The organism is Microbacterium sp. NPDC090003 (assembly GCF_044748385.1).
Taxonomy (GTDB): Bacteria; Actinomycetota; Actinomycetes; order Actinomycetales; family Microbacteriaceae; genus Microbacterium.
In genome coordinates, this window is record NZ_JBIVFW010000001.1 from 1,356,620 (window position 1) to 1,471,032 (window position 114,413).

General features: G+C 68.0%; 103 protein-coding genes, 2 tRNA genes and 1 pseudogene (2 of these 106 running past the window's edge). 39 read left to right on the forward strand and 67 right to left on the reverse strand.

Annotation, left to right across the window (positions count from 1 at the left end):
* The 3 genes from ACIPVN_RS06605 to nadE all read right to left on the reverse strand — a co-directional run.
* Nucleotides 1–546, reverse strand: the 5' portion of a protein-coding gene (locus ACIPVN_RS06605) for a GNAT family N-acetyltransferase (RefSeq protein ID WP_400441071.1). Its footprint begins 153 nt before the window's first position; the window shows 546 of its 699 coding nt (coding positions 1–546); the start codon lies at nt 544–546; its stop codon lies off the left edge, out of view.
* Nucleotides 547–640: 94 nt separating this feature from the next.
* Nucleotides 641–4,177, reverse strand: a complete 3,537-nt coding sequence (locus ACIPVN_RS06610) for a TM0106 family RecB-like putative nuclease (protein WP_400441074.1) — start codon at nt 4,175–4,177, stop codon at nt 641–643.
* A gap of 71 nt (nt 4,178–4,248) precedes the next feature.
* Nucleotides 4,249–5,067: an ammonia-dependent NAD(+) synthetase gene (nadE, locus tag ACIPVN_RS06615; RefSeq protein WP_400441077.1), complete on the reverse strand. Its 819-nt coding sequence runs from the start codon at nt 5,065–5,067 to the stop codon at nt 4,249–4,251.
* 105 nt (nt 5,068–5,172) lie between these two features.
* Between nadE and ACIPVN_RS06620 the strand changes: the two genes are divergently transcribed.
* On the forward strand, nt 5,173–5,730 hold the full coding sequence (locus ACIPVN_RS06620; protein ID WP_400441080.1) for a nucleoside phosphorylase: 558 nt from the start codon (nt 5,173–5,175) through the stop codon (nt 5,728–5,730).
* Between the two features lie 36 nt (nt 5,731–5,766).
* Here ACIPVN_RS06620 and ACIPVN_RS06625 read toward each other — a convergent pair whose 3' ends face one another.
* The 4 genes from ACIPVN_RS06625 to ACIPVN_RS06640 form a co-directional block, all read right to left on the reverse strand.
* The gene (locus ACIPVN_RS06625; protein WP_400441083.1) at nt 5,767–8,865 is read right to left on the reverse strand and encodes an AAA family ATPase; all 3,099 of its coding nucleotides are present in this window, start codon (nt 8,863–8,865) and stop codon (nt 5,767–5,769) included.
* Nucleotides 8,866–10,035: an exonuclease SbcCD subunit D gene (locus tag ACIPVN_RS06630; protein ID WP_400441086.1), complete on the reverse strand. Its 1,170-nt coding sequence runs from the start codon at nt 10,033–10,035 to the stop codon at nt 8,866–8,868. It lies immediately after the preceding gene.
* A 256-nt stretch (nt 10,036–10,291) separates the two neighbouring features.
* A complete protein-coding gene (locus tag ACIPVN_RS06635; RefSeq protein WP_400441089.1) occupies nt 10,292–10,756 on the reverse strand; it encodes a DIP1984 family protein in 465 nt (154 codons plus the stop codon).
* Nucleotides 10,757–10,808: 52 nt separating this feature from the next.
* Nucleotides 10,809–11,117 carry a GNAT family N-acetyltransferase gene (locus tag ACIPVN_RS06640; RefSeq protein ID WP_400441092.1) on the reverse strand — a complete coding sequence of 103 codons (309 nt, stop codon included), beginning with the start codon at nt 11,115–11,117 and terminating at the stop codon, nt 10,809–10,811.
* Between the two features lie 326 nt (nt 11,118–11,443).
* On the opposite strand from ACIPVN_RS06640, the gene ACIPVN_RS06645 reads away from it, so the two are divergent.
* From ACIPVN_RS06645 to ACIPVN_RS06665, 5 genes are all read left to right on the forward strand, one after another.
* Entirely contained in the window at nt 11,444–12,154 is a 711-nt protein-coding gene (locus ACIPVN_RS06645; protein WP_400441095.1) for a winged helix-turn-helix domain-containing protein, read from the forward strand.
* Nucleotides 12,155–12,206: 52 nt separating this feature from the next.
* The gene (locus ACIPVN_RS06650) at nt 12,207–13,160 is read left to right on the forward strand and encodes a DNA-3-methyladenine glycosylase family protein (RefSeq protein WP_400443329.1); all 954 of its coding nucleotides are present in this window, start codon (nt 12,207–12,209) and stop codon (nt 13,158–13,160) included.
* A 15-nt stretch (nt 13,161–13,175) separates the two neighbouring features.
* Nucleotides 13,176–13,385, forward strand: a complete 210-nt coding sequence (locus ACIPVN_RS06655) for a hypothetical protein (RefSeq protein WP_400441098.1) — start codon at nt 13,176–13,178, stop codon at nt 13,383–13,385.
* Nucleotides 13,385–13,789 carry a VOC family protein gene (locus tag ACIPVN_RS06660; protein WP_400441101.1) on the forward strand — a complete coding sequence of 135 codons (405 nt, stop codon included), beginning with the start codon at nt 13,385–13,387 and terminating at the stop codon, nt 13,787–13,789. The genes ACIPVN_RS06655 and ACIPVN_RS06660 overlap by 1 nt, the downstream gene beginning before the upstream one ends.
* Nucleotides 13,790–13,984: 195 nt before the next feature.
* Nucleotides 13,985–14,251: a hypothetical protein gene (locus ACIPVN_RS06665; RefSeq protein ID WP_400441104.1), complete on the forward strand. Its 267-nt coding sequence runs from the start codon at nt 13,985–13,987 to the stop codon at nt 14,249–14,251.
* Nucleotides 14,252–14,267: 16 nt separating this feature from the next.
* Here the strand turns inward: ACIPVN_RS06665 and ACIPVN_RS06670 are convergent, their stop codons facing one another.
* Together ACIPVN_RS06670 and ACIPVN_RS06675 are read right to left on the reverse strand one after the other, a co-directional pair.
* Complete coding sequence (locus ACIPVN_RS06670) at nt 14,268–15,731, reverse strand: MFS transporter (protein ID WP_400441107.1); 1,464 nt, start codon at nt 15,729–15,731, stop codon at nt 14,268–14,270.
* A gap of 52 nt (nt 15,732–15,783) precedes the next feature.
* Nucleotides 15,784–17,130 carry a M20/M25/M40 family metallo-hydrolase gene (locus tag ACIPVN_RS06675; protein ID WP_400441110.1) on the reverse strand — a complete coding sequence of 449 codons (1,347 nt, stop codon included), beginning with the start codon at nt 17,128–17,130 and terminating at the stop codon, nt 15,784–15,786.
* A gap of 48 nt (nt 17,131–17,178) precedes the next feature.
* Here ACIPVN_RS06675 and ACIPVN_RS06680 point away from each other — a divergent pair, with 48 nt between their 5' ends.
* The 3 genes from ACIPVN_RS06680 (at nt 17,179) to ACIPVN_RS06690 (ending at nt 19,054) form a co-directional block, all read left to right on the forward strand.
* Nucleotides 17,179–18,189 (forward strand): FUSC family protein, encoded by a 1,011-nt coding sequence (locus ACIPVN_RS06680; RefSeq protein ID WP_400441113.1) that lies wholly within the window; start codon nt 17,179–17,181, stop codon nt 18,187–18,189.
* 86 nt (nt 18,190–18,275) lie between these two features.
* Nucleotides 18,276–18,542: a glutaredoxin family protein gene (locus ACIPVN_RS06685; protein ID WP_400441116.1), complete on the forward strand. Its 267-nt coding sequence runs from the start codon at nt 18,276–18,278 to the stop codon at nt 18,540–18,542.
* A 98-nt stretch (nt 18,543–18,640) separates the two neighbouring features.
* The gene (locus ACIPVN_RS06690) at nt 18,641–19,054 is read left to right on the forward strand and encodes a VOC family protein (RefSeq protein WP_400441119.1); all 414 of its coding nucleotides are present in this window, start codon (nt 18,641–18,643) and stop codon (nt 19,052–19,054) included.
* 48 nt (nt 19,055–19,102) lie between these two features.
* On the opposite strand, the gene thrC is transcribed toward ACIPVN_RS06690, so the two are convergent.
* Nucleotides 19,103–20,506, reverse strand: a complete 1,404-nt coding sequence (gene thrC, locus ACIPVN_RS06695) for a threonine synthase (RefSeq protein ID WP_400441122.1) — start codon at nt 20,504–20,506, stop codon at nt 19,103–19,105.
* A 127-nt stretch (nt 20,507–20,633) separates the two neighbouring features.
* On the opposite strand from thrC, the gene ACIPVN_RS06700 reads away from it, so the two are divergent.
* Nucleotides 20,634–20,963: an ArsR/SmtB family transcription factor gene (locus tag ACIPVN_RS06700; protein WP_400441125.1), complete on the forward strand. Its 330-nt coding sequence runs from the start codon at nt 20,634–20,636 to the stop codon at nt 20,961–20,963.
* On the forward strand, nt 20,963–21,643 hold the full coding sequence (locus ACIPVN_RS06705) for a cation diffusion facilitator family transporter (protein ID WP_400441128.1): 681 nt from the start codon (nt 20,963–20,965) through the stop codon (nt 21,641–21,643). Before ACIPVN_RS06700 ends, ACIPVN_RS06705 begins: the two co-directional genes overlap by 1 nt.
* A gap of 13 nt (nt 21,644–21,656) precedes the next feature.
* Here the strand turns inward: ACIPVN_RS06705 and ACIPVN_RS06710 are convergent, their stop codons facing one another.
* The 3 genes from ACIPVN_RS06710 to ACIPVN_RS06720 are packed head-to-tail and all read right to left on the reverse strand — an operon-like array spanning nt 21,657 to nt 23,846.
* Nucleotides 21,657–22,064, reverse strand: a complete 408-nt coding sequence (locus ACIPVN_RS06710; RefSeq protein WP_400441131.1) for an arsenate reductase ArsC — start codon at nt 22,062–22,064, stop codon at nt 21,657–21,659.
* A gap of 19 nt (nt 22,065–22,083) precedes the next feature.
* Nucleotides 22,084–22,686, reverse strand: coding sequence for a response regulator (locus tag ACIPVN_RS06715; protein WP_400441134.1), 603 nt, complete (start codon nt 22,684–22,686; stop codon nt 22,084–22,086).
* The gene (locus ACIPVN_RS06720) at nt 22,683–23,846 is read right to left on the reverse strand and encodes a sensor histidine kinase (RefSeq protein WP_400441137.1); all 1,164 of its coding nucleotides are present in this window, start codon (nt 23,844–23,846) and stop codon (nt 22,683–22,685) included. The genes ACIPVN_RS06715 and ACIPVN_RS06720 overlap by 4 nt, the downstream gene beginning before the upstream one ends.
* Nucleotides 23,847–23,957: 111 nt before the next feature.
* Here ACIPVN_RS06720 and ACIPVN_RS06725 point away from each other — a divergent pair, with 111 nt between their 5' ends.
* Complete coding sequence (locus ACIPVN_RS06725; protein ID WP_400441140.1) at nt 23,958–24,488, forward strand: small multidrug efflux protein; 531 nt, start codon at nt 23,958–23,960, stop codon at nt 24,486–24,488.
* A gap of 182 nt (nt 24,489–24,670) precedes the next feature.
* On the opposite strand, the gene ACIPVN_RS06730 is transcribed toward ACIPVN_RS06725, so the two are convergent.
* Entirely contained in the window at nt 24,671–26,671 is a 2,001-nt protein-coding gene (locus tag ACIPVN_RS06730; protein ID WP_400441143.1) for a putative Ig domain-containing protein, read from the reverse strand.
* A gap of 183 nt (nt 26,672–26,854) precedes the next feature.
* Here ACIPVN_RS06730 and ACIPVN_RS06735 point away from each other — a divergent pair, with 183 nt between their 5' ends.
* The 6 genes from ACIPVN_RS06735 to ACIPVN_RS06760 all read left to right on the forward strand — a co-directional run bounded on the left by ACIPVN_RS06735 (nt 26,855) and on the right by ACIPVN_RS06760 (nt 32,344).
* Nucleotides 26,855–27,460, forward strand: a complete 606-nt coding sequence (locus ACIPVN_RS06735) for a hypothetical protein (protein ID WP_400441145.1) — start codon at nt 26,855–26,857, stop codon at nt 27,458–27,460.
* Between the two features lie 122 nt (nt 27,461–27,582).
* Nucleotides 27,583–28,206: a copper resistance protein CopC gene (locus ACIPVN_RS06740; protein ID WP_400441147.1), complete on the forward strand. Its 624-nt coding sequence runs from the start codon at nt 27,583–27,585 to the stop codon at nt 28,204–28,206.
* 11 nt (nt 28,207–28,217) lie between these two features.
* Nucleotides 28,218–28,745: a copper chaperone PCu(A)C gene (locus tag ACIPVN_RS06745; protein ID WP_400441150.1), complete on the forward strand. Its 528-nt coding sequence runs from the start codon at nt 28,218–28,220 to the stop codon at nt 28,743–28,745.
* Nucleotides 28,745–29,983, forward strand: coding sequence for a Dyp-type peroxidase (locus ACIPVN_RS06750; protein WP_400441152.1), 1,239 nt, complete (start codon nt 28,745–28,747; stop codon nt 29,981–29,983). The genes ACIPVN_RS06745 and ACIPVN_RS06750 overlap by 1 nt, the downstream gene beginning before the upstream one ends.
* 5 nt (nt 29,984–29,988) lie before the next feature.
* On the forward strand, nt 29,989–31,398 hold the full coding sequence (locus tag ACIPVN_RS06755) for a PepSY-associated TM helix domain-containing protein (RefSeq protein ID WP_400441155.1): 1,410 nt from the start codon (nt 29,989–29,991) through the stop codon (nt 31,396–31,398).
* Between the two features lie 55 nt (nt 31,399–31,453).
* Nucleotides 31,454–32,344: an SDR family NAD(P)-dependent oxidoreductase gene (locus ACIPVN_RS06760; RefSeq protein ID WP_400441157.1), complete on the forward strand. Its 891-nt coding sequence runs from the start codon at nt 31,454–31,456 to the stop codon at nt 32,342–32,344.
* A gap of 21 nt (nt 32,345–32,365) precedes the next feature.
* Here the strand turns inward: ACIPVN_RS06760 and ACIPVN_RS06765 are convergent, their stop codons facing one another.
* From ACIPVN_RS06765 to ACIPVN_RS06775, 3 genes are all read right to left on the reverse strand, one after another.
* Nucleotides 32,366–32,977, reverse strand: a complete 612-nt coding sequence (locus ACIPVN_RS06765; protein WP_400441159.1) for a hypothetical protein — start codon at nt 32,975–32,977, stop codon at nt 32,366–32,368.
* Nucleotides 32,978–33,098: 121 nt separating this feature from the next.
* Nucleotides 33,099–34,385 (reverse strand): hemolysin family protein, encoded by a 1,287-nt coding sequence (locus tag ACIPVN_RS06770; protein WP_400441162.1) that lies wholly within the window; start codon nt 34,383–34,385, stop codon nt 33,099–33,101.
* A 107-nt stretch (nt 34,386–34,492) separates the two neighbouring features.
* Nucleotides 34,493–35,500: a TerC family protein gene (locus tag ACIPVN_RS06775; RefSeq protein WP_400441164.1), complete on the reverse strand. Its 1,008-nt coding sequence runs from the start codon at nt 35,498–35,500 to the stop codon at nt 34,493–34,495.
* Between the two features lie 248 nt (nt 35,501–35,748).
* On the opposite strand from ACIPVN_RS06775, the gene ACIPVN_RS06780 reads away from it, so the two are divergent.
* On the forward strand, nt 35,749–36,654 hold the full coding sequence (locus ACIPVN_RS06780) for a VOC family protein (protein ID WP_400441167.1): 906 nt from the start codon (nt 35,749–35,751) through the stop codon (nt 36,652–36,654).
* Nucleotides 36,655–36,889: 235 nt separating this feature from the next.
* Here ACIPVN_RS06780 and ACIPVN_RS06785 read toward each other — a convergent pair whose 3' ends face one another.
* Nucleotides 36,890–39,361, reverse strand: a complete 2,472-nt coding sequence (locus tag ACIPVN_RS06785; RefSeq protein ID WP_400441170.1) for a X2-like carbohydrate binding domain-containing protein — start codon at nt 39,359–39,361, stop codon at nt 36,890–36,892.
* 163 nt (nt 39,362–39,524) lie between these two features.
* On the opposite strand from ACIPVN_RS06785, the gene ACIPVN_RS06790 reads away from it, so the two are divergent.
* From ACIPVN_RS06790 to ACIPVN_RS06800, 3 genes are read left to right on the forward strand one after another with little or no spacing between them, the layout of a single operon-like run.
* Complete coding sequence (locus ACIPVN_RS06790) at nt 39,525–41,969, forward strand: glycosyl hydrolase family 95 catalytic domain-containing protein (protein WP_400441173.1); 2,445 nt, start codon at nt 39,525–39,527, stop codon at nt 41,967–41,969.
* Entirely contained in the window at nt 41,959–42,906 is a 948-nt protein-coding gene (locus ACIPVN_RS06795; RefSeq protein ID WP_400441176.1) for an acetylxylan esterase, read from the forward strand. Before ACIPVN_RS06790 ends, ACIPVN_RS06795 begins: the two co-directional genes overlap by 11 nt.
* A gap of 34 nt (nt 42,907–42,940) precedes the next feature.
* On the forward strand, nt 42,941–44,107 hold the full coding sequence (locus tag ACIPVN_RS06800; RefSeq protein ID WP_400441179.1) for an ROK family protein: 1,167 nt from the start codon (nt 42,941–42,943) through the stop codon (nt 44,105–44,107).
* Between the two features lie 150 nt (nt 44,108–44,257).
* On the opposite strand, the gene ACIPVN_RS06805 is transcribed toward ACIPVN_RS06800, so the two are convergent.
* Genes ACIPVN_RS06805 through ACIPVN_RS06815 form a run of 3 tightly spaced genes read right to left on the reverse strand, consistent with a single transcriptional unit; the run spans nt 44,258 to nt 47,895 of the window.
* A complete protein-coding gene (locus ACIPVN_RS06805; protein WP_400441181.1) occupies nt 44,258–45,886 on the reverse strand; it encodes an extracellular solute-binding protein in 1,629 nt (542 codons plus the stop codon).
* A gap of 60 nt (nt 45,887–45,946) precedes the next feature.
* Entirely contained in the window at nt 45,947–46,924 is a 978-nt protein-coding gene (locus ACIPVN_RS06810; RefSeq protein ID WP_400441184.1) for a carbohydrate ABC transporter permease, read from the reverse strand.
* Nucleotides 46,921–47,895 (reverse strand): ABC transporter permease, encoded by a 975-nt coding sequence (locus ACIPVN_RS06815; RefSeq protein ID WP_400441188.1) that lies wholly within the window; start codon nt 47,893–47,895, stop codon nt 46,921–46,923. Before ACIPVN_RS06815 ends, ACIPVN_RS06810 begins: the two co-directional genes overlap by 4 nt.
* Nucleotides 47,896–48,313: 418 nt before the next feature.
* Here ACIPVN_RS06815 and ACIPVN_RS06820 point away from each other — a divergent pair, with 418 nt between their 5' ends.
* The 5 genes from ACIPVN_RS06820 (at nt 48,314) to ACIPVN_RS06840 (ending at nt 53,053) form a co-directional block, all read left to right on the forward strand.
* Entirely contained in the window at nt 48,314–48,820 is a 507-nt protein-coding gene (locus ACIPVN_RS06820; protein WP_400441191.1) for a hypothetical protein, read from the forward strand.
* Between the two features lie 85 nt (nt 48,821–48,905).
* Nucleotides 48,906–49,427: a hypothetical protein gene (locus ACIPVN_RS06825; protein WP_400441195.1), complete on the forward strand. Its 522-nt coding sequence runs from the start codon at nt 48,906–48,908 to the stop codon at nt 49,425–49,427.
* A gap of 26 nt (nt 49,428–49,453) precedes the next feature.
* Entirely contained in the window at nt 49,454–50,548 is a 1,095-nt protein-coding gene (locus ACIPVN_RS06830; protein WP_400441197.1) for a fatty acid desaturase family protein, read from the forward strand.
* Between the two features lie 50 nt (nt 50,549–50,598).
* Complete coding sequence (locus ACIPVN_RS06835; RefSeq protein WP_400441200.1) at nt 50,599–51,414, forward strand: 3-octaprenyl-4-hydroxybenzoate carboxy-lyase; 816 nt, start codon at nt 50,599–50,601, stop codon at nt 51,412–51,414.
* 139 nt (nt 51,415–51,553) lie between these two features.
* Nucleotides 51,554–53,053 carry an MFS transporter gene (locus ACIPVN_RS06840; RefSeq protein WP_400441202.1) on the forward strand — a complete coding sequence of 500 codons (1,500 nt, stop codon included), beginning with the start codon at nt 51,554–51,556 and terminating at the stop codon, nt 53,051–53,053.
* 20 nt (nt 53,054–53,073) lie between these two features.
* Here the strand turns inward: ACIPVN_RS06840 and ACIPVN_RS06845 are convergent, their stop codons facing one another.
* From ACIPVN_RS06845 to ACIPVN_RS06855, 3 genes are all read right to left on the reverse strand, one after another.
* Nucleotides 53,074–53,688 carry a hypothetical protein gene (locus tag ACIPVN_RS06845; RefSeq protein WP_400441205.1) on the reverse strand — a complete coding sequence of 205 codons (615 nt, stop codon included), beginning with the start codon at nt 53,686–53,688 and terminating at the stop codon, nt 53,074–53,076.
* 58 nt (nt 53,689–53,746) lie between these two features.
* Nucleotides 53,747–56,323, reverse strand: coding sequence for a fibronectin type III domain-containing protein (locus tag ACIPVN_RS06850; protein ID WP_400441208.1), 2,577 nt, complete (start codon nt 56,321–56,323; stop codon nt 53,747–53,749).
* Nucleotides 56,324–56,489: 166 nt separating this feature from the next.
* The gene (locus ACIPVN_RS06855) at nt 56,490–57,074 is read right to left on the reverse strand and encodes a VanZ family protein (RefSeq protein WP_400441211.1); all 585 of its coding nucleotides are present in this window, start codon (nt 57,072–57,074) and stop codon (nt 56,490–56,492) included.
* A 1,403-nt stretch (nt 57,075–58,477) separates the two neighbouring features.
* Here ACIPVN_RS06855 and ACIPVN_RS06860 point away from each other — a divergent pair.
* Nucleotides 58,478–58,687, forward strand: coding sequence for a hypothetical protein (locus ACIPVN_RS06860; protein ID WP_400441214.1), 210 nt, complete (start codon nt 58,478–58,480; stop codon nt 58,685–58,687).
* Between the two features lie 671 nt (nt 58,688–59,358).
* On the opposite strand, the gene ACIPVN_RS06865 is transcribed toward ACIPVN_RS06860, so the two are convergent.
* The 4 genes from ACIPVN_RS06865 to ACIPVN_RS06880 form a co-directional block, all read right to left on the reverse strand.
* The gene (locus ACIPVN_RS06865; protein WP_400441217.1) at nt 59,359–61,797 is read right to left on the reverse strand and encodes a hypothetical protein; all 2,439 of its coding nucleotides are present in this window, start codon (nt 61,795–61,797) and stop codon (nt 59,359–59,361) included.
* Between the two features lie 164 nt (nt 61,798–61,961).
* Nucleotides 61,962–62,936 (reverse strand): RelA/SpoT domain-containing protein, encoded by a 975-nt coding sequence (locus tag ACIPVN_RS06870; RefSeq protein ID WP_400441220.1) that lies wholly within the window; start codon nt 62,934–62,936, stop codon nt 61,962–61,964.
* A 4-nt stretch (nt 62,937–62,940) separates the two neighbouring features.
* A complete protein-coding gene (locus ACIPVN_RS06875; RefSeq protein ID WP_400441223.1) occupies nt 62,941–63,960 on the reverse strand; it encodes a nucleoid-associated protein in 1,020 nt (339 codons plus the stop codon).
* A gap of 22 nt (nt 63,961–63,982) precedes the next feature.
* Nucleotides 63,983–64,822: a TnsA-like heteromeric transposase endonuclease subunit gene (locus ACIPVN_RS06880; RefSeq protein WP_400441226.1), complete on the reverse strand. Its 840-nt coding sequence runs from the start codon at nt 64,820–64,822 to the stop codon at nt 63,983–63,985.
* 456 nt (nt 64,823–65,278) lie between these two features.
* Here ACIPVN_RS06880 and ACIPVN_RS06885 point away from each other — a divergent pair, with 456 nt between their 5' ends.
* The 3 genes from ACIPVN_RS06885 (at nt 65,279) to hrpB (ending at nt 70,210) form a co-directional block, all read left to right on the forward strand.
* Nucleotides 65,279–65,707, forward strand: coding sequence for a MarR family winged helix-turn-helix transcriptional regulator (locus tag ACIPVN_RS06885; protein ID WP_400441229.1), 429 nt, complete (start codon nt 65,279–65,281; stop codon nt 65,705–65,707).
* Nucleotides 65,708–65,819: 112 nt separating this feature from the next.
* The gene (locus tag ACIPVN_RS06890; protein WP_400441232.1) at nt 65,820–67,427 is read left to right on the forward strand and encodes an SPFH domain-containing protein; all 1,608 of its coding nucleotides are present in this window, start codon (nt 65,820–65,822) and stop codon (nt 67,425–67,427) included.
* 230 nt (nt 67,428–67,657) lie between these two features.
* Entirely contained in the window at nt 67,658–70,210 is a 2,553-nt protein-coding gene (gene hrpB, locus ACIPVN_RS06895; RefSeq protein WP_400441235.1) for an ATP-dependent helicase HrpB, read from the forward strand.
* A 33-nt stretch (nt 70,211–70,243) separates the two neighbouring features.
* Here the strand turns inward: hrpB and ACIPVN_RS06900 are convergent, their stop codons facing one another.
* Entirely contained in the window at nt 70,244–71,740 is a 1,497-nt protein-coding gene (locus tag ACIPVN_RS06900) for an L-serine ammonia-lyase, iron-sulfur-dependent, subunit alpha (RefSeq protein WP_400441238.1), read from the reverse strand.
* 137 nt (nt 71,741–71,877) lie between these two features.
* Here ACIPVN_RS06900 and ACIPVN_RS06905 point away from each other — a divergent pair, with 137 nt between their 5' ends.
* Nucleotides 71,878–72,153: a hypothetical protein gene (locus ACIPVN_RS06905; protein ID WP_400441241.1), complete on the forward strand. Its 276-nt coding sequence runs from the start codon at nt 71,878–71,880 to the stop codon at nt 72,151–72,153.
* Nucleotides 72,154–72,291: 138 nt separating this feature from the next.
* On the opposite strand, the gene ACIPVN_RS06910 is transcribed toward ACIPVN_RS06905, so the two are convergent.
* Complete coding sequence (locus tag ACIPVN_RS06910; protein WP_400441243.1) at nt 72,292–74,022, reverse strand: L-aspartate oxidase; 1,731 nt, start codon at nt 74,020–74,022, stop codon at nt 72,292–72,294.
* Between the two features lie 71 nt (nt 74,023–74,093).
* On the opposite strand from ACIPVN_RS06910, the gene ACIPVN_RS06915 reads away from it, so the two are divergent.
* Both ACIPVN_RS06915 and ACIPVN_RS06920 read left to right on the forward strand, forming a co-directional pair.
* Nucleotides 74,094–75,035, forward strand: coding sequence for a LysR family transcriptional regulator (locus ACIPVN_RS06915; protein ID WP_400441246.1), 942 nt, complete (start codon nt 74,094–74,096; stop codon nt 75,033–75,035).
* Nucleotides 75,036–75,097: 62 nt separating this feature from the next.
* Nucleotides 75,098–75,562 (forward strand): hypothetical protein, encoded by a 465-nt coding sequence (locus ACIPVN_RS06920; protein ID WP_400441249.1) that lies wholly within the window; start codon nt 75,098–75,100, stop codon nt 75,560–75,562.
* A gap of 48 nt (nt 75,563–75,610) precedes the next feature.
* Here ACIPVN_RS06920 and ACIPVN_RS06925 read toward each other — a convergent pair whose 3' ends face one another.
* The 17 genes and pseudogenes from ACIPVN_RS06925 to ACIPVN_RS07005 all read right to left on the reverse strand — a co-directional run bounded on the left by ACIPVN_RS06925 (nt 75,611) and on the right by ACIPVN_RS07005 (nt 91,775).
* Nucleotides 75,611–76,024, reverse strand: coding sequence for a DUF4279 domain-containing protein (locus tag ACIPVN_RS06925; protein WP_400441252.1), 414 nt, complete (start codon nt 76,022–76,024; stop codon nt 75,611–75,613).
* Nucleotides 76,025–76,288: 264 nt separating this feature from the next.
* Entirely contained in the window at nt 76,289–76,675 is a 387-nt protein-coding gene (locus tag ACIPVN_RS06930) for a DUF6188 family protein (RefSeq protein ID WP_400441255.1), read from the reverse strand.
* An 11-nt stretch (nt 76,676–76,686) separates the two neighbouring features.
* Entirely contained in the window at nt 76,687–76,926 is a 240-nt protein-coding gene (locus ACIPVN_RS06935; RefSeq protein ID WP_400441258.1) for a hypothetical protein, read from the reverse strand.
* Between the two features lie 11 nt (nt 76,927–76,937).
* Nucleotides 76,938–77,222: a hypothetical protein gene (locus ACIPVN_RS06940; protein ID WP_400441260.1), complete on the reverse strand. Its 285-nt coding sequence runs from the start codon at nt 77,220–77,222 to the stop codon at nt 76,938–76,940.
* A 2-nt stretch (nt 77,223–77,224) separates the two neighbouring features.
* Nucleotides 77,225–77,470, reverse strand: a complete 246-nt coding sequence (locus ACIPVN_RS06945; RefSeq protein WP_400441263.1) for a hypothetical protein — start codon at nt 77,468–77,470, stop codon at nt 77,225–77,227.
* Nucleotides 77,471–77,582: 112 nt separating this feature from the next.
* Nucleotides 77,583–77,786: a hypothetical protein gene (locus ACIPVN_RS06950; protein WP_400441266.1), complete on the reverse strand. Its 204-nt coding sequence runs from the start codon at nt 77,784–77,786 to the stop codon at nt 77,583–77,585.
* A gap of 2 nt (nt 77,787–77,788) precedes the next feature.
* The gene (locus tag ACIPVN_RS06955) at nt 77,789–77,914 is read right to left on the reverse strand and encodes a hypothetical protein (protein ID WP_400441268.1); all 126 of its coding nucleotides are present in this window, start codon (nt 77,912–77,914) and stop codon (nt 77,789–77,791) included.
* A gap of 13 nt (nt 77,915–77,927) precedes the next feature.
* Nucleotides 77,928–78,251, reverse strand: a complete 324-nt coding sequence (locus ACIPVN_RS06960) for a hypothetical protein (protein WP_400441271.1) — start codon at nt 78,249–78,251, stop codon at nt 77,928–77,930.
* A 682-nt stretch (nt 78,252–78,933) separates the two neighbouring features.
* Complete coding sequence (locus ACIPVN_RS06965; protein WP_400441274.1) at nt 78,934–79,512, reverse strand: hypothetical protein; 579 nt, start codon at nt 79,510–79,512, stop codon at nt 78,934–78,936.
* A 180-nt stretch (nt 79,513–79,692) separates the two neighbouring features.
* Nucleotides 79,693–79,872: pseudogene (locus tag ACIPVN_RS06970) on the reverse strand (DUF4265 domain-containing protein); the annotation flags it as partial.
* 563 nt (nt 79,873–80,435) lie between these two features.
* Complete coding sequence (locus ACIPVN_RS06975) at nt 80,436–82,100, reverse strand: RHS repeat domain-containing protein (RefSeq protein ID WP_400441277.1); 1,665 nt, start codon at nt 82,098–82,100, stop codon at nt 80,436–80,438.
* 35 nt (nt 82,101–82,135) lie between these two features.
* A complete protein-coding gene (locus ACIPVN_RS06980) occupies nt 82,136–82,423 on the reverse strand; it encodes a hypothetical protein (RefSeq protein WP_400441280.1) in 288 nt (95 codons plus the stop codon).
* Nucleotides 82,423–82,689, reverse strand: coding sequence for a hypothetical protein (locus ACIPVN_RS06985; RefSeq protein WP_400441282.1), 267 nt, complete (start codon nt 82,687–82,689; stop codon nt 82,423–82,425). The genes ACIPVN_RS06980 and ACIPVN_RS06985 overlap by 1 nt, the downstream gene beginning before the upstream one ends.
* Before the next feature lie 547 nt (nt 82,690–83,236).
* Nucleotides 83,237–89,581, reverse strand: coding sequence for an RHS repeat-associated core domain-containing protein (locus ACIPVN_RS06990; protein WP_400441284.1), 6,345 nt, complete (start codon nt 89,579–89,581; stop codon nt 83,237–83,239).
* Nucleotides 89,581–90,453 (reverse strand): hypothetical protein, encoded by an 873-nt coding sequence (locus ACIPVN_RS06995; RefSeq protein ID WP_400441287.1) that lies wholly within the window; start codon nt 90,451–90,453, stop codon nt 89,581–89,583. Before ACIPVN_RS06995 ends, ACIPVN_RS06990 begins: the two co-directional genes overlap by 1 nt.
* Nucleotides 90,454–91,042: 589 nt before the next feature.
* Nucleotides 91,043–91,115: transfer RNA gene (locus tag ACIPVN_RS07000), tRNA-Arg, on the reverse strand.
* 66 nt (nt 91,116–91,181) lie between these two features.
* The gene (locus ACIPVN_RS07005; RefSeq protein ID WP_400441289.1) at nt 91,182–91,775 is read right to left on the reverse strand and encodes an asparagine synthase; all 594 of its coding nucleotides are present in this window, start codon (nt 91,773–91,775) and stop codon (nt 91,182–91,184) included.
* A 94-nt stretch (nt 91,776–91,869) separates the two neighbouring features.
* Between ACIPVN_RS07005 and ACIPVN_RS07010 the strand changes: the two genes are divergently transcribed.
* Nucleotides 91,870–92,727: an SDR family NAD(P)-dependent oxidoreductase gene (locus ACIPVN_RS07010; protein ID WP_400441291.1), complete on the forward strand. Its 858-nt coding sequence runs from the start codon at nt 91,870–91,872 to the stop codon at nt 92,725–92,727.
* A gap of 15 nt (nt 92,728–92,742) precedes the next feature.
* Here the strand turns inward: ACIPVN_RS07010 and ACIPVN_RS07015 are convergent, their stop codons facing one another.
* The 10 genes from ACIPVN_RS07015 to ACIPVN_RS07060 form a co-directional block, all read right to left on the reverse strand.
* Nucleotides 92,743–93,597, reverse strand: a complete 855-nt coding sequence (locus tag ACIPVN_RS07015; RefSeq protein WP_400441293.1) for a hypothetical protein — start codon at nt 93,595–93,597, stop codon at nt 92,743–92,745.
* A gap of 11 nt (nt 93,598–93,608) precedes the next feature.
* Nucleotides 93,609–93,854, reverse strand: coding sequence for a hypothetical protein (locus tag ACIPVN_RS07020; protein ID WP_400441295.1), 246 nt, complete (start codon nt 93,852–93,854; stop codon nt 93,609–93,611).
* A 227-nt stretch (nt 93,855–94,081) separates the two neighbouring features.
* Entirely contained in the window at nt 94,082–94,687 is a 606-nt protein-coding gene (locus ACIPVN_RS07025) for a GntR family transcriptional regulator (RefSeq protein WP_400441298.1), read from the reverse strand.
* Nucleotides 94,688–94,852: 165 nt separating this feature from the next.
* On the reverse strand, nt 94,853–95,509 hold the full coding sequence (locus ACIPVN_RS07030; RefSeq protein WP_400441300.1) for an NADPH-dependent F420 reductase: 657 nt from the start codon (nt 95,507–95,509) through the stop codon (nt 94,853–94,855).
* A gap of 46 nt (nt 95,510–95,555) precedes the next feature.
* Nucleotides 95,556–96,014, reverse strand: a complete 459-nt coding sequence (gene sufU, locus ACIPVN_RS07035; RefSeq protein WP_400441303.1) for a Fe-S cluster assembly sulfur transfer protein SufU — start codon at nt 96,012–96,014, stop codon at nt 95,556–95,558.
* Nucleotides 96,011–97,318, reverse strand: coding sequence for a cysteine desulfurase (locus tag ACIPVN_RS07040; RefSeq protein WP_400441306.1), 1,308 nt, complete (start codon nt 97,316–97,318; stop codon nt 96,011–96,013). Before ACIPVN_RS07040 ends, sufU begins: the two co-directional genes overlap by 4 nt.
* Before the next feature lie 12 nt (nt 97,319–97,330).
* Nucleotides 97,331–99,115: a malto-oligosyltrehalose trehalohydrolase gene (gene treZ / locus ACIPVN_RS07045; RefSeq protein ID WP_400441310.1), complete on the reverse strand. Its 1,785-nt coding sequence runs from the start codon at nt 99,113–99,115 to the stop codon at nt 97,331–97,333.
* Nucleotides 99,112–101,460 (reverse strand): malto-oligosyltrehalose synthase, encoded by a 2,349-nt coding sequence (gene treY / locus ACIPVN_RS07050; RefSeq protein ID WP_400441313.1) that lies wholly within the window; start codon nt 101,458–101,460, stop codon nt 99,112–99,114. The genes treZ and treY overlap by 4 nt, the downstream gene beginning before the upstream one ends.
* Nucleotides 101,457–103,715, reverse strand: a complete 2,259-nt coding sequence (glgX, locus tag ACIPVN_RS07055; RefSeq protein WP_400441315.1) for a glycogen debranching protein GlgX — start codon at nt 103,713–103,715, stop codon at nt 101,457–101,459. Before glgX ends, treY begins: the two co-directional genes overlap by 4 nt.
* On the reverse strand, nt 103,712–104,035 hold the full coding sequence (locus tag ACIPVN_RS07060) for a hypothetical protein (RefSeq protein ID WP_400441318.1): 324 nt from the start codon (nt 104,033–104,035) through the stop codon (nt 103,712–103,714). Before ACIPVN_RS07060 ends, glgX begins: the two co-directional genes overlap by 4 nt.
* A gap of 192 nt (nt 104,036–104,227) precedes the next feature.
* On the opposite strand from ACIPVN_RS07060, the gene ACIPVN_RS07065 reads away from it, so the two are divergent.
* From ACIPVN_RS07065 to ACIPVN_RS07075, 3 genes are all read left to right on the forward strand, one after another.
* Entirely contained in the window at nt 104,228–105,124 is an 897-nt protein-coding gene (locus tag ACIPVN_RS07065) for an RNA polymerase sigma-70 factor (protein WP_400441320.1), read from the forward strand.
* On the forward strand, nt 105,121–105,513 hold the full coding sequence (locus ACIPVN_RS07070) for a hypothetical protein (protein WP_400441323.1): 393 nt from the start codon (nt 105,121–105,123) through the stop codon (nt 105,511–105,513). The genes ACIPVN_RS07065 and ACIPVN_RS07070 overlap by 4 nt, the downstream gene beginning before the upstream one ends.
* 76 nt (nt 105,514–105,589) lie before the next feature.
* Nucleotides 105,590–106,345: an SDR family oxidoreductase gene (locus ACIPVN_RS07075; RefSeq protein WP_400441326.1), complete on the forward strand. Its 756-nt coding sequence runs from the start codon at nt 105,590–105,592 to the stop codon at nt 106,343–106,345.
* A 60-nt stretch (nt 106,346–106,405) separates the two neighbouring features.
* Here the strand turns inward: ACIPVN_RS07075 and ACIPVN_RS07080 are convergent, their stop codons facing one another.
* From ACIPVN_RS07080 to ACIPVN_RS07100, 5 genes are all read right to left on the reverse strand, one after another.
* Entirely contained in the window at nt 106,406–106,609 is a 204-nt protein-coding gene (locus tag ACIPVN_RS07080) for a hypothetical protein (protein ID WP_400441329.1), read from the reverse strand.
* Nucleotides 106,610–106,765: 156 nt separating this feature from the next.
* A complete protein-coding gene (locus ACIPVN_RS07085) occupies nt 106,766–107,119 on the reverse strand; it encodes a hypothetical protein (RefSeq protein WP_400441331.1) in 354 nt (117 codons plus the stop codon).
* Nucleotides 107,116–107,688 (reverse strand): hypothetical protein, encoded by a 573-nt coding sequence (locus ACIPVN_RS07090; RefSeq protein WP_400441333.1) that lies wholly within the window; start codon nt 107,686–107,688, stop codon nt 107,116–107,118. Before ACIPVN_RS07090 ends, ACIPVN_RS07085 begins: the two co-directional genes overlap by 4 nt.
* 62 nt (nt 107,689–107,750) lie before the next feature.
* On the reverse strand, nt 107,751–109,679 hold the full coding sequence (locus ACIPVN_RS07095; RefSeq protein ID WP_400441336.1) for an alpha/beta hydrolase: 1,929 nt from the start codon (nt 109,677–109,679) through the stop codon (nt 107,751–107,753).
* Nucleotides 109,676–110,020 (reverse strand): hypothetical protein, encoded by a 345-nt coding sequence (locus ACIPVN_RS07100; protein WP_400441343.1) that lies wholly within the window; start codon nt 110,018–110,020, stop codon nt 109,676–109,678. Before ACIPVN_RS07100 ends, ACIPVN_RS07095 begins: the two co-directional genes overlap by 4 nt.
* Nucleotides 110,021–110,125: 105 nt before the next feature.
* Here ACIPVN_RS07100 and ACIPVN_RS07105 point away from each other — a divergent pair, with 105 nt between their 5' ends.
* On the forward strand, nt 110,126–110,773 hold the full coding sequence (locus ACIPVN_RS07105) for a LysE family translocator (RefSeq protein WP_400441346.1): 648 nt from the start codon (nt 110,126–110,128) through the stop codon (nt 110,771–110,773).
* A gap of 100 nt (nt 110,774–110,873) precedes the next feature.
* On the opposite strand, the gene ACIPVN_RS07110 is transcribed toward ACIPVN_RS07105, so the two are convergent.
* From ACIPVN_RS07110 to ACIPVN_RS07130, 5 genes are all read right to left on the reverse strand, one after another.
* Nucleotides 110,874–111,488, reverse strand: a complete 615-nt coding sequence (locus tag ACIPVN_RS07110) for a GyrI-like domain-containing protein (protein WP_400441349.1) — start codon at nt 111,486–111,488, stop codon at nt 110,874–110,876.
* 49 nt (nt 111,489–111,537) lie between these two features.
* Entirely contained in the window at nt 111,538–112,401 is an 864-nt protein-coding gene (locus ACIPVN_RS07115; RefSeq protein WP_400441352.1) for a GyrI-like domain-containing protein, read from the reverse strand.
* Between the two features lie 155 nt (nt 112,402–112,556).
* Entirely contained in the window at nt 112,557–112,691 is a 135-nt protein-coding gene (locus ACIPVN_RS07120) for a methionine/alanine import family NSS transporter small subunit (protein WP_400441355.1), read from the reverse strand.
* Nucleotides 112,688–114,310: a sodium-dependent transporter gene (locus ACIPVN_RS07125; protein WP_400441357.1), complete on the reverse strand. Its 1,623-nt coding sequence runs from the start codon at nt 114,308–114,310 to the stop codon at nt 112,688–112,690. The genes ACIPVN_RS07120 and ACIPVN_RS07125 overlap by 4 nt, the downstream gene beginning before the upstream one ends.
* 89 nt (nt 114,311–114,399) lie before the next feature.
* Nucleotides 114,400–114,413 (reverse strand) — tRNA-Ser (locus ACIPVN_RS07130) (it continues 79 nt past the right edge of the window).

Consider the following 114,413-nt stretch of genomic DNA (forward strand, 5'->3'; position numbering starts at 1 on the left):
GCGGTAGGCGCCGCGTCCGCGATGCTCTTCGAGAGTCGCCGCACCCCAGAGACGCGCGAAGCCGTCGGCGAGTGTCCAGCCTCCCGTGCTCACCGGCTGCCCATCGAGGCGCGCGAGCACACGTCCGTGCGTGCGCGAAACCAGCGACGCGGTGAGCTCGTCGAACTCGGCACGGAGGCCGTCGCCGTCGAGGGCGAGCTGCTCCCACACCGCGACGTTGATGGCGTCGACCGCTCGGATCTGGTCGAGATCGGTGACCAGTTCGGCGATCGCCCCGTTCGGCGGAGGAGCTGTGGCCGCGGCCTCGCCGTCGATCGGTCGTGCGAACACCGCGACGGTGTCGATGTGTCGGGCTCCCCGCCGACGGAGCTCGTCCTCCAGGTCGGGCGCGTCCGAGGGGTTGGTCCAGAACGTCAGGGTGTCTTCGCCCCAGCGCACCGTGCGGGAGATCGCATGGTCGAGAACCTCGTCGGCATGCCCGGAGGAGCGCACCTGGGATCCGCGCACTCCCCCGCCGAAGCGCGGTGGGTAGCGGACCAGGAGCAACTCCGCATTCTCACTCTCGGATCCTCGCGGAAACCACGCCCACTCCGCGGCGGCTCGGAGAATCTCGTCTCGGGTGTGCATCGGTCCGCCTCGGTCAGTCCGCCGCGCCCACGAGACGGGCGAACGCGCTGAGCCGCGCCACTCCCTCGGGCGTGTGGGGAAGATCGTCCAGCAGCGCGGGCGAGTGGATCAGGTAGGCCACGCACTGCGCGCGGGAGATCGCGACGTTCAGTCGGTTCTGCAGAAGCAGGAACTCCGGACCTCGCGGGGCATCGCGCCCGCTGGAGGCGGCGAGGGAGGTGATCGAGACCACCGCTTCCTTGCCCTGGAAGTTGTCGACGGTTCCGACCGGGACATCGCCGAAGCCCGCGGCCGAGAGCGCCTCGTGCACGAGCTGGCGCTGCGCGTTGTAGGGCGTGATGACGATGATGTCGGCCGGGGCGAGCGGGCGGGTCGTCGCGTCGTCGACGCCTGTGCTGCCGGCGCTGCCGGTGCTGTCGGTGAACGCACGCCCGACGAGATCGCGCACGATCCGCACGACTTCCGCGGCCTCCTCGGGCGACTGCGTCGCGTTGCCGCGATGTCTCAGCGGCACGACGTGGAGCCCGGGGTCGATGCCGTGGACGGATCGCTTCTCGGTTCCCGGTGCGGAGGCGAGCTTGCCGGCGTAGGCGAGCTTCGATACCGGCGCGGCGACGAAGGGATGCATGCGCCAGGAGTGGGCGAGGAAGTAACCGTACTCGGGTCGCACGACCGCGTCGCCGTCCATCACCCATCCCAGTGCCGAGGTATCGACGGGTTCGGGGTGCGCACCCTGGCTGACCTGCGGCAGTTGCTGCGGGTCGCCGAGGAGCAGCAGGCGCTTCGCTCCGGCCGCCACCGCGATGGTCGAGGCGAGCGAGAACTGTCCCGCCTCGTCGATCACGAGCAGATCGAGACCGCCGCGGTCGACGCGGGCGGTGTTGCTGAAGTCCCAGGCGGTGCCCCCGACGACGACGCCGTCATCGGGGTGCTCGGCGAGGAAGGCCGCCATACCGCTCTTCGGAATCACCGTGTACGCGGGGTCGGAATCGGGGTCCTTCGGTGCCTTCGCAACCTGCGCGGGTGCCACTCCGTCGGCCACGACGCGGGCGAGCAGCGTCTCGATGATGGCGTGGGACTGCGCGACGACCCCGATCTTGAATCCGTGCTCGTTCACGAGCCGCGCGATCACGCGTGACCCCGTGTAGGTCTTGCCCGTTCCGGGAGGTCCCTGCACCGCGAGATAGCTGCGGTCGAGGTCGAGCACGCCACGGACGATGGCGTCGATCGGGTCCCCTGCACCCACGGCATCGCCGTGGACAGCGTCGCCGGGAGCGGCATCCACCATGGGAAGCGGGTCGCCCGAACGCGTGCGCGGTGGGATCCGACGCAGGATGTCGGTCGCCGGATCCTCCGGAAATCCCGGGGCTGCGGCGTGCACGGCGTCGGCCCATTCGTCGATCGCTCCCTGCAGGGAGACGACCCGCGGCGGTGCGGCGGGTGTGAGGGCGAGGGGCAGCTCGTCCCAGGTCTGCCCCTGGATCGCCGTCTCGGTGACCAGGAATCCGTCGTCGAGAAGCTCGGTGACCGTCACGACGTGCGGCACGTGCACGGCGCGTGAGGGGGTGTCGACATCGAACGGAGCCGGCGCCTCGTACAACGCGAACGGCTGCGATCCCGCGCCCAGCGTCGTTCCGGGCGAGACCTCACCGCGGATCTCGATGTCGCGGGACATCACCCGACGCCCCTCGCCGATGCTCCACTCGCGGCGCACGACCGAGGAGCCCGCATCGACGCGCACCACGTCGCGCGTGCCCTCCCACATCGTGACGGGCTCGCGGAGCCGCTGGAAGTGCGAGACCCAGAAGCTCTTGGCCTCGCGCGGGAAGTAGTCGATCGCCGCTGCGGCGATGCGGTGGACCTGGCCGTCCTGGACCGCGTCGACGGCGCGCTCGGCATCAGCGAGGAGCGCCACCGACCGCGGAGAGGGCTCGTAGATCACCTGGTCGGCGGCGTCGGGAGGGGCGGGGCTGACGCCCTTCTGCCGCGCGATCTCGATCAGCCAGTTGCGCAGACGGCGCGTCGACACGCAGTCGTAGCGGTTGTAGTCCGCGAGATCGGCGAGCACCGCGTCGGCATCGCTCTGCTCGCCCGCGGCCGCGAGCTCACGCGCGGCGACGTACTGCACGATCGAGTCGTCGCCCTTCTGCACGTCGCTCGTGCGCACGTCGTCGCCCATGTAGAGGGGCTCGAGCTTCTTGATCGAGTACGAACGCGAACCGACGCGCACCGTGCGCAGCACCAGGGGGTAGAGGTCGACGAAGACGCCCTCGCGGAGCAGTCGATCGACCTCTCCCTCGCGCACTCCGTGTCGCGCCGCCATCGCCACCAGATGCGAGGTCTCGTAGGGTGCGTAGTGGTAGATGTGCATTCCGGGGTGGGCCGCCCGGCGCACCGCGACGAAGTCGAGGAACGTCTCGAATGCCCGGCGCTCCTCGGCGAACGTGTGCGCCCAGATGGCCGTGTACTGGTCGGCGTTGTCGACCCAGCCGAAGAGATAGTCGATCCCCCAGTGCGACTCCCCGACCGGCGCCGGCTCCGTGTAGAGCGGGTCGCCTTCGAAGTCGAAGAAGATGTCGCCGTGGCTCGGCACCGGGAGCGTGTGGATCGCCGGCGCGTAGTGCACATCGAATGTCGGGATACCGCTCGCATCGGCACGGAGCTGCAGAGCCGCCTGCGCTCGGAGCCCGTCGAAGGTGTCGGCGTTCATACCCACCGGCGCCGTGCGCGCGGCGGCGAGCTCGTCGATCGTCTCGATACCCGCCGCGCGAAGTCGGGCGCGCTGCACAGGACGCATGCGCGCGACCATCAACAGGTCGCGGTGTGCGAGGACCTGTTCCTCGCACGTCGCGCAGCGACCGCAGGCGACGACCTGCAGATCACCCCGGTCATCGCCCCAGGCGAGCGGCTCGCCCTGTGATCCCGCCTCGATGCGCCGATCGGAGATCAGTGCGCGAAGGCGGGCGCGACGCACCTGGAAGAGCGGGAGCAGGTCGTCGACGGCGTGCGTGCTCACTGTGCCGTCTCCCAGGATGAGATCGACCTCGTCGGCGCGCGGCACTCCCAGGCGATCCAGTTGATCGACATATGCCGCGAGCTGCATCAACGCGGTGACGCGCGCCTTGCGTGCGAGTTTCGAGTCCTGCACCCGCCAGCGGCCGTCGGCATCGCGACGCAGGAAGTCGGCGAAACCCACGAACTCCTCGGTGGCGAACGCCGCCTGGAAGACGACCTCCGCATCCGAACGCAGTGCCGCCAGGCTCTCCTCGACCGCCGCTCCCAGCGCCGCGGCATCCGTCGAGAACACCTTCGCGATCTGCCGCACCGCGTCGTCGCCGAGCTCGGCGACGTACCGCGCGAGCACGTTCCGCTCGTGGACGTCACCGAGCAAGGCCGCACGCGCGAGCGTCGCGTCATCGGGCTCGTCGACCGCAGGAACCCGGCCCAACTTGGCGTCGATCGCACGACACCAGGCGAACTCGCATTCGGCTGCGGCCTTGAGGTCGCTGGCGCTCCAGATGACGCGCTGCGCCTGAGTGTCGATCCGCACGATGCTCCATTTCGTCGTGCTTCGACACTAGCCGCGGCATCCGACATCGCCGCCGCTCGGGGAACCCGGGGTCAGCGCCACCAGGTGTCGTCGGGCGTCACGGGGAGGTTGCGCTTGTGCTGGGTCGCGAGGTACCGCGCCTCGATGCGGCCGGCGACGTCGGACTCTACCGGGCGCCCCTCGAGGAAGTCGTCGATCTGCTCGTAGGTGAGGCCGAGCTCGTCCTCGTCGGCGCGCCCGGGCTGGCCGTCGAGCAGGTCCGCCGTCGGCACCTTGAACGCGAGCCGGTCGGGCGCGCCGAGAACCTGCAGCAGCGCGCGACCCTGACGCTTCGAGAGCCCGGAGAGCGGAAGGATGTCGGCGGCCCCGTCACCGAACTTCGTGTAGAACCCGGTGACGGCCTCGGCGGCATGATCGGTGCCGATGACGAGGGCGCCCTCGTGCCCGGCCAACGCGTACTGCGTGACCATGCGCACGCGGGCCTTGATGTTGCCGCGGTTGAAATCGCTGATGTCGCTGGTCACGGCGAACTCGATGTCCTCTTCGACGCCGTCGACGCCGTTCTGGATGTTGACCTCGACGGAGCTGTCGGCGGCGATGAACGCGAGTGCCGCCTCGGCGTCCGCTGCATCGTGCTGCACCCGGTACGGCAGTCGCACGGCCAGGAAACGCGCCTCTCCACCTTCGGCGCGCACGCGCTCGACCGCGAGCTGTGCAAGGCGACCGGCGAGCGTCGAGTCCTGACCACCCGAGATCCCGAGCACGTAGCCCCGGGCGCCGGTGGTACGGAGGTAGTCGGCGAGGAACTGCACTCGCCGTTCGATCTCGGACTCGGGATCGATCTCGGCGCGGACGCCGAGGGCATCGGAGATCTGCTTCTGCAGGGACATGGGTTCCTCCACTCTTCCTGCTCTTAGTATCTCCCGGTCCTGTTACGGAGGGATGACGCATCGCGGGGCTTCGCGTCGCCCGCCGGCACCTGGCAGGATGGCGAGGTGAAACTTCTCGTCGCCGCCATGGCATCCGAACTCGACGCCTTTCCCGAGAACCTCGAAGGATTCGATCAGCTCGTCACCGGCGAAGGCAAGATGCAGGCGACGTACGCCCTCACGCGGGCGCTCGACGCGAAGCCGTACGACGAGGTCGTCGTGGTCGGCACGGCGGGCGGGATCGATCCGGATCTCGACGCGGGCGTCCACGAGATCGGGAGCGCCCTGCAGCACGATGTGTTCGACCTCGACGGCATCGCAGGCCAGCACGTCTCGCTCCCGGCGCGCGTGTCGACGGGTCGCGAGGGTGTGCTGATCGCGACCGGTGACAGTTTCGTGGGCGATGCCGGCATCACGGCGGTCATCCGCCCGTCGGGAGCCGGGCTCGTCGACATGGAGACCTACGCGTACATCTGGGTCGCCGAGAAGTTCGGGGTGCCGGTCCGGGCGTTCCGCGCGATCTCGGACCGCGCCGAGGACGGTGCGCTGGTCGACTTCCGGGCGGCGATCGCACGGTGCAGCGTGCAGCTGCGCGAGGTCATCCGGCAGGAGTACGGCGTCTGAGCGATGTCGTTTCAGCGCAGGTGAGCCGATGCCGCGTCAGCGCGTCTCGATGACGCTGGGCCCCTCGCTCGTCGCGCGAACCCGGAGCTGCGCCGGGATCTGATCCTGCATCGCCTCGACGTGACTGATCACGCCGACGGTGCGCCCGCCCTGCCGCAGCTCATCGAGCGTCCGCATCGCGACATCGAGGGTGTCGGCGTCGAGAGACCCGAAGCCCTCGTCGATGAAGAGCGTGTCGAGACGGATGCCGCCTGCCCGGGCCGTGACCACCTCCGCGAGTCCGAGCGCGAGCGCGAGAGAACTCAGGAACGTCTCGCCCCCGGAGAGCGATTGCGCAGGACGCGTCTGCCCCGTGAAGGCGTCGTGGACGACGATGCCGAGACCCGATGCCGCCCCGCGTGCGGCGAGGGCGTCGGAGTGCCGGAGCTGGTAGCGGCCGGTGGACATGTCACCCAGACGACGGTTGGCGGCTTCGACGATCTCTTCGAGTTCGGCGGCGAGCACGAAGGTCTCGAGCGTCATCTTCCGCGTATTCGGGCCCCGTCCGGCGATCGAGTCGGCGAGGTTCTGCAGAACGGCGTGCTCGGCCATCTCCTCGGCGCTGCGAGCGTGCTCGTCTGCGGCGGCCGCGATGAGCGACGTCAACCGTTCGAGCACGCCCGTGGCGACTCCGGCGTCGGAGACCGCGGTGATCCACGCGGCCCGCGCGTCGGCGGCGGAGGCTTCGAACGGCGCGACGTCGATCGGTTCATCGGGGAGCGCACGCATCTCGAGCGGCAGCAGGATGCTCTTCTCCTTCTCGCGGCTCACGGCGTGACGCGTGATCCTCTCCTCGAGCGCGTCGCATTCTCGCGGCGAGCGCAGAGCCGCACGAGCATCGCCTATCGTGTCGAAGGGCGAGTCGGCGAGGGCGCTCCGTCGAGCCGTCTCGGCCTCGACGAGAGCGATCTCCCGCTGTTCGCGGTCGCGGAGCGCGGAGGCGAGCGCCGTCGCGGCGGCGATTCCGTCGCTGAGGATCGCGATGCGCGATGCGACCGAGGGGTGGTCACCTCGCGCCTCGACGATGCGCGCCTCGGCTTCTCGGGCGCTCTGCTCCCGGGCCGCGAGCGTCTCGCGCGCTGCCCCCACCGCCGCCTCGGCGGCGGCCCGCTCATCATCGAGGGCCTCTGCTCGCGCGGCGATCGCTGCGATGGCGGCGTCATGGGCGGCGAGAGCGCTCTGCGCATCGACTGAGGAACGCCGCTCGGCCTCGAGCGCCTCGAGTTCGGCCAGCGCCGACTCTGCGGTCCGCCCCTCGGCGGCGGCCTCCACACCGGCGATCATCTCGCGGAGCGACACGTGGTGTTCGGAGGCGGCACGTTCCCGTCGAGCGGCCAGGTCACGCACGGCCTCGGCGGCCTCGACGTCTTCTGCCGACACCGGGTCGGCATGCACGGCGGGCGCAGGATGCTCGCGCGAACCGCACACGGGGCAGGGCTCGTGCGCCGTGAGAGTCGAGGCGAGTTCTCCCGCGAAACCGTCCAGACGCCGTCGACGCAGGAGCGCGAGCGCGGTCTGAGCCGTCGCTACCTCGTCGGTCGCCTCTGCGAGCACCCGCTCGGCCGCGGCGCTCTCCTCCCGCAGCTCTTCGCAACGACGCACGGCCTCCGCGCGGGCGATCGCCTGGTCGCGTCGTCGGGTGAGGTCGTCGAGGCGGTCGGCCGCGCGCCTGGCTTCGTCTCGTGCGTGGGTTTCGCGGGCGAGCTCGGCGGGAAGGTCGCTTTGCTCCCTGACCAGTTCGGCGACGCGTGCAGCGGCGTCGCTCGCGGAGGCGCGCGCGCGTTCGATCTCGGCATTGCGGGAAGCGGAACTCTCCTCGAGCAGAGCGGCCTGCTCCCATGCGCCGCGCTCGCGCAGACGCTCGGCCACCCAGTCGTTCAGGAGGTCGACGGTGGGGGCGTCGAGACCCGCATCGACAGCGCGCCACCTGTCGTCCGCGATCCGCACCGACTCCGCTGCGGACTCGACGGCGCGTGCGGCCCGTTCGGCGGCGTCGATCACCGCGCGGAGGGCCTCGGCGCTGCGCGCGGCCGCGAGCGCGGCCCGATCCACCTCGATCTGCGGCTGTTCGGCGTCGAGCATCGCGAGCGCGGCACGCGAACGGTCGCGTTCGGTCTGCGCCGCACGCTCCTCACGCACCTCGGCGAGCCGGGCATCCGCCGCCGCGAGCGCCCGCTCGGCATCATCACGTTCGGCGCTGCGGCGCTCGCTGCGATACGCGGCTCGCGCCTCGGCACGGCGGAGATCGAGGAGACGTCCGCCCGTGTCGGAGGCGGGCACACCACGCGACTGCGCGGCGAGGTCGGGCACGGGCGTGCGTCCGGCAGCACCGGTGCCCTCGGAAGCCACCGTCTCATCCCGCACCGCAGTCGCACCGGACTCCGCGGTGCCATCGGGCTGCGCACGCTCGTCCGCTCCCAGGGCCTCCCGAGAGACGAGCGCCTCGGCCTCGTCGAGCCGCGCACCGATCGCCGCCAGGCGCCGGTCGAGTGCGCGCTCCGACGCTCGACGGCGCTCATCGAATCGCGTCTGCACGTCGTCGAACCGCTCGGTGCCGAACAGTCGGCGGAGGAGTGCCTGGCGATCCTTGCTGTTCGCGAGCAGGAACTCCGAGAAGCGGTTCTGGGCGAGGAGGATCACCTGCAGGAACTGCTCGCGACTCAGTTGGAGGATCTCGTCGAGCTCGTGCGCGACATCGACGGCACGGGCCGCTCGCCCGATCCATCCCGATTCCGTGTGCTCCTCGAGAGCCACCGCCGGCGCCTGTTTGGTCAGACCTCCCCCGCGCTTGGCCGGGCGCATGTACTCGGGCGAGCGAGTGACCCGATAACGACCGGCCGGGGTGCTGAACTCGATCGAGACCTCGGAGATGTCATCGGGCTCGCAGTAGTCGCTGCGCAGCCGCTTCTCACCGCCTTCGTACCGCGGTACTCCCCCGTAGAGACCGAAGCACACGGCGTCGAGAATGCTCGACTTACCCGCTCCCGTGCGACCGGCGATCAAGAAGATGCCATCGTCGGCGAACGAGTCGAAGTCGACGACCTGGCGCGAGCGGAACGGGCCGAATCCCTCGGCCTCCAGCCGGTGAAGGCGCATCTAGACGAGCGCCTCTGCGCGCACCCGGTCGTCGAGCACCTCACGGATGAGCTCGATCTCACGCGCCGTCGGCCCATGGCCCTCGCGGACGTGCTCGAGGAAGGCGGCGATGCGTTCGTCGTCGCTCACGGCCTCGCGGAGACGCGCCGCGTACGACCCTTCACCGCTCTCGACCGTCGTCGCCGGCACGTGCTGCACCAGTGCGCAGAACGGAAAGCGCTCACGGAGCCGGCGCATCGGCTCGGTCTGCGGCAGTGCATCGGTGTAGGTCGCACATACCCAGTCCTCGGCGTGAGCCGCGACGTTGTCGTCGGAGAGGATCTCGTCGAGCGTGCCCGTCAGGGTGACGAGCCGTCGCGGAACCGGAAGGTCGAGCCACTCGACGGCGGCGAGCCCGCTCTCGTCGAGATCGACGAGCCAGGAGCCGCGCGGCTTGCTCTGTTCACCGAAGCTGTAGTGCAGGGGCGCTCCCGCGTAGCGCACGCGGTCGCTCAGGCGGTTGCGACCGTGGATGTGCCCGAGAGCGACGTAGTCGGGGCCGTCGAACACCTCGAGCGGCACGACGTCGAGTCCACCCTGGCGCACCTCCCGCTCGAGCCCGGTCGTCGCATCGACTCCCGCGGCGAAGCAGTGGGCGATCGCGACCGACCGTCCGTCGTGACGTGCCATGCCCGCACGGACGAGATGCATGGCATGCGCCATCGTCTGCGCCTGCGTGCGCAGGGGGCGCCCCTCGAGATCGCCATCGGGCCAGTGCTGGCGCACGATCGCGGGCTCGAGGTACGGGATGCCGAAGAAGTTCACCGGGCCATCGCCGTCGTGAATGGTCACCGGCGTGCCGATGGACAGCGGATCGGTGAGCACGTGGATCCCCTCACGCAGCAGTCGCGCCTGGAAGCCGAGTCGGGCCGCCGAGTCGTGGTTGCCGCTCGTCACGACGACACTCGCGCCCGTCTCGTGCAGCGACACCAGCGCATCTCCGAGCAGGGTGTAGGCGGGACCCGACGGCGTCGCCGAGTCGAAGACGTCGCCCGCCACGACCACGACGTCGACAGCATGCTCTCGCACCTGCTCCGTGAGCGCTCCGAGCACCTCGGCCAGCGCGTCCATGGTCGAGTTGCCATGGAAGGTGCGGCCGATGTGCCAGTCGGAGGTGTGCAGGATTCGCATAGTCACACGGTACGAAGGGCCACCGACATTCCGTCCGAGGCGTGCCGTCGACCGGGAGGAGAGAAGCGGAAGGTCCCCTGACCCACCCTCGTCGCGACGATCGGCACGCGGTGATGCGAGATGCGCGGTGCGCGATCACCTGTGCGGCGTGCGGGGCTGCGCGATGCGAGATCAGGGCTGCCCTCCGCCCACAGGAGCCGGGACTTGCCCCTCCCGGCGGGGGTTGTGCCCGCCTCGTCGTGACTACCGACTTCCGCTACTCCTCCAGATCGTTCGTCCAGTTCGCCTGCTGGATCCGGTTGTCGAGTTCGCGCAGCTCCTGCGCGACCCGGTCCGCGTTCGCGCGCAGCTCCGCCACGGGGAGCGCCGAGATCTGACGCAACTCCGAACGCATCTGCCGCGGGAACTGCGTGTTCCCCGAGGCGGATGCCGCGGCATCCGCCAGCAGCGAGTGCCGGAGCCGCAACACGTCGCGCGTCGCGAGTGCGTCGGTCATCGTGCCGTCGGCCCCCAGATCGAGTCGCGCGTTCGTCGCGTTGATCCGGCGGATCAGATCGCGCAGCCGTGCGAGATCGGCTTCGGCATCGACGAGCAGTGCGTTCGCGTCCTCGGAGGGTTCCTCCCCCTCCTGGAAACGGGCGTTCGCGGTGATCCGCGCCCGAAGCTGTTCGATCCGACGCTGCAGATCGGCTCGTGCGGTGAGTGCCTCGGCGAGTTTCATACGCCCCATCCTCCCAAACCGACGTCGTAACACAACGTCACGGACGAGGCCGTCACCGTGAGCGCAGCAACGATGCCTTCTCGGGGTGCGCCGAGAACCAGTCGGCGACGTACCAGCAGACCGCGTCGACCTTGCGGTCCCCGCGCTGCTCGATCTCGGCGACGGCGCCCTCGACGACCGTCCCGGCATAGCCGTGGCCGCGGAAAGTCGGGATCGTGAAGGCGCGCGTGAGAGCGATGGTGCTTCCGTCGTCGCGGTAGTCGAGCACGCTCACGAGCTGGCCGTCGCGGGTCAGCGTGTAGCGGGAGGCGTCTTTCTCGTCGGTGAGGATGAAGCCGGAGGCGAGCGTCGATGTCGTCATCGCATCCACGTTACGCCCGCCACGCGATCGTGTCGTCGTTTTGACACGGGCAGACATCTTCGGACATAATCCCCCCATGACCACCAACGCACGCCCTTTGTCCGCCCAGGAGGCGAACGGGACTGCCGGGATGATGATGCCCGGTCGCGTTGGCATGTGTTGCCGAATGTGCAGCTGAACGAACAGCCACCCGCCCGACCCCGTCCCTCGCGATCTCCGAGGCAGGGGTCCCCGAGCATCCACCCTTTGCTCGCTTCCCGGCTCGCCCCGGTCATTCATGCAACGCATCAGAGCCCGTCGGCTCACGTCCTGAGGACTTCATCATCATGTCGAACATCGCACTTCTCGAGCGTCCCGCCACCGCCCCGCTGCGCACCGTTCCCGCACGCACCGAGGCGGACGCGCCGTTGAACACCGCCGCCGACCTTCCCGCCGCACGCTCGCCGCGCGGATTCGCCCTGTACGTCGGTCTCGACGAGATCAAGGCCGCCGAGGCCGGCGTGAGCCTTCCGCTGCTCGTCGACGCCCTCCGCCGCACGCTCGCCGAACTCGCCCCCGGTGCCGAGACGCACGCCACGGTGGCCCTCGCCCCGCACGGCTCCGGCGGCAAGGACCTCGACGTGGTGCGCCTCGCCCTGCATGAGCCGGGTGCGATCGCCCGCACCAAGGCCGCGGCCGAGGAAGACGCCGTCGACGAAGAGGGCGGCGTGACCGTCGACATCTCGCGCAAGCGCGTGCTCATCGACGGCGAGTCCGCCGCCTTCACCTACAAGGAGTTCGAGCTGCTGCAGTACCTCGTGCTCCGCGAGGGACGCACGATCGAGCGCTCGGAGCTGGTGTCGGCCCTGTGGCAGGCGCAGGACGACGAGACGCCGGGCGAGCGCACGATCGACGTGCACGTGCGCCGTCTGCGCGCCAAGCTCGGCCGCTACGAGGACATCGTGCGCACCGTGCGCGGCATCGGTTACCGCTTCGATCGCCACGCCGATGTCGTCATCCGCTACGGACACGGCACTCCCTCGCCCGACCGCTTCTGACCCGCAGGCCCGCCACTCTGTCGGACGCCCGACGTAGGGTGGACGCATGACGATGACAGCGGATGCCGGTGCGGCCAGCGCCGCGCCATTCGGCGAGCGTCGCGAGTCGGTCTATCGCCCGACGCATCCACTCGATCTGCACCGCACGGTCGGAATGCTGCGGCGCGGCCGCACCGATCCCACCACGGTCATCGAGGACGGCGTGATCTGGCGTGCACTGCGCACCCCCGCCGGTATCGCAACGCTCGCGCTCCGCTCCGACCGCTCCGAGGTGCGGGCGACCGCATGGGGGGCGGGGGCCGATGAGGCGCTGTCGCGCGTCCCGCGCCTCTGCGGCGCCGATGACGACGACACCGGCTTCGACCCGTCCGGGCATCCGCTGGTCGCATCCTCCGCGCATCGCCACCCCGGAATAAGGTTGGCGCGCACCGACGAAGTCTTCGACGCACTCGCGTGCGCGATCATCGAGCAGAAGGTCACGGGCATGCAGGCCTTCGGCGCGTGGCGGTACCTCGTCTCCCGATTCGGCGAGCGTGCACCCGGGCCGACGCCGCGTGCGATGTTCGCCGCTCCCCCGCACTCCGTCTGGCGCGGTATCCCGTCGTGGACATGGCAGCGCGCGGGTGTCGAGCCGCCCCAATCGAAGACGATCGTCCGCGCGGCCCAGCGCGGTGACAGCATCGAACGCGCCATGCGCGCCACCGAGACCGGCGGCGACCGCGACCGGGTGCTCACCAGCCTGCCCGGTATCGGACTCTGGACCTCGGCCGAGACGCGCATCCGCGCCCTCGGCGATCCGGATGCCGTGAGCGTCGGCGACTATCACCTGGCCCATCAGGTCGGTTATGCACTGACCGGTACGCGTGCGGACGACGACGGCATGCTCGAACTCCTCGCCCCGTGGGCGGGTCATCGGCAGCGGGTGCTCCGCCTCATCCATGCGAGCGGCGTGCAGGAGCCGCGCCGCGGACCGCGCCTCGCACCCGAAGACCACCGCGCCCGGTAGCCCTAGGCTGTGACCATGAACCCGTCTCGTCGTCGACTCGTGCTCCGTCTGATCGTCACCGTCGGCTTGCTGGTGCTGGGGGTCGTGATCGGCCTCATCTTCCAGAACGTCTGGCTCGGCGTGCTGCTCGCCGCCATCGTCTGGATCGGGTGGTTCCTCGGCTACGAGTCGCGGCGGGGGCACAACGCCGGCGTCAACGACGAAGACCACGGAATCGAGCTCTGATGCCCCTCCTCGATCACCTCGGCATCACCGTCGCCGACCTCGAACGCGGGCGCGCTCAGTTCGGTCCGGTGCTCACCGCGCTCGGCTTCGCGAGCGGGTACGGCGACGACCACTCGCTCTCGTGGAACAAGGACGATGAGACCGAGGTGATCCTCATGGCACCCCGCGACGACGACCCCGAACCGCACCGTCACGGACGCGTCGGCTGGCAGCATCTCGCCTTCGCCGTCGGATCCCGTGACGAGGTCGAACGACTGCACGCCATCGCTCTCGCGGCCGGGTGGACAGCCGTGCGCGAGCCCAAGGAGTACCCGCGGTTCACCGAGCGTTACTACGCGTCCTTCGTCGAGGACGACGGCGGCATCCGCATCGAATTCATGCACAACCCGCCGCGCGACGCGTGACACCACTCGCGTAGGCGGATGCCACGAAACTCGTGAAGATCCGGCATACGCTGCGGCAGATCGTGAACGTCGCGGAGAACTGATGTCTCCTGCACAGGGGGGCGCGATTCGTGGATTGTCCTCGGGTCACGTCCCCGTGGAAATGTCACCCCCACTGCGCTGGCAGACTGCTCGAGACGATGCGAGCATGTGGGGATGGCATTCATGAACGACGCGCAGATCTGGGCCATGATCGGGGCCTTCACGGCACTGATGTTCGGTATGCTCACGGTCGTCTCGACGCTGTTCATTCGGGTGGTCCGGGCGGAGATCGGCGGCCTGCGCAGCGAGATGAACGGTCAGATCGGCGGCCTGCGCAGCGAGATGAACGCCCGGTTCGACGCGGTGAACACGCGCATCGACGTGCTCGATCGTGACGTGCAGGCGATCGTGAAGCGCACGTTCGGCCTCGATCGCGACTGACCCGCCCCGCACCGGGTCAGACGACCGGCGAGACCTCGACCTCGGAGGGACGATCCGTGAACGCCGTCTTCGGCACGAAGACGAGAGTGACGGCCGCTACCAGGGCCGTGACACCGCACACGATCCACACGGTGAAGTACCCGGCGAGCGACCCTGCGGTGCCCTCGGCCGCCGCACCGGCCGACTCCGCCACACCGTTCAACAGGGCGATGCCGAACACGCACGACGCGATCGCACCACCCACGGTCTTGACCGAGTTCGTGAGGCCGGTCGCCACACCGGTCTGCGTGGCGGGCGCACCGGATGCCGCCGCCGCAGGAAGCGCCGCCACGAGCGCACCGGACCCGAGTCCGGCGATCACCATGTTCGCCACGACCTGCGCGTAGGTGTCGTGGAACGGCAGGAACAGCAGGAACCCGATCCCGACCAGGAACGACGCGCCCATCAGCGTGAGGCGGGGCGTGGTGCGCCGCGCGACCAGCGGGAACAGGAGCGCGCCGGCGATCATCGAGAGGAGATAGAGCCCGATGATCAGCGAGGTCTGGAACCCCGAGGTGCCCAGCCCGTATCCGTGCACGGCCGGATCGGTGCGCGCGAAGGTCGACAACGGAGCCTGCGCTCCGAGCACGCTCACACCGAAGAGCCCGGCGGTGAGGAACACCGGGCCGAGGGCCGGGGAGCGGAACATGCGCACGTCGATGAGCGGATCGTCGCGGCGAAGCTCCCAGAGCACGAACGGAACGACCAGCACGACCCCGAGAAGCACGACTGCCCACGACCACGGGTTCACGAGGCCTCCTTCGAGACGCAGCAGGCTGAGCCCGCCGGTGAAGCACACGAGGGCGAGCGAGATGAGGATGAGACCGATCGTGTCGAACGCACCGCCCGTGGGATCGGGCGACTCCTTCACCCCGAACAGGATCACGAAGAAGCAGACGACGATGAGAATCGCCGGTACGAGGAGCACGACCGTCAGCGGCAGCACGTCGACCAGCGCACCTCCGGCGAGCGCCCCGAGGATCGCCCCACCCTCGAGGGCGGCGACGAGGAGCCCCGCCGCCTTCGCGGTGATCGTCGATCGACCTTCCATCCGGCGCGAACGCGACCAGATGAGGGCGATCTCGAGGGGCAGCCACACGACGTAGAAGCCCATGAGCGTCCACGCGACGAGAAAGACCCCGAACGAGTCGGTGAACGGCAGCACGAGTGCCGCGGCCGCGGTGAGTGCCGTCGAGATCAACAGCATCCGCTTGTGGCCGACCATGTCGCCGAGCTTCGCGAAGGCGGGCACGACCAGGGCCGACAGCATGAGCTGCGTGCCTTCGAGCCAGTTCACGTCGGCGTCGTGGATGCCGAGGTGCCGGGCGATGTCGGTGAGCATCGGGGTGTAGTACCCCTGCAGCACGCCGCTGGTGAACTCGACGAACGCGAGATAGCCGACGACGGCGGCCAGGGTGCCCAGTGTGCGCGTGCGCGTCATCGCGACTCCTGCTTCTCGTGGGGCCCCTGGACCCATCGAGGGGCGACTGAGATCACACTAGCCGTTCGAGGAGTGCGCGATGGAACCGCTCTCCCCGCGCCAGCGCGGCGATCTCGACGTTCTCGTCGACCCCGTGGATCGACGCCCGCTGGGCGTTCGACATCTCGAGCGGAGCGAAGCGGTACACCGCCGGGGAGAAGCGATGGAAGTGCCGGGAATCCGTCGCCGCCATCATCACGTACGGTACGGCCGGCACCCCCGGATGCGAGACCTCGAGCGCCTCGGCGAGCAGCGCGAACTGTGCGTTCTCGGTCGACGACTCGGGGGAAGGTTCGCTCGCCTCGATCACCTCGACCTTCACCAGCGGGTCACGCACGCGCCGACGCACGCGCAGAACCGTCTGCTGCGTCGTCTCACCCAGCGCGATGCGCAGGTTGACGGTGGCGGACGCCTGCGACGGGAGCACGTTCGCCGCGGTCCCGCCGGACTGCATCGTGGGCGCGACGGTCGTGCGCACGAGCGCGGCGGGCTCTCCTCCGAGCGCGGCGAAGACCCGCGCCGTGAGCAGCGGCGCGGAGCCGAGCAGCCGGAGCAGGTGACGCGCCGCCCCGGGCGTCTGATCGGCGAGGCGCGACAGCATCCGGAGGATCGCCGCCGACGCCCGCGGCCGGAACGTCGACGGACCCAGCCGATCGACCGCGCGCGCGATGCGCCGCACCGCCGTGAGCGCCGGCGGGGCGGAGGCGTGACCGCCGTCTCCACGGGCCGAGAGCCGCACGGTCATCACGCCCTTCTCACCGACGCCGATCATGGCCGCACGCCCGGGCACGAACGGCAGGGGCGCGTCGACCACCGCTCCGCCCTCGTCGACGACGAGCCACGGCACGATGCCGCGGTCGCGGAGGACCCCGGCGATCTCCTGCGCCGCGTGACCGTACGTCTCCTCGTTGCCGCCGAACGACAGGTAGACATCGCGCGCGGGGACGAAGCCGTCGGCGAGCAGGTTCTCGACGGCTTCGAGCACGACGATCAGCGGCCCCTTGTCGTCGAGCGCGCCCCGCCCGTAGACGACGCCATCGGCGATCACGCCGGCGAAGGGAGGATGCGTCCAGGCGTCGCTCTCGTCGACCGGGACGACATCGTAATGAGCCATCAGCACGACCGGCCCATCGGATGCCGCGGCCCGCCCGCGCCAGTGGAAGAGCAGACCGAAATCGGTGTGGCGCTCGAGTGCGAGATTCTCGTGCGTCAACGGGTACAACTCGGCGATGAGGGCGACGAAGGCGTCGAACGGCTCCCGTCCGCGCTCTTCGAGCTCGGCCGACACGGTCGGCAGCCTGAGCATCCGCGAGAGGCGTTCGTCGATGCCGGGGCGCACGGTGGGGGTCACGTTCGCCATCGTATCGACCGTGTCCGGCTCCGCAGGAGCGAGGGGGAGAATGGAAGGGTGAGCCTCTTCGCCTTCGCCCCCTCCCGTGGACCGCGTTGGCCCCTCGCCCTCCAGGCCGCGATCTGCATCGCGGCACCGATCGCCGTGCTGACCGTCGTCGGCCAGGCACCGCTCGGCTACATCGCCGCCTCCGGTGCCTTCACGGTGCTCTACGCGGGCTCCGCCGCGGTCGTCGATCGTGCGCGCGTGCTGCCGATCGTCGCCGTCTCGCTGCTGCTGAGCGCGGCCCTCGGCATCCTCGTCGCGGGCGACACCCTCGTCGTGAGCATCGGTGTCGTGGTGGTCGCGACCGTGAGCGCGGCTTTGGCATTCGGCTTCCGGCTCGGCCCTCCCGGCCCGCTGTTCTTCGTGCTGGTCTACGGTCTGTCCGCCCACGTCGTCTCCTCCGGGGTGATCCCGCCGCTCGTCTATCTCGCTGCTCTCACCGGCGGTTGCGTGTTCTCGTACCTCGTCGCCCTCGCGCCGCTTGCGCTCCCCCGCATCCGACGGATCCGGGCGCGTCCGCTGCGAGAGCTCCTGCCCGGACCGGCCTGGAACGCGGATTCGCGGATGCTCCTGATCCGCGTGGCGGTCGTCTCGATCGTCGGCGTGCTGCTCGGTCTCGTCGTCGACCCCGAGCGCACCTACTGGATCGTCGGGTCGGCCGTCGCCGTGATCGGCGTGGCCGCTGCACGACGCGCCGCCTTCCAGCGCGGACTGCATCGGATGCTCGGCACCGTGGTCGGCGCCGGCCTCTACGTCCTCCTCGCCCTCCTGCACCCGGCCGGCATCTGGCTGGCCCTGCTGCTCGGGCTGCTGCAGTTCGCGATCGAGCTCGTCGTCGTGCGCCACTACGCCCTCGCCCTCGTGTTCATCACCCCGCTCGTGCTGCTGCTGACGGGCGCAGCGACCGGCAGCATCGGGTCGCTCGACGTCGCGGGCGAGCGGATCGTCGACACGATCGTCGGAGCGGTGCTCGGGGCCGCCTCGGGCGTGCTGCATCCTCGGGCGGCGTCGCGGGATTCGTGAGGGGCGCACTCCCGATCGTGCATCGGGAACACGATCCCGCGTCTCGCGGTTGCACCGGTCGACGCTTCCATCGAGAGGAGACGCGCATGGAGCTGACGCTCGTGACATCGGCGTTCTGCGGCGCGTGCGCACGCACTCGCGCGGTCCTCGCCGACGCCGTGCGGTTCCTGCCGGATGCGACCGTCACCGAGATCGACGTGGCCCGCGATCCGGACGCGGCCGAGTCCCTCGACATCCGCTTCACCCCGACGGTCATCATCCGTGCGGCGAACGGCGAGACGGTCTTCCGCGCCGAGGGCGTGCCGACCGTCCCGCAGGTGCTCACCGCCGCGGTGCGCGCCCTCCCCTCCTGAACCGGGATGCACCCGCAGATCTCCCTTGTGCGCGGTGGCCGACCGACGCAGACTGGGCGTGCCTCGGCCCGCAGGCATCCCTCTTCTCAGGAGCAGTCATGGCGAATCTCAACCCGTACCTGTCGTTCCGCACCGAAGCCCGCTCCGCGATGGAGTTCTATCGAAGCGTGCTCGGCGGCGACCTCGACATCACCGTGTTCGGCGACTTCCCCGACATGGTCCAGGATCCGAGCCAGCGGGACCTGATCATGCACGCGCAGCTCACCACACCCGACGGCCTGGTGCTCATGGCATCCGACACCCCTGATGGAATGCCGTACGAGGAGCCTGCGGGGATCTCGGTCTCACTCAGCGGCAACACGCGGGCCCGCACACAGGAGGTCTGGGACCGGCTCGCCGACGGCGCGACGATCACCATGCCGCTCGACGTTCCCCCGTGGGGTGGCACGTTCGGGATGCTCGTCGACCGCTTCGGCATCGCGTGGATGCTGCACGGCGACCCCGAGGCGTGACCCTCTCGTGATGCTGGGGCCCTTCGACAGGCTCAGGGACCCAGCGGGTCAGCGCAGGGCGTTCGCCTCGATGAACGCCCGCAGCGCATGCTCGTCGTCGGCCATCTCCGTCACGTGCTGCGGTGCGCCGAGCATCTCGCGGAGTTCCTTCGAGTAGTCGAGCTCCACGCCGATCGCCTCGTTGATCGTCTCGGCGAACTTGTGCGGCTTCGCGGTTTCGAGAACGAGCATGGGCACACCCTCCTCCACGTACTGGCGCGCCACTTTCACGCCGTCGGCGGTGTGGGGATCGATGATCTCCTCGGTCGAGGCGTAGACCGAACGGATGGTCTCGAGGCGGTCGGCGTGCGTCGATGTGCCGCTGACGATCCCGTACTCGAGCGCGAAGCGCGGCTGATCGCCGGCGAAGTCGAAGTAGCCCTGCTCGTCGAGGTCGCGCCAGGCCTCGACGACGCGCTCGGGATCACGACCGACGAGCTCGAAGATGAAGCGCTCGAGGTTCGAGGCCTTCGAGATGTCCATCGACGGGCTCGACGTGGCCAGCGTCTGCGCGGCGTTGCGCGGCCGGTAGACACCGGTGCGGAAGAACTCGTCGAGCACGTTGTTCTCGTTGGCGGCGAGCACGAGACGACGGATCGGCAACCCCATCTGCTTCGCGAAGAAACCGGAGCAGATGTTGCCGAAGTTGCCCGACGGCACCGTGAACGACACCTCGGTCGGGCCCTCGGCATCCGTCGCCCGCAGCCACGCCCAGAAGTAGTAGACGATCTGCGCGATGATGCGCGCGAGGTTGATCGAGTTCACGGCTCCGAGGTTCTGCGCCCGCTTGAAGTCGAGGTCACCCGCGAGGCGCTTGACGAGGTTCTGGCAGTCGTCGAAGACACCCTCGATCGCGATGTTGTGCACGTTGTCGTCGTCGAGCGAGAACATCTGAGCCCGCTGGAACGCACTCATGCGGCCCTGCGGCGAGAGCATGAACACCGAGACGCGGTCTTTGCCGCGCAGCGCGTGCTCGGCGGCGGATCCGGTGTCGCCCGAGGTCGCTCCGAGGATGTTGAGCACGGACCCCTTGCGCTCCAGCGCGTACTCGAGCACCTGCCCGAGGAACTGCATCGCCATGTCCTTGAAGGCGAGCGTGGGACCCTCCGAGAGGCCGACGAGCGTGAGTCCGTCGCCGATCGAGCGCAGCGGGACGACATCGCCCGGGAACGGCGCGTAGGCCGCCTCGGTCATGCGCGCGAGGTCTTCGCGCGGGATGTCGGTGGCGAAGAGGCCGAGCACCTCGGTCGCGAGCTGCGGGTAGGTCAACGCTCGCCAGCGCTCGAGCGTCTCGGTGTCGACGGTCGGCATCTCGGCCGGGACCGCGAGCCCTCCGTCGGGGGCGAGGCCCTCCAACAGCGTCTCGCTGAACGGCTGCGGCTGCATGCCGCCGCGGGTGGAGATGAACTGCACGTTGGCTCCTCGGTTCGGGACTTCGGCACGTCCATTCTCGCAGGACGTCGGACGCCTCGACGACGCGATGACGGATGCCCCTGAGTACACGTTTTGATTAATTCAGAGAAAAATGTACTCTCAGACCATGACCACCGCCACGCTCTCGCACACCGCGGCCCTCGCCCGCCTGGGGCACGCCTTCTCGGACCCGACCCGTGCTGGCATCCTGCTCGCTCTGCGCGCCGGCGACTCCTTCCCCGCGGACCTCGCAGACGGCCTCGGGGTCTCTCGCCAGGTCATGTCGAACCACCTCGCCTGCCTGCGCAGCTGCGGCCTGGTCGAGAGCGTTCCCGATGGACGACGTAGCCGCTACCGGCTCACCGACCCGCACCTGGCGCCCGCGCTCGACGAGCTCCTGCGGGTCGTGCTGATCGTCGAACCCGGATGCTGCGACGGCGAGGGGTGCACCTGCTGATGTCGGCCGCACTCACGCGGGGACGGCGCGACACCCTGCACCGGCGCATCCGCCTGATCGTCGCGATCACGATCGGCTACAACCTCGTCGAGGCCGTGATCGCCATCACCGCGGGAACCGTCGCCTCGTCGACGGCCCTGATCGGGTTCGGGCTCGACTCGACGATCGAGGTGCTGTCGGCAGCGGCTGTCGCCTGGCAGTTCACCAGGCGCGATCCCGAGAGGTGGGAGAAGCCCACCCTGCGGGTGATCGCCGTCGCGTTCTTCCTGCTCGCCGCGTATGTCACGACGACTTCCCTGCTCGCTCTCGCCACCGCTGAGCGCCCCGAGCACAGCACCATCGGCATCGTCCTCACGGCGGTGAGCGTTGCGGTCATGCCGTTCCTATCGCTCGCCGAGCGCCGCGCGGGCCGCGAGGTCGGCTCCGCCACCGCCGTCGCCGACTCGAAGCAGACCCTCATCTGCACGTATCTCTCGGCCGCCGTGCTCGCGGGTCTCGTACTGAACAGCCTGCTCGGATGGTGGTGGGCGGATGCCGTCGCCGGCCTCGTCATCGCCGCATTCGCCGTGCGCGAGGGGTGGGAGGCCTGGCAGGGCGACGCCTGCGCGACGTCGGTCGGGATGATCCTGGAGGACGGCCACGAAGACGAGCACGACCGCGACCACGATCACGCGCGCTGAGGCGCGCGGGCGATCAGAGGAGTTCGGAGACGAGGCTCTCGATCCGTGCGCGGATCTCGTCGCGGATCGGACGCACCGCGTCGATCCCCTGACCGGCCGGGTCGTCGAGCTTCCAGTCCTCGTAGCGCTTGCCGGGGAAGAACGGGCAGGCGTCACCGCACCCCATCGTGATGACGACATCGGATGCCTGGACGGCCTCGGTCGTGAGCACTTTCGGCTGCTCTGCGGTGATGTCGATGCCGAGCTCGCTCATCGCCTCGACCGCGACCGGGTTGATCGCGTCGGCGGGCATCGATCCGGCCGAGCGCACCTCGATGCGGTCTCCCGCGATGTCGCGCAGGAATCCTGCGGCCATCTGCGAGCGCCCGGCGTTGTGCACGCAGACGAACAGAACCGAGGGAGTGGCAGCAGCGGAGGTCATGATTCCCAGGATAGGCGGGTCAGATCCACCCGCGCTCCTCGGCGAGGAGAACCGCCTGCTGGCGGGTCGCGACCGAGAGCTTGCCGAGGATCGCCGAGACGTGATTGCGCACGGTGCCCGGAGCGAGGGAGAGGGTGCGGGCGATCTGCCCGGTCGTCTCGCCGCGTCGCCCGGCGCGCAGCACGTCGAGCTCGCGATCGGTCAGCGGCGAACGCTCGTCGCTGAGGGCATCGGCGGCGATCTCCGGATCGACGTACTTGCCCCCGGCCGCGACCTTGCGAATGACCGCTGCGACCTCGTTCGCTCCGCGGGACTTGGGCAGGAAGCCCGACACCCCCGATGCCAGCGCACGGCGCAGCACCCCCGGCCGCGCGTGGCGGGTGACGACGACGCAGCGGGTCACGATGGTGCGGTTCAGCCGCTCGGCGACCTGCACGCCGTCGAGGCCCGGCATCTCGAGGTCGAGCAGGCACACGTCGGGTTCGAGGCGCAGCGCCTCGGCCACCGCTTCATCGCCGTCGCCGCACTCCGCAACCACGTCGATGTCGTCTTCGAGTCGCAGCAACGCGGCGAGCGCCGACCGGATCATGCCCTCGTCATCGGCCAGCAGCACGCGGATCATCGCGCCTCCTCCGCCGGGACGGTCGCGGTGACGACGAACTCCTCGCCGTCGTCGTGCACGTCGAGCGCGCCGCCGACCTCGGCGAGACGGCGACGGATGCCGTCCAGACCGGAGCCCCCGGTATCCGAGATCTCGCCCTCGACACGGTCGTTCGCGATCGTGTACCGCCAGTCCGATCCGTCCCGGGCCAGGGAGAGCCGCGCCCGCGCGCCGCCCCCGTGGCGCAGCGCATTCGTGGTCGTCTCGCGGATCACGGGTCCGAGGGCGGATGCCGGGGCCGATGCCGCGTCCGGGGGGATGCGCGCCTCGACCTCGAGGCCCGCGGCGGTGAGCAGGTCGCGGGCGTTGGCGAGTTCGTCGCCCAGCGGCACGGAGCGGAAGCGGGTGGCGAGGTCGCGCGTGCCCTGCCGTGCGTCGTCGACGCTGGCACGCGCGGCGCGGAGCTGCTCCATGCCGGCATCCGCATCGACCGGCATGAGTCGCTCGGCGAGTTCGAGCTGCAGCGCGATCACCTGCAGATGGTGCCCCTGCAGGTCATGCACGTCGGTGGCGACGCGCAGACGTTCCTGGGTGGCCGCGAGCCTGACCTCGGAGGCTCTGGCGCGGTCGAGCGTATTGAGGACATCCCACCACCACAGCGTGCTCACCGTCATGATCGGCAGGAGCGTGGTGTAGAAGATCGGCATCCACCACACGGCTGCCGCCTCGTCGTGGGCATCGATGAATCCGAGCGCCCCCATGACCAGCACCGCCGCGATGGTCACGCGGTACCGCACACCGGCCGGCCAGTTGAGCAGCGCGAGCGACTGCACGATGGGCATGAGCGCGAGCTGCCAACTGCCGAGAGCGATGCCCGCGACCACGCCGAACGCCACCGCGACGGTCATCGGCAGAAGGATGCTCCGCCACGCGACGCCGGGCTCGGCATCGACACGATGCCGGTAGTCCCGCAGGAGGAGGGCGGTGGATGCCCACCAGATCAGGCCGCCGACGGCCACGATCATGCCGGGCACGATGCTCGCGGGCTCGGCCAACGCGAGCACCGTCCAGAAGAACACCAGCATGAGTTCGAGGAACAGCACGCCCGACACCGTGTACCACCAGGTGGCGATGATGCCGCGCGCGAGTTGGCGGGCTCCGGGTGACGAGGGGGTGCTCACCCCACCACCCTAGAGCCGTGACAGTTGTCACCCCTCGGGCGTGCGGAGCGCGTGCATTCCGGTGACACCGCGGCACTGCCGCGATCGGACGGCAGCGGATGAACTGGATCCATGAACCTCATCGAGACCTTCCAGAACCTCGTCGCCCAGGTGCCCGACCTCGTGCAGCCGCTCATCGTCGCCCTCGCCGGCGCCGTCCCGTTCATCGAGGGAGAGGGCGCTGCCTCGATCGGCATCATCGGCGGCATCCACCCGATCGTCGCCGCCCTCGCCGGCATCGTCGGCAACTTCCTCTGCGTGCTGGTGCTCGTGCTCGCCGGTTCCGGCGCACGACAGGCGATCGTGCAGCGCAACCGCTCGCGCCAGCTCGTCGCGGCCGGCGGCGACGCATCGGCGGTCGAGACTCCGGGCACGGCGGCGAGCCCGCGCAAGCAGAAGTTCCAGAACGCGCTCGATCGTTACGGCGTTCCCGGGGTGAGCCTGCTCGGCCCGCTGCTCCTGCCGACGCAGTTCACCGCGACGATGCTCGCCGCGGCCGGCGTGAGCAAGTCGCGGATCCTCTTCTGGCAGGGACTCGCGATCGTCGCCTGGACCACTCTCCTGACGATCATCGTCGGCGGCGCCGTGCACGTGATCGCCTGAGTGAGGCCGGATCCCCGGAGGGAGATGAGGGGCGGCATGTGGGGACCGCCGCCCCTCGGGTGTGGTGCCCGAGGCACCGACGTGATCGGGGAGATCACTGAGGGCCCCGGGGAGGGCCCGTCTAGAGCAACGAGGGGCGTCAGGAAATCTGACGCCCCTCGTTCATTCCTGTTCCACCACGCTCACGAACCGGCGCGAGCCCGTCGACGCGAGACGATCAGGTAGGCACTGGCGCCGATCGTGAAGAGTGCACCGACCAGACCGGCGGCACCCGCGAAGGCCATCGTGCCGCCGGTGATCGCGAGGCCACCGCTTGCGCTCGTCGCCCCAGCGGTCGGCCCGCCGGCTGACGGATTCGATGTCGCGCCCTGCGGCGTCGTCGTCGGAGACGGCGTCGAGGTCGGCGGCACGACGACGTCGTCGATGACGATCGTGTACCCCTGCGTATCGGTGCCGTACTGGTTGGTCGCGGTCACGGTGAACGTGTAGCTGCCCGCGGTGGTCGGCGTACCCGAGACGACACCCGTGGTGGGGTCGAGCGTCAGCCCCGGCGGCAGCGCTCCCGCCGTGACGGCGAGGGTGATCGGTCCCGGCCCGGTGGTCTCGGCGACCTGCGAGTAGTCCTGCCCGACCGTGCCGCCGGGCAGGGTCGGCGTGACGATCACGGGCGGTTCGGTGTAGGTGAACCCGCCGGGGTAGGTCGTCGGCGCCTGGTACCCCGTGGGCGTCGTCCCGGCGATGAGGCCCGCCGTGACGACCACGTCGACCGGGCCGTCGCCATGCGGCGGCGTGACGACGGTGATCGGGCAACCCGACGCATCGAGATCCGTTCCCGGGATGCCGTCGAAGGTGACCTCCGTCACGCCGAAGCTCACCGCGAGGGCAGGACGCGTCGTCCCCGCGGTCGCCATGCTGCCGAGCAGCGGCGGTTCGCCCGCACCGAGCGCACCCCACGTGTAGAGGCGACCGTCGGTGCCGAGGGCGTACGACGCGCGATAGTCGATCGCCAGATCGGTGAAGGCGACTCCGGCCGGAACATCCGCCATGTCGACGCGCACGGGCGCCGCGGCGTTCGTGGTGCCGCCGTTGCCGAGCTGACCCGACGAGTTGAGTCCGATGCTGTAGGTGTTGCCGTCGTCGGCGAGCAGCATCGCGTGCAGTTCGCTCGACACGACCTTCGCGACCGTGACGCCGGCCGGGATCTCCCCTGCGCCCATGAGCACGGGTTCGGTCACCCACTGCACCGAGGTGTCGCCGATGCCGAGCGCACCGTTGCCGTTGTTCCCCCAGGAGTAGACGCGCCCGTCGGTGCCGACGCCGTAGGCGTTGTACGACCCCGCGGCCACCTGGGTGAAGGTGACGCCGGCGGGCACAGCACCCTGACTGATGCGCACCGGAGTCGTGCGAACGACCGAACTGGATGAGTCACCGCTGCCGTCACCGGTCGCGCCGAGGAAGTTCGACCCCCACGCGTAGATCCATCCGTCACTGCCCAGGGCGTATCCGTTGCCGTTGCCCTTGGCGATCTGGGTGATCGTCACACCGGCAGGGATCTGCCCCTGCGCGAGCGCGACGGGCTCGGTCTGGATGATGTTGGTGCCGTTTCCGCTCGACGGCTCACCCCAGCTGTACACCCAGCCGTTGTCTGCGAGCACCGACACGTGCCCCGAACCGGAGACCACCTCGGTCGCCTTCACTCCCGCGGGAATCTCACCTCGGTGCACCTTCACCGGAGTCGAATACTCCCACTGGGCGTACGAGCCGATCCCGATCTGCCCGGATGCGTTCATCCCCCAGGCGTAGATCTCTCCGTCGGCGGTGACCGCGTAGCCGGTGTGCTGGCCGTAGGCGACGGAGACGACGTCGGCGTCCGCGGGCATCTCCCCCCGGGCGATGGCCCACGGGGCGCTGTTCCCGCCCTGAGCCGTCGCCCCCCATCGGTCCTCGCCCCAGGTGAGCACGGCGTCATCGTCGGTGACGATCATCGCGTTCATCCCCCCGGCGGTGAACAGGTCGATCGACGGGACGACACCGCAGTCGATCTCGACGGTCGTACCACCGGCGGTCGGCCCGGAGTCCGGTGCCACCGCGGCCCATCCTGCGGCCGGAATCGACACCGCCAGCGCGAGCCCGACGGCCGCACCTCCACGGACGATGCGCCCTATCTTCTTCTTCGCGTGCATGATCATTCCTCCCCAGTGCGAAGCCCCTTGCTGCGCACCCATCCCCCACGGAAGAGACGAGTGACCGGGCGATTCGTTACGCGGAACGAGGCCGGATCGGGAAATCGTCAGATTCTGGTCGGTCTCTCGTTCGGGGTGCTCAGCGCGGGTCGGGGAACGCGGACGACCTGACAGAATGGACGCGTGCACCCGTCCAGAAGACCCGCCGTCCTGCGCGGGTTCGCGGCATCCGCCGTGGCGATCTTCGTCGCGCTGGCCGGGCACGTCACCGCGGGCGGGGCGATGCCTGGGCCGCTCGGAATCGTCGTGCCGTGGGTGCTCTCGTTCATGGTGAGCGTGCTGCTCGCCGGCCGTCGGCTCTCGGTCATCCGGTTGAGCATCTCGGTCGCGGTCAGCCAGTTCCTGTTCCACACGCTCTTCGTGCTCGGCACGATCACACCCTCGGGCGTCGTCGCCCCGCACGTGCACGGTGCCCCGCTCGTGCTCCCGGCCGCAGGCGCGATCCCGGATGCGGTCGTCGCCGACGGCACGATGTGGATCGGCCACGTGGTCGCCGCCGTCCTCACGATCGCCGCTCTGCATCGCGGCGAGAGGCTGCTCCTCGGTCTGCGCGACCTGGCGCAGCAGAGCATCCGCTGGGTGCAGCGACGCGTCGCCTCGACGACCTTCGTCGCGCCCGTGCGCCCGCTCGCGGCGCCTTCCGTCTTCTCGTCCCCCGTCGCCCTGCGCGATGCGCTGCTGCTCTCGACCCTGCGCGGTCGAGCCCCGCCCCTCTCCTCCGCGATCTGATCCGCACCCCCGGCCACCTCTGCGCCGGGCGGTGATCACGCCCGCGTCGGCACGCTGCCGCGCGGGCATCCGAACGCACATGCGGCGTCGGTTCCCGGCGCCCGTTGAGAGGTCTGTCATCCATGTCCCCTGTCCGCAGATTCGCGGTCGGGATGGCGGTGGCGGCTGTCGCGGTGTTCGCGACGGCCGTGCCGGCATCCGCCCATGATTCGCTCGTCCACAGCACGCCCGAAGCCGACGAGAATCTGGCCACGGCGCCCGAGAGCATCACCCTGACCTATTCGGGCGAACTGCTCGTGCTCGGCGATTCCACCCAGGGCGCCGTCGTGCTCGTGATCGACGAGAGCGGCCGCGATTGGGCGACCGGCGACGTGGAGGTCTCGGGCAACACCGTCACCGCTGCGGTCGAGCCCGGAATGCCCGACGCCGGCTACCAGGTGCGCTGGCAGGTGGTCTCGGAGGACGGGCATCCGATCTCGGGCATCGTGCCGTTCACGATCGGCGACGCCGAACCGATGACGGCGGGGGCGCCGACGGACGCCGACGCCCCCGCGTACGTTCCGGATGCCTCGGATGAGTCCACGGACCAGTCCACCGATGAGACCGACGGCGGCCTGCGTGCGCTGCTCGTCGGCGGCGCGGGCGCGACGATCGCCGTCGTCGCCCTCGTCCTCTATCGAACCCTCCGCCGTCCGAAGACGGCACCCGCCGCGTCCGCCGAGGGCGACGCCGCGGACCAGAAGTGAAAGGCATTTCCATGAACACCCCTACGAACAACCTGTTCCGTCTGACCGCGCTCGTCGCCGTCTCACTGCTCGCACTCACCGGGTGCGCGGCGACCGAGGCTCCCGCCGAGTCGGCACCGGCGGGTGAGACCGTCACCATCGAGGACGCCTGGGTCAAGGCGACCGACGAAGACATGTCCGCGGCATTCGGCACGCTGACCAACAGCGGCACGGATGCCGTCACGATCGTGTCGGCCGAGACCGAGGCCGCCGGCATGGTGGAACTGCACGAGACCGTCGAGAACGAGGCGGGCGAGATGGTGATGCGCGAGATCGAGGGCGGGTTCTCGATCCCCGCCGGCGGCTCGCTGAAGCTCGAGCCCGGCGCGAACCACATCATGCTGATGGGTCTCGCCGGCGCACTCACCGCGGGCGACGAGGTCTCCGTCACACTGACATTCGCGGACGACTCGACCTACGAGTTCTCGGCTCCGGTGAAGGACTACTCCGGCGCCAACGAGAACTACGAGGGCGACGACCACGAGGGCATGGACCACTGATGCCCCCGCGCACCGAGGGTGCGCGCTCCGATCGCTCCGGGTCGACCCGGCGGCAGTTCCTCCTCGGAGGCGCTGTCGCCGGTGTCGGCGCGGTCGCGGCGATCGGGGTCGACTACGCCCTGAACCGGCAGGATGCCGGAACCGCAGCCCCCGCTTCGACGCCGATGAACGGCGAGGAGACCGTCCCGTTCCACGGCACGCATCAAGCCGGGATCGACACCGCAGCGCAGGCGCACGGACTGTTCCTCGCCCTCGATCTGCTCGACACGACGGATCGCGACGGCCTCACCCGGCTGCTCCGCATCCTGACCGACGATGCCGCCCGGCTCACGCAGGGGAAGGCGGCACTCGCGGACTCCGAACCGGAGCTCGCCGCCGCCCCCGCACGCCTGACCGTCACGTTCGGTTTCGGCCCGGGCCTCGTCGCACGCGCGGCGGGCGCGGCGCCGACGTGGCTCGCTCCCCTGCCGGCATTCTCGATCGATCGTCTGCAGCCGGAATTCTCCGACGGCGACCTGCTGCTGCAGATCGCCGCCGACGATCCGCTCACCGTCGCGCACGCGGCGCGGATGCTGTTGAAGGACGCCCGCAGCTTCGCGTCGCTGCGCTGGAGCCAGCAGGGCTTCCGCCGCGCGTACGGCACCGAGCGCCCGGGCACGACCATGCGCAACCTGTTCGGCCAGGTCGACGGCACCGCCAACCCCGAACCGGGCACGACCGAGTTCGACTCCGTCGTCTGGGTGGCCGACGGATGGATGGCGGGTGGCACCGGGATGGTCGTGCGGCGGACCCGCATGGACCTCGACAAATGGGATCGCCTGGATCGCAGCGGGCGCGAGGCATCCGTCGGCCGCACGCTCGCGAACGGCGCACCGCTCACCGGCACGCAGGAGTTCGACGAACCGGACTTCGACGCCACGGGCGCGGCGGGTTTTCCCGTGATCCCGCAGTTCGCTCACATGCGGCGGGCGCGCGGTGACGACGGCGAGAAGATCTTCCGTCGCGCGTACAACTACGACGAGCGGCCGGCGGGTTCGAGCGTGTCGGAGTCGGGGCTGATCTTCGTGTCGTTCCAGGCAGACATCGACCGTCAGTTCACACCCATGCAGCAGAGGCTCGCCGACCTCGATCTGCTCAACGAGTGGACGACGCCGATCGGCTCGGCCGTGTTCGCCCTCCCACCCGGATGCCGCGAGGGCGGGTTCATCGGCGAGACGCTGCTGGGAGCGACCTCGTGAGCATCATGGACGCACCTCCGGCACCGGCATCCGTTCCCCCTTCGCGCCGCCATCGGCCCCGCTGGTTCGGCGCGCTGATGCTGCGGCTGCATTTCTACGCCGGCATCCTGGTGGGGCCGTTCATCCTGGTGGCGGCGCTCAGCGGTGCGCTCTATGCGCTCGCGCCGACGCTCGAGCAGGTCGTGTACGCCCGCGAACTGCATGCGCCGGCGACGGACGATCCGCTCACGCTGGCCGCGCAGATCGAGGTCGCCGAGCAGCACGCCGGCGACGAGGCGACGCTGTCGGCCGTGCGTCCTGCGCCGGAGGCGGGCGATACGACCCGCATCATGTTCGCGCAGGAGGGACTCGGAGCGAGCGAGTCGCGCGCCGTGTTCGTCGACCCGGGCACGGGCGAGATCCGCGGAGACCTCACGGTGTACGGCACGAGCGGTGCGCTGCCGCTTCGCACCTGGATCTCGAACCTGCATCGCAACCTGCAGCTCGGTGAGGCCGGACGCTTCTACAGCGAGCTGGCGGCATCCTGGCTAGGAATCGTCGTGCTCGCGGGGCTCGCGCTGTGGATCATCCGGATCCGCACGGCACGCGCGAAGCGCGATCTGATGCGTCCGAACCCGAAACACACCGGATACCGCCGGGCGTTCGGGTGGCACGCGTCGGCCGGTGTCTGGGTCGTTCTCGGCGCGCTGTTCCTCTCGGCGACCGGCATCACGTGGTCGCAGTTCGCCGGCGCGAACGTCTCGAACCTGCGCGCCTCGCTCGACTGGGGCACGCCACAGCTCACGACCGCGCTCGACGGCGCGAATGCCCCGGTCGACGAGCATGCCGGGCATCACGGGACCGTGTCGGCACCGACGGGCGCGGCGAACCCCGCGACCTTCGATGCGGTGCTCGCGATCGCCCAGCGCACGAACGTGGACACCGGGCTCGTGGAGATCGCCCCTCCCGCCGCGCCGGGCTCGGCGTGGGTCGTGCGCGGGATCAAGACGAGCTACCCCACCGAGGTCGACTCCGTCGCGATCGACGGCACCACGATGCAGGTCGTCGACCGGGTCAACTTCGCAGAGTTCTCCCTGCCGGCGAAGCTGGCGCGGTGGGGCGTCGATCTGCACATGGGCGTGATGTTCGGTCTCGCGAACCAGATCGTGCTGTTCGTGATCGCGGTAGCGATCGCCGGGATGGTCGTGCTCGGGTACGTGATGTGGGGCAAGAGACGACCGCCGCGGTCGACACGGAGATTCGGTGGCGCGCTACCTGCGCCCGGGCTGCTGCGCGATGCTCCGTGGTGGGGGCTGGCGGTCGTCGCGGCGGTCGGCACTGCTGTGGGCCTGTGGCTGCCGCTGGTCGGCTGGACCCTCGTGGGGTTCGTGCTGGTGGACATCGTCGCGGGGCTCGTCTCGCGGCGTTCGGCGTAGCCGCGGCATCCGCTCTCCCGCATCGGCGGGAACGACGGCCGCGTAGGTTGGGGAGATGGACTCCTCCGACCTGCGCGGCCGCACGATCCTCGTCACCGGGGCGAACGCCGGCATCGGCTACTGGTGCGTCGAGCAGCTCGCGTCCCGCGGGGCGCGCGTGCTGCTCGGATGCCGCTCCGCCGAGCGAGCGGCGACGGCTGTCGACGCGGTGCACGGTCGGGTGGCCGACGCCGATCTGCGCGTGCTGACGCTCGACCTCGGATCGCTCGAGAGCGTCGCGCACGCGGCATCCGACGTCGGCGAGACGCTCGACGCGGTGATCTGCAACGCCGGTGTGAAGGCGGCGACACCCGATGCCCGCACCGCCGACGGACTCGACCTCATGGTCGGCACGAACTTCTTGGGGCACTTCGCGCTGATCGCGCAGCTCGACCGGGTACTCGCGCCCGATGCCCGGGTCGTGGCGGTCGGCTCGCTCGCGCACCGTTTCGCGCAGCTCGAGCCCGCGCGGATCACCGCACCCTGGCGCGGATCGTCGCTGCGTCAGTACGGCCGCTCGAAGGCGGCACTCATGGCGTTCGCATTCGAGCTCGATCGTCGGTGGTCGGGTTCCGGGCGTTCGGCACTCTGCGCGCACCCGGGCTACGCGGTCGATCCGCTCACCCCCGAACGCCCGGGTCTGGCCACCGGCTCCCGCCCGATTCGAGCTCTGGCAGCACCGATGCGCATCGTCGTGCAGGGGAAGGACGGCGGAGCGCTACCGATCGTGCACGCGGCGACGGCGACGGATGCCGTGGGCGGCGACTACTGGGGTCCGGGCGGCCTGCTCGAGTTCCGGGGTGCACCGAAGCGAGTCGCCGCCTCGGAGGCCGTGCGCTCACCCGCGACCGGAGCGGCGCTGTGGTCGGCGGCCGAAACGGCGACCGGCGTCCTCTTCGCGACCTGAGGGCTCGACCGGCGAGCCTGATCAGCCGGCGAGCTCCGGGATCACGACGTTGACGGAGTACGACGACCCCTCGATCTCGGAGATCGTGACGGTCGCGGCGTACTGATCGCCGCCCTGGATCGCCGTGCACTCCAGGCTGTAGCCGTTCGACACCTCGTGCGACCCTCCCGGGCAGAGCACGCTCGGGCTCGGGAGCACGGCGGCGTCGGTCAGCGCCCGGGCAGCGGTGACGCCGATCTCCTCGGCGGTCAGCGTCAGGGTGCCGCCTGCATCGGTGGCGGGGCTCTCGCTCGGGTCGGGTGCGGGAGCGTTGTTCGGGGTATCCGCGACCTGCACCGAGACCGTGACGTTCGTGCCGTCGACCTTCGACAGCGTGACGTCGGCGTCGAACTCGGAGCCCGTTGCGGGATCGGTCAGCAGACACGGCACGACGGAGCCCTCTTCGAGCGGGATGCTGTCGTCGCCGCAGTCGATCTCCGGGCGCTGGCCGATCTCGGTCTCGAGCGCGTCCTCCGCGAGCGTCGCGATCTCGTCGGGCGAGGCGGTGGCGGATGCCGAGAAGGTGCACCCCGTGAGCGCCGTGGCGAGGAGGCCGGCAGCGGCGGCGAGCAGGGCGAGTCGAGAAGTGCGCATGGAAGTGTCCCCCGTATCGATGTCCCGGCCAGAGTATCGGCACGCCAGGTGCACGTCGCGTTCCCCCGCCCGCCGTCGCGGCATCCGATTCTCTCTGTTCGGCGAGAAGAGGGGGCGGCGATCAGGCGATCGGGGCCGCCTCCTCCTCCGCGCGCGGGGTCACCCGCACGCGGGCGATGCGGCGGCGGTCGAGCTCGGTGACCTGGATCGTCGCTCCCGGCACATCGACCGTGTCGCCGACGACGGCGAGGCGACCGAGCTGCTCGGTGATGAACCCGGCGATCGTGTCGGATGAGCCACGGGGCAGCTCGAGACCGGTCGCCTCCTCGAAGTCCTGGAGGTTCAGACGGCCGTCGACGGCTCCACCCGGGAGATCCGTCTCGGCGTCGTCGTACTCGTCGAAGATCTCGCCGACGACCTCCTCGACCAGGTCTTCGAGAGTGACGAGCCCGTCGGTGCCGCCGTACTCGTCGACGACGACCGCGATATGGTGTCCGTCCGCGCGCATGCGCGTGAGGGTCGGCAGCACGCGGGCCGTCGACGGGATGTAGGGGATCTCGCGCAGCAGCGTCTGCACCGGACGCGACGGATCGTCGCCCGCGGCCTCGAACAGGTCACGCACGTGCACGAAGCCGATGATGTCGTCGATCGATTTGTCGGCGACGGGGTAGCGCGAGAACGGCAGGTCTCGCACCTGGGCCATCGCCTCGGCGGCGGTCGCCGTCTCGTCGAGCGCGACCACCTCGGGGCGGGGGCGCATGACCTCGCTGATCTGGCGTCCACGGAGCGAGAGCACGTCGTCGAGGATACGGCGCTCGTCATCGGGGAGTCCCTGATGCGAGGCGACGATGTCGCGCACCTCCTCGTCGCTGAGCTCTTCACCGGTCTTGTTCGGGTCTCCGCCCAGCAGACGCACGAGTGCGTTCGTCGACACCGACAGCAGCCAGATCACCGGACGCATGACGATCGCGAAGCCGTTGAGCGCGGGGGCCACCGCATACGCGAACTGCGCATTGCGCTGGATCGCGAGCCGCTTGGGCACGAGTTCGCCGAGCACGAGCGACAGGTAGGCGATGATCAGCGTCAGTACGATCGTCGCGATCGTGAGAGAGATCGCCGGATCGGCGCCCCACGACTCGAAGAGCGGTGCGACGGACGGGGCGATCGAGGTGGCGCCGTATGCGGCCGACGCGAAGCCGGCCACGGTGACGCCGATCTGCACGGCCGAGAGGAAGGTGTTGGGATTGCGGGCCAGAGCCGCGACCTTCGCCCCGCGCCTGCCGCGCAGGCCGATCGCGTTGATCTGGCTCTCGCGCAGCGTGACGAGCGCCATCTCCGTCGCTGCGAAGACACCGCCGATCAGGACGAACGCGAAGACCAGGGCGATGTTCCAGAGCAGATCGCCCATCAGCGGGTCACCTGCGAGGTCGAGGGGTGCGCGCCCGGGGTGAACCGGGCGCTCGTACTGTCAGAGTCCGAAGAGTCAGAACAGTGGGCGTTCAAGGAGTGCTCCTTTTATTTGTCGTGATCGGCGAGATCGGTTGCGGAGGTGACGGCCGCGGGATCGCGGCGCGTCTTGATGAGACTGGCGACGGTGGCGACGGCGATGGTCGCACCGATGAAGAGCAGCGAGAACCAGATCGGGATCTCGGGCGCCCAGAGCACGTTCTCGCCGCCGTTGATGAAGGGCAGCTCGTTGACGTGCAGAGCGTGGAAGACGAGCTTCACACCGATGAAGGCGAGGATGACCGCGAGCCCCTGTGCCAGGTAGACGAGGCGCTCGAGCAGACCGCCGATGAGGAAGTACAGCTGGCGCAGGCCCATGAGCGCGAACGCGTTCGCGGTGAAGACGATGTACGCCTGGTCGGTGAGTCCGTAGATCGCGGGGATCGAGTCGACCGCGAACACGAGGTCGATGAAGCCGATCGCGATGATCGTGAGCAGCATCGGCGTGACGAATCGCTTGCCGTTCTTGACGACCGTGAGCTTGTCTCCGTTGTACTCGTCGCTGACCGGCAGGTGGCGGCGCACGAACGTCATGAACCGGCCGTTGGCGGGATTGCTCTCGTGGTTGCTGAACGCCTGACGGTAGGCGAGCACGAGCAGGAGCGCGCCGAAGAGGTAGAAGATCCACGAGAAGTTCTCGATGAGCGTCGCACCGACGGCGATGAAGATGCCGCGCAGGATCAGGGCGATCACGATGCCGATCATCAGCACCTTCTGCTGGTACTTCTTCGGCACGGCGAACCCGGTCATCACGATGAGGAAGACGAACAGATTGTCGATCGACAGTGCCTTCTCGGTGAGGTACCCGGCGAAGTACTCACCGCCGTAGGTCCATCCCGAGACGACGCCGATGCCGACGCCGAAGAGCAGCGCGAGGCTGATGTAGAAGATCGACCAGCGCGCGGACTCACCGATCGACGGTTCGTGGGGCGTGCGCACGTGCGCGAAGAACTCGTACACGAAGAACGCGATCGTCACGGCGATCGTGATGATCCAGATCAGGGGGGTGACATCCATGAGGACTCCAGACTCGGCGTATGCGGCAGCAGCGCCAAAGTCTTCTCCATTCCTTCGATCAGGAACCGGCGGCCCGGGATGCGAACGCATCCGTAATGACGAAACCACCGTGGCGGAGTACTCCCCTTGGTAGATCCCACTATAAAGCATGCGAGCGGATGCTTCCTGACGAGGTGCCTGGAGGAATGCGAGGAGGGGTCGCCGCGTTAGTTGAAATGTCAACGATCTCCGCGAGGAAGAAGCATCCGATGAGCAGTGCACCGTCAGCCGCCGCCTGGCGCGCGGCATCCGTTCCGACGGCTGGCGCCGTGCCCGACGGCACCCAGATGGACACCGTCGAATTGCTCGTACGCGATCTCGACGCCATGACCGCGTACTACCAGCAGGCCGTCACGCTCGACGTGCTCGACCAGTCCGGGGCCACCGCCACCCTCGGTCGCGGTTCGCAGAAGATCATGCGGCTGCGCCAGGAGAAGAATCTGCCGGACGCGAATCCGCGCGGCGCCGGGCTCTATCACACGGCGATCCTGTTCCAGGATCAGCACCAACTCGCGGCTTCCCTCCTGTCGATGGCCGAGCGGGTACCGCAGACGTTCACCGGCTCCGCCGACCATCTCGTCAGCGAGGCGTTCTACTTCACCGATCCGGAGGGCAACGGCCTCGAGCTGTACCACGACCGTCCGCGCGACGAATGGACGGTCCTGCCCGACGGCGGGGTGCAGATGGCCTCGCTCGCTCTCGACCCGAACGCGTTCCTGCAGCAGTGGCTGACGGCGGATGCCGCGACTGCCGGTGACACGGCGGCGATCGGTCACGTGCATCTGCAGGTCGGCGACATCCCCTCGGCGAAGGCGTTCTACGTCGGCGTGCTCGGCTTCGACGTCACCGCCGATCTCGGCACCGCGCTGTTCGTCTCGGCCGGCGGCTACCACCACCACATCGGCATGAACACCTGGCAGAGCGCAGGAGCGGGCCCGCGGGCCGCCTCGCTCGGCCTGGGCGATGTGCGTATCGTCGTGCCGACCCGCGACGACGTCGAGGCACTCGCCGACCGCCTCCGCGCGCACGGCGTCGACGGCGCCGACGACGGACGCGCGCTGCGCCTCGCCGATCCGTGGGGCACGCGACTGGTCATCACACCCGGGGCCGCCTGACGGCATCCGTTCTCTGGCAACATCCGCCTGACCGCTCCGGCTGACGGCATCCGTCGTTCCCCGAGCCGCCGGCCGCAGCACAGCTTCGGAGATTCGGCGGGAAACGCCGGGGAAACGGATGCTTCGCCTGGCTCGTCGCGTCGAATCTCCGAAGTCGTGTGGGGCTGGCCGATGCAGGCGGCGACACAGGGGCGCGGGCGGCACACACTCCGCCCGCACCCCTGGTCTCATCGGGCTACCGCGTCACGTACGACACGCTGTCGAAGCGGAGCAGGTCGCCCGAGGTCTTCACGACCTTGATCGTGTGCTCCCCCTTCTTCACGCCGTCGAGCGTGAAGAGCACCTGCTGCGTGAGCCGCGCGTCACTGTGCAGATCGACCGTGTCGACCAGGTTGCCGTCGAGGTAGATCTCGGCGGTGCCCTGATCGGGTCCGGTGGCGCCGATCAGCGTCAGGCTCTTGCCGCTGAACGTGAACGAGACCGCCGCTCCGTCGTCGGCCGTGGCGTGCACGTCGTCGCGGAAGTCTCCGCGGAACCGCAGCTCGAGACCGCTGTCACCATCGGGCAGCGCCGCGAGGAACCCGCTCGCGAACGTGATCTCGTCATCCGCGATCGTGTAGTCCGTACCGTCGACGAGAGTCGTGCCGTCGCGCGAGATGCTCTGCAGCTCGCTCGGATCGCGCAGCAGCGTGACGACGGCATCCGCCGGGGCCGCCCGGTCGAACGCGAGATGATCGACGTCGATCACACCCTCCTGCACGATGTCGAGGCGGTCGTTCAGCATGAACTGGCCCGACTTCTTCACAACGCGCAGGGTATGCGAACCGTTCGGAAGATCGCGCACGCTGTAGACCTGCTGCTGCACCCCGCGGCCGTCGGCCTGGAAGGTGTCGACCGTGTCGACGAGCACGCCGTCGAGGTAGATCTCGGCCTCGCCCTGAGAGGAGTGCGTCTCGGTGAACCAATCGATCCCGGTGCCGACGAACGAGTACTCGAACGCCGACCCGTTGGCCTCGCTGTAGTGCACGTCGTCCTGGTAGTCGCCCATGCCGCGTCCGCCGCTCTGGCTCCACGTGCCGCTGTAGACGATGCCGGGGTCGTTGTTGTTGATGGTGCGCACGTTCGACGGGCCGGCCTCGGGAGCCGTGCCGCCCTGCGACGAGTCGAACGACGAGACGGTCAGGGCCTGGGCGCGGGCGGGCACCTCGGCGCCGCCGTTGCGCGTCCATGCGCCCTCGTAGGTGAGGCGCGCGTCGTCGTCGTTGAGGGTGAGCGTGCTGCTCTTCGCCGGGGTGAAGGTGAACAGGCGGGTGCCGTGCACGGGCACGTCGGTCGCGACGAACTCGCCGGTCGCCTTGCCCAGGTTCTTCTTCTTCCAGAGGTCGCGCACCTTGACCTCACCCTCGACGCCGAGGTCGGCGAGCGAGACGGTGATGTCGGCATCCGTGCGTCCGAGGTTGAAGACCGCGACCGTGACGGAGCCGTCGGGGTTGGTCGAGAACCACGTCTGGCGCGACGAACCGGTCGAGACGGGGTGAGCGGGTCGCCCGGCCTGGTTGACGGCGATGACCTCATCGTTGGTGAGCAGCTCGAGACCGTAGTCGTCGAGGTTCGTCATGTCGTTGCCGAGGTACATCGGCACCGACGAGACGGCCCAGAACGTGGCCGCGGTGCGGCGCTCGTCCTTGGTGAGGCCATCCATCTTGCCGTTGCCGACGTTCAGCGAGTCGAAGTCGTTCCAGCCCGAGTTCGGCCCCGCGTGACGCCACCATTCGGCGGCCTTCGGGAAGAGCCGGGCGATGTTGTCCCACGTGGTGAGAGCCTCGTTCTCGCAGTAGCACTCGACGTCCCAGTCGATGCGCCAGCCGTCGGCGTGCTCCTTCCAGTAGTCGGCGTAGCGGATGTCGAGGGCCCAGGAGAGCTCGAACCAGATGTTGTTGCGCTTCAGCGCCTGCGACCACGCGGCGACGTCGTCGCGGGCGTCGAGGGAGAGGTCACCGACGCCGGAGCCCGGGGTCACGCTGTCGAACTTGACGAAGTCGATGCCCCACTCGCCGAGCATGTCGGCGATCGAGTCGATGTAGGCCTGACCGCAGGGGGTGGAGAAGTCGATGCGGTGGCCGATGCCCCAGTAGTCGGCCTGCTGCAGGGGCCGCTTGACGACGTCGGCGGTCGTGCACTCGGGGGCGCCGTAGACGGGGTACGCAGCTTCGTAGACCGATTCCGAGATGCCGGGGATGAAGTAGAGTCCGATCTTCTGGCCGTTGCCGTGCACGTGGTCGATCACGGCCTGCAGGCCGTTCGGGTACAACGTCTCGTTCGGGATCGGGCGACCGTACTCGTCGTTGCTGCCGTTCCAGCCGGCGTCGATGTTGATGTACTCGTAGCCGTGGCTCTGCAGCTTCTCGTGCATGGCATCGGACTGCGCGATGATCTGGTCGGCGCTGATCCAGGCCTGCCCGTTACCGGCGTAGACCTGCATGCTGTAGCTGCTCCAGCCCATGTAGGGCTTGTCTGCGAGGGTCTCCTCGTCGGTGTTCGTGGTGGCGACGAGGCCCGTCGCCAGGGCGTCGGCCACGGGCGAGGCCGAGACTTCGGTGGCGGATGCTGCGGATGCCGAAGCGGCACCTGCTCCGAGCACGAGTGCGCCGGCGGCCAAGCCCGCCGCCCATCGCAACCGTGCTGTCGAACGGATGGTGTCGATCATGATTTCCTCTCGGTGGTTTCGACGGTGAAACCCCAGGCGCTCCGTCGCGTTGTCCCCAGGAAACAGCCGGGCCCGACGGCCCAACCAATTACTTGACACCGGTAATTAATCATGAATACGCTGAGACTGCAAGCAAACATCCGAGGTTTTGACAGGAAGATCGATGTCGCTCTCCGCAGCAGAAAACCCCTCGTCCGCCGCCGGAAATCTCCGGCTCTCGTGGGCTGCCCCGGCGACCCGATGGGAGGAAGCCGCCCCTCTCGGTAACGGACGGATCGGGGCGATGGCCTTCGGCGGCGCCGAGGCGCGCTATGCCCTCAACGACTCCACTCTCTGGTCGGGGACGCCCGACGGACCCGCACGCGCGCTGCGCGACGTGCTCGCCGCGGGCGCGGGCCCCGCACGGCTCACCGCGGTGCGCGCGGCGCTCGACGCCGACGACGTGCGCCGCGCCGAAGACCTCCTCATGGCGTTCGAGGGACCCTATTCGCAGGAGTACCTGCCGCTCGGCGACCTGCACGTGCGGATCGCCGATGCCGGCCCCGTCGACCCCGCGCGCGTCCTCGACCTCGACGACGCCGTGCTCCTCGAGACGCTGCGCATCCCCGGCGGCACGCTGCGCCGTCGCTCGTGGGTCTCGGCCCCCGCGCAGGCCCTCGTGATCGAGATGGACGCCGACGCCGAGTTCACGGCATCCGTCGCGCTGACCACTCCCCTGCACACCGATGGCCTCGACGTTCGCGACGGCGGGATGACGCTCGGCGTCGTCGCTCCGATCGACGGGGCTCCTCTGCACGAAGGACCGGTGCAGACCCCGCTGCGGTACGCCGACGATGAGGGCTACGACGCCTTCGCCGCCGCGTCCGTCGCCTGGCGCACCGACGGCCGTGTCGAGACGACCGCTGACGGCGTCGCCATCCACGGCGCGCGGCGCCTGCTGATCCTCCTCTCCTCCTCGTCTCGTGCCGCGTCGTGGTGGGCCGGCGCGAGCGAGGAGGAGTGGCGGAACGTCTCGCGAGAGACGATCCGGAACCGCGCGGCGGAACAGGCGGATGCCGCCGCTCGCCACGAGGCCGCCTTCCTGTTCGACGAGCACGTCGCCGACCGGCGGCGGCTGACGCGGGCGCGGTTCGCGATCGACGGCCGGCGCGAGGGCACCTGGGACGTCGAGCGCGACCTGTTGCGCGGCGATGACCTCGCACTCAAGACGACCGTGATCGCCGAGTTCGGCGCGTATCTGCTCGCCTCCTGCTCGCGCGCCGGCAGCCCGGCCGCGAACCTGCAGGGGATCTGGAACGCCGAGCTGCGCCCGGCCTGGTCGTCGAACTACACGATCAACATCAACACCGAGATGAACTACTGGGCGGCTCCCGTGCTCGGTCTCGACGATTCCTTCGAGCCGCTGCTCGCACTCGTCGAGAAGCTCGCCGAGAACGGCGCCGACGTCGCCCGCGAGCTCTACGGCGCTCGGGGCTGGGTCGCCCACCACAACAGCGACGTGTGGGGCTGGGCGCTGCCGGTCGGCGGTGGCCACGGCGCCCCGAGCTGGGCGATCTGGATGATGGGCGGGGTCTGGCTGACCCACAACCTCTGGGACGCCTACGAGTTCGGCGGCGACCGCGATCTTCTGCGCACACGTATCTGGCCCGTACTGCGCGGCGCCGTCGAGTTCTGCCTCGATTGGCTCGTGCCCGACGCCGACGGACGCCTGCGCACCTCCCCCTCCACCTCTCCGGAGAACTCGTTCGTCGCCTCGGACGGCGAGGGCACGGCGATCGGCCTGACGTCGGCATCCGATCTGCTGCTCGTGCAGGGCCTGCTCGAGCGAGCGCTCCAGGCCATCGACGCCCTCGACCTCGACGACCCGGCCCTCGCGGCCGAGATCACGAACGCGCTCGGCGCCCTCGCCCCGGTCGGCATCCGCGCCGACGGGCGCATCAGCGAGTGGTCCGTTGACGTGGTCGAGGTCGAGCCGCTGCACCGCCACCTCACCCCCGTGCTCGGCATGTATCCGCTCGAGGTGACGACGCGCGAGCGCACGCCCGAACTGTTCGACGCCGGCATCCGCCTGCTCGACGCGCGTGGGCCCGGGGCGATGGGGTGGTCATGGGCGTGGAAGATCGCCCTGCGGGCCCGCATCGGCGACGGCGAGACCGCCGCTTCATTGCTCGACGAAGCACTCACGCCGTTCGACGGCGATGCCACGCGTCACGGCCCGGTCGACGGCTCGGAATGGGGCGGACTGCTGCCGAACCTCTTCAGCACGCACCCGCCGTTCCAGATCGACGCGAACCTCGGCTTCCCGGCCGCGATCGCCGAGATGTTCGTGCAGAGCCACGGCGGCGTCGTGCGGCTGCTGCCCGCGCTGCCCGCCGCCTGGACGACGGGCGAGGTGCAGGGTATCGGAGTGCGCACCGGCCTCGTCGCCGACGTCGCCTGGTCGGACGGGCACCTCACTGAGGCGCTGCTGCACAACCGCCTCGCCGAGGACCGCACGGTCGACGTCGAGTGCGGGCGCAGCCGGGTCACGCTCACCGTGCCCGCCGGCGGCACCGTCGCCGTGCCGGTCGGCGCCCCGTCGTTGAGCGGAGCCTCCGATGCGCGGTGAGTTCGTGACGGTCGACACCCCGACCACGCAGACCGAGCCCGCCGACTTCGACGCCTTCTGGGCGGAGACGCTCGACGAGACCCGACAGCATCCGCTCGGCGTGACGATCGAGCCGCACCCGACCCGGTTGACCGCGATCGACGTGTTCGAGGTCACCTTCGCCGGCTTCGGCGGTACGCAGATCCGCGCCTGGCTGCGCGTGCCGCACACCCGGACCACACCGCTTCCCGGGCTCGTGCAGTTCTTCGGATACGGCAACGGCCGCGGCCACGCCCTGCGCGACCTGCGCTGGGCCGCCGCCGGCTACGCGCACCTCGTCGTCGACGCCCGCGGGCAGGGTCACGGCGACACCGACGACGACCACCCGGACGGCGGCCCCTCGGCCGGCGGGTTCCTCACCCGCGGTCTGCGCTCGCCGCACGAGTACTACTACCGCCGGGTCTATGCCGACGCGGTGCGCGCGGTCGAAGCCCTCCGATCGCTCGACCTGGTCGACGCAGCGCGCGTGGGCGTCGTCGGCGCCAGTCAGGGCGGGGGCATCGCGCTCGCCCTGACTGGGCTCGTGCCCGACCTCGCCGTCGCGATCATCCAGGCACCCTTCCTCAGCGAGCTGAACCGCGCCGCCGACCTCAGCGCCGAGGCGCCCTACGCCCTGCTGACCCAGTACTTCGCCGACCGCCGGCTCGATCGGGCAGCGGCCCTCGACACCCTCCGCTACTTCGACGCGGTGAACCACGCGAAACGCGCGAACGCGCCGGCACTCCTGAGCACCGGACTGCGCGACGGGGTCACGCCTCCGGCATCCGTGCTTCCCGCCTTCACGGCGTATGGCGGCGAGAAGCACGTCGTGCTCTGGCCCGACAACGGCCACGAGGCCGGCGGCGACCTCGACGAGGAGAACGCCCTCGAGTTCGCCGCCGCCCATCTTCGCCCGTGATTCGCTACGGTTGCCGATAACGAACGAGGAATTGATGGACCACGACACGTCGACGCGCACCACCCTCATCCGATCCGCATCGGATGCCGGATCGAAGGTGTTCGCGACCATCCTCACGCGCAGCCCGATCAGCCGTATCGAGATCGCCCGGCACACCGGCCTCTCGCAGGCCGCCGTCACGAAGGCCGTGTCGCCGCTGGTCGCAGCGGGCCTCGTCGATGCACCGCCCGCCGAGCACCGCGATGGCAATCCCGGGCGCCCCGTCGCCCCGGTGTCGATCGTGCCCGAGGCGATGATCATGCTCGGCGTGAAGGTGAACGTCGATGAGGTCATCGCGGTCGCCACCGACCTCACGACCACCGTGCTCGCCTCCGAGCACCGCTCCCTCGCGGCCCACGGCCCGGATGCCGTGCTCGAAGCCATCGTCGAGGTCACCGCCTCTCTCGAGCGCGAACTCGGGCCGAGATCCGCCGCGATCGCCGGGCTCGGCGTCTCGATCTCGGGTGACGTCGACAGCCGCCAGGGCATCGTGCGCGAGTCGGCCATCATGGGCTGGACCGACGAGGACTTCGCTGCACGGCTGCGGGAGCGGATCGGCCGGCCGGTGACCCTCGAGAACGACGTGCACGCCCTCACCGTCGGCGAGCACTGGTTCGGCATCGGCTTGGGCACGGCCTCGTTCGCGATCGTCACGATCGGCCGCGGCATCGGCAGCGGGCTGCACGTGAACGGTGAGGTCGTCAGCGGCGCCTACGGGGTCGCCGGCGAGATCGGGCACCTGCCCCTCGCCGATCCGCGACGGGTGTGCCCATGCGGACGCAACGGCTGCGTCGAGGCCGTGGCCGCGACCCCCGCCATCGAAGCGGCGGTCTCGGCCGCGCACGATCGGATCATCGGCATCGACGAGGCCGTGCGCCTCGCCCACGACGGCGACCCCGCTGCCGAAGCGGCGTTCCGCGAGGCGGCCGAGATCGTCGGCACCGCGATCGCCACGCTCGTGAACCTCACCGGCCCCGAACTCGTGATCATCGGCGGAGAGGGCGTGTCGAACTTCGATCTCTTCGACACGACGCTGCGCAGCGCCTTCGAGGCGCACGCCTTCGGCGCCGCGGCGCGCTGCCGCATCGTCGCCCGCCCGCACACCTTCGAGGACTGGGCCCGCGGCGCCGCGGCCGCTGCGATCCAGTCGCTCGTGCGCTGACGCGGGGATCCTCGGGGCGGGGCCCTTCGACAGGCTCAGGGACCCAGTTCCGGAACCGTGCCTGGGTCGCTGAGCCCGTCGACGCGTCGCAGCCACCACGCAGAACTGCCCGGCGGAAGCATCCGCCGGGCAGTTCCTGACCTCACTCGATCACAGGGCGTCGTAGAGCTCCTGCTGCAGTTCGAGGTAGCGGTCGACGCCCAGGCCGTTCAGGTCGTCGATGTACGCCTGCCATGCGCCGTCATCGTCGATGTCGCGCTGCCCCGTGACGAACTCCGCCTGGGCCTGCGTGATGTAGGTCGCGATGTTCGTCTGCAACTCCGCGATCTCCGCCGAGGTGTCGGGGTTCGGCCAGAGCTTCTCCGACGGGAAGACGAGGCTCTCGTCGGGAGCGAACGGCTCGTAGAGGTTCGTGGCCTCGAGCAGACGACGCTCGTAGCCGTCGGGGGCGTAGATGTCCTCCGGCACGACCTGGGAGTTGCGGAACTCGAGCGAATCCCAGTACTGAGCCATCGATCGCCACGCCGAGTTCGAGGTCTCGTCGTACGTGAGCGGCTTGAAGGTCGGCTCGAGCTCGGGGTCGAGAGCGACGTCGCCCGCCTCCGCAGGAACCCACGCCTCACCCTCGGGCCCCATGGCGCCGAGCTTGTCGCCCTCATCGGTGACGAGGTAGTCGATCGCCTTGATGGCCTGGATGCGCTCCTCCTCGGTCGACTTGTTCGTGAGCGCGAACATGCCCAGCGAACTGATCGGCGAACGGTAGGTCGCATACTGCGTGCCATCCGGGCCCTTCACCGGCGGCACAGCGTCGTAGTGCGTGTCGCGCCCGTCCGGCGAATCCTGCGTGACGATCTCGTACGGGTGCAGCACCGCGGCGGCACCGAGGATCTCGGCCTCGGCGTTGTCGCCCAGCGCGCGCAGCGACTCGCCGTTCTGCGTGAACGACGCCGTGTCGATGAGCCCCTCGTCGGCGAGCGACGAGATGTACTTCAGGCCCTCGCGCCATCCGTCGGTGGTCGCCGAGAGCGTCACCTCGTCGCCGTCGAGCACCATCGGCGGCGGACTGGTGGGCGAGCCGTACGGGGCGTAGGTGAAGGCGTTCATGAAGTAGTTGATGACCGGCTCCCCCGACGACGCGCTGAGCGCGACCTCGTCGGCCTTGCCGTTGCCGTTCGGATCGTCGTTCTTGAACGCGCGCAGCATCTCGCGCAGTTCCTCGGTGTCGGTCGGCTGGTCGAGACCCAGCTTGTCGAGCCAGGTGGAGTTGACCCACAGCTTCGACGGGTAGCTGCAGTGGAAGCACTCGGTCCACTGCGTGATCGAGTAGATGTGCCCGTCGGGCGCGGTGACCGACTGCTCCCAGTCGGGCTTCTCCTCGAAGCGCTTCTTGAGGTTCGGTGCGTATTCGTCGATGAGGTCTTCGAGGGGAACGAGCACCCCCTGCTGCCCGTATTTGAGCACTTCGCTCCGCGAGAAGGCGTCGACCCACGGCACGAGGAAGTACACGTCGGGGTAGTCACCGCTGGCGAGCGACACCTGGCGCTTCTCGCCGGCGACGCTGCCGTCGTAGGTGGTGGTCTGCCAGTCGAAGTCGATGTCGAACTTCTCCTCGAGCAGCTTCGTGAACGCGTTGTCCTTGAGTGAACCGTTGTCGCCTTGCGGGCCGAACGCGACGAGCTTGCCGTTGTCGTCGCTGGGCGACGTGCATGCCGCCAGCGCTCCTGCGGCGAGAGCGAGGGCGCCTACGGCCGCCGCTCCTCGGATGATGCTGTGTCTCATTGCCGGAATCTCCTTTGCCCGGGTAATGGGGGGTGTGTGGTGGTGGGTCTGTGAGAGGGGTCAGCCCTTGACGGCGCCGACCATGATCCCCTTATTGAAGTACTTCGCGACGAACGGGTAGGCGACGAGCATCGGGATGGTCGCGATGACGACGGTCGAGTACCGCATGAGGTCGGCGAGCTCACGGCGTCGCAACTGCTCGGCGACGTCTCCGCCGCCGCCCGAGTCGTTGAGGATCAGGAGTCCTCTCAGCACGAGCTGCAGCGGTTGCAGGTCGGCGTTGCGCAGGTAGAGCAGGGCGTCGAAGTACGAGTTCCACTGCATGATCGCGTACATCAGGGCGATGACGGCGAGCAGGGGCTTCGCGAGCGGCACGACGATGGTCCAGAGGATGCGCAGTTCGGATGCCCCGTCGAGCTGTGCCGCTTCGTAGACCTCGTCGGGCACGGCCGAGCGGAAGTACACGATCGCGATGATCACCTGCCAGACGCCGATCGCGTTGGGCAGCAGCATCGACCAGCGGGTGTCGAGCAGACCGAGGGACTGCACGACGAGGTACATCGGGATGACGCCACCGCTGAACAGCATCGTGAACACGACGCCGCCGGTGATGACCTTGCGCCCGAAGAGCTGGGTGCGCGAGAGCGGGTAGGCGACGGCGACCGTGCCGAGCACGCTGATGAGGGTGCCGACGACGGTGTAGAAGATCGAGTTGCCGAACCCGCGGAGGATCGCGGGATTGCCGAGGGCTTCCTCGTAGCCCTTGAGAGTGAAGTCGACGGGCCAGAACAGCACGCGTCCCGCCGAGACGGCCTGCGGGCTCGAGACCGAGCTCGCGAGGATGTTCAGCAGCGGCAGCAGCACCACGAGCAGGAAGACGGTGAGCAGGATGTACGCCGCGGCGATGAACACGCGGTCGGTCTTGGTCTCCTTGACCTTGACGCCGCGCGTGAGCGGGTCGCGCTTCGGCCGGCGCTTCTTGTTCTTCGCGACGACGACCTCTTCGGTCAGGAGCGCCTCGGTGTTGATCGTGGTCACCACAGTCCGTTTCCCGTCACTCGCTTCGACACCGTGTTGACGACGAGCAGCAGCACGAGGCTGATCACGGCATTGAAGAGCCCGATCGTCGCCCCGAGGCTGAAGTTGGCGTTGAGGATGCCGGTCTTGTACACATAGGTCGGGATGATCTCGGATGTCGAGAGGTTGAGAGCGTTCTGCAAGAGGAACGCCTTCTCGAATCCGATCGCCATGATGTTGCCGACGCCGAGGATGAGGATGATGGATGCCGTGGGCAGAAGCGCCGGGATGTCGACGTTCCAGATCTTCTGCAGTCTGCTCGCGCCGTCGATCTTGGCGGCCTCGTAGAGCGAGGTGTCGACCGACGCGAGGGCGGCGAGGTAGATGACGGCCGAGTATCCGGTCGTCGTCCAGATGTCGGTGGCGACGTAGATGTGCCGGAAGAAGTCGGCGCTGGCGAGCAGATCGACCTGCCCGGCGCCGAAGAAGCTGAACGTGCGCCCGAGGAGTCCGACGCGCGGCGAGAGCAGCAGGATCGTCATCGACACCACGACCACGGTCGAGATGAAGTACGGCGCGTAGGTGACCATCTGCACGGTGCGCTTGAAGAAGCGCAGTCGCACCTCGTTGAGCGCGAGGGCGAGGATGATCGGCAGCGGGAAGCTGGCGAGCAGCGTGTACGCGGCGAGGATGAACGTGTTGCCGACCAGGCGCGGGAAGACGGGGTTGCGGAAGAGGTTCGCGAAGTTGTCGAAGCCCACCCAGGGGCTGCCCCAGACGCCGTCGATCGGGTTGTAGTTCTTGAACGCGATGACCGCGTTGGCCATCGGGATGTAGCGGAACACGATGAACCAGATGATGGGGAGGAGCAGCAGCAGGTAGAGCTGCCAGTAGCGGCGCAGGCTGCGCCGGAAACGGGACTGCCGTTTCCGGCGTTCCACCGGTGCCGCCGCTGCCGCGGCGGGGAGGTCGTGCTCGACGGTGAGCGTCATATCTACCTTCTCGGGAGAATTACTTTACGTCGTAATATAAACACCGCCGACGCCGATGCGCAACCCGAACATCCGACGTCTCCCCCGAGCGCTGCGATGTTCCCGGCGCACGAAAGGTCGGCATCGCGGCGGATACCGACCTTTCGAGCGACGGGAGCGGATGCCGTCAGCGGCGAGCGCGAGCGTTGTGCGTCGCGATGACCGCGACCGCGACGCGGAGCAGCGACGTCAGGAAGAGCGCGAGACCGGCGGCAGCGGCGAGAAGTCCGACGAGAAGCATCCGACGACCGTAACAATCCGTCCCGCACGGCACAACGCCGTGACGCACTCCTTACACCGAGGGGCCGTCGCCCGCGCGAAGAGCCACCTGCGGGGCCGTAGCCTGGTCTGCACGTACCCGTTCGCGACGAGGAGTCCCATGGCACAGAAGATCGACGGAGCCGAACGCGCGGCCCGCGCCGCCCACCTCAAGGAGCGGATCTACCTCTCGTTCGCCGCGCTCGCGGTCGTGATCACGCTCTCGACCCACGGCCACGTCAGCGCCGGCGAGGCAGCGACGACGCTCATCGTCACGGTGATGGGCACCCTGCTCGCCGTCTTCACCGCCGACCTGATCTCACATCTCGTCGTGCACGAGCGCCTGTTCACGCGGCCGGAACTGCGGCACGCCCTCGCGTCCAGCTTCGGGGCCCTCGGGACCGTCGTGCTCCCGTTCGTGTTCCTGGGATTCGCGGGGCTCGATGCCTGGTCGACGGATGCCGCGTTGCGCGCCAGCGCGATCGCGCTGCTCGCCTCGCTCATCGTCGTCGGCTGGATCGCGGTTCGACGGATGCCGTTGACGTGGTTCCAGCGACTCGTCGCGCTTGGAGCCGAGGCGGCGCTCGGCCTCGCCGTCATCGGCTTGCAGGTGCTCGCGCACGGGTGATCCGCGCGCGACATATTCGCGCGCACGCATGTTCCGGCGAGTCAACGCCCTGCCGTGACGGCGGTGCCGGACCTATCGTCGCGGTATGAACGTACAACTGAAGATCGCAGGGCAGAGCCCTGAACTGCTGGGCCTGGGGTCCGTCCTCGTCGGTTCGCTTCCCGCCACACTGATGACCGATGACGCTCCCGACCACTACACCGTCGAAGCGGTGTTCACACGCAAGGCCGATCGCGATGAAGTCGAGGCGATCCAGAGCAGCGAGATGCGCGACCACCTGTCCGCGAACGGATACCCGACGGTCGAACTGCACGTGGCGGATCGTCGCCTCGAGATCGCGAACACCAATCTGGAGGAGCTTCGCGATGGCCTCGCCTCCGTGATCGCGCAGCGGCTCGCCGAGATCACGACCGCACTGCACACCGCGCGTGCGCAGGCGGCGGACCGTTTCCAGATCGCCTCCGACCGCGAGCACGAGCGCGCGGCGCTGGTCGCCGCTCTCGCCGACGCGGTCGCGTTCACCCCTCCCTCCGCAAGCGATCCGTCGTCCGACGACGACTCCCGCATCGAGGACTGGGTCGAAGAAGGAGGCGCCGTCCGCAGCTAGCGGCGACGCCGGAGAAGGAGGTCGTCATGGACGACATCCGCCAGACGATCCGCACCCGTCCGCGCGAGGGCACCGCGCGCGCGACGAGCGCGTTCACCGAGCTGGCGCAGCAGGTCCGCCACCAGGGCCTGCTGCGCCGCCGATACGGCTACTACTGGACGAAACTCATCGCCGCGCCGCTGGTCGTCGCCGTGTGCCTCGCGACGTTCGTCTGGATCGGCGAGTCGTGGTGGCAGCTCTTCACGGCCGCTGCGCTCGCGATCGTCTTCACCCAGATCGCCTTCCTCGGTCATGATGCCGCGCATCGGCAGATCTTCGTCTCGGGGCGCTGGAACGACTGGATCAGCCTGGTCCTGGGCGACCTGCTCGTCGGCATGAGCTACGGCTGGTGGCAGCACAAGCACACCCGCCACCACGCCAACCCGAACAAGCTGGGATCCGACCCCGACATCGAGTTGCCCGTCATCGCCGTGACGGCCGAGACGGCGGCGCGGCACCGCGGTCCGGTGCTCACCTGGATGCGCGGCCACCAGGGCGTGTTCTTCTTCCCGATCCTGCTCCTCGAGGGGCTGTCGCTGCACGCCTCGGGCGTGCGCCGGGTGTTCGCGCGCGGTCGACTCGAGCGGCGCTGGATAGAGATCGCGTTCCTCAGCATCCGTCTCGGTGGATTCCTGACGCTCGTCTTCCTCGTGCTGTCGCCGGGAATCGCGTTCGTCTTCCTGGCCGTGCAGCTGGGCCTGTTCGGCTTCTACATGGGGATCGCCTTCGCCCCGAACCACAAGGGGATGCCGGTCGTGCCGCGCGACATGGCGCTCGACTTCTTGCGGCGGCAGGTCATGATGAGCCGGAACGTGCGGGGCACTCGCCTGCTCGACGTCGTGATGGGCGGGTTGAACTATCAGATCGAGCATCACCTCTTCCCGTCGATGCCGCGCCCGCACCTCCGCCGTGCGGCGCCGATGATCGCCGAGTACTGCCGCACGCACGACGTGCCGTACACCTCCGTCGGCCTGCTCACCTCGTACGCGATCGTCGTGCGCTACATCAACAGGGTCGGACTCGGCGAGCGCGACGTCTTCACCTGCCCGCTCATCGAGCAGCGCAGCCTCATCGGCTCCTGAGGCGGTACCCACCCGTTGCCTCACCTCGCGGCGACTGCAAGACTCGGGCGATGACCTCGGATCACGGCTTCCCCGAACACGTCTTCGATTCACTGGGGGTCGCGCCGACGGTCTTCCCCGACCTGATCGGCGGGTCGGTGCGCGTGGTAGAGAAGCGCCCGGCCGACGCACCGGTGACCGTGATGACGCTGGGCGCCTCGCGCCTGCCGACCGACACGGGCGAGCAGGTCGAGCTGGCGGTCGAGGTGATCGATGGGCAGCAGGGCGCCGCTCTCGCGGCGATCGAGATCGTGTGCGATGACATCGCCCGCAACCGCCGAGTGCCTCCGGTCGGCGCTCCCTGGCGCAACGCCGAACCCTTCCTCTCGGGCACGCGCATCACGGCGATCGTGGCGACGGGCTCTCGGTGGGGCGGCGGGTTCGACGAGGTGCGGCACGAGGGTGCCGTCGTCGGCCATGTGCGTACGCTGCGCCTGCTCACCGATACCGAGGCGGCGTTCGCGGCGGCACGCGGGTGGGATGCGCTGGTCGCCGAGGCGGGCTCGCTCGACGCGCTGCTCGACGTGACCCGCGACGATGCCGTGGCGGCTCCCGCAGGCATCGCCGGCAACCGCCCCGTGTTCCTCTCGAAGCTGCACGCCGAGCATCCGCCCCGCTGGGTCACGTTCACGGGCGCGCACCTGCAGTCCGTCACCGGACTCGAATCGGATGCGTACATGAAGGACTCCACGAACCACGAGGTCTGGTCGGTCGACTCGTACCTCGCCCGGTTCCCGTGGGTCGCGGACTTCGCGAAGCAGGCCCTGCCCGGCCAGACAGCCCTGTTCACGGATGCCTCCGGCGCGTACGTACTCGAAGACGACTGAGCGTCGCGCTTGCTGATGTGACGACAGCGCGGACTCTAGAACCCGCGACAGGCGCAGGTCAAGCGGTCGCGCGGTCCCCGCGGGCAGGAGTAAACCGGATGAGGCTGCGGGCGCGGGTGCCCGCGAGAAGGAGGGTCCCGTGTCTGCATCCGATACCGGCGTGAAGAAGGTGCGGTCGCTCGTCCCCGCACGCATGGACCGCCTGCCGTGGTCGCGCTTCCACTGGATGATCGTCGTCGGACTCGGGTTCTCGTGGATCCTCGACGGGCTCGAAGTGCAGATCGTGGCCGCGAACGGCTATGCCGCGACCCTCGGCATGGGTCCCGCCGAGGTCGGTCTCGCGGGCACCTGCTACCTGCTCGGGCAGGTCTTCGGAGCCCTGGTCTTCGGACGCCTCACCGACCGCCTCGGTCGCAAGAACCTCTTCCTCGTCTCGCTCGCCGTCTATCTCGTGGGGTCGGCGGTCGCCGGCCTCGCCTTCGCGCCGTGGTTCTTCTACATCTGGCGCTTCGTCGCCGGCGCAGGCATCGGCGGAGAGTACGCCGCGATCAACTCCGCGATCGATGAGATCATCCCGGCGAGGTATCGGGGCCGCGTCGACATCGCCATCAACGGCACCTACTGGGGCGGCGCGGCGCTGGGCGCCGTGGCGAACCTCTTCTTCCTCAACACCGACATCCTCCCCGAGGACCTCGGCTGGCGACTCAGCTTCTTCGTCGGCCCGGTGCTCGGCATCCTCATCATCTGGTTGCGCCGCCACATCCCTGAGAGCCCGCGCTGGCAGATGACTCACGGGCGCGAAGAGGAGGCCGAGCGCAACGTCGACGAGATCGAAGAGCGTATCCGCACGGAGGGCAAGACGATCCCCGAGGTCGACGAGTCGAAGGCGATCACCGTCAAGGAGTACGGACGGGTGCCGTTCGTCACGATCGCGAAGGTGCTCTTCCGCACCTATCCGCGCCGCACCCTGGTGGGCATCACGATGATGGTGACGCAGTCGTTCCTCTACAACGCGATCTTCTTCACCTACGCGCTCGTGCTCGAGAACTTCTACGACACTCCGCCGGCCTCCGCGTCGCAGTACTTCATCATCTTCGCGGTCGGAAACCTCGCCGGAGCGCTGATCCTCGGGCACTTCTTCGATACCTGGGGTCGGCGGCGGATGCTGTTCGCCACATACGTGCTCGCGGGATCGATCCTGCTCGTGAGCGCATTCCTCTTCAACGCCGGCGTGCTGAACGCCGGCACCCACACCGCGTTCTGGTGCGCGTCGTTCTTCTTCGCCTCGGCCGGGGCATCCGCCGCCTACCTCACGGTGAGCGAGATCTTCCCGCTCGAGCTGCGCAGCCAGGTCATCTCGTACGTGTTCTCGATCGGTCAGCTCGTCGGCGCCATCGCCCCGGTGCTCTACGGCTCGCTGATCGGGCAGAGCGCCGAGACCGGCGACCGCGGCCCGCTGTTCTGGGGGTACGTGCTCGGCTCGGCGATCATGATCTTCGGCGGCGTGATCTGCGGCGTGTTCGGCGTGAGCGCGGCCGGCAAGTCGCTCGAGGACATCGCCGATCCCCTGTCGCTCGTCGAGCAGGCGGAGAAGGGTGTGACCCCGGATGCCTCGGCCTCCGGGAGCCGACGTGAGTGACCGGAGTGAGAACGGGTGGGTCAGTCGAGCGCGATGACGTGGCCACCGAGCCCCGACGCGAAGGTGGCGAGCCCGATTTCCAGCGCCGCGCCGGCGTAGGCCGCGCCCCCGGAGAAGGGAGCAGGATCTTCGGCGAACACGGCGCGCTCCTCGGCCCCGGGCCAGGTGACGGCGATGACGTTGCCGGTCGGCTCGGCGAGCTGCGTGCCGAGCAAGAGGAACGACACGTCCAGGTTGGCGGCGGAAGCCCGGTCGAGCGCACCGACGGCTGCGGGCCCGATGCCGACGACCACGTCGGCATGTTCGGCGAGCGCAGCCGTCACGGCCGCGACGGGGTCGGCCTCCGCGTGCACCTGCACGGCGGCCCCGTGTCGGATTGCGGCGTCCTGCACGGCGGCGAGCGCGGCGCGCTCCTCCTCCCCCGCGTCCGACGGCGCGACCACCGAGAGCGCAGCGCCGTCCGGCACCGCCGCCGTGATCGCGGACCGGTCCAGAGTCGAGCCGGGAACGAGCTCGGCGTTCGAGACCGATGCGGTCGGCGTCGGCGTCGGTCGTTCCGACTCCTCGACGACGGGCGCGCACCCGACGAGCGCGATCGCGAGCACCAGACCAGCGGCGGGCAGTGTCCACTTCATGGGTTCCTCAGAAGTACGGGGATGCCCCGAGCCCGACGGCCCGGGGCATCCGTGATCGTCAACCGCGGTTCGCGACCAGGCGACGGCGGGCGACGAGCACGCCACCCACGATGAGCAGCAGCAGAGCGAGGCCGCCGATCGCGAGGGGCAGTTCCGCGCCAGTCGTGGCGAGGGCGTCGGAACCGGCCGCGCCGGAAGCCGCGGCAGCGATCGTGAACGAGGTCTCCACGGTCGAACCGTCCGCGAGCGTCACCACGATCGTGTGCGCGCCGGTCTCGAACGCGGCCGGGATCGTCCAGCTCGCGGCCAGCGTGCCGTCGGCCGCGATCGTGAACGAACCCAGATCGACCGGGTCGGAGTGCACGACGACCGACACGCTGTCGTCGGGGGTGAACCCGGCGCCCGTGATCGTGATCTTGCCACCCTGGACGGCCTCTCCCGAGACCGTGACGCGAGGCTTCGCGGGAGCGGTGACCGGCGCCTCGACGACGGTCACCGTGCGGTCGGCGGTCGCGATGTTGCCCGCGGCATCCGTCGCTGTGTAGACGAGGTCGTACGAGCCGAGCACGTCGGTGTCGACGGCGCCCTCGACCTCGAGCGACGCCGTGACGTCACCGTCCCGCTCGTCGGTGGCGGTGACTCCGGCGAGGGCGTCGAACTCCTCGCCCTGCACGACCTCGGACTTCGCCGGGAAGGCGATCTCCGGGGCGGTGACGTCATCGCGCACGAGCGTGACCTCGTCGACGACGCTGTTCACCGGCGATGCCGTGCCGTTGGCCTGGCTGCGCAGGGTCGTGACGGTGATGGAGTCGTCGGTGACCTCGATGTGCGAGTAGTTGCGCACCTTCTCCTGGTTGATGACCGAGGCGTACCAGGCATCCGGAGCCTTGACGTCGTAGTACTTCGATCCGCTGGCGGAGTTCGCGGTGACGTAAAGCACCTCGCCCTCGGCGGCCGAGACCACGGACTGACCGGGCACCTCGGTCGCATCGGCGAGCTCGCCGTCCTTGATGAGGTGCGTGCGCGTGTAGCTGTGGTCGTGACCCTGCAGCACGAGGTCGAAGCCGAGGTCCGAGATCGCGGTCGGCAGGGCGTTGCGCAAACGCTCGATCTGGGTGTCGTACACGTGCGAGGCGACCGAGTAGATCGAGTGGTGGAAGGCGAGAACCTTCCACTTCGCGTCGGCGCCGTGCTCGGCGACGACCTTCTCCATGAAGTCGATGTGGCTCTGGTCGTCGTTGCTGTTCGTGTTCAGGACGACGTAGAGCACGTCCTTGTAGATGAACCAGTAGTCGCCGCCCGACGAGGTGCCGCTGCTCGCGGAGCCCGCGGTCTCATCGAGGTTGGGCACCGTGTAGTGCTGCGCGTACGCCTTCGAGCCCACGTCGTGGTTGCCGTTGACCGGCACGGTGGGGATGCTCGAGAGCTGCTCGGGCGCGAGGTAGTAGCCGTACTCCGTCTCGCTGGAGGCGGTATTGACCTGGTCGCCGGCCGAGAACAGCAGCTCACTGTCGGGGTAGGTCTGCTCGGCGATGTCGAGCGTATCGGCCCACCCCTGTCCGTCGCGCTCCGCGTTGCCGGAGGCACCAATCTGCGGGTCGCCGAAGAAGAGGAAGCCGTAGTCGCCCGAGAACGCGGCGGTCGAGAACGACCGTACGTCCGACCAGCCGCCGGCCTCGGAGCCCACACGGTACAGGTACGTGGTGTTCTCGGCGAGGCCCTGCAGCGCGGCGCGGCGGTTGTACTCGTTGCTGCTCGTGAGGCCACCGGAGGCGGCGATGGTGGTGACGCCGGATGCCGGGAACGACGAGGTGTCGGTGCCGACGGCGTACTGCAGCTCCTGCGCCGTGTCGACGTTGGTGTACCAGGTCACGTTGCGGGCCGACTCGTCGGCGCCGATCGTGAGGACCACGTCGTCGTACGATGCCACGGGTTCGACGCCCGCGATCATCGGGGCGAGGCTCTGGAAGTCGAAGTAGACGTCGGAGCTGGTGATGCGGTCCTGATAGAGCGCGACCGCGATCGTGTTCTCACCGGCGACGAGGTCGTCGGCATCGATCGTGAAGGTCGAGGTGACGGGGTCGCCCCCGCTGTTGCCCGCATACATGAGATTGCGCTGCGCCTCGGGGGCCGCTTCGACCTTCTCGTCGACGAACCCGGCGACCTTCTCGCCATTGACGAAGACCTGCACGGCGTCATCGTAGGTGAGCGTGGCGGAGAGGCCGTCGATCGCCTCCAACTGCTCGGCGTCGATGTCGACCGCGGCACGGAAGTGGAAGGTGGGGACGTCGTCGGTCGTGCCCGCGATGTACTGGTTCAGCAGGGTGTTGACGGGGAAGCCCGAGCCGATGCCGGTCGGCTGACCGTTCTTCGCGCCGAACGCGCCCGTGGCGGTCTTCCACGTGGAGTCGTCGAAGGCGGCCTGTGTCCAGACCAGGCGATCAGCGGCGCCGGCCGCGGGGTCGGTGTTGTCGTCGGAGTACGACCACGTGGTCGCGGCCGTGCTCAGGAACGTCTCGGGCAGCTCTGCCGCGGTGGCGGCGGAGCCTCCGAGCGCGACGACGGCACCGGAGGCCATCGTCGCGGCGAGGATCGCGGCGCAGACGCGCCGGCGAGTGGGGGACGAAACAGACATGCGGAAGGGCACTCCTTGACGAGTCTCGAGAGGGGGGATTCGCCCACGCTAGAGACGCCACCGTCCGTCTTGCTTTACCGCCGGCATCCGTTCGGTGAACAGCGCACGGACGGAAGGTTTCCGAGTGCGCCGAATCCCCGGAGCCCGTGCCGAGAAGAAAGCCGAGTCAGGGGGCCGAGTGCGATGACGCGCGTCGGTCGGCCTTCGCCGGCCACCGGAAGTGTTCGACGAATCGCGCGATCGTCCGGGAGCGCGTCGCGAGGAGGAACAGGCCGTAGCCGATGACCCCGCCCAGGACGTTCGTCATCCAGTCATTGATGTCTGCGAGATGCCCGCTCGAGGCGAGGCGTGCAACGGCCATCTGCGTCAGTTCGATTGCCAGGCTCGCTCCGGCCACGATCGCCACCACCTTCCACCAGCTCGGTCGCGAGACGAGCAGGGGGATGAGGATGCCGAGGGGCACGAACACCGCGATGTTGATGAGAGCGTCCTCGAGCCCGTAGTCGGCGAAGGGCACGAGGTAGAGCGGCAGCGGGCGCGGCCCGTCGTAGAACCCGGTGCCGATGCGCAGGAAGATCGGGAAGATCGTGTTGGCGACCACTCCGCCCGCGTAGATCGCGAGCACCGCGGCGACGCTCGCCCGCGCAAGCGTCACCCGCCCGCGGGATCGGAGCACCTGGATCAGCACGAGGAAGATCACGATGCCGAGGGGGATCACGATCGGGAGCATGGGGACTTCGACGAACTTCATTCACTGCTTCCGATGGTGACAGGGGCGGTGCGGTGGCACCCGATCGATCGTACTGTCCGATCTCACGAGAGTTGTCAGTTGGTGAGACATCAAAGCGCGGGAAACACGCGGAACTCGTGAAAGGCAACAGGGCAAGGTTGTCTCACGAAAGTTGTCAGTAGCTGAACACCCTCGCCGAGATCAGGCGTTGTTCTGCCCGCCGCGACTGCCGTGCCTCGCTTCTACACCCCCGTTGCGGCTGCCGCCCCGGAATCCGTCGACCCTCGGTTACTCCAAATATGCTCCAGGTACGCATCGAGGGAGCTGTCATCAGCATCATCGCCCGCCAGAAGCAGCCGTGTTGGCGAGAAAAGGTCGTGGAGTGCTGTTCCGAATGGAGGCGAGAGTTCTTTCGCGCGTTGCACGACCTCGTCAGCCGCGAGTGCCGTGATCAGTTCTGCCGCCGACCGACGTGCTGTATGAGGGGCTTCGCTCGGGTCTACCCCTGTCTGCAGCCCGACGAGGAGCTCGCGCCCGGCCTCCAGGTCTGCCCACGGAAGTTGATGCGTGAAACCGCCGAGTGCCTTGTTCAAGGGGCCCACCCGACGAAGTCCAGCCGCCCTCAGCCAATCCCGTGGGGTCGAATGCGCCAGCAACTTAGCTGCCCTAGTCGGATTCAGTCTCCATGCCCTCGCCCGAGCAATGTGTTCCAGCGCGACGCGGAACATCCCCATCGAGCGATCATCGTCTTCGAGCCAGAGCCACCAACCGGATCGCAACGCTGAGGCCGCGAGCGTCAGCGAGGCCTTGGCCGGATCTCTTTGTTCCCAGATTCCGATTAGCGATAGAGCTTCACTTACGTGAATCCAGCTCGTCGCTCGGAATCTGAGCATTCTCGGATTCGAACGGCGACCAAGTGCCCGACGTTCGCGATCCAATGCTGCTTGCCCTGAAAGGGCGCTCCTCCAGCGACACCATGACATGGCGATCGACAGGAGCTCGTCGTCTCGATAGAGCCTTCCGGCAGGTCGCCCACCGCGGAGCACCGCACGCCAACGGTTCGCGTCAGAACTGAGAGACGCAAGGACTGGTGGCGATAGGCCCTCATCCGGCGTTAGGGGAGCGAAGTGCATCAGTGGCGGCACGACGTAGTTGTCAGCCGGCGGTTTCTCGATGATCTCGTGGGCAGGGCCCGCCTCTTCCTTCGAGTCTCGTTCAGAAAAATCCTCCATCCCCTCGAGGAGTAGGCCCTCAATACGAAGGTCCTCCTGCTCGCGCGCAAGACCGATCGCGGACATTCGAATAGAGCGCAAGACAACTCTCAGCGCGTCTGCGACTAGGCGAACCGCTCCGTACGCGTCTTCCCCTCCGGACGAGTCGAGGCAATTCGCATCCCATACCGCGGCGATCTCGTATGCTCGTCCGTGCACCAGCTCGCTCAGTTCTCCCCATATTGCCGCCGGACAGAGTTCTCGGCCGTCTGCAACGACCAGATGCCGATGTGGGGCCGCAGGGTGGACGGCTTCGGCGCTATCCAGTTCGTCGTCGGCGTCAAAGAGGAACACCTCCTCGGTAACGTCACCAAGTCGTTCGTAACCACTCAGCGCTGTCCAGGCGGCGGCGATGAAATCTGAGTCGCTGTTATCTTGCGACCTGTTGTGACCGGCGACTACAGCCTTCGCAGAAGCCCACGCCTCAATCTGACTCCGGGCGATGCCCGCGGCACCAACAAACTGACCGCAAAGCGCAAGGCGACAGGCCGCAACGACTGAATCAACTCCCCACATCAGCTGATCGACCGGAGCCCGCCCAGTGGCGCTTGGTGGCCTCGCGGATGACGCTCCGAGACCCACCAACGCCACTTGAAGATGGAAAACAGGGACGGACGCAGACAAGATCTCATGTTGAACAAAATTCGGCAGGCTTGGGATCGCAAGCATGCGTCGGTTGTGTCGCGCGACTAGGGCGCGACCCACGCGAGCCGGATCGATGCTTGCCGCCTCAACGTACCCTTCGACCGTCGGGGGGACACGGTCCCCTTCCTCGTTGTCGCGGAAAGCCTGACGCATGCGCACGGTGTTTGATCGCGCCCGGACACGCTCGCGCTGCCTCTGCTGACGCCTCGGCGAGCTTCCCATGCCGCAATAATAGGAGGCCATGCAGTGATCACCTGCACTAAGTCAACGGATTTGAATCGTGCGCAGCAGGCGTTCGATGAGTTCGCCTTCCATCAGCGCTTGAGCGATTCTTCGTCTACGTTGAGCAGCTCAGTCCCACGTCCTTCGGGCGGACCTGGCCGCGCGACTCACCGTTGTCGGCTCGACCGGTATCGTTTTTTCGCCGCCGGCGGAAGCAGCGATTGCAGAGCTGACGCGGGCCGCAGCCGGTGAAGCGACGCTGCCGCAGAAGGATTCAGCGTCCTGGTCTCCCCTTCGTAGTAAAGAGCGATCAAGTCGCGGCTCACCTCGTCGTAGGCGAACGCAGCCACCCGCGGGATGTTCAGCTGGTGACCCTTGGCCTTCATGTAATTCCGGATGTGCGTCTCCCAGGCCGCTAGGGAGATTGTGGGGGGCTTGACCGCCCACACCAGCACCCAGCCTTCTTCGACGTTAACACTTCCGGTGATCGGAACGGTCAGGCTACGTCCGCGACCTTCCGGGTCAGGGTTATCGAGCAGGTCCTTCGAATGCCGGGCGAACTTCTCTTGTGCCGCCTCGTTTCCGGACAACAGCGTCGCCCCGACACTTAGCCATCCGAAGCTCTCGCGGCGGTGCAGTTCGTCGATGAGGTCAACGATGCTCGTCGTAGGCATCGACGGCTTGGGTGCACGGGGGCTGGCATCGCGGGTGAGGTGCCACTGGTCGAGCGCGCCCGTCCGGCTCGTGATAAATCCTGGCGCCTGCTTCTGAAAGCGACGCATCGCACCCGCGGAGGGATCCGGCATGAATGGAAACGCGTCCTTCACCAAGGCCGGATCAGGTTCCACCCACAAGCCAGCTTCGTAGAAGTATAGAAACAGGTCTAGCTCGTCAGGCGCCATGAACATCATCGTCGTCATCGGGTCACGCCGGCGCCGCAGATAGAGGAGGAACTCTGCTGGCCGATCGACCAGCTCCGCGATCAGCTCGAGATCATGCAGGGAAACCGTCCAAGGAACGTTATCCAGATCGATGAGCCCGGCCTCGAGAAGATCCGCAGTTGCAGTAAACACGGTCGGGATATCGTCAAGGCTTACAGCGATCGTATGAATCTCGCGGATGTGGGTGAGATCCACCCACCCCTCGCCCTCAATACGTAGCCCGCCATCATCGATAATCCCTGACCGCACCCGCCCTGCCTGTTCGGCCGCGTTTGTGATGATCCGGCGCAAGTCACCGAGCTGCCGCGCGGACTTCCCTCCCCGGGACAAAGCACTGAACGCAACCGCCTTATCCTCAATGACAAGAGCCACGTCGTCAACGAGAACCAGATGATCGCACTCCACCCGCTTGGTATATGCGGCAACGGAACCCGTCGCCTTCTCCGTCTCTGTCGCAGGGACGAAGAAGTCGAACCCGTTCCGGTAGGTAGCCGTAGGAAGAATTTCCTTCATCGCTCGCAGCACCCGCTCCTCCAGGACCTCTCCGCGGTGCCTCGCATACGCGTCCCACGCGTCCTTGCGCGTTTTCAAGTACTCCTCGAGCCGCTCCCTCAACGCCGGTCCAGTGTGTCCGTCGTGCAGCAGCATCACCCGGCCCGCATCGTTTGAAAGCAACGGGTGACGCCGCCACGGGTTGTCCCCCTGAACGAACCGCTCCGCGGCCTCCAGCGGAGTCATCCCCGACGCATCAATCGTGAAGAAACCGACCACCCGTTCGACACGCTCCGCATCGAGAGCTGTCTCCGCGACGAGCTCGTCGATCCCGACCGTGCTGTTCTCCGCGGACGGTTCGAACATCAACGCCAGCACATCCACGGCTCCCTTAGCCATCGATGTCACGTCGTCGCCGCGCGCACCCGCGGGCTCCGACAACGACCGGGCGAATTGCTGCCCCCGCTTGTTCAGGTTGCTGGATTGGATTGAGTGGCAAGCGTTCAAGACTCTCAATGCTTCCGCGGCACTGAACCCTAACCCGCTCTCCAGCGCACCGCGGACATCCGGATTACCATCGAGCAGCTCGACCGCTGTCGCTTGCAGCACGTCCGCGTAGGACGAGTTTCGCATCGCCACCTCCGCCCCCTGCACACTGAGCGACAACCATCCCAGTGGGGCATGCGGGTCAGAGACGACCAGCGTTCGCAACCAGCCCAGGTTCGTGATTTCCTCCAGAAGAGGCCAAGCATCCTGCACCGCCCCGCTCATCGTGTTCGGCTCGGTGGACTGAACGTCTGCTTCATCTGTTTGGCGACCGGCAATTGCCAATAGGAGGAGCAGCTCCAACTGCCATGCGCCGCCGTCGGGGTTTGCGACGGCTTCCCCTGACTGCGCCAAGGGGAAGTATGCGAGCCGACCGACTTCCGCCAACCTGACCGGTGTAAACGGGGAAACCCTCTCCGCAAGCTCAAGCGCACGCTCAGCAAATCTGGTCTCCACCGCGGCCGCGAAATCATCTTCAGCCGCAAGTTCAGCAAACAGCGCCTGCACTGCGGCCGAGGACTGCATCACAAAATCTACATATGGATCCGTCGGCGTCGTGGCGCCCTTGTCAGGTGAACGTCGCCGTTTCTTCGCGCGCGCCTTCAAACGCTTGGATTTTGATGCCATGCCTCATCGAACCACACCGTTCCGACATCCAGCCGGACACTCAGGTCCGCGTACCAATGCAGTAACTACTGCGGACGACGCCCGGCTCAATCGACGCGATCGCGCCTTCGGCGCTGGCGTTCGCCGGCTCGAGACCGCTCCGCCGACCTCGGCTCCAACACGATTTAGCTGCGAGGGATGCTGGCGAACTCCGAAATCATCGGTTCAACGACGGCTTGGAAGTCGGAGCCGGCAATCGTGGACTTGAACAGCGCCGGCCTCCTCATCGCCCGCTCCGCGATGAGGAGTACTTCTGGCTCGTAGTAGATCCAGTCTCGTTCTTCCACGAATGCATTTGAGCCGTAGTGGTGTCGCTGCACCAGTGGGACGAGCTCCGCCTTGTGCGCCTCGACGAAGGTCTCAATTGCTTCGCCAAGCGTGTCGAGCTCGCCTTCGCCGTACGAGCTGAGCACGAGTTCAAGTAGCCCTTCGGGGCGGGACGTCCGAGTGTGGTCGTCGAACAGTTGCTCGGCCAGCTTGAGCAGACTTTCATACAGACGAGCTACCCCGTACTCCGGCATGGAGGCTTGCCGATCGATCACGGCTTCCACCTCCTCGTCGAACAACTCAGTGAGGACTATGAGGCGATTGAGCTTACGCTGAAGCTCCGACGTCAGCTCCACAACGCCCTTGTACTGGAGTCTGTGGTCAACGACATACCAAGCGTCGCTTGCGGCTGTACGGACCTGCACCTCAATCGGGATGGCCACACCTTGCGAATCGACGATGTCCCCAGCGGCCATGTCAAACTGCTTTGCCTGATACTTCAGTTCCCGCGGAGTACCAGGCTTCTCGTCAAGGTCAGGGTTCCACTGGCTCTGTGACAATAGCCACTCAGTGAACTTTTCCACGCCTCTGGTAGTTGGGAAGACTGCTTTCAAGGCGACAAGGTCCCCGAACTGTTCCCACGTTCGTGTGCTGCCCGTCTTGCGATACGCCTTCCCCAGGAAGCTGCGGTACGTCTTCACCCGACCGGACACGATTGCAGCACTGTCGATCTTGCGGGCCGCGCGCGCCAGGCGAGTCTCCCAACTGACCAATGCTGCTTCGAGTGCTTGCTTCTCTTGGAAGTAGCGTTCCGTGAGCGACGTGATGGTCATGTCATCATGCCTTCGGCGCCGTACCCAAGCCGTACTTCTTGAGAGATCCTCGGATGCGAATGGTGGTACTTCCGGAATGTTCGGACAGGATTTCGAGGTCTCCTCTGTCCAAAGCTGTCGCGCTTGCTGAAACGACCACTCCAGGTGCGTACATGCGCAAGCCTGCGCCATGCCCCGGCACCAGGCTGAGGTCCTTGTTGATGACGGATGCGGACACGTCGTCCGGAAGCGAGTCCACGAAGCTGTCACGGTCCTCAGCCTCAAGGAAGCGCTCGGCGAAGTCCGAAGCTTGGAAGGTCGGCTCGGGCGAAGCCATGTAGGCCAAGAGCGCGGTGGCGTAGCGCGATTGACGTCCCTCGTCATCGACGACGTTGTTGACCCAGGTCATTGTGGATTGCATGAACTGTTTGGTCTGCACTTCGGAACTATCGGCCAGGTGGCACCCAAGAAAAGATGACATGAAGAAATCGGCGAACGCCACGCCGTTCTGCTGATCGACCATTTGTCCAACCACGCTCCCGCCCACCACGCTCAGGAGAGCAATTTTGTAGATGCGCGAGTTATTGCCGACGATCAACTCGTTGAGATGTTCTAGATCGAATCGGCCTGTGGCCTGATCGCCAACCCGCCGGAGGCGCATGCCTTCTGCATGCTCGGCCTTTAGGAGCACCACCGCTGGAGCGCCTGCGTTGGTCACGAGTGCGACGATAAGGATCCCCGAGGGGCTGTTGCCCGTCTGCGCCCGGTGAAGGTTGCGGGCGATCTCCTGCGACGCCGAGACGAAGCGCTCGGAATCTGCCAGTAGCTCCTTCACGAGGCCAGGCGTCGTCGAGCCGGCCTGCGTGTCTTCCAAAACTTCACGTGGACTTTTCAGCGCAAAATCGAGCATGTTGTCTTCGATGAAGCGTCTGGTCTGAGCCGCGAGCGCGGTTTCAGCGCCGGACAGCCCGACTTGCGACTCTCCATCGGCCGAGTACCGACCCTTCGGAATTTCATGAACGATGGCGCGCGCGATCTGGACCAATTATTACTCCCCGATGTATTGGTCAATAATTCTTGGAAAGTATCACAAGAGGGCGCCGCAAAGAGGTATCTAGAGCCTGAAGCTCAGCCTCCAGCCGTGCAGAGAGAGGAGACCTGGCGTATTCGCGCTGCGCGCGAGCTCCGCGTTCAAGTCCGGGATCCCTACGGATCGTCGCGCTCGGACGTCGATGTTCGATCCGTGCTTCAGGCCGTAGCCAAGCCTTAGAACGGCATTCGCCAAGTCGTTCCGCTGCCTCCCTGATCGTTCCGGTGAACCCGGATAGCACCTGCGCTGAGCCGTCGACCGACCACCTCGGCTCCCGGAATCGCATCAAGAAGGGAATGTTCGCGTCGCGTATCAGGGAGTCTTCCGAGTACACGACGTAACGCCACCCGAAGTCAGCGCACAGTACGGCTGTGCGGTCAAACACTGCCCGTGCCGAGGCATCAATCCGCCGCAGTGGACGCACATCGACGACCATCCTCGGCCCCTCGGCGAATCGTACGAAGAAGTCCGGGGCATGACTGCCGGGATCGTCGCCGAGCCAGCGAATCCACATCGGCTGGCTGGTGACGGAGGCTACGTCCTCGCGACGATCCAGTTCGATCAAGAACGACCGTTCAGCAAGTGACTCGAACCCGACGTGCGTCTGCACGCCCTGCATGTAGAGAAGACCAGAGTAGTGCTGCTTGCCCGGCCAGGTCGGGAAGTCGCGCACCGGTTCGCAGTCTTCGAACGGCACGCTCCCGACATCGGCAGCGTCTACCTCGACTCGTACACCATCGAGCTGATACTCGATCCGACGAGGAGCGATCACCCGCGCCCCAGCGGGCGCCGGCCACACAAAATTCAAGAACATCATCCAAGCCCATCGACGAACAACAGTTGTGTTCGTCCGGCGGCCTAAGACGACGTGAAGCCGAACGCGCCCCTCGCTGACGATGACTCATCGAGGTGAATTGGGAGATGTGCCTGCTTCGCGATCAAGCTACGCGGTCGCTCCTCGCAGGGGTGGGCGACACGCCGCGGAGTAGTGACAGATGCGTGAGAAAAGTGACACCTCCGAAGAGCGTTAGTGACAGGTACGTGAGAAAGTGACACCTCTGGCGAGAAGGGACACTGGGATTCCCGAACGAGATTCCGTGATCAAACCGTTGCATTCGTTATCTCGTCGTTATACAGTGATCACACGGTGAATGTTTGCTGTGGCACTCACCGAATGTGATTGCAGGACACTCTTGGTGCAAGGGACAAGGGCCGGTCGGGAGCCTCTCCGATCGGCCCTTACTGCTGCCCGTCGGGCCGGTATCCTGTAGGGATGACCGATCGCAAGCTCGCCCTCGCCGCCTGGGAGAGCCTGTTCCGCGCTCAGCACGAGGTCTTCCACGACATGCTCGCCGACTTCGAGGGCACCGACATCAGTCAGGCCGAGTACGACGTCATGCTGACGGTCACCCGCTCCCCCGACATGACCGCGCGGCTGCGCGACATCACCGCGAACATGCTGATCAGTCAGCCGAGCGTCTCTCGCCTCGTCGACCGCATGGTCACGAACGGCCTGGTCACCAAGTGCGCCGACCCCGACGACGGCCGCGGGTCGCTCATCACCGCGACGGATGCCGGTGCGCGCGCGTTCCGCGCGGTCGCCACCGTGCACGGTCGATCCATCGCCGAACGCATGTCGGCCCTCGACGACGACGAACTGCGCACGCTCCGCGAACTCTCCGACAAGCTGCGCCGCTCCTGACGCGGGGAGTTCTCCCCTCGGCATCCGTTCCTGTGATCTGGCAGGGTGGGAGCTGAGCCCCGCACGCCGCGGGGCCGCAGACTTCCCCTTCGGGGGATCAGGGAGGTCACCCATGGAGCTCGCCGGAATCGTCGGCATCCTCGTCATCGTCGGCATCGCGGTCGTCGCGGTCGTCGTCGTCCTGCTCATCCTGCTGCTGTTCGCGCGCAGCTGGATCAAGGTCGCCCGTGCCGACGAGGCATTGGTCATCTCGGGACGCAAGCAGAAGGTGCAACGCGCCGTCGTCGGCGCCGACGGCACCAGCCGGCCCGAGATGTCGGAGTCGCCCGTCACGGTCATCGTGAACGGCAAGTCGCTCGTCAACCCGATCACGCAGCGCCACGAGATCATCTCGCTGCGCTCGCGCCAGGTCTCGCTGAACGCCGAAGCGCAGTCGCTCGACAGCGTCACGCTCAACGTCGACGGCGTCGCGATCGTCAAGATCGGCTCCGACCCCATCCTCGTGCGTCGCGCCGCCGAGCGTTTCGCCTCGCAGGACAAGGCGATCGAGCAGTTCACCACCGAGCAGCTCGAGGGTGCGCTGCGTGGCATCGTCGCGACGCTCTCTGTCGTCGAGCTCATGCGCGAGCGCAAGAAGTTCTCCGACCAGATCGCCGCCGACGTCTCGCAGGAGCTCGCCGAGCAGGGCCTGATCCTCGACTCGTTCCAGATCAAGGGCATCACCGACAAGGTCGGCTACATCCAGTCGCTGGGTGCTCCCGAGATCCAGGCGAAGCGCCAGTCGGCCGAGATCTCGCAGACGAACGCCGACCGTGCGATCAACCAGAAGTTCATCGCCAACCAGGAAGCCAACCTGGTCGAGCAGACCGCCCTCGACACCAATACCGCCAACGCGAACGCCGGCATCGGCCGTGCGCGCGCCGAAGCGGAGCAGGCCGAGAACCTCGCCCGCGAGCAGGCCCAGCAGGCCGTTCTGCAGCAGCAGGCCGAGAACAAGCAGGCCCAGCTCGACGCCGACGTCAAGCGCGTCGCCGACGCGCAGCGATACGAGGCCGAGACCCGCGCCCAGGCCGAGCTCTACACGCGTGAGCGTGCCGCCGAGGCCGCCGCGATCGAGCAGGTCAAGCAGGCCGAGGCCCGCACCCGCATCGCCGAGCAGCAGGCGCAGGCCGACAAGGCCCGCGCCGACGGTGAGGCCGCAGCCGCGGTCGCCAGTGCGAACGGTGAGGCCGAGGCGCTGCGCTCGAAGGCGGAGGCCGAGGCCGAGGCCCGTCGCCTGCGCGCCATCGCCGAAGCCGACGCGATCCGCGCCGAGGGTGAAGCCCGGGCCGCGGCCGTCGAGGCCGAGGCGAAGGCCATCGCCTCCAACCAGGACGCCTTCCTCTCGCAGCGCGTGCTCGACGTACTGCCGTCGATCATGGCCGAGTTCGCGAAGGGCTACTCCGCCATCGGCAACGTGTCGATCATCGGCGGCTCGGGCGAGGACGGCGCCTCGCACGTCGTCGGCGCCGACAGCGCGAAGGCACTGCGCTCGGTGTTCGACAGCGTGCAGTCGGCGACCGGTCTCGACCTCGCCGGCATCATCCAGGGCCAGGCGGTCGGCCGCGGTTTCGGTGCCGGTGTGGCCGAAGCATCCGCCGCCGCTCCCGCTCCCGCCGCGCCGACGCAGCGGGTGCCGAACCCGACGACTCCCCCGCCGCCCGCCGACGACGCGGAGTAGTCACAGCAGGACCCAGCGGATGCCGCGGCCGATTCGGTCGCGGCATCCGTCGTTCCCCCCGGCCCAGATACCGGTCTCGCCGGGTAGCCGTACCCAACTCAGGAGAACCGCTGCCACTTCTCCCGTTTCGACCCCGATCCAGCCCGATCTCGACCGTTCTTCCTGAGTTGGGTACACCGCTGCCGCAGCGCGTCGACGAAGCCACCGCGCTCGCGGGGCAGACTGGAAGCATGACCCCCGCCGCGTTCGACCTCACCACGATCGGCGCCGGGCTCTCGTTCGCCTCCGCCGTCGATGACCTGCAGGCGGCACTCGACGCGAGCACGTCCGTGGTCGTGAGCGCCCCTCCTGGCACGGGCAAGACCACGCTCGTACCCCCGCTGCTCGCCACACGCTCCACGGGCCGCGTCATCGTCACCCAGCCGCGCCGCGTCGCCGCCCGGGCCGCCGCCCGACGCCTCGCCCAGCTCGACGGGTCGCCGGTCGGCACGCGCGTCGGCTTCACCGTCCGCGGCGAGCGCTCGGTCACGCGCGATACCCGGATCGAATTCGTCACGGCGGGTGTGCTGCTGCGGCGTCTGCTCGACGACCCGGGGCTCGCGGGGGTGGATGCCGTGATCATCGACGAGGTGCACGAGCGCGCGCTCGAGACCGACCTGCTGATCGGCCTGCTCTCGGAGGTGCGTGAACTGCGCGACGACCTCGTGCTCATCGCGATGTCGGCGACTCTCGACGCCGGTCGAATCGCCACCGTGATCGGCACGGACGACCTCCCCGCGCCGATCGTCGATCATGAGGTCCCCGCCTTCCCGCTCACCGAGCGCTGGGCCCCGAGCCCCGCGCCTCGCCTCGACGAACGCGGAGTGACGTGGGCGTTCCTCGATCACGTCGCGCGCACCGCGGCATCCGCTGCTCTCGATCTGCACCGCGACGACCCTGCGGCCGATGCACTGGTCTTCGCGCCGGGCGCGCGCGAGGTGTCGGAGGTCGCCCGCCGCATCCGTGATGCGACCGACGTGTTCGATGTGCGAGAGCTGCACGGCCGGATGCCTGCCGCCGAGCAGGATGCCGTGATCCGCGGCCGCCGCCCCGATGAACGCCCCCGCATCATCGTGACGACCTCGCTCGCGGAGTCCTCCCTGACCGTGCCGGGGGTGCGGCTCGTGGTGGACACCTGCCTGGCACGGACCCCGCAACGCGACGCCGGGCGCGGGATGACGGGACTCGTGACCACCGTCGCCTCCCGGTCATCGAGCGTGCAGCGCGCCGGTCGCGCGACCCGCCAGGGGGCGGGCACCGTGGTGCGCTGCGTCGACGAACGCACCTACGCCACGGCGCCCGCGCGCCCGTCGCCCGAGATCGCCTCGACCGACCTCGCCGACGCGGCTCTGCTGCTCGCCTGTTGGGGCGCACCGGAGGGCGAAGGTCTGCGGCTGATCGACCCGTTCCCCGCCGAGAGTCTGTCCGACGCCCTCTCGGTGCTACGTGGCTTGGGCGCGATCGACGATCAGGGCCGCGCGACGCCGGAGGGCCGCGCCCTGGCGCGCATCCCGACCGATCCGCGCCTCGCCCGCGCTCTGCGCGACGGAAGCCCGGTGGTGGGTTCGCGCCTCGCCGCCGAGGTCGTGGCGCTCCTGGGCGGCGACGTGCGCACGGCCGACTCCGACGTCGCGCAAGCCCTCATCACCCTGCGCGGCGGGCGAACCCCGGAGGCGCGTCGGTGGCGCAGCGATGCGGATCGCCTCGAGCGCATGACCACGTCCGCGCCCGCCGTGCGCTCCGATCTCGACGGCGTCGGCCTGGTGATCGCCTTAGCGTTCCCCGAGCGGATCGCCCGCCGCGTCGACCGCACGGCGAACGGGGCGACGTTCCTGCTGGCCTCGGGTACCCGCGCCGGCGTGAGCGGATCCCTCGCGGCGGTCGAGTGGTTGGCGATCGCCGACGTCACGCGTGCGTCCGGGCGCGCGGCAGCCGGTTCGGGGGCGGTCGTACGTTCGGCGGCGATCCTCAGCGAAGATCAGATGGAGTGGGCGGCGAGCCATCTGCTCACCGATCGCGTCGAGGCGGAGTTCGTCGGCGGCCGCATCCAGGCGCGTCGCGAGCGGCGGGTGGGCGCGATCCTGCGTTCCTCGGCACCGGTGCGCGCATCGGTCGACGAGGGCAGGGATGCCGTGCGCCGCACGCTCCAGCGCGAGGGGCTGAGCATGTTCACCTGGTCGGCATCCGCCGTCGAACTGCGGAGCCGGCTGGCGCTGCTGCACCGCGAACTGGGCCCACCGTGGCCGGACGTCTCGGATGCCGGACTCCTCGCCGCGCTCGATTCCTGGATCGCACCCGAGCTCGACTCTCTGGCCGGCGGCACCCCCGCAGCGAGGCTCGACCTCACCTCCGCGCTCCGGCGGCTGCTCCCGTGGCCCGAGGCGGTGCGTTTCGGTGAGCTCGCACCCGAGCGGCTCGAGGTGCCGAGCGGATCCCGCGTCCGCATCGTGTACCCGGCGCCCGATGACGAGGACGCCCGGCCGGTCGTCGCCGTGAAGCTGCAGGAGTGCTTCGGCTGGGCAGAGACTCCCCGGCTCGCCGACGGGCGCGTGCCGGTGCTCTTCCACCTGCTCTCCCCCGCCGGGCGTCCGCTCGCCGTCACCGACGACCTCACCTCGTTCTGGTCGGGGCCCTACGCCCAGGTGCGCGCCGAGATGCGCGGCCGTTATCCGAAGCATCCGTGGCCCGAGGACCCCTGGGCGGCCGCCCCGACCCGGCACACCAAGAACCGCGCCGCGCGCTGAGATTTCCACGCTTCGGAGGCCAAGGGAAGACCCTCAGCACTCGATGACGTTGACCGCGAGGCCGCCCTCGCTGGTCTCCTTGTACTTGGTCGACATGTCGAGTCCGGTCTGACGCATGGTCTCAACGACCGCGTCGAGCGAGACGTAGTGGCTGCCGTCGCCGCGCAGGGCCAGTCGGGCCGCGGTGACGGCGGTCGAGGCGGCGATCGCGTTGCGCTCGATGCAGGGGATCTGCACGAGGCCCCCGATCGGGTCGCACGTGAGTCCGAGGTGGTGCTCCATGGCGATCTCGGCGGCGTTCTCGATCTGACGGTTGGTGCCGCCCATCACGGCGGTGAGTCCGCCGGCCGCCATCGCACAGGCTGATCCGACCTCGGCCTGGCACCCGCCCTCGGCGCCCGAGATCGACGCGTTGGCCTTGAAGAGAGACCCGAGCGCCGTGGCGGTCAGCAGGAAGCGACGGATGCCGCGGCGGCGGTTCGCCTCCGCGGTCTGCTCCTCGTCGAGCGTGTCGGAGGCGGCGAGCGCCCGAGCATCCGATTCGAATCCCAGCAGTGCGCTGCCCACCAGCTCCCCGTACGGGGTGACGGCGTTGCCCGCCCCGAGACCGGAATCGGCGAGAAACCGCCACCAGTACATGGCGACCGCGGGCAGGATGCCGGCGGCGCCGTTCGTCGGGGCCGTGACCACGCGCCCGCCCGCGGCGTTCTCCTCGTTCACCGCGAGCGCGAAGGCGCCGAGCCATTCGCCCGGGAGTTCGCGGTGCCCGTCGGCCTCCGAGGCATCGAGCTGCCCGCGGATGACCCCGGCGCGCCGCTTCACTTTCAGGATGCCGGGCAGCACACCATCGGCATGCAGACCGGCGTCGACACATCCGGCCATCGCATCCCAGATCGCGTCGAGCCCCGCGGCGACCTCTTCTTCGCTGCGCATCGAGGTCTCATTGAGTCGCGCGACCTCGGCGATCGAGAGCGCGTGCTCGTCGCAGAGCGCGAGCAGCGACGCGGCATCCGCGTAGGAATAGGGGAAGGCGCCGGTCGACACCGCCACCTCTGCGCCCTCACGACGAATGAATCCGCCGCCGACGGAGTAGTAGGTCTCTTCCGCCACCGCCTCACCGTCGCTCGCCCACGCCGTGAGCGTCATGGCGTTCGGATGCCCGGGCAGGCGCGTGCGCGGGGCGAACACGATGTCGTCCTTCGCGAACGCCACCCCGTGCGTGCCGGCGACGATGAGGGGCTCGCCCGCGGGATAGTCGCTCCAGGCCGAGCGCACGGCGGCGGGGTCGCAGGTCTCGGGTGAGAGTCCGCGGAGGCCGGCGACGACGGCATCCGGGGTTCCGTGGCCGATGCCGGTCGCTCCGAGTGAGCCGAAAAGCGTGCACCCGACGCGCGAGGCACGGTCGAGCGAGCCCGTCGTGACGAGCCGCTGCGCGAAGTCGAGAGCCGCCCGCATCGGTCCGACCGTGTGGGAGCTCGAGGGCCCCACTCCGATGGAGAAGAGGTCGAAGGCCGAGACGTACGCTGTCACCCCTCCAGGCTACGCCGGTTCGTCGACGTCGGTTCACCTGCGTTAACCCGTCCGCTCGTCAAGCCCCTTCGAGCCGGGCACCGAAGACGGCATCCTGATCGACAACGCCGAATCCGATGACGCCGAAAGGGACGATCATGACGAACAGCACCCCCGAACCCACCGACGACCTCTCCGCCGAAGCGCAGGCGCCGACGCCGACGCCGGCGTCGGATGCCGAGGGCGAGGTCACCACGCCGGACGCGGCCGAATCGCCCGAAGACGCCGACCCGAGCGAGGTGCCGAGCACCGATCAGCTCGAAGAGCCGAGCACCGAGAAGGATCCCGGCGAAGAGCCCAAGGCCCCGAAGCGCGACGAGCCCGAACCCGACCATGAGGCGGTCGGCATCGGGGTCGTCGACACCGAGGACTGAGGTTCTCCGGCGGGGACCCTTCGACAAGCTCAGGGACCCACAGAGACTGGGCCGCTGAGCCTGTCGAAGCGCCCTGGTCACGGACCGAAACTGGGTCGCTGAGCCTGTCGAAGCGCCCCGCCCCGCAGAAGCCCCGCCCTACTCGACGAGCTTCCCGGCCGTGTCGACCTCGCGCATCAGCTCGGCGATCTCCTCGGGAATCTCGGGGATCGCCTCACGCGTCACGCCGTCGCGGGGCGACCAGACGAGGTTCACCTGCAGGGTCGGGTCGGTATCGGGGAAGTCGCTGCGGTTGTGGCACCCGCGGGTCTCCCGGCGCTCGAGCGCGGCTTCCATCGTGGCGCGGGCGGCGAGCGCCGACGCCTTGAGGTCGAAGGCGTGGGCGAGGTCCTGGAACCCGGCGATATCGGGGTGGATGCCGATGTCCTCCATACGCCCCTCGATGAGGTCGAGTTCGGCGAGGCCCTGGCGCAGGCCCTCTTCCGAGCGCACGACGCCGGCGTGCTCGGTCATGGTGTTGCGGATCGCGCGCTGCAGGGCGCGCACGTTCTCCCGTCCGTCGGCGGAGAGCAGGTCGTCGATCTCGGCTCGTGCGTGGGCGACGGCATCCGCCGACCGCTTCTGGGCGTCGAGACCGGCCGCGTGCTCCATCGCGGCCTGGCCGACGATGCGTCCGTAGACGAGCAGTTCGATGAGCGAGTTGCCGCCGAGACGGTTGGCGCCGTGGAGTCCGCTGGAGGCCTCGCCGATCGCGTACAGCCCGTCGACGTCGGTCTGGTGGTCTTCCGGCCGCACCCACACGCCGCCCATCGAGTAGTGCGCGGTGGGCGCGATCTCGATCGGGTCGGTGGTGATGTCGAGCATCTGCAGCTCCATCATCGTCTGATAGACGCGGGGCAGGCGGGTCATGATCGTCTCGCGCGGCAGGTGCGAGACGTCGAGCCAGACGCCGCCGTTCTCGGTGCCGCGCCCCTCTTTGATCTCGGTGTACGCGGCGAGCGCGACGCGGTCGCGGGTCGACAGCTCCATGCGCTCGGGGTCGTACTTCGACATGAAGCGCTCGCCGAGAGCGTTGCGCAGGATTCCGCCTTCTCCGCGAGCCGCCTCGGAGATGAGGGTACCGGCGGCGTTCTCGGGCTCGATGATGCCGGACGGGTGGAACTGCACGAGCTCGGGGTCGCGCAGGCGGGCGCCGGCGTCGACCGCGAGGCGGAAGGAGTCGCCCGTGTTTTCGTCGCGGCGCGAGGAGGTGCGGCGCCAGATGCGGTTGTGGCCACCGGCGGCGAGGATGACGGCATCCGCGTGGATCAGGTAGCGCGTGCCGTCGGCCTGGTCGAAGCCGTAGGCGCCGAAGACGACGTTGTCGCGCACGAGCAGGCGGGTGATGTAGACGTTGTCGAGGATGGGCACCTCGAGCTGCTCGGCCTTGCGCACGAGCGTGCGCTGGATCTCGAGGCCGGTGTAGTCGCCCGAGAAGGCGGTGCGGCGGAAGGTGTGCGCACCGAAGAAGCGCTGCGAGATGCGTCCGTCGTCTTCTCGGGCGAAGTCCATACCCCAGCGTTCGAGGTCGCGGATGCCGCGTTCGGCGCCCTGCGTGACGATCTCGACCGTGTGGGGGTTGGCGAGCAGGTAGCTCTCCTTGATGGTGTCGGCGGCGTGCTGCTGCCAGGTGTCGTCGGAGTCCATGGTGCCGAGGGCGGCATTGATGCCGCCGGCGGCGAGCGAGGTGTGGGCGTCCTGCCTCGGGCGTTTGCCGACGGCGAGCACGTCGATGCCGCGTTCGGCGACCTCGATCGCCGCGCGCAACCCGGATCCGCCGGTGCCGATGACGAGGATCGTGGTAGAGATCTGACGTTCGCGAGTACTCATGCCATCGACGCTAGTTAGGTCATCCTAATAACTCCAATGCATAGTTTCTCTTCGAACCATGTAGGTACGCTATGAGCATGAACCTCGAGCAACTCCGCGGGTTCGTCGAGGTCGCCCGCCTCGGCCACTTCACCCGAGCGTCGGAGCACCTGCATCTCGCACAGCCGTCGCTGAGCCGTCAGATCTCGACGCTCGAACGCGAGCTCGGCGCCGAACTCTTCCACCGCGCCCGCGGCCACATCGCCCTGACCACCGCCGGCGAGACGCTGCTCCCCCGCGCGCAGCGCATGCTCGCCGAGGCCGAGGCCATTAAGGAGGAAATGGGCGAGCTCGCCGGCATCCGTCGCGGTCGTGTGCGCCTCGGTGCGCCGCCCACCCTCTGCATGAGCCTCGTCGCCGAGGCGCTCGCGGCGTTCCACGTCGCCCACCCCGGCGTCGAGCTGCAGCTCGCCGAGGCCGGATCGCGCGCGCTCGTCGAGCAGGTCGCCGTCGGCGCGGTCGACATGGCGCTCATCACCGAATCGGCCGGGCCGCCGCCCGCGGGCGTCAGCCTGACGCGGATGCCGCTGCTCGCCGAAGAGCTCGTCGTCGTGTCGTCGGCGGCGCAGCCGCCCGTGTCGACGGCATCCGCCATCGGGCTCGACGAACTCGCGACCCTGCCGCTCATCGTGTTCGACGAGACCTACGAACTGCGCGCGACGACGGATGCCGCGTTCCGCAGCGAGGGCCTCGAACCCGTGCCCGTGCTCGCCGGCGCCGAGATGGACGCCGTGCTGCGCTTCGTCGAGCGGGGCCTCGGCGTCGCGGTGGTTCCCGCCATGGTGCTGCTCGACCGGCCCGAGCTGCGCTCGATGCGGCTGTCGCACCCCATGATGACCCGCACCGTGAGTCTCGCCCACCGGTCGGACGTCACTCCGGCGATCGCGGTGTCGGCGATGCGCACGGTGATCGTCGCGACCGCGGTCGAGGTCGCGCGAAGGGACCCGGCGATCACGAGCCTGGTGGAGGGGTGAGCGACATGCGCGCGCTCCCTGTCGTAGGGCACGAGCTCATCCACCTCGACCTCGGAACGTTCATGTGGGTCGCGATCACTCAGTTCGCCGCACCCGCGGCTGACGATCGGACAACCCTCGCCGCGTTGATCGCCAGCCCCAAGTTCGCCGACGACTACATCACGCCTCCGGAACTGACGCCGGACTCCATCAGCCAGTTCTCGGTGCACGGAAGATGGTGGTTGACGGCCATCACGGTCGACGGTTTTCTTCCCGTCTCACAGGACACGGCCATCGAACGCATCCGCACGTGGGCCGACGATCAGGAATGGAGCGTTCCTGATTACCGCCAACCGCCGGAGGTCTTCGAGCGGCTCGAGAAGGCGTTCGACGTGCTTCGATCCGGCGTCGTTTACGCGCTGTCGAACCCTGATGACGAGCACGAGCACGAGTATGGGATGGTTCTGGGCCGCGGCGGCTACCTTGAGTTCGTCGTGATCGATCGCGAACGCGACATCGTCAGCGTCATCGTGGCGGCCGACGACTGACCCTTACGACGATGGGGCTCTCCGCTCACCCCTGACGCCGCTTCGCGATCACGCGCGCTCGTCGAGAGACGACGCCGTGTGGATGTCGACGCCCAGAGCCTCGACGTCGGCGGCGAGCTCCTCGGGCACCACGAAGTCGTCGGGCGAGTCGGATCCGGATGACCACCATATGCGTGCCTCGCAGTCCGTGGGGAGATCCGCGACCTTGCCGGTGGCCGCGCGGCAGCAATCCAGCAACCATCGCAGGGCGGCGGTGCCGGTGCGGTCGCCCGGGGCGTCGGGCAGCCGGCCGGAGTCGACGCTCCACACGTGGAACTCCTGCGTCTGCCCAGAGCGCAGGACGGAGCCCTGAGGAACGACGTTGGTCGGCGCGACTCCGAGCGTCTGCGTGATCGCCTCGGGCGACGTCTCCGTGGAAAGCACGACGAGTGACGCGAGCGCCGACCGGGTCATGCGCGGCATCCGGAATCGTCGCCCGTCGCGGAGCGACTGTGGTGGAGGTTCTTCGGCTCGGCCATGTGGCTTCCTTCTCATCGTCGGGGCGCTCGGGTGCGCCCGTCACAGAGGAGACGCCACAATCGGTCGAACATCACGCGAGTTTGAGAGATATATCGCTGGGGCATTGCCCGAGTTGGCGGTCGAGCGGTCTCTGGTCTCTCCCGTCTGCGTGGGGTCGGACCCTTCGCTAGCCTCAAGAACCGACGAACTTGACGCCGAGGCGCCTCCTCACCGCCGCGCACCCCAGGAACTCAGCCCACCGCCAGGTAGGGCGATGACCATGGATCCGTCCTCCCAGCGCGCTGCCCAGGCCTCGAAGCGCGAATCTGACGGGACTGTTAAAGCCAACCCGCCGAGGAAACCGATCGAGAGCGATCCCGACTCCTCGTCAGCGGTCGCTGCGTCGATCACCTTCCCACGGAGAGTCAACTCGAACTGTCGATCGGCGCCGAGGTTCTCGGGATCAATCGTTGTCGACGTAACGGGTGACTCCGTGAGATCGAATGGGCATTCGATGCGGACGACGGCTCCCCCAGACAGGACAAGGGTCACGTCGTGTTCTGTGCGTACGTCATCGATTCGACGTGCGCGAAGATCGATCTCCAAAACCGCCACCCTTCTCGCACTCAGCCTTTCGGATCTTGGTCATCGTTCTTGAAGCTCTTCCAGAATCTGTACAACCCGTTGCCCAGTGCCGCGATGCCGAGTGCTCCTGTGAGGACGACCTCGAACGGTTGGTCGCCTTTCTTCATCGAAGGAACTCCGTCTCGAACGTCCAACCACACCGACAGCGCCAACAACGCGATGCCCGCGACGAAGAGAAGGAAGTTCAGCCATCGATACGTGTGGCGTCTGCCTGCGCTCACTCACACTCCGATCAACGTGACAGACATTCGATTCCTGCGCACTGCGTAACGCTCGCCCACACGGCCGTCGCTGCGAACGCCGCGACGACGAGCAATCCCACGCCGATGAACACCACGAGCCACATCCTCGGAAGTCGACGGGCGATCTCCGCCTCGGACAACTCGTCTTTGCGGAACACGGCCTCGTAGCGGGCGCGAACGAGCTTCAGCACGCGCCCGCGGAACAAGAGGATGATCGCGCCGCTGATGCCCGCGAACACCGAGAGAAACGAGGAGAGGACGGTGAGTGCATTCACAACTAGAGCTCTCGTCCGAAGATTCCGATGCCGATGCCCACGAGGCCGATGATCGTCAGCCACACGCCACAGAATCCGACCCAGAACGGGCTCGACGCGTTCGCCGTGGCACGCCCGATCGGTCCGCCGAGAGCACGCTGGGCATCCGCGAAAAACGTGAAGACCTTGACACTATGGCGCACCGTCAACGGCCCGCAGATGACGGCGACCAGCCCGATGGCAATCACGATGTAGTTCTCGATCGTCACTCAGTTCCTCCGATTGCCCGTGGCGTTCGAGCAGCATCCGGTCGCGCGTAACTGCACGATCCCCCGATTGGTAGACGATCGAACGGGCGGTTTATGACGCGACTCCGCGCAATTACCCCGTACTGAAGTCGACCAGATCCGAGAGGCGAACCCGATGCGCCTCGATCTTCCCCATGCGCGAGATCCCCATGAAAGGCAGGCGCCGCTCGGGCGGGATCACGAGCCGGAAGGGCCCGTTCATCAGCAGCGCGAACACCGCGCAGTCATACCAGGCGAGCGTCTGCCGGAGCGAAGCATCCTGCGCCCAGACGTGCACGACTAACCACGCCACAACCCGAAAGGAATCAGCACCCACAGCACAAGACCGCGGATGAGGAGGATCAGCAGGAGGGCGATGTTCTCGAAGAACTTCATGAGGGCTCGCCGTTTGGAGTTATTGGTCACGATGCGGGTCTCCTCATGAGTGCGAGGTGGAAAGTTCCCAACGGACCACCTGGTGGCCGATCGCGCGAAGGATGTCACCCAGCCACACGAGGCCGTATGACACAGCGGAGCCCGGCTCAGCGATGATCGAGTCGACGTTCGCCAGACTCTCGCTGAGTTGCCCGATCGTCAGCGTGTCCGGCTTGCTGCGCACGTCGTACACAGCTTCGTCGGGAATCGACCAGAAGTAGTCCTCGCGAAGCGCCACTTCGCCACCCTCGAGTTGCTCCAGATGCGCGAGCAAAACGGATGCCGCCGCCCGAAGCGTTGCGACGGACACGTGCAGTTCGTACGTCACGGTGTCTCCGTGATCAAGGAGAGACGGGCGACGATGCGAGGCTCGTCGTAGGTGAGCATGTCTTGGGGCCTCCGTGGCTCGTGCGCTGGTCGAGGGAGATGACGCGGAAGGGCTCCGCGTCGTACAAGGAGTGGATGATCATTTGCGCCGAGTCCGCGATCTCATGGATTCCGTGAGAGGAGATCTCCTCCGCCGACCCGAGATAGGGGCGCACGTTCTCGTCGCACACGAACGCGTTGAGAGGGTACGCGGATGCTCCCCACCTCATCAGACGGACCATCGCAGCGGCCTCAGCACGCAGTTCGGACCAATGGATTACGCGATCGTCGATAAAGCTGAGGCTCCCCTCGAATCCTGCGGGGCGAGACTCCTGAAGCGAGGGGTCCTGCCTGCGAGCGAGGTCGTCTTCGATGACCACGAGCCTCGCATGCTCCCGACGAAGGAGCCGCTAAGCTCAGCCTCGGACTCTCCGCGGCTGATGCCTCGCGATCTGTCGTCCAGCAGTTCGCCATCCGAACCTCTCGAAGAAGCGATGTCTCGGTCTCTCGGCGCGAGCACCACGGCGCTGAAGGGATCTTGGAGACGAGCGCGCATGAGTTGAGCGATCTCGTCCCCTGCTCGAGCGGCTGCAATGACCATCGCCTGGCCGCTTCGGCGGGCACGTGCACAGCACAACTGTCTCTCATCGCGGACCTTCCTTCACTTCACAGAGATTGATGCACTCGACGCAGTGGATGCATGCCATCGTGTTCAGCCACCCGAGAACAAAGAAGGCGCTGGAGAATAGGGCGAGCACCCCGACGACCAAACTTGCCGCTGCAAAATACACCTGACGCACATCATCAGGCGACAAATCGGGATCACTCTGGTCTCTGTCACGAGTTGATCGCACGAACGAGACGAGAATCCACACCGCCGCTCCAACTCCGATGACGCCGAGAAGAAGCGCCGCGGCGCCTGCGACCCCACTGGAGCGGTCGAGCCCCTCGAAGAATCGCTGGATCGATCGCGAGTGATGCTCCGAAGATTCGCTTCCAGCCGGCACCCACGCTGCGAGAAGACATGCCACACCCAGGCCCACCTGGATGATGCCAAGAAACGTCATCCCTCCCGCCGAGCCGGTTGAGATGCGCGCCGCACGCATGTTGCGCGCTATGCGCCGACGTCCGGCGATCGTGCCGACGCCCGAGACCAGGAGCAGCAGGCCCAGGGCCGACAACACGAGGGCGAACGGGATATGACGCGAGTCCGCCAACGACATCCGCCATCCGCTCAGAGGTGCTCGCTCAACTCGACGCGCAACCGCAGAAAAGCCGCCTAGCTCTTGCCTGTTTCGTAGTTCGCCCCGAACCGCGCGTTGACCCCGACGAGGTAGTCGTCGATCGCCTGTGCGTGGACGAGGCCTTCCGCTTCCACGGCGATCAGACACCGACGACAATTCCACCAACGCACCCAGATCCTGCAGCTCGCGCACGACGACGTCGCGGTGGCGGATCGCAGCGCGATCGAAGAAGGCCCTGCAGACATACCTTCCAAAGGCTGTCACGACCCCGCCGACAGCGCCGTCCGCGCCCGTCGACACGATGTCGCCGAGCGCCAGATCGTAGGTGAAGAACGGAATGCAACACTCCTCGCTACTTCCACAGTCCTGTTGCCGAGGATGGGCTCGAGTCGGAGATCAGCCCCGGAGCATGTCAAGCCGGGTCGCTGTCGTGTCGCGTGTTGGCGCGTTGCCTGCTCTCAGTGCGGCGCACCCATACGGTTCGCGAAAACTCCCAGCCGAGGCGGCGCTCCTGGATCGACCGCGAGCAAACGTACTCCGCCGCATACGAGTCACCCCAAGGCGTCCAAGGGTAGGGACAGCGATACTCCTCGCGATCAGTCGCAAGTGAAGAAAAGCCCTCGGCGAACAAGTAGAGCGACGGAGGCTCGTCAGAGGTGCCTTCATCTGGTTCTGCGAGGTTCGGCAACGTGGTGTCGACGCCGGAGGAATACCCGTAAGGCAAAGCTAGCCGTGCGCGAAGCGAAGGAAGCCTTCGCGCCACCGTCGAAAAGAGATCCAGAAGCTCGACTCGAGAGAGAACCCGGCCACCACAGATCTCATCGGTATGAGCACTGATGAAGAAACTAGGCGACCGTTCAAGTTCGACTGTCGCGTGGTTGATCCATTCTTGAAGCTGCGCACTAACCACGGGGGATCGCCCATCCGTTTCGTTGCAACCACGCGATCTGGTCGCGTGTCAGATTCGTCACGCCGTGCTTCCAGGTACCGTCGATGTTCAACGCGGCTCCATTCGAGAAGTGGACGTGCTGCTGCTCGCCCGTCACCTTACCGGTATCGACGCGTCGAATGCCGGTCGGAGCTTGCCCCCTATTGATCTGTTGATTTAGCTGATTCGGCGAAGCTGGCTTCGGCTCGCCCGCGTTGGAGCCGCCGCCCGTCGGACGAGGGGCATTGAGCATGATCCCGGTTCCACCCGCGACACCTGCGACTCCTGCGGCGAGACCGATGCCTCCGACGGTAATCGTTCCCGCGACGGCCAGAGTTCCACTGCCAGTAGCCACGGCTATGACCGCGACTGGCGCTGCGCATGCGCCTACCGAGGCAATGATGCACGCGGCCGCGATGGTTGTGAGAATCGCGCCACCGACGAGGAGGATCATGCCACCTACTCGAGGGTCGACGTCCGGACCCCACGTCGAGCCCGGCGCGGTGCTACAGGGCCGATCGAAGTAGGCCGAAGAACACGGCGTTTCCAAATGGACGATCGAAGCGAACTGACCCGACCGCGACGACGGCACGCTGACACCAGACAAGGGCGATCCGCCACCTCGTGACAGCGTGGCCGGGCGTCCACCCCCGCTTGTTCCCATGGAGTGCTTCGGCGCCGTCGGTCCGAACCGCTTACCGATGGCCGCCGCGATGCCGCCCTTCTTCACCGCGTACTTGGCATACGCCTTCGCGACGCCACCCTTGAGTCCGCCACCGATCGGCAGGAACCCGAGATAGTCGGAGAACGACACCGCCGAGTTCTCGACATACGCGAACCTGTTCAACGACTGCGGCCGCACCAACAGGCCGCGCCATTCGTCGGGCTGCACCCACGACCCGGTGGTGGTGTCGTAGTCGCGGGCGTAGTAGTGATCCAACCCGAGCGTCGCATCCCCCGGCTGTCCGTCGTTACCGACGATGGACGCCCACCCGGTGGACTCGAACCCGGCCGCACCGAAGTCCGTGTAGTCCACAAGATCGGTGATCCGGCCACCGGCATCCGCCGTCGCCGTCGTGTTGCGCGCATCACCCAACACCCAGGCGTCGTCATACGCACCCGTCTGGAACACGACCTCACCGGTCGGATCCCGCAACAGATCCGTCACGCCGTGCTGGGCGCTATCCGTCGCGACAGGCTCGAGCCCGTCCCACGTCGTCGACGTCGTATCCGACCCGAACGCCGTGGCACCCGTCACCGACGTGCGACGATCCAACCCGTCGTACGTGTACGACGTCGACCGGCCCTCGGTCTGCGTCGACAACAACCGCCCCGCCGGGTCATGACCGAACGACGTCGCGGTGCCGTTCACCGTCTGACCGGACCGGTTGCCCGCACCATCGAACGAGTACGACGCAGAACCCGCATTCGCACCCGTCGTCGTGGTCGACGTCAACTGACCGGCCTCGTTGAACACGGCCGTCAGCTTGCTGCTGCCCGCCTCGGAACCGTTCACGTTCCACGACGTGCGGTTACCCGCCTTGTCGTACCCGTACGTGTTCGTCTCACCATCGGATGCCTCCGAACGCGTCAGGCGACCCAGGTTGTCGTACGTGAAGGTGTGGGAGAGCGTCTCCACTGATTGCGTGGTGTCGTGGCGGCGAACTGCGACCGTCAGGCGAAGTCGACCAGAGAGATCCGGTGCGGGATGAGTTGATTCATCTGACCAATGCTTATGAACGAGGGCCGATGAGATGCAGAAATCATGAAACGAAATAGGCCGCTCGCAAGCGTCGCCGTCAAATTCAGGTCATACCATGATCGTGTCTGCTCAAACGAAGCGTGTTGAGCCCAGATGTGGATGGTCACCCAAGCCACGCCGCTAATCGGTAGCAAAAACCAAAGCAACAGCCCGCGCAGGATCAAGATCAAAAACCAGGCTACGCCTTCAAAAAACTTCATTACAGACCACCCAGGAAATCTTCGAGTCCACCATTGAACTCCGGAGCAATGCCAAGCACAATGTCGAGCGCCCACTGCGCCTTGGTCGTATTCACAAACGGCTCCTCCGATGCCTCCGTGATCTGTCTGGCACCGCGAATCGTGCGGTAGAAACCTGTTACCAATTGCGCAGCACCGACAAGCATGGCCGGCAACGCGATTGGTATGCCGAAAACAGTGGTCGTCGCGCCTGCCCCGCGCAGAAGCAAAGTTATCCCCGTACCCATTTTGATACTTCGATCAGGTAGTCCCGCTGACTCAAGCACCAGGGAGGAAAAAGAACCCTGAGTACAGAGCGAGGACGCCCAAGATCAAAAAGGTCGCCGCGAGGTAGACGCGCCGCAGGTCAGAAGGCGATGGTTGAAAGTCATCTCGCTCGCTCGCTCGAGCGGACCTCAGGAACGCGGCAATAAGCCAGACTGCAACTACTACTCCCCCAAAGCCGACGAGCGTTACAATAATTCCTAAGATTCCGCCGCCCTCGCCGAGATCTTCGAAGAGTCGCCGGATGGATCGCGAATGAATTTGAGTTGAATCCTGCCAAAAGGGGAGCCATGCCGCGGCCAGGCTGGCGAGCCCCAAAGCCACTTGCAACACCCCAAGCCAAGCAACGCCGCTTTCGGATGGCTTTGATGCACGGGCCGCCTGAATATTACGCGCGATCCGCCGCCGCCCAAGGACAACGCAGGTTCCCGCAACAATCAACAGCGCACCAAGAGCCGATAGAACTATTGCAAAAGGGTTATCCATTCCCGCTACTCGTCTCTCTGATCACTATCTTGACGCCATCATCCATATCAGGCCCATACCAAGCGAGACACCGTTCCCCACGAATGGAGGGGCGAAAACCGTGGCCGCTGTGGCCCCAGAAGTGTACAAGACCCCACCCCAGCACTTCGCATCCCAGCCATTACCTATGCAATCGGCTACGGACGAAGTCACCGCAAGTGGAAGTGCAACGATTCCTGCGATCTTCGAGATAGCGGCACCCACCACGCAGGCGTGTACACCGCCAAAACAAAGAACAGCTGCAGCTGTGCCGAGTCCGTTCAAAACCAATGAAGCACCACCTGTCCAACTAGACAATCCATTCCAGAAGTCGCGTTCCTGCTGGCGACGATTTTCGAGCACTTCCGTGGAGTGGCAGGCATCTGTGTATGGTCCGCTGACGTACGTCTCGTCTGGTTCGCAATCCTCCGGACCAGCATGCACGATCGAAATGAACTGTCCCGACCGGGACGCGGGCACACTCACGCCGGATGACGGCGATCCACCGCCTCGCGAGAGTATCGCCGGGCGCCCACCACCACTCGTGCCTATGGAGTGTTTCGGCGTCCTCGGTCCGACCTTCTTACGGACCGCGGCAGCGATGCCGCCCTTCTTCACGGCGTTCTTCGCATACGCCTTCGCGACGCCACCTTTGAGTCCGCCACCGATCGGCAGGAACCCGAGGTGGTCACTGAACGCCAGGGGCGAGTTCTCGACATAAGCGAACCGGTTCAACGACTGCGGCCGCACCAGCAGCCCGCGCCATTCGTCGGGCTGCACCCACGACCCGGTGGTGGTGTCGTAGTCGCGGGCGTAGTAGTGATCCAACCCGAGCGTCGCATCCCCCGGCTGTCCGTCGTTGCCGACGATGGATGCCCACCCGGTGGACTCGAACCCGGCCGCACCGAAGTCCGTGTAGTCCACAAGATCGGTGATCCGGCCCCCGGCATCCGCCGTCGCCGTGACGTTACGCATGTCACCGAGTGCCCAGGCGTCGTCGTACCCGCCCGTCTGGAACACGACCTCACCGGTCGGATCCCGCAACAGATCCGTCACGCCGTGCTGGGCGCTATCCGTCGCGACAGGCTCGAGCCCGTCCCACGTCGTCGACGTCGTGTCCGACCCGAACGCCGTGGCACCCGTCACCGACGTGCGACGATCCAACCCGTCGTACGTGTACGACGTCGACCGGCCCTCGGTCTGCGTCGACAACAACCGCCCCGCCGGGTCATGACCGAACGACGTCGCGGTGCCGTTCACCGTCTGACCGGACCGGTTGCCCGCACCATCGAACGAGTACGACGCAGAACCCGCATTCGCACCCGTCGTCGTGGTCGACGTCAACTGACCGGCCTCGTTGAACACGGCCGTCAGCTTGCTGCTGCCCGCCTCGGAACCGTTCACGTTCCACGACGTGCGGTTACCCGCCTTGTCGTACCCGTACGTGTTCGTCTCACCATCGGATGCCTCCGAACGCGTCAGGCGACCGAGATTGTCATAGACGAAGGCGTGGGTGAGAGTCTCGACCGTTTGCGGGGTGTCGGACCCTTCGACAGGCTCAGGAACCGACGGTTCCGCGATCTCGGGACCCGTGATCGTGCGGACCGAGTCCGTCACGCTCCCCGCGGCGTCGTACTCGTACGTGTACTCGAGTGACGCACCGGCGGGAACCGGCGACTCCACCTCGGGCAGCGTCCGTCGCTCGAGGTAGTCCCAGGTCTTCACACACGGCTTCTGCCCACCCGCCATCGGCGCCTGCCGCTCCGCCAGATACGACCCCACCGCACGACACTCCACCGCATCCGTCAGCAACGGCTCCGGCGCAGGCTCGACCACCGGCACGGACTCCGGCTCGGGCGTCTCGTGCCGCACCCGCGTCACCTGACCCAACACGTCGTACTCGAACGAGCTCGACACCTGATTCGGACGCTCGATCCCCACCAGCCGGCTCTCGGCATCCCACGCATATTCGACGACCCCCTCCGGCGTCGACTGCGTCGCCACATCACCGGCCGCATCGAACGAGTACGCGGTCTCGGTGCCATCCGGATACGTCAACGATTCGCGCAGACCCGCCGCCGTATACGTCGACGTCAGCGTGCCACCCCGCGTGTCCGTCTGCTCCAGCAGACGACCCACCTCGTCGTACACCCACCCGGTCGTTCCGGTCGGGTCGTCCATGACGATCGGCTGCTGCTCGCCGCTGTACTCGAACGACACGTCGCCGTCGGCACGCGTCAGCTTCGCGACATCACTGCGCTCGTCGTACGTGTACGCCGCCACGAGCCCGGCCGGATTCGACACCCGCGCCACGCGACCCGCATCGTCGTAGGCCGTGACGGTCTCGATGCCGGTCGGCCCGGTCTCGGTCGTCTGTCGCCCCGCCGCGTCGTAGGCGAAGGTCGTCTCGGCGCCCAGCGGGTTCGTGATCTTCTCGAGCAGACCCGTCGCGGTGTACGCGTACGCGGTCTTCACGTTCACGTCGGCTGCGGCATCCGCTCCGGCTTCGTACCCCTCGGTCACCCCGACGAGCTGGCCGGCCTTGTCGTAGGCGAACGCCGTCGCCTCGCCCACCGGATCGACCGCCAGCGTCTGCCGTCCGGCCTTGTCGTAGCCGTAGGTGCTCACGCCGCCCGCGGCATCCGTCACCGTCACCAGGCGCGACGCCTTGTCGTACGCGTACGTCGTGACCGCGCCGAGGGCATCGGTCTGCGACACCAACCGTCCGGCGGCGTCGTAGGCGTAGGTCGTGCGCACCCCACCGGGAGCGACGATCGCCGTCTGCTGCCCGTTGCGGTCGTACTCGATCGCGGTCGTGCGGCCATCGGCATCGAGGATGCTCGTGATCCGCCCCGCGGCGTCGTACGAGAACTCGGTGACCGCGCCGGTCGCATCGGTCTCGCTCAGCACCTGTCCGACAGCATCCACCGTGTACAGCGTCGGGTTGCCGTTGCGGTCGACGACGCCGATGAGGTTGCCATCGATGTCGTACAGGTACTCGGTATCGAACCCGGCGGGGTCGGTGACGAGCGTCACCCGATCCATCAGGTCGTACTCGTAGGTCGTCACGCCGCCGGCGGCATCGGTCTGCGAGACCAGGCGTCCGGCCGCGTCGTACTCCACCGACGATGACGCATCGGTCGCATCGGTCGTCGTGACCGCCCGGCCGAGGTCGTCGAGCGTCGAGATCGTCTCGGCCCCCAGCGGATCGACGGATGCCGTCTGCACTCCGGTCTCGTCGTACCGGCGCTCCCACTCCCCGCCGTGCGGGTCGATCACGCCCACCGTGCGGTAGGCCTCGTCGAGCACGAACGCGGTCGTGCCGCCCTCGGCATCCGACGATGCGGTCAGGTTGTCCTCGCCGTCGTAGGCGAACGTCGAGACGCCGCCCTCGGGGTCGGTCACCGTCACGAGGCGCGCGAGCGCATCCCACGTGTACCCGGTGACCGCGCCGAGCGGATCGGTCGCCGCGATCAGCTGCCCGTTGCCGTCGTACGCGTAGGTCGTGACCCCGCCCTCGGCATCCGTCGTCGAGGCGAGGCGGTCGCCCGCATCCCACGCGAACGACGAGACGCCGCCCGCCGCATCGGTCACCGTGGTGAGCCGGTTGCTCGCGTCGTAGGCGTAGGTCGTCACGCGACCGATCGCATCGGTCGACGAGGTCAGGTTGCCGCGCGCGTCGTACGCACACGTCGTGGCGGCGCCCGACGGCAGGATGCTGCGCGTCAGGTCACCCGCTGCGTCGTACTCGAACCGCACGGTCGTGCCGTCGGCCTGCTGCACCTCGGCGATCAGGCCCTGGGCGTTGTAGACGTTGGTCTCGGCGCGGTCGCCGTCGAGGTCGGTCACCGTCTCGACGTCTCCCCCGGCGGTGTAGGTGTACTCCGTGACGACGCCCGCGGGGTCGGTCTCGGTGAGCAGGTTGCCGTCGGCGTCGTAGGTGTATTCCCACGTGCGCCCGGCCTCGTCGGTGTGCGACGAGACGTTGCCGAGGTCGTCGAACTCCCACGTGGCCTTCTCGCCCGCGGTGTCGACGATGCCCGTGATGTGCTTCTGGTCGTCGTACTCGAAGACGGCCACGGCGCCCTCGTTGTCGGTGTACGTCGTCTCGCCGTCGGCGTAGGCGAAGGTGCGCACGTTGCTCTCGGCATCCAGCTGTCGCACCACCCGGCCGGCGTCGTCGTACTCGTTGACGAGATACGTGACGCCGTTTCCGTCGACGGCCGTCAGCATCCGGTGGTCGGCGTCGTAGGTGAACGACTGCACGGTGCCGTCGGCGCTGGTGATCGACATCAGGTCGCCGGCGTCGTTGTAGGCGAGGCCCCAGGTGCGGCCGTCAGGCAGCGTGAAGCCGGTGATGCGGCCGACGCCGTCGCTCGCCACCTGCACCGTCTGGCCGGCGGCATCGGTGATCGAGGTCAGCGGCGTGAACTGGTTCACGTCGGGGTCGCTCGGGCCGTAGGTGAGGGTCGTCGTGTTGCCCTGCCGGTCGACGTGCCGCGCGAGCTCGCCGATGCCCCAGAGGTCGGCCGCGTCGAAGACCCACGTCTCGCCCTCGTCGCTCGTGAGATTCAACTGGCCGTTGCCGCCCTCGGCGAGAGTGAGCCCGAGCCCCTCCTCGCCGGTGTAGCCGCCGGCACCGTCGCTCGCGAATACGAACGATGCTCCGTCGCCGCGCACCACCATGACCGAGTCGTCATCGAACCGCTGTGCTCTCGCACCCAGCCCGAACGTCCAGCCCGCACCGACCCGCGAGAGTCGGCCGTCCTGCGCGTTGTAAACGAGGTTCGCCGCGATCGACTGCGCGCCGGGGCCCGCCAGGTCGAACAGCGGGAACGACTCGACCAGGTTTCCGGTCGAGAACGACACCGGGTCGGCGCCGTAGGTCTGGTAGTTCTGGTAGCCCAGGTGGCGCCAGCGGGCGAGCTCGGCCTGCGACGGCGGCGAAGGCCATCCGCCCAGCACCGGGTCGGTGCAGTCGAAGCCGATCGACTCGAGATAGCCGCCGAGGCTGCGGAACGTGCCGTCGATGACGCTGCCGAAGCCCTGGTCGATCACCGGACGGTCGTAGTTGTGGTCGAGGAACAGCGTCTCGACGTGGGCATATGCCCCGGGCACCCCGCCGAACTGCGCGAACGGGAAGTTCGCGTTCGACGGCTCGATGTTCGATGGACGCCCCGTGTACGTCGGCATGTGGGTGACGAACGAATCGCGCAGCTGGTTGTCGGCGCCCGAGCCACGCGAGTAGGCCATGGTGCCGCCGTCGGACTCATTGCCCCATGCATAGCCCATCCAGGTCGCGAAGCCGAAGCTCACCGTGGCGACGGGGTTGGCGGATGCCGCGACGCCGGCGCGGGTGTCGCGGGAGACGAACGGCACACCGGCCGGACGCGTCAGCACCACCTGCGCCTTGCACTGGAGTGCAAGGTAGCTCGCGAGGCCCTCGACGAGGTTCCAGTTGTACGGGAACTCCGTCGCGGGGGCCGGCGTCTGCACGACGCCCTCGTCGTTGTCGGGGTCGAGCACCACGACCGGCCCGGGAGGAGCGACGAACGGGGTGCCGATCACGACGAACTGCGACAGGTGATCGGACTCGCCCTTGACCGTCTGCGTCTCGGCGTCGAAGTACGACGGCAGCTCGGTCCACGGGTCGCTCGGAGTCGAGCGCGTGTAGATGCGCAGGGTCGAGGTCTCGACATCGGCCTCTTCGACGCGCGCCATGTCGACGTCGAACTCGAGCGTGATGCCCGGGATCACGTCTTTCACGACCGGGCCGTGCTCGGGATCCTCGTCGGGCAGGTCGATCAGCTCGGCCGGGAAGCTCGTGACCTTCTCGCCGGCGTCGTTCAGCGCGACGATCTCGACCGGGTCGCTCACCACGATGCCTGCGGTGTCGACCGCGGCCGAACGACGCGCCTGCGCCTCGGACGGCGCCTCGGTCAGGCTGAGCGAGACCGGAGCCGCGAGGTCGTGACCCGAGAACGTCGCCTGCACGCCGAGCGCGTCGGAGGCGATGTCGGTCGGCTCGCCGGGAGCGAGATCGGATGCCGCGTCTGGGGCTTCGATCGGCTTCGAAGTGCCGGCGGGGGTGGCGTTGGCCGCGGTGGTCGCAGCCGCGTTCGCGGCTGTCGTCGCGATGCCGCCCTGTACGGCCGGGTTCTGGGCTTCGTCCGTCTCGGTCTCGTCGACTTCGCCGTCTTCATTCAGGCCGGCGGCGGCGTAGACCTTCTGCAGCACCTCGTTGCGGGCATGCTCCATGAGCTCTTGGGGCGTGAACGGGGCGGGAGCCACCGCACCGACACCGAGAACCAGCGCCGCGATCGCACTGACCGCGACGGACCTCGACCACATCAGCGACCAGCCTCGGTGGTGCCGTCGGGGTCGGGGTCGGTGTCGAGGGAGGCGTCGGCGTCGAGGGAGGCGTCGGCGTCGGGGGTGGTGTCGGGGGTGGGCTCGTCGGAAGAGGTAGCGGCGTCGAGCTCGTCGAACACCTCAAGGTCGTCCGCGGCCTCGGGGGCTGCATCCGACTCGGCATCGGTGTCGGAGCCGACCGGTGTTTCGGCATCCGTCTCGGTGTCAGCCGGCGCTTCGGCATCCGCCCCGGCATCCGATTCCGCGTCGAGGTCCGCGCCCGCAGCCGCGTTGCGGCGGCGCTGCCAGATCCACAGACCGAGGCCGCCGCCGATGAGCACGACGGCGAGGATGATGATCCAGAGCGCGATCGTGCCACCCGTGATGGCGAGGTCGTCGATACGCACGACGCAGGCGGCGAGTTCGGCGGCGTCCGAGACGCCGTTGCCGTCGTAGTCCTCCGAGCCGTCGGCGCAGGTGCGGGTGCCGCAGATCACGAACTCGACCCAGTCGCCGATGCGGTCGCCGTCGGCGTCTTCGAGCGAGTTCGAGCAGGTGTCGGTGCCGCAGACGAGGCGCTCGGCGAAGTCGGGGATGCCGTCCTTGTCGCGGTCGGCTGTCGGCGAGGCGCACGTGGTGGTGCCGCACGAGAGCACCTCGGTCCAGTCGGGGATGCCGTCGCCGTCGGTGTCTTCGGTGCCGTCGGCGCAGGTCGCGGTGCCGCACACCTGGCGCTCGACGACGTCGGGGATGCTGTCGCCGTCGGAATCCTTCTCGTCCGCCGAGGCGAACACCGGTGCGGTTGCGACACTCGCAACCATGGTCTCGGTGGAGACGGGTTCGACCGCCTGCGCCATAACGGGTGTCGACATCAGCGACACGAGTGCGACGGCTCCGACGATTGCGCGCGCGACGATTCGTCGCACAGAGTGCTGGACCAAAGTCATCCCCCCGGATGCTCACAGGCGCTTCATATGCGCCGCTCTGGGGATTCACAGTGGCGTACCGGTCGGCTCATTTGCAAGCCGAAATGCGCGACACGCCGGGTCCAGAAAAAAGATTCCGTTTTCGCGTCATAAAACGCGTGTTGCCTCGTCTTGGCGATAGCACGAGCACTTTCTCACGGTGCCCCTTTTGGCACATTGGTATATCGGCAGCGTGCTTTCCCGCGGGTCTCCGCTACGTCATCCGCGCGCTTTCCCGCTCTCCAGTCGCTCGAATGGCCGGAATGAGCACCCAAATCAACCACTCATGCGACCGGAACAACCTCTTCGACCACTCCTGCGACCGGAGCAACCGCGACCGCACAACTTCGGAGTTGCAGAGCGACACCCCGACGAACGGATGCCGCGACGGGCGCGTCGCGTCAGAGCTCCGAAGTTGTGCGGGGCGGGACCCACGAGACACACCCCGGGTACGAGAAAACCCCCGCCGCTCTCGCGACGGGGGTTTCACCTGCTGTGCGCCCGAAGGGACTCGAACCCCTAACCTTCTGATCCGTAGTCAGATGCTCTATCCATTGAGCTACGGGCGCCCAGCCCGCTCAGCGGGCCGTGGAATAGCCTACATGAGACTCGACGCGAAAGCGAAACGAGCCGGGTCAGGCCGTCTCGTCCGCCCCGTCTTCGGCGTCGTCCTGCTTCTTCCGGAGCTTCGCCTTGGCGCGCTGCCTCGATGAGAGCGCCTGCAGATCGACGAGCCGCAGCGCCTGCATCCGCGCCTCGCGCATGCGGGAGTAGTCGGGGTCCTGGTCGGGACGCATCCCCTCGACGCGCAGTCGGCGGTCGAGGTTGTGCCGCACGTCGGACCACGCACCCTCACGTGCCTCTTCGACCATCGCGCGGAGCTGCTCGGGGTCGTCCATCATCTCGCGCAGTTTCGCAGCGACACCGCTCGACTGCTTCGCCCGCCGTCGCAGGTTGCGCACGTCACGGTCGCGGTAGTCGTGCGTGCCGCGCGGATCGGAGTGCCGACCACGCGCGCGCTTGCGCAGGGCGGTGACGTTCTCGGCCGCCGCCTCGGACTCCTCGGCCATCGCTCGCAACGCCTCGCGCGCGTCGGCGATGTACTTCTCGGTGTCGAAGGCGCCGCCCTCGGCGATCGTGCCGACGAGGATGTGGTTCTTGATCGCGAGGCGCGCCGCAGCGGTCGCGATCGCGACGCCTTCGGCGATGGCATCCGCTGTTCGTCCCACCGGAACCTCCTCCCTTCGAGCGTACCCGTATCGCCCGCGCCGAACCTCGGACACAATGGGGGAAAACCGCTCGTCTCGCCCTCGAGGAGTATGCATGCGGCCACTGACATTGCCCGGGAGTACGACGGTGATCACCGGAGCGGCCAGCGGCATGGGCGCCGAGGTCGCCCGCCAGCTCGCCGCCTCCGGCGCGCACCTCGCCCTCATCGATCACAACGCCGATGCGCTGCAGGCCCTCTCGACCGAACTCGCCGGCCCACGCAACCCGAGCGCCCCACCGGTCACCACCCACGTGGTCGACCTGCGCGACGACGTGGCGGTGTTCGCGACGGCATCCGACATCATCGCCGCCCACCCTCGGATCACCGCGCTCATCACCTGCGCCGGGTCGTCGATGCTCGGCGACATCGACCAGCTCACGATGGAGGAGATGCGCTGGCTCACCGACGTGAACCTGTGGGGCACGGTGTCGATCACGAAGGCGCTCCTGCCCGCGCTTCGCCGCGCCCCCGCCGCCCACATCACCCACCTCGCGAGCGTCTACGCCCTCGCCGCCCCGGCGGGTCGCATCCCCTACGCACTGAGCAAATACGCCGTGCGCGGGTTCTCGGAGGCCCTGCGGCACGAGCTCCAGGGCAGCACGGTGTCGGTCGGCGCGGTGTATCCGGCGGGGGTGCGCACGGGCATCATCCTGCATGGTCGGTACGCCGCCGCGATCCCGCCGGCCATCGCCGATCGGGCCGCTGCCGCACAGGCCGCGATGTACCACACCGAACCCGCGGATGCCGCGGCGCGCATCGTGCGCGCGACCGTCCGTCGCCGGGCGCGCACCATGATCGGGCGCGAGGCCCGACTCATCGACGTGCTCACGCGCCTCTCGCCCACCGGCTACTGGCGCGTCATGCGCGGGCCGTTGCGCGAGGCGATCGACACGACGACGCCGATCGAATGAGCACGGCGAACGTGCTCACCGCACCGCGCCGACCCAGATTCCCGACGCCCACGCCTGCTGATCGCCGTCGCACCCGACATCGCCCGGATACCCGCGCACGACCGCCATGCAGTTCGCGAGGAACTCGGGGTCTCCTCCGAACATCGACTGGTACGAGCCCGAGGCGTTGAGCGCACCCCACACCTGGAACTGGTAGATGTGCGCGAGCTCGTGCGCCATGGCCCACTGCAGGCGGCCACTGCTCCAGTTCGCGATGTCGGCGCGGTATTTGATGTAGCCGCCGCTGTTCGCGCACGCCGGCGCCGTGCCGCCCGCGCACGACGACGATTCGTACAGGCCGACGCCCGCGCCGCCCACCTGGTCGAGGGCTGCACGCACCCGCGCGTAGCCGTCCGGGCCGCTCGTGCTCGACGCCGGCCCCGCCGGACCGGCGGTGACGATCTGCGCCGCCTGCCACCCGGCGACCTCTTCGCCGACCTTCTCGGTGAGCGCGTGAACCGTGGCGGTGGCCGCGACGATCACCGCGGGATCCGACCGCTCGGCGAGCACGGTCTGCTGCGCGTTCAAAGCGGATGCGCGGTGCGCCGCCGTGTCGACCTTGCCGTCCGCCCCCTCCAATGCCGTGGAGAGGGCGGCGATCTCATCGACGAAGGCGGGACGCACCTCGAGTACCGCGTCGCGGTCGGCAGCATCCTCTTCGGCGCGTTCGACGGCCCCTTCGAGATAAGCGGTGCGCGCGGCGGAGGTGTTCGCGCGCTCGGTGACGGCGATGAGTTCCTCGGCCGTCTCGGCGCGCTCCGCCTCGAGAGCGGCAGCGCGATCCACCACCGCACCGGCGACCAGGATCGCGGCCGCGATCGTCACCGCCATCGCGCGCCGGATCACTGCTTGAATCCCGTGGTGTCGGTGAGCGCGGCATCCTGCTCGGCGATGTGCGAACGCAGGGCCGTCAGCCGGCGGGCGAGGCCGAGGTTGTCGTCACCGATGTCGTCGAGACGCTCGGTGGTCTGCTCGACGCGGTCGTGCAACTGCGCGACCTCGGCTGCGCGCTGCTGGTCGGCGAGCACGACGATCGTCGCTCCCCCGATCACCAACAGACCCCCGACGACGACGGCTACGCCTCGCATACCGCTCCCCAGAGAACGCGAACACACCCAACAGGCCCAATATAGCGGTGTGCCGGAGCCTGGTGAGGGCGATATGCGGCGGACCGGGCCGTCGACGCAGTTCGTAACTCCGGAGATATCGCGCCGGCCCCGTCGATAAGCCCCCTCTTCAGGCCCGCAGCCGGATTTCTCCGGAGTTATGCACACTCTCCGCCCGAGGCTCGGCGCGAAGGTGTCACCGTACGACCTCAGCCGCGAGCCAGCCGCCGCTCGGCCGCGAGCCGGCCGCTCGCGAGGTGCTGCGGGATCAGCGTGCGCAGCGCCTCGGAGTCGCGGGCCGCCATCGCCTCGAAGATGATGCGATGCTCCTCGGCCATGGCCACGAGGTCGTCGTGCTGACCGAACAGCCACTGCAGCCGCGTGAGGAAGACACTGATGAGCTCGTTGAGCATGTCGTTGCCGGCGAGGCGCGCCGCGATCTCGTGGAAGTCGCCCGCCGCGATCCGGGCACCTTCGGCATCGCCCGCGAGCGCCGCCGCCATCTCACGCTCGTAGACGAGGCGCATGCGCTCGATGCCGTCATCGTCATGGCGCTCGGCGGCGAACACGAAGATCAGGGTCTCGATCGCCTCGCGCACCTCGGCGAAGTCCTGGATGTCCTGGTGCGTGAACTCACGCACCACGGCCCACGTGCGAGGCCGTGCGACAACGACTCCCTCCGACACGAGAACGCGAATGGCCTCGCGCACGGGCAGCCGCGAGACGTGCAGCTCGGCGGCGATGTCGCGTTCGACGAGTCGCGAACCCGGGGCGCGCCGACCCAGCACGATGTCGTCGCGCAGTATGCGCGTCACTCGCACCGACTCCAGCTCGGTAGCCCCCGCCCCCGTCATTCCGGCAGTCTTGCACTCGGAACAGCGATTCGCCAACTTTGGTATCCCACGGCGAGAATATTCAGCTGAATGAGACGGGGGACGGATGCGGCCGCATCCGTCCCCCGTTGTGAAATCGATCTCGGCTCAGGGCAGGCGATTCGCCTTCGCCAGGTTCGCCTCGAGCTCGGCCGCGTTCTGCCGCACGACGTACGCCGGACGGTCGCGCTCGACCCGCCACGACTCGCTGAGCGGGCCGATGTTGACGGTGTCGAATCCGATCTCGTCGTAGAACTTCGTCACGAAGGCGACGGCCTCGTCGTCGCCCGCGGTCGCGAGAGCGCGGCGGTCCGGCGTGCCGGCCGGCGTGCCGTCAGACGTGATGTCGGCGGCCATGATGTGGTTGAACGCCTTGGCGATTCGCGAGGTGGGCAGGTGCGCCTGCACGATCTCCGACGTCGTGGTCTCGCCCCTGTCGAGCGCGTCGATGTGGCCGTCGCGCTCGAAGTAGTAGTTGTTCGTGTCGAGCACGATCTTGCCGGCGAGTGGTTCGACCGGCACGTCACCGATCGCCTTGAGCGGCACCGTCACCACGACGACATCGCCCGCCGCGCCCGCTTCGACGGCGGTCCCCGCCTTCGCCTTCGGACCCAGCTCGTCGATGAGATCCGTGAGGGTCTCGGGTCCGCGCGAGTTCGCGATCACGACGTCGTAGCCGGTGGCGACGGCCGCGCGAGCGACCTGGGCGCCGATGTTTCCTGCACCGATGATTCCGATAGTGGTCATGATGAGGCCAACGCCCACCGCCCGCGGGTATTCCGAAGAGTCGCCCGATGACGGCGGCTCCGCCCTAGGCGGAGGGCGACCGCGTCGACTTCTGCAGAGCGTCTTCGGCGGCCACCCACGCGAGCATTGCGCACTTCACGCGGGCCACGTACTTCGAGACCCCGCCGAGCGCCGCCGCGTCGCCGAGAAGCTCCTCGTCGGGTTCGATCTTGCCGCGCGAGCGCATCGCCTCGCGGAAGGCCGCGATGCGCAGGTCGAGGTCGTCGACCGAGAGCCCTTCGGCGAGTTCGGCGAGCAGCGAGGCGGAGGCCTGCGAGATCGCGCACCCGTGCCCCTCCCACGCGATCGCTTCGACCGTCCCGTCTGCCGCACGGTGCACCTGCACGGTGACCTCGTCGCCGCAGGTGGGATTGACCTGGTGCGACTGCGCGAGAACCTCGCCGCGCAGACCGAACCCGTGCGGCGTGCGCGAATGGTCGAGGATGAGCTCCTGGTACAGGTTCTGCAGGTCGCCGGACGTCATGAGCGTGCTCCGAAGAAGTCGATGGCCGCAGCGACGCCGTCGATCACGGCATCCACCTCGGCGTCGGTCGTGTAGAGGTACGTGCTGGCCCGGGTCGACGAGGTCACGCCCAGACGGCGATGCAGCGGCTGAGCGCAGTGGTGCCCGACGCGCACGGCGATGCCGCGGTCGTCGAGGAACTGACCGACGTCGTGCGAATGGATGCCGGTGACGTCGAAGCTCGCGAGCCCCACGCGCGGCAGTGCGATGCCCGCGCCGAGCACCCGCACGCCGTCGATCGCGCCGAGACCGTCGAGCAGACGCGCGCCGAGCTGCGCTTCGTGGGCGGCGATCCGCGGCATCCCCACCTCGGTCAGGTAGTCGATCGCCGCGGCCAGCGCGATGGCCTGCGAGACGCGCTGCGTGCCTGCCTCGAACCGCTGGGGTGGAGGCAGGTACTCGGCCTCGGTGGTGGTGACGGTGGTGATCATCGAACCGCCGGTGAGGAACGGCGGCATGATCTCGAGCAGCTCACGACGACCGTAGAGCGCGCCGACGCCCGTGGGTCCGAGCATCTTGTGCCCCGAGAGCACGGCGAAGTCGACGTCGAGCGCGCGCACGTCGAGCGGCAGGTGCGGGGCCGACTGGCAGGCGTCGAGCATCACGAGCGCGCCGACCTCGCGGGCGCGGGCGATCACCCGCTCGACCGGGTTGATGACTCCGAGCACATTCGAGACATGGGTGACGGCGACGAGCCTGGCGCGGTGGGTGATGTGCTCGGAGAGAGCATCGAGGCGCAACGCACCGTCGTCGTCGAGCGGAATCACCCGCAGGGTCGCGCCGGTGCGCGCCGCCAGCTCCTGCCACGGGATGAGGTTGGCGTGGTGCTCCATCTCGGTCGTGACGATCTCGTCGCCCGCGCGCAGGCGGAGCGGTTCGGCCGCTGCTCCCCCGCGCCCGATGGAGGCGTTCGAGAACGAGTACGCGACGAGGTTGAGCGCCTCGGTGGCGTTCGAGGTCCAGACGATCTCGTCGTCGTCGGCCCCGATGAAACGAGCGACGGTGGCCCGCGCGTCCTCGAACAGCTCGGTGGCCTCCGCTGCCAGGGTGTGCGCGCCGCGGTGAACGGCGGAGTTGAACCGGATCGCGAATTCGCGCTCCGCGTCGAGCACCGCGAACGGGCGCTGCGAGGTCGCCCCCGAATCGAGGTAGGCGAGCGGATGCCCGTTCACCTCGCTCGCGAGGATCGGGAAGTCCGCGCGCAGGCGGAGCACCTCGTCGTCGCTCAGCGGAATGGCCGGGGCGGTGAGGGACGACGTGCTCATCCTTCTAGCTTCTCACCCCGCGGCGGCCTCCGGGGCCTCGGGAGGAGCGACGACGACCGCCGATTCGCACGGGAGCGTGATCTGACCGTCGATGATCTGCGCCTCGCCCGTCGCGAGCAGCACCTCGTCACCGGCGCCGACCGCGAAGGACGCGGGCTCGGGCGACAGGTTCACCAGTACCGCCAGCGCACCGCGGTCGATCCGATAGATACGGGCGTCGGGTGCGTTACCGGCCGAGTCCGCGCTCACCTCGACCGTGACGCGGTTGAGCGACGAGTCGGGGTCGGTGAGTTCGGGCCGGGCGCGCCGCAACGCGACCAGATCGCGGTACAGGGCATGCAAGCGGGAATGCACCGGCCGGTCGAGCTCAGCCCAGTCGAGGTGCGAACGCTCGAAGGTCTCCGGGTCCTGCGGGTCGGGCACCTGATCAGGGTCCCAGCCCATGCGTGCGAACTCGGCGATTCGGCCCTCGGCGGTCGCGCGACCGAGCTCGGGCTCGGGGTGCGAGGTGAAGAACTGCCAGGGCGTGGAGGCGCCCCATTCCTCCCCCATGAAGAGCATGGGGGTTCCGGGAGCGGTGAGGGTGAGCACGGCTGCGACGGCGAGCCGATCCGGCGAGAGCGTCTGCGAAAGCCGGTCGCCCGCCGCGCGATTGCCGATCTGGTCATGGTCCTGGGCGAAGGTCACCAGTCGCCAGGCGGGCACCGCGTCGGGGATCGGTCGGCCGTGCGGACGCCCGCGGAACGACGAGAACGTGCCGTCGTGGAAGAACCCGCCCCGGGTGACCTTGGCGACGGCATCCGCCGCGGCGAAGTCCTCGTAGTAGCCCGCGGTCTCACCGGTCAGGGCGACGTGCACGGCATGGTGCCAGTCGTCGGACCACTGCGCCGTGAGCCCGTATCCGCCCGCCTCGCGCGGGAGGATGAGCGTCGGGTCGTTGAGATCTGACTCGGCGATCAGCGTCAGCGGGCGCTGCTGGTGCGCCGACAGAGCGTCGACCCGCTCGGCCAGCTGTTGCAGGATGTGCACGGGCTGGTCGTCGTGCAGCGCGTGCACCGCATCGAGACGGAGACCGTCGACGTGGAAGTCACGCAACCACATCAGCGCGTTCTCGATGATGTACTCGCGCACGGCCGGCTCGTCGAGGTTCACCGAGTCGCCCCAGGTGTTCCGCTGTCCGTCGCGCAGGTACGGGCCGAACTCGGGCAGGTAGTTGCCGCTCGGACCGAGATGGTTGTAGACGACGTCCTGAATGACGGCGAGACCGCGGGCGTGCGCCGCGTCCACCAATCGCTGATAGGCGCGCGGGCCGCCGTACTGCTCGTGCACCGCGTACCAGAGCACGCCGTCGTATCCCCAGTTCCAGAGTCCGTTGAAGGCGTTGACCGGCAGCAGCTCGACGTGCGTGACGCCGAGGTCGACGAGGTGGTCGAGCCGATCGATCAGCGCGTCCAGGGTTCCGTCAGGGGTCATCGTGCCGACGTGCAGCTCATAGATCACGCCGCCGGCGAGGGGGCGGCCGGTCCACGCGGCGTCCGTCCAGGCGAACGTCGACGCGTCGAAGGCCGCCGACGAACCGTGCACACCGTCGGGCTGCCGACGAGAGCGCGGATCGGGGCGAGCCTCGTCGGCGTCATCGATCACGAAACCGTAGCGGTCGCCGTCGGCGAGCGCCACGTCGGCACGCCACCAGCCGTCGGATGCCGAGGCCAGCTCGATGTCGTGGGAGGATGCCGCGGCATCCGTCCAGCGGCGCAGCCGCAATCGCTGCGCCCGGGGCGCCCAGACCTCGATCATCGTGCCTCCATCAGCAGAGCGACGGGATAGGTGTCGAGCAGGTCGGCCAGGCGCACCGGACCGGGTTCGATGCGGCGACCCGTGAGCACGTCGGTCGCCGCGCTGTCGGGACGCATCAGGAGAGTGTCTCCCCAACCGCCGCGGGCCGCGAGGCCGACCGGCAGACGGGTCGCGACGACGGTGACGCGGCCGCGGTCGACGGCCACGGCATGGGCGGATGCGTCACCCACCACCTCGGCCGGACGATATCGGGTGAACAGCTCGGAGTGATCGCGACGCAGCCGGAGGGCCCGCGAGGTGACCAGCATCTTGGCCAGCCCCGTGCCGTCGACCGCAGGCAGAAGCCCGTGTGCCACGTCGGTGTCGAGCGCGCCGAGCAGCTGCGCGTGCGCGGTGAAATCGACCGGACGCCGGTTATCGGGGTCGACGAGCGAGAGATCCCACAACTCGCTGCCCTGGTAGACGTCGGGCACGCCCGGACCGGTGAGCTGGAGCAGCTTGGCCGACAGCGAGTTCGACCGGCCGAAGCCGACGATCTCGGCGACGAACCCCTCGATCGTCTCGCGAGCGGCTCCGTTCGCGGCATCCGCGATGGCGATCACGCCCCGCTCGAAGTCTTCGTCGGGGTGCTGCCAGGTCGTCGCCTCTGCCGCTTCGCGTGCAGCCTTGAGGCCGTAGTCGCGCAGGCGCTCCAAGGAGATCGGCCAGGCCCCGACCGCCGCCTGCCAGAGCAGGGAGTCGAGGGGGCCGTGACCGGTCGAGGCGATCGCGCGCAGATCGGTGAGCACATCGGCCCACCGCTGCGGCATTTCCGCGAGCACCGACAGCCGCGCCCGAACGTCTTCCGAGCGCTTGGTGTCGTGCGTCGAGAGCGTCGTCATCGAGTGCGGCCACGCCGCCAGGCGGTCCTGCTGCGCGATATGGAATTCGGCCGGGGTCAGCGCCGCGATCGACGGGTCGCCGCCGACCTCGGTCAGGGTGCCGAGGCGCGTGTAACGGTAGAACGCCGTGTCCTCCACGCCCTTCGCCATCACCGCGCCGCTCAGTTGCGGGAAGCGGTCGGCGATCTCGAGCGCCGTGTCGGCGAGGAGCGGGGCGAGTTCGGCGATCGGTCCCGCGAGGTCCGGTCGGCGCCGGGAGGCCTCCGTGAGCGCGCGGTCCAGATGCTCCTGCCCCGCCGGCAGATACGGACGATACAGCGGGAAGCACGCCACGACCTCGGCGAGCGCGTCATCGACGTCGACGATGCCGAACGGCAGGCTGCGCACGAGGCGCCGAACCTCGGACTGCAGGATCGTCTCGGCGATCATCCGCTTGGTGGTGTGCGTCAGGTCGTGCCACGACTCCGCCTCGGCAAGGCCGGTGTCGGCTCGCAGTCGCGCGTCGAGGGCATCGAGCGCCGCCACACCGGCGGGGTCGATGAGCACACGGTCGATCTCACCCAGGGCGTCGTATCCGGTGGTTCCGTCGGTGCGCCACCAGTCGGGCAGCGCCTCGCCCGGCTCGAGGATCTTCTCGACGAGCACATAGGCCCCGCCCGTGGCATCCGCGAGGTTCTCGAGGTAGCCGCCCGGGTCCGACAGTCCGTCGGGATGGTCGACCCGCAGCCCGTCGGCGAGACCCTCGGTGATCCAGCGGACGATCTCGCGGTGCGACGCCGCGAAGACATCGGCGAGCTCGACACGGATGCCGGCGAGCTCGGGCACCGCGAAGAACCGCCGGTAGTTGAGCTCGGTGTTCTGGTCTTCCCAGAACCGCAGTTCGTAGTGCTGGGCGGCGAGGAGCGCCGACAGGTCGTCGGCCAGCGCCGCCGTGCCGGGGGCCAGCGGGAGCACGTGCTCGAAGTAGGAGAGGGTGCCGTCCGGAGCATCCGTCTGCGGAGTCGTGTCGACGACGAGATCACCCGACGCCACCACGTCGGCGGGAGCCGCACCGAGGATCGGCAGGCGCACCCGGTCGTCGCCCCGTCGCCAGTCGATGTCGAATGCGACCGCGTGCGACGACGAGCGCCCGAGGCGCAGGACGTCCCACCACCACGGGTTCGCGCGCGGAACGCCGACCCCCATGTGGTTCGGGACCGTGTCGATCAGGATGCCGAGGCCTGCGCCGTGCGCCGCAGCCGCGAATCGCTCGAGTCCTTCCGCTCCCCCACGGCTCGGATCGACCCGCGAGTGATCGACGACGTCGTAGCCGTGGTCGGATCCCGGAGTCGCGGCGAGCAGCGGGGAGAGATACGCCCAATCCGCGCCGAGCGCGGCGAGGTACGGCGCGACACGCGCCGCCTCGTCGAGTGTCAGGCGGGAGGTGATCTGCAGGCGGTACGTCGAAAGGGGGCGACGGGTCACGGGTTCTCCTCGTCCGCTGCCTCGTTCGGAGCGGCGTCCGCCTCGGCCTCGGCGGCGGATGCGGCCGCAGCCGCCTCGACCGCTTCGACGTGTTCGGTCTGCGCGCGGAGCGATGCCTCGACGGAGTCGTCGGTATCGATCTCCGCCTCGGGGCGCTCGCGCAGCACCAGCAGCGACTGCGCCTCGAGTGTGAGATCGTCGCGCGGGCGCAGGGTCGCTCCCTCGACCGACTGGCCCGCCGTGTCGACGACGATCTCCCAGCCCTTCGCGAGGCGGGCCGGCGGTAGAACCGCATCGACCGCGGCATCCCCGCTGTTGAAGTAGACGAGGAAGTTCACGTCGGTGACGGGGCGGCCGCGCACGTCCTTCTCGCGGATGCCGTAGCCGTTGAGGAACATGCCGACCGAGAGCCCGAACCCGGAGTCCCAGTCCTCCGGCTTCATCGGGCGGCCGTCCGGCCGCAGCCACACCACATCGGGGACGCGCCCGCCGTCTTCGTCGCGCACGGGGCGGCCATCGAAGAAACGGCTGCGGCGGAACGTCGGATGGTCGTGCCGCAGACGCGCGACCGCCGCGGTGAACTCGATGAGCGGCCCGTCTGCGGCCTCCCAATCGACCCAGGTGATCTCGTTGTCCTGGGCGTAGCCGTTGTTGTTGCCGCCCTGCGTGCGGCCCAATTCGTCGCCGTGGGCGATCATCGGCACGCCCTGAGAGAGCAGCAGCGTCGCCAGGAAGTTGCGCTGCTGCTGCGCCCGACGCCGGTTGATCTCGGCATCGTCGGTCGGACCCTCGACGCCGTTGTTGTCGGAACGGTTGTGCGATTCGCCGTCGTTGTTGTCTTCGCCGTTCGCCTCGTTGTGCTTCTCGTTGTACGACACGAGGTCGCGCAGCGTGAAGCCGTCGTGAGCGGTCACGAAGTTGATCGAGGCCACGGGGCGACGGCCCGAATGCTCGTAGAGATCGGCCGAACCGGTCAGGCGCGACGCGAACTCGCCGAGGGCCTGCGGCTCACCACGCCAGAAGTCGCGCACCGTGTCGCGGTACTTGCCGTTCCACTCGGTCCACTGCGGGGGGAAGTTGCCCACCTGGTAGCCGCCGGGGCCGACGTCCCACGGCTCGGCGATCAGCTTCACCTGCGAGACGATCGGATCCTGCTGCACGAGCTCGAAGAACGCCGCCAGCCGGTCGACGTCGTAGAACTCGCGGGCGAGCGTCGAGGCGAGGTCGAAGCGGAACCCGTCGACGTGCATCTCGGTGACCCAGTAGCGCAGCGAGTCCATGATCAGCTGCAGCGCGTGCGGACTCCCGGCATTGAGGCTGTTGCCCGTGCCGGTGTAGTCGGTGTAATACCGCTTGTCCTCTTCGAGCCGGTAGTACGCGCGGTTGTCGATCCCGCGCATCGAGAGCATCGGCCCCAGGTGGTTGCCCTCCGCGGTGTGGTTGTAGACGACGTCGAGGATGACCTCGATGCCCGCGGCGTGCAGCGCGCGCACCATCGCCTTGAACTCCTGCACCTGCTGACCCTGCTGGCCGTTCGAGGCGTAGTCGTTGTGGGGAGCGAAGAACGCGAGCGTGTTGTAGCCCCAGTAGTTGGAGAGCCCCTTGTCCTGCAGCACGGAGTCGTTCACGAACTGGTGAACCGGCATGAGCTCGATGGCGGTGACACCGAGGCGCACGAGATGGTCGATGATGGCCGGGTGGGCGATGCCGGCGTAGGTGCCGCGCAGGTCCTCGGGCACATCGGGATGCTGGATCGTGAGGCCCTTCACGTGCGCCTCGTAGATCACGGTCTGCGCGTACGGCGTCTTGAGCAGACGGTCACCCGCCCAGTCGAAGAACGGGTTGATGACGACGCCCTTGGCCATGTCGGCCGCGGAGTCCTGGTCATTGCGCGAGTCGGGGTCGCCGAAATCGTAGCCGAACAGCGACTGTCCCCAGTCGATGTCGCCGGCGACGGCCTTCGCATAGGGGTCGAGCAGCAGCTTGTTCGGGTTGAAGCGCTGACCTTCGGCGGGGTCGTAGGGGCCGTGCACGCGATAGCCGTAGAGCTGCCCCGGTTGCACCGCCGGCAGGTAACCGTGCCACACGAAGGCGTCGACCTCGGTCAGCTCCACGCGCTGCTCGGTGCCGTCGGCATCGAAGAGGCACAGCTCGACCTTCTCGGCGCATTCGCTGAAGAGGGCGAAGTTGGTTCCCTGTCCGTCATAGGTGGCCCCCAGGGGGTAGGGCGTTCCCGGCCAGATCTCGAGGCTCATGCCGTGATCTTAGGCGCACGCGATGACGCGACTGTTTCGGCGACGATCTCCACGGCGCGATGGAAGTCGTGAACCTGGGCGATCTCGCTCGCCTGGGCGTACGGGTGGCCGACGTAGCAGACGAACACGGGCGACACGACCTCGACGTAGCCGATGGGGCCGTCATGCAGCACCACGTAGCGGTCGGGATCGACGCGCTCGTACGCCGGTTCGGGCGTCGCCTCTTCAACGACGGGGGTGTCGACGGCGGAGCTGTGGACGGCGCTCGGCTCGTCGCCTCCGCACGCGGAGCCGGGGGATGTGCGGGTGTGTGCAGTCATGCGGGCTCCTGTGATTCTGTTTGTGATGCCGACGATAGGCGCGCGAGGCGATTCGGAGAACGCCATTGCCATTTCGGCTTACCTGTGGCTAGCATCGGCAGTCCTCTTCGTCGCGGCCCGTGTCACAGATCGCCCCGCTGCCCGGTCAGAGCGAGTGGGAACGACCGTGCTCCGCGCGGGGAGGAGAAGACAATGGCCGACGCTCAGCCGTCCGACGATGTTCTGCACGATGCGCTCGAGACCTTCGACGCGCATCGCCGTCGCCTCTTCGGCGTCGCCTACCGGATGCTCGGCAGCGTGTCGGATGCCGAGGACATCGTGCAGGAGACGTGGATCCGCTGGCAGGGCGCTGATCGCGCCGGCATCCGAGAACCCGCCGCTTTTCTCACGACCATCGCGACCCGCCTCTCGATCAACGCGCTCACCTCGGCCAGGGCGCGTCGCGAGACCTATGTCGGCCCCTGGTTGCCCGAGCCCGTGAACACCGACGACGACCCGGCGCTCGGCGCCGAACGCGCCGAGGCGCTGCAGTTCGCCGTGCTGATCATGCTCGAGAAGCTCACCCCCACCGAGCGCGCGGCCTACGTGCTGCGCGAGGCGTTCGACTACCCGTACCCGCGCATCGCCGAGGTCATCTCGGTGAGCGTGGTCAGCGCTCGACAACTCGTCAGCCGCGCCCGCGCGCATCTCAGCTCGGAGCGGCGCATCGCGGTCGCACCCACCGCCCAGCGCAGTCTGCTCGAGGCCTTCCTCGTCGCCGCGCGCAAGGGAGATGCCGCGCAGCTCGAGAAGCTCTTGGCCGAGGAGGTCGTCAGCTACACCGACGGCAACGGGGTCAAGCTCGCCGCCCGCATCCCCGTGATCGGGCGCGGGCGGGTCGCGACCTTCGTCGCCGCCTTCGCGCACCACTTCTGGACGGGCAAGACGATCGGGTGGGTGCGCGTCAACGGCCAGCCCGCCGCCACGCTCATCGAAGACGGGGTCGTCACGACCATGGTCACGATCACGACGTCGGACGACGGCATCCGCCAGCTGCTCTGGGTGATGAGCCCCGACAAGCTGCGGCACGTCACCGCCCTGCCGGCATGACCGGCGCACGGCCCGGGCGATGGTGGCGGGCGACGCGCGCGGCCGGTGCACCGATGATCGAGGCGCTCGCGGGTGCTGCGACCGCATCGGATGCCCGGGCGCTGCTCGCCCTGCTCCGGCCGGACGTCCTGACGCTGGTCGACGACGGTGGACGCGAGGTCCGCTCGCGCGACGCGCTGCAGGGCGCGGATGCCGCGGCCCGCGAGTTGCGCACCGCGCTCGCCGGCCGGGAGCTGCGGCGGGTGTCGATCAACGGCGATCCCGGCCTGGTGGCGCTCGCGGGCGGCCGACCGGTCGCGACGGTGTGCGCGTCGCAGAGGGGCGGACGCGTCGCCGAGCTCTGGATCGTGTGCGATCCGGCGAAGCTGGCGAACTGGGATCGGCACTGACGTCACACCTCCCGGGGGCGTGCGGTCAGTACTGTGACGCCCCTTTTCCGCGGCGTGCCCCAGAGAAAGGCTCGACATGTCGAAAATCGTCGTCATCGGCGGCACGGGACTCATCGGTTCCAAAGTCGTCGCGAAGCTCACCGCCCACGGCCACGAGGCGATCGCCGCCTCGCCCAACACCGGGGTGAACTCGATCACCGGAGAGGGCCTCGCCGAAGCGCTGACCGGCGCCGACGTCGTGGTCGACGTGTCGAACTCGCCGTCGTTCGAGAAGGATGCCGTGCTCGCGTTCTTCACCACGTCGACGCAGAACATGCTCGCCGCGGAGAAGGCCGCCGGTGTCGGGCACCACGTCGCGTTGACGATCGTCGGCACCGACCGCCCGCAGAACATCGACTACTTCCATGCCAAGGCCGCGCAGGAGAAGCTGATCGCGGAGTCGGGCGTGCCGTACTCGTTCGTGCACGCGACGCAGTTCTTCGAGTTCATCAGCAGCATCGCCTCGACCGTCGCCTCCGGAGCCGAGGTGCGCCTGCCCGGTGCCCTCATCCAGCCGATCGCTGCCGACGACGTCGCCACGGCCGTCGCCCGCACCGCCGTGGGCGAACCGCTGGGTGGCGGGATCGAGATCGCCGGCCCGGAGGTGTTCACGATGGACGACTTCATCCGCCGCGGGCTGGCGTTCCGCGGAGACGATCGTGTCGTGGTGCAGGACCCCGATGCCCAGTACTTCGGGGCGCACATCGAGGAGCGCACACTGCTCCCCGTCGAGGGGGCGCAGATCTTCGCCACGACGCTCGCGGAGTGGCTGCCCGCGAACCCGCCGCGCTGAGTCTCGAGCCCTCGGAGCGGCCGCGGGGTGGATACCCGGCGGCCGCTCTCGTATGTCAGGTCACGACCAGCCCCACGGGTGTTCGAGCATGTAGAAGAGGAGGACAGGGCCGAGCGCGGCGATGGCGATTGCTGCCAGCGTGCCGAAGATTTTGGTAGTGAGAGATCCGAACCGGGTGCGCAAGTGCACGCTTCGGTAGATGAACACGGCGAGAACGATCGAAACCCCGTACTGCAGGTACTGCCAGATCGGGATGAAGCTCAAGTAAACCCGACCAGATCGTCCACAACGGGAATGCTGCCCAAAGCGCGGCGGCCGTGACCGACGAGATCCAGGCCGCCGCGAGCGCTCGCTCACGGTCGACCCAGGTCGGAACATACGGCGGCATGGCATCCGTCCGTTCCGGTTCGGTTTCCTCGTTCATAGGCCGGGCAAGTGCGAGCAGATCATGCCGAGTACCAACGATTCGAGCATCCCGAGCGCACCGTACAGCGCCACCTGACGGTTGCCCCACAGGGCGAGGAACAGCACGAACAACGACGCCAGACCGACGATCCACCATGCCATCGAGAAGTACAGGAAGATCGAGATACCGATGATGCCGACAACCGGGACGGCCATGATCAAGAACGAGAGACCGGTGACGACCAGCGGCGTGAACACCACGATCGCGCCGAACGTCTCGGCTCTGTCGCGCTTCCTCTTGATACGCGCCACTCTGCCCTCCGACGCCATGGGAGACGTGATGATCGGGGCCTCGCTGTCGTTGATCATGATTCCGGTGTTGAGGTCGGAGCCGCATCGCCAAACGGAGGCTCCACCGATGGGTGCACAGACTGCGGGGCGTCCGATCCTGGGTAGCCGTCAGGGAACATCAGCTCCCAGAGCTCGGAGTCATCTCCGGGCTCGCAGGTGCCTGTCACTTTCAGATGCACGATGTCGTTGGCGGGTCCTGTCGTCACCGTGATCAAGATGTCCTGCACGTGCGCATCGGGGTACTTTGCTTCGATGTTGACCGCGGTGACTCCACCGCTGTAGGTACGCATTCGCACTTCCGACCAACCGTTCTGATCTAGCCACTGCATGAGCGCGTCGACTTTGTCCTCGGTCGTTTGTTGAGGGAGCCACCACCCGTCATCGAGAGGAGTTGTTCGCGTGAACGAAAAGCGGTATCCCTTGGAACCACATTTTTCGGGGGCCACTCCCCACCCAGGGAGGTCCCATTCCCCGTCATACACATGAACCTGAAGTTCGGCCACTTTCTCGCGCATTGATGAGTAGACGTCTTTTGCCTGAAGGAAAAGTTCAGGCCCATTGGGGACACAGCCGGTTAGCGCCATCATCGCAACTCCTAGGGTCGTGGCCACGCGCAATCGTGCGCGACGAGATCGTATTCGTGATCCGCTCACTGCCGTTCCTCCACTCGTTCGGCGTAGTCGGCTACGGCTTGAAGGAAAGATTGACCACGAGGGTCGAGATATCCGACGCTGTCTTCGGGTGCGAACGAGAACGTGAACCCGGGAGACCGGTGAAGGCGATACCACCACTCCGTCGACGCCCCCGCGTTATGGCCGCCCGTAGGCAAGCCGATCACAGGCCGGAGGTCTGGCGTCACGTAGTCGGCCACGACTCCGCCGTTCGAATCGAAGATCTCGACCCCGTCGCTACCTGCAGGATCAATAGAGTGCGTGGATAGCACCGGGGGCCTCCCCCAGATCGCGATCCAGTCGGCACTGGCACCAGTAACCGACACCGTCGCGTCTCCCTGAGCGATAGCGCCCTCCATCGCAGCGTTGCCTTCTGGAGTCAACCCGGCCGACCCGAAAAGAGTCATGTGGTCAAACACGCCAGGCGACTGTTGAGAGCTCAGGGTGACCGCCGTCGTGCCGAGAGAGTGAGCCCACCCCTCCTGCCAGGCTTCCGGATTGACGTGGCGCAACCCCTCGACGAGGGCTGCGATGCGACTGGCGCCATTGCTGGGCAATTCGTCTGCCCAGACAGACCACATGTCACCGGAGTCCCACTCCATCTGGAGGATCACCGCGGTTGACGAGTCGATATTGCGGAAGTCGACCTGCTGATTCGTGTAGTCGTACACGTCCCGCGCGATTTGTCCCCACTCACCGAGCGTGCCGACATCGGTCTGAATACCGTGCGTGATCGTGATGACCTGGTCAGCCGTATCGGGGTCGCCCCGCACGAGAGAGGCTCGGACATCGCCTGTCTCATCGATGAAGGCGGAGAGAATCCCCATTCCTTCTTCGGTTTGGCGCTTGAGCAGGTTGAGTTTTGTACGCTGGTCATCCGTCAGCGTCGGATCATCGAGCAATCGCTCGACTTCTCGCGTGGACCATGGCACACGATCTGCGGTCTTGAGGCCGTTGAGGTTGCCGATCGACGCCGGGGCTCGGTCCCACAAGGTAGCCAGCGGCCCGGACGTCCAGACGCCAGAGGCATCCGCTGTCGATCGGTTCCGAAGGCGATCCCAGATCTCGTTGGCCTTCGCGGGCGGGATGAAACCGATAGCCGCGAAAAACTCAGGATGGGCCACGATCCAATCGGAGACGTCCTTTTCGCCTGCCGTCGTGAACCACTCGAAGCGGGCGGCCGCAGCACGAGCGATCGCGAGGTCGAGATAGTCGCCCAACGGCACCGCCGTTGGTGCCGTGCCTGGGTCCTGTGAGGGTCCCGGTGGGGTCAATCCCCACACGGTCTGCGCGGTCGTCACGGCCTTGCCGGTCGACTGATAGATCGCGTCGCCTCCTTCGATCCCGCGCAGCTTGTCTGCAAGGTCCTGCTCCGCTTGATCGACCGAGCGGTTAAACATCTCGACTTCCAATGCGAGCCGTTCCGCTTCTTGATCGAGCAATCCGAGGTTCACCTTCGCCGAGGTGTACGCATCCGTCTCCGGATGGTTCCTCCCGTTGTTGACAGGATCGTTCCCAGGGTCGGCCTGAAACGTCGCGATCTCCTGATCGAGGATCAAGGAATGCGAGTAATGCCGCTCGTTGAGATTCTGGATCGTCCCTTGTAGCTCGGTGCGCGTCTGCTCGAGCACGGCGAACACGTCGCCGGCAGCATCCGCCAGAGCCTTCCTCGCGGCGTCCATCGCATCGCGGAACCCTTTCGAGGATTCCGACGGCGTCATCATCGCTCCGGAGGTGTCGCCTGCCGGAATGAGAGTGAACGCGCCTTCCAGCTCCACCCATTGGGTCCTGACCGCATCCATCGTTTCCACGACCAGGGTTCCGAGCGATTCGGCGCTTGTGCCTAGAGCCGACATCGCCGTCGAGGAGGGCACCTCGCGCAATGTGTGCGAGACGAAGGCGCTCACGAGATCTTCACCTGCCCCTCGAAGATCCCCGGGTGTTCTGAGCGCCAGGTCTCAGCCATGACCTCATCACCCGCCGTGATCGCGAGCACGCCTTCCACCACTGCGGCCGCCGCATTCGACACCGCGGTGATCGCCATACCCGGCACCAGCGCTCGCACCTCGAGGAAGTCGTCCCACGCTTCGGCAAGAGTCGTGCGCCCGGTCACGATGAGCTCCGATCGACGCTCGGCGAGAGCCTGAGCATCCTTCACCGCCTGCCCCAGCGGCTCCCCCGCGACGTCGACGTTCTGCAGCACGACCGATACCTGCTCGGGCGACACCGACCACCCATCGTCCACCATTCGAACCTCCGATCTCGAAAGCGAGATTACGACAGTTCGACCCCATGTGAAGACAGATGAGCCACATCTGTGGAGAGCATGCCAATATGCCTTTAGGATCGGCTCATGTTCGCCCCCGAGACGCTCCTGGCCTTCGTCGTCGCCGCGTTCGTGATGGTCGTGATCCCTGGGCCCACGGTGCTGTTCACGATCGGGCGCTCGATTGCTCTCGGCCGCGTCGGCGGGTTCCTCAGCAGCCTCGGCACCGCCGTCGGATCGATCGTGCTCGTCCTCGCCGTGGCCCTCGGCATCGGCACGGCGATCGCGCAGTCCGTGATCCTCTTCACGATTGTGAAGGTGCTCGGCGCCGGTTACCTCGTGTTCCTCGGCATCCAGGCCATCCGCCATCGGAGAGACGCGGCGGCCGCGGCATCCGCTCCCGCCACGAAGAAGCCCGGCCGGCGGCTGTTGTTCGAAGGCTTCATCGTCGGCCTCACCAACCCGAAATCGATCGCGTTCTTCCTCGCGATCCTCCCCCAGTTCGTCGATCTGCACGCGGGATCCGTTCCGTTGCAGCTCTTCGTGCTCGGCATCATCGTCGTCGCGATCGGCGTCAGCTGCGACGCGATCTGGGTGCTGCTGGCGAGCGCGGCCCGCGACTGGTTCGGCCGCTCACCCCGCCGCCTCTCCACCATGTCGGCCACCGGCGGCGGCATGATGATCGGGCTCGGGGCCTTCCTGCTGCTGTGGAGCGAGAAGCCCGCGACGGCGTGAGCCCCGCACGCCCGCACACCATCTCGCAGATCTGCAGAACTGCGGATGCTTCGCACCACTCTCATGCGAAGTTCTGCAGATCTGCGAAGTGGTGCGCGCGTCAGACCCGCGCGACCGGCTGCCGCAGGATCGTGCGGAGCTTGGCCGGCTCGACCCGACGCGCGTCGCTGAGGTAGATCTCGTGGTGGATGCCGCGCATCTCCAGCCCGTTCTCCGGGATGAAGCGGTGCAGATCTTCGAGCACGGGCGCCTCGTCGTCGTACGACCCGATGTGCAGCGTCTGCACGCACAGACCCTCGTCGAAGGTCGCGAGCCGCACCGCCGGCAGGCTCGGCGAGGCGTCTCGCTTCGCCGCCGCTTTGTCGCGCGCCGTCTCGACCATCTCGGCGGTGACGTGTTCCGGGACCATGATCATCATCGTCCACAGCCACGTCGACTTGTCGCGGCGCGAGGTGAACGAGGCCATATCCTCGGCATGCCAGAGTCCCTCCAACGGCATGACGACGGTGTCGACGCCGAGCTGCGCGCGGCTCGCGAACTTGACCCCGTAGGCGATCGGATACAGCGCCGTGAGGGCATCCGCGTAGGCCGGCGAGGTGTTCGGATCACCCGCACCGTCGATCATCAGGTACTGCATCGGCGGCACGTCGACGAGCCGGAACACCCCGCGCTTCGCCTGGTACGCGTCGAGCGCCTTCTTCAGATCGGTCGCCATGGAGTGCCTCCTCGTGCGGGCCGCCCACGCCGCCCGCACGAGGAGTATCTCAGGCCTCTTCGACCGGCAACCAGAGCTCGCACGACGCGTGCGCGCCGATGAACTCCAGGTAGCGCACGATCGAGGGACCGGGCCGCAGTCGCCACGGGTTCGAGGGGAACCATTCGGTCGCCGTCGCCGCCCAGAGGTTCTGCAGCGTCTCGGGGAACGGCCCCTCGGCCGCGAACACGGCCCAAGAACCGGCGGGCACCGGCATCACGTCGAGGTCGGCGGGCACGGGCGACGCCTCCTGCAGAGCGACACCGTGCAGATAGGTGAGCGGGGTGCCTTCCGGCGCATCGGGCTCGACGTCGGCGGTGACGGCCAGGATGCCGGTGGGCTCGGCATCCGACAGCGCTTTGAGGCGCGCGTGCTCTTCGGGAGCGATCGCGGCGATGTGCTCCTGGATGCGCGGGTTGACCCCGCGATAGACCAGCGGAACCTCGACCGCGTGCCCGACGAGGACGATCGCGGGGTGATGGGTGATGGTGACGTGCATGGGAGTGCTCCCTTCGACGCTCAGGCGGAACCGGAGCGTGGGTTGTGTGCGAAGAGGTCCGCCGTCACGGCGCGCGTCGGCCGGCCCGATCCCGTGCACGGCTCGGAACGCGCGGCCGAAGGCTTCGACCGAGCCATATCCGTGGCGCACGGCGACATCGAGCAGATCGGATGCCCCGGCGACGAGTTCCGCGCCGGCGAGCGTCATGCGGCGCCGACGCACGTACTCCGACAGCGGCATGCCCGCCAGCGTCGAGAACATCCGACGCAGGTGGTACTCCGTAGTGCCGCGGTTGCGAGCGAATCCGGCGACATCGAGGTCATCGACGTCGGCGCTCTCGACCAGGTCGACCAGAGCGTTCAACGTGCCGATCATGCGTTCCTCCTCTGTGGATGACCCCAGCATTTCGCGCGACAGGGCGCAGCAGCCCGATCATTCCGGACGGATCCGATCGACAGGCGACCGAGATCCTCGACGCACTGGATGCCTTCGGGGCACGCGCGCCGCGTCAGCGCCCCGGGCGCTGAGGGTCAGAGCTCGATCGGCGGAGCCGGCTCGGCGTCGGCCTCCTCCGGGTGACGGGCGAGATTCACGACAGCGGCGATCAGGCCTCCCCAGACCGTCACCATCGCGATGATCATCATGACGATCGCCACCGGAGTCATGCGCGGGCCTCCTCATCCTTCGCACCCTGCACGGGGAGCATTCCCGTCTCGGCGTCGGGCTCGTACTCCTCCTGATCGAGGAACTCGTCGTACTCGGGATCGTCCTTCGCGTGGGAACGGCGACTCCAGGGAACGAGCGAGAGCAGCACGCCGATCACGACCAGCGCGATCACCATGCCCCAACCGAACACCGCGAGGAACCAATCCGGGTACCCGCCGTACGGCTCGGCGAGCTTGGTGATCAACTCGCTGACGAGCAGATAGCCCAGCACGATCGGGGCGAGCGCGCCGATCAGCAGCTTCCAGACGAAGCCCACGCGGAAACTCGAGCGTCGGTTGAGGTGCTCCTGCAGCGCGGGCAGCTTGTGCAGAACCCAGGCCACGACCACGACGGCGACGAGCGCGACGGCCATGATGCCGAAGGCGTTGACGAAGGCATCCGTCGTGTCGAGCACCGACAGCGCGGTCGTCGTCGAGAAGAGCGCCATCGAGATCACGGCGAGCGGGATCGACACGGTGAGCGTCGTGCGGAGGCGCCCCCAGCCGAGCTTGTCCTGAAGGGCCGCGACGATCACCTCGAGGATCGAGATCATGGAGGTCACCCCGGCGAAGACCAGCGCTCCGAAGAACAGCACGCCGATGATCGATCCGCCCGCAGCCTGCGAGACGATCGTCGGGAATGCCACGAAGGCGAGGCCGATGCCGGATGACGCAACTCCCGCCACATCAGTTCCCTGCGCCTGAGCCATGAATCCGAGCGCCGCAAAGACACCGATGCCGGCGAGGATCTCGAAGCCGGAGTTCGCGAACCCGACGACCAGACCCGATCCGGTGAGGTCGGTCTTGCGCTTGAGATACGACGAGTACGTGACCATGATGCCGAAGGCCACCGACAGCGAGAAGAAGATGTGGCCGTAGGCCGAGGCCCACACACCCGGATCGGCGAGCGCTTCCCAGTTCGGCGTGAAGAACGCGTTGAGCCCGTCCATCGCCCCGGGCAGGAACAGCGACTGCACGACGAGCACGGCGAACATCACGGTGAGCAACGGCATGAGGATCACGTTCGCCCGGCCGATCCCGCGCTTGACCCCCAGCGCCATGATCGCGATGACGGCGAGCCAGACCACGGCGAGCGGGATTCCGACCTGCGGCACGAAGTCCGTCGAGATGCCGACCTCGGCGACGTCGGCCGACTGCAGGAAGTCCGCGAAGAAGAAGTCGTTCTCGTTGCCCGGTCCCCAGGTGAGCTGCGCCGAGAACCAGGTGTACATCGCCGCCCAGGCGACGATCACCGCGTAGTAAACCGAGATGACTACGCAGATGAGCACCTGCCACCAGCCCAGCGGCTCGGCGGCGCGGTGCATGCGGCGGAAAGCGAGCGGTGCGGAGCCGCGGAAGCGATGGCCGATCGCGTAGTCCAGGAACAGCAGGGGGATGCCGGCGGTCAACAGCGCGCAGAGATACGGGATGAGGAACGCTCCCCCACCGCCCTCGTAGGCGACATAGGGGAAGCGCCAGATGTTGCCGAGACCGACGGCGGAGCCGATCGCCGACAGGATGAAGACGTTCCGCGAGCCGAACGCCTCGCGTTTCTGGGTCTGCGCCGCTGCGGTTGCCATGCCCGCGAGAATACCGGAGGTCGTGCGCGCCCACGGGGCGCCCGGCCGTCGCAGAACACGAAAAAGCCCCCGATCTCTCGGGGGCTTCTTGGCGGAGACGAGG

Coding starts and splice junctions, on each gene's coding strand:
- ACIPVN_RS06820 (WP_400441191.1), top strand. CDS start 48,314: ATGGCACAGAAGATCGACGGAGCCGAACGCGCGGCCCGCGCCGCCCAC.
- ACIPVN_RS06795 (WP_400441176.1), top strand. CDS start 41,959: ATGCGCGGTGAGTTCGTGACGGTCGACACCCCGACCACGCAGACCGAG.
- ACIPVN_RS07090 (WP_400441333.1), bottom strand. CDS start 107,688: ATGATGGCGCTAACCGGCTGTGTCCCCAATGGGCCTGAACTTTTCCTT.
- ACIPVN_RS06660 (WP_400441101.1), top strand. CDS start 13,385: ATGCCCCTCCTCGATCACCTCGGCATCACCGTCGCCGACCTCGAACGC.
- ACIPVN_RS06630 (WP_400441086.1), bottom strand. CDS start 10,035: ATGCGAATCCTGCACACCTCCGACTGGCACATCGGCCGCACCTTCCAT.
- ACIPVN_RS06750 (WP_400441152.1), top strand. CDS start 28,745: ATGCCCCCGCGCACCGAGGGTGCGCGCTCCGATCGCTCCGGGTCGACC.
- ACIPVN_RS06830 (WP_400441197.1), top strand. CDS start 49,454: ATGGACGACATCCGCCAGACGATCCGCACCCGTCCGCGCGAGGGCACC.
- ACIPVN_RS06925 (WP_400441252.1), bottom strand. CDS start 76,024: ATGCCGCGCATGACCCGGTCGGCGCTCGCGTCACTCGTCGTGCTTTCC.
- ACIPVN_RS06740 (WP_400441147.1), top strand. CDS start 27,583: ATGTCCCCTGTCCGCAGATTCGCGGTCGGGATGGCGGTGGCGGCTGTC.
- ACIPVN_RS06725 (WP_400441140.1), top strand. CDS start 23,958: ATGAACCTCATCGAGACCTTCCAGAACCTCGTCGCCCAGGTGCCCGAC.
- ACIPVN_RS06825 (WP_400441195.1), top strand. CDS start 48,906: ATGAACGTACAACTGAAGATCGCAGGGCAGAGCCCTGAACTGCTGGGC.
- treZ (WP_400441310.1), bottom strand. CDS start 99,115: ATGATCGAGGTCTGGGCGCCCCGGGCGCAGCGATTGCGGCTGCGCCGC.
- ACIPVN_RS07040 (WP_400441306.1), bottom strand. CDS start 97,318: ATGAGCACGTCGTCCCTCACCGCCCCGGCCATTCCGCTGAGCGACGAC.
- ACIPVN_RS07065 (WP_400441320.1), top strand. CDS start 104,228: ATGGCCGACGCTCAGCCGTCCGACGATGTTCTGCACGATGCGCTCGAG.
- ACIPVN_RS06775 (WP_400441164.1), bottom strand. CDS start 35,500: ATGGATGTCACCCCCCTGATCTGGATCATCACGATCGCCGTGACGATC.
- ACIPVN_RS06785 (WP_400441170.1), bottom strand. CDS start 39,361: ATGATCGACACCATCCGTTCGACAGCACGGTTGCGATGGGCGGCGGGC.
- ACIPVN_RS06855 (WP_400441211.1), bottom strand. CDS start 57,074: ATGAAGTTCGTCGAAGTCCCCATGCTCCCGATCGTGATCCCCCTCGGC.
- ACIPVN_RS06760 (WP_400441157.1), top strand. CDS start 31,454: ATGGACTCCTCCGACCTGCGCGGCCGCACGATCCTCGTCACCGGGGCG.
- ACIPVN_RS06665 (WP_400441104.1), top strand. CDS start 13,985: ATGGCATTCATGAACGACGCGCAGATCTGGGCCATGATCGGGGCCTTC.
- ACIPVN_RS06850 (WP_400441208.1), bottom strand. CDS start 56,323: ATGTCTGTTTCGTCCCCCACTCGCCGGCGCGTCTGCGCCGCGATCCTC.
- ACIPVN_RS07125 (WP_400441357.1), bottom strand. CDS start 114,310: ATGGCAACCGCAGCGGCGCAGACCCAGAAACGCGAGGCGTTCGGCTCG.
- ACIPVN_RS06870 (WP_400441220.1), bottom strand. CDS start 62,936: ATGACCATCACGTCGCTCACGGAACGCTACTTCCAAGAGAAGCAAGCA.
- ACIPVN_RS06645 (WP_400441095.1), top strand. CDS start 11,444: ATGTCGAACATCGCACTTCTCGAGCGTCCCGCCACCGCCCCGCTGCGC.
- ACIPVN_RS06710 (WP_400441131.1), bottom strand. CDS start 22,064: ATGACCTCCGCTGCTGCCACTCCCTCGGTTCTGTTCGTCTGCGTGCAC.
- ACIPVN_RS06965 (WP_400441274.1), bottom strand. CDS start 79,512: ATGTCGTTGGCGGACTCGCGTCATATCCCGTTCGCCCTCGTGTTGTCG.
- nadE (WP_400441077.1), bottom strand. CDS start 5,067: ATGTCCCTGCAGAAGCAGATCTCCGATGCCCTCGGCGTCCGCGCCGAG.
- sufU (WP_400441303.1), bottom strand. CDS start 96,014: ATGACGTCCGGCGACCTGCAGAACCTGTACCAGGAGCTCATCCTCGAC.
- ACIPVN_RS06670 (WP_400441107.1), bottom strand. CDS start 15,731: ATGACGCGCACGCGCACACTGGGCACCCTGGCCGCCGTCGTCGGCTAT.
- hrpB (WP_400441235.1), top strand. CDS start 67,658: ATGACCCCCGCCGCGTTCGACCTCACCACGATCGGCGCCGGGCTCTCG.
- ACIPVN_RS06915 (WP_400441246.1), top strand. CDS start 74,094: ATGAGCATGAACCTCGAGCAACTCCGCGGGTTCGTCGAGGTCGCCCGC.
- ACIPVN_RS06715 (WP_400441134.1), bottom strand. CDS start 22,686: ATGATCCGCGTGCTGCTGGCCGATGACGAGGGCATGATCCGGTCGGCG.
- ACIPVN_RS06705 (WP_400441128.1), top strand. CDS start 20,963: ATGTCGGCCGCACTCACGCGGGGACGGCGCGACACCCTGCACCGGCGC.
- ACIPVN_RS06835 (WP_400441200.1), top strand. CDS start 50,599: ATGACCTCGGATCACGGCTTCCCCGAACACGTCTTCGATTCACTGGGG.
- ACIPVN_RS06625 (WP_400441083.1), bottom strand. CDS start 8,865: ATGCGCCTTCACCGGCTGGAGGCCGAGGGATTCGGCCCGTTCCGCTCG.
- ACIPVN_RS07015 (WP_400441293.1), bottom strand. CDS start 93,597: ATGGCGGTGACGATCGCGGCCGCGATCCTGGTCGCCGGTGCGGTGGTG.
- ACIPVN_RS06690 (WP_400441119.1), top strand. CDS start 18,641: ATGGCGAATCTCAACCCGTACCTGTCGTTCCGCACCGAAGCCCGCTCC.
- ACIPVN_RS07075 (WP_400441326.1), top strand. CDS start 105,590: ATGTCGAAAATCGTCGTCATCGGCGGCACGGGACTCATCGGTTCCAAA.
- ACIPVN_RS07020 (WP_400441295.1), bottom strand. CDS start 93,854: ATGCGAGGCGTAGCCGTCGTCGTCGGGGGTCTGTTGGTGATCGGGGGA.
- ACIPVN_RS06800 (WP_400441179.1), top strand. CDS start 42,941: ATGGACCACGACACGTCGACGCGCACCACCCTCATCCGATCCGCATCG.
- ACIPVN_RS06685 (WP_400441116.1), top strand. CDS start 18,276: ATGGAGCTGACGCTCGTGACATCGGCGTTCTGCGGCGCGTGCGCACGC.
- ACIPVN_RS06885 (WP_400441229.1), top strand. CDS start 65,279: ATGACCGATCGCAAGCTCGCCCTCGCCGCCTGGGAGAGCCTGTTCCGC.
- ACIPVN_RS06815 (WP_400441188.1), bottom strand. CDS start 47,895: ATGACGCTCACCGTCGAGCACGACCTCCCCGCCGCGGCAGCGGCGGCA.
- ACIPVN_RS06790 (WP_400441173.1), top strand. CDS start 39,525: ATGTCGCTCTCCGCAGCAGAAAACCCCTCGTCCGCCGCCGGAAATCTC.
- ACIPVN_RS07010 (WP_400441291.1), top strand. CDS start 91,870: ATGCGGCCACTGACATTGCCCGGGAGTACGACGGTGATCACCGGAGCG.
- ACIPVN_RS06640 (WP_400441092.1), bottom strand. CDS start 11,117: ATGACGACATCGACGCTCGCCTCCGGCTTCATCCTCACCGACGAGAAA.
- ACIPVN_RS07070 (WP_400441323.1), top strand. CDS start 105,121: ATGACCGGCGCACGGCCCGGGCGATGGTGGCGGGCGACGCGCGCGGCC.
- ACIPVN_RS06910 (WP_400441243.1), bottom strand. CDS start 74,022: ATGAGTACTCGCGAACGTCAGATCTCTACCACGATCCTCGTCATCGGC.
- ACIPVN_RS06650 (WP_400443329.1), top strand. CDS start 12,207: ATGACAGCGGATGCCGGTGCGGCCAGCGCCGCGCCATTCGGCGAGCGT.
- ACIPVN_RS06730 (WP_400441143.1), bottom strand. CDS start 26,671: ATGCACGCGAAGAAGAAGATAGGGCGCATCGTCCGTGGAGGTGCGGCC.
- ACIPVN_RS06985 (WP_400441282.1), bottom strand. CDS start 82,689: ATGGGTACGGGGATAACTTTGCTTCTGCGCGGGGCAGGCGCGACGACC.
- ACIPVN_RS06990 (WP_400441284.1), bottom strand. CDS start 89,581: ATGTGGTCGAGGTCCGTCGCGGTCAGTGCGATCGCGGCGCTGGTTCTC.
- ACIPVN_RS06980 (WP_400441280.1), bottom strand. CDS start 82,423: ATGAAGTTTTTTGAAGGCGTAGCCTGGTTTTTGATCTTGATCCTGCGC.
- ACIPVN_RS06880 (WP_400441226.1), bottom strand. CDS start 64,822: ATGATGTTCTTGAATTTTGTGTGGCCGGCGCCCGCTGGGGCGCGGGTG.
- glgX (WP_400441315.1), bottom strand. CDS start 103,715: ATGAGCCTCGAGATCTGGCCGGGAACGCCCTACCCCCTGGGGGCCACC.
- ACIPVN_RS06805 (WP_400441181.1), bottom strand. CDS start 45,886: ATGAGACACAGCATCATCCGAGGAGCGGCGGCCGTAGGCGCCCTCGCT.
- ACIPVN_RS07110 (WP_400441349.1), bottom strand. CDS start 111,488: ATGGCGACCGATCTGAAGAAGGCGCTCGACGCGTACCAGGCGAAGCGC.
- ACIPVN_RS06770 (WP_400441162.1), bottom strand. CDS start 34,385: ATGGGCGATCTGCTCTGGAACATCGCCCTGGTCTTCGCGTTCGTCCTG.
- ACIPVN_RS07085 (WP_400441331.1), bottom strand. CDS start 107,119: ATGATCAACGACAGCGAGGCCCCGATCATCACGTCTCCCATGGCGTCG.
- ACIPVN_RS06995 (WP_400441287.1), bottom strand. CDS start 90,453: ATGTCGACACCCGTTATGGCGCAGGCGGTCGAACCCGTCTCCACCGAG.
- ACIPVN_RS07120 (WP_400441355.1), bottom strand. CDS start 112,691: ATGACTCCGGTGGCGATCGTCATGATGATCATCGCGATGGTGACGGTC.
- ACIPVN_RS06655 (WP_400441098.1), top strand. CDS start 13,176: ATGAACCCGTCTCGTCGTCGACTCGTGCTCCGTCTGATCGTCACCGTC.
- ACIPVN_RS06675 (WP_400441110.1), bottom strand. CDS start 17,130: ATGGCGAACGTGACCCCCACCGTGCGCCCCGGCATCGACGAACGCCTC.
- ACIPVN_RS07060 (WP_400441318.1), bottom strand. CDS start 104,035: ATGACTGCACACACCCGCACATCCCCCGGCTCCGCGTGCGGAGGCGAC.
- ACIPVN_RS06765 (WP_400441159.1), bottom strand. CDS start 32,977: ATGCGCACTTCTCGACTCGCCCTGCTCGCCGCCGCTGCCGGCCTCCTC.
- ACIPVN_RS07105 (WP_400441346.1), top strand. CDS start 110,126: ATGTTCGCCCCCGAGACGCTCCTGGCCTTCGTCGTCGCCGCGTTCGTG.
- ACIPVN_RS06920 (WP_400441249.1), top strand. CDS start 75,098: ATGTGGGTCGCGATCACTCAGTTCGCCGCACCCGCGGCTGACGATCGG.
- ACIPVN_RS06865 (WP_400441217.1), bottom strand. CDS start 61,797: ATGGCATCAAAATCCAAGCGTTTGAAGGCGCGCGCGAAGAAACGGCGA.
- ACIPVN_RS06905 (WP_400441241.1), top strand. CDS start 71,878: ATGACGAACAGCACCCCCGAACCCACCGACGACCTCTCCGCCGAAGCG.
- ACIPVN_RS06755 (WP_400441155.1), top strand. CDS start 29,989: ATGGACGCACCTCCGGCACCGGCATCCGTTCCCCCTTCGCGCCGCCAT.
- ACIPVN_RS06780 (WP_400441167.1), top strand. CDS start 35,749: ATGAGCAGTGCACCGTCAGCCGCCGCCTGGCGCGCGGCATCCGTTCCG.
- ACIPVN_RS07100 (WP_400441343.1), bottom strand. CDS start 110,020: ATGGTGGACGATGGGTGGTCGGTGTCGCCCGAGCAGGTATCGGTCGTG.
- ACIPVN_RS06700 (WP_400441125.1), top strand. CDS start 20,634: ATGACCACCGCCACGCTCTCGCACACCGCGGCCCTCGCCCGCCTGGGG.
- ACIPVN_RS06890 (WP_400441232.1), top strand. CDS start 65,820: ATGGAGCTCGCCGGAATCGTCGGCATCCTCGTCATCGTCGGCATCGCG.
- ACIPVN_RS06845 (WP_400441205.1), bottom strand. CDS start 53,688: ATGAAGTGGACACTGCCCGCCGCTGGTCTGGTGCTCGCGATCGCGCTC.
- ACIPVN_RS07115 (WP_400441352.1), bottom strand. CDS start 112,401: ATGATCGGCACGTTGAACGCTCTGGTCGACCTGGTCGAGAGCGCCGAC.
- ACIPVN_RS06745 (WP_400441150.1), top strand. CDS start 28,218: ATGAACACCCCTACGAACAACCTGTTCCGTCTGACCGCGCTCGTCGCC.
- ACIPVN_RS06635 (WP_400441089.1), bottom strand. CDS start 10,756: ATGAAACTCGCCGAGGCACTCACCGCACGAGCCGATCTGCAGCGTCGG.